General features: G+C 42.2%; 109 protein-coding genes, 2 pseudogenes and 1 riboswitch (2 of these 112 cut by a window edge). Of the genes and pseudogenes, 15 read left to right on the top strand and 96 right to left on the bottom strand.

Going from position 1 to position 115,343, the window contains the following annotated elements:
* Positions 1 to 665, bottom strand: the 5' portion of a protein-coding gene (locus KJS58_RS05870) for an AEC family transporter (RefSeq protein WP_213531351.1). It extends 262 nt beyond the left edge of the window; the window shows 665 of its 927 coding nt (coding positions 1-665); it begins with the start codon at positions 663 to 665; the stop codon falls past the left edge of the window.
* 378 nt (positions 666 to 1,043) lie between these two features.
* Complete coding sequence (locus tag KJS58_RS05865; protein WP_213531350.1) at positions 1,044 to 1,895, bottom strand: serine/threonine protein kinase; 852 nt, start codon at positions 1,893 to 1,895, stop codon at positions 1,044 to 1,046.
* A gap of 160 nt (positions 1,896 to 2,055) precedes the next feature.
* Between KJS58_RS05865 and KJS58_RS25750 the strand changes: the two genes are divergently transcribed.
* Positions 2,056 to 2,337 (top strand): YesK family protein, encoded by a 282-nt coding sequence (locus tag KJS58_RS25750; protein ID WP_374705786.1) that lies wholly within the window; start codon positions 2,056 to 2,058, stop codon positions 2,335 to 2,337.
* 62 nt (positions 2,338 to 2,399) lie between these two features.
* On the opposite strand, the gene treR is transcribed toward KJS58_RS25750, so the two are convergent.
* The 11 genes from treR to KJS58_RS05810 all read right to left on the bottom strand — a co-directional run bounded on the left by treR (position 2,400) and on the right by KJS58_RS05810 (position 12,962).
* A complete protein-coding gene (gene treR, locus KJS58_RS05860; RefSeq protein WP_213531349.1) occupies positions 2,400 to 3,128 on the bottom strand; it encodes a trehalose operon repressor in 729 nt (242 codons plus the stop codon).
* 69 nt (positions 3,129 to 3,197) lie between these two features.
* Positions 3,198 to 5,213, bottom strand: a complete 2,016-nt coding sequence (gene treP / locus KJS58_RS05855) for a PTS system trehalose-specific EIIBC component (RefSeq protein ID WP_213531348.1) — start codon at positions 5,211 to 5,213, stop codon at positions 3,198 to 3,200.
* Between the two features lie 15 nt (positions 5,214 to 5,228).
* Positions 5,229 to 6,959: an alpha,alpha-phosphotrehalase gene (treC, locus tag KJS58_RS05850; protein ID WP_213531788.1), complete on the bottom strand. Its 1,731-nt coding sequence runs from the start codon at positions 6,957 to 6,959 to the stop codon at positions 5,229 to 5,231.
* Positions 6,960 to 7,293: 334 nt separating this feature from the next.
* Positions 7,294 to 7,848 (bottom strand): PadR family transcriptional regulator, encoded by a 555-nt coding sequence (locus tag KJS58_RS05845; RefSeq protein WP_213531347.1) that lies wholly within the window; start codon positions 7,846 to 7,848, stop codon positions 7,294 to 7,296.
* Positions 7,849 to 7,986: 138 nt separating this feature from the next.
* Positions 7,987 to 8,811: an urease accessory protein UreD gene (locus KJS58_RS05840; protein WP_213531346.1), complete on the bottom strand. Its 825-nt coding sequence runs from the start codon at positions 8,809 to 8,811 to the stop codon at positions 7,987 to 7,989.
* Between the two features lies 1 nt (position 8,812).
* Positions 8,813 to 9,424, bottom strand: coding sequence for an urease accessory protein UreG (gene ureG / locus KJS58_RS05835; RefSeq protein WP_213531345.1), 612 nt, complete (start codon positions 9,422 to 9,424; stop codon positions 8,813 to 8,815).
* A 29-nt stretch (positions 9,425 to 9,453) separates the two neighbouring features.
* Positions 9,454 to 10,140, bottom strand: coding sequence for an urease accessory protein UreF (locus KJS58_RS05830; protein ID WP_213531344.1), 687 nt, complete (start codon positions 10,138 to 10,140; stop codon positions 9,454 to 9,456).
* A complete protein-coding gene (gene ureE / locus KJS58_RS05825; protein ID WP_213531343.1) occupies positions 10,133 to 10,588 on the bottom strand; it encodes an urease accessory protein UreE in 456 nt (151 codons plus the stop codon). The genes KJS58_RS05830 and ureE overlap by 8 nt, the downstream gene beginning before the upstream one ends.
* Before the next feature lie 12 nt (positions 10,589 to 10,600).
* The gene (ureC, locus tag KJS58_RS05820; protein WP_213531342.1) at positions 10,601 to 12,313 is read right to left on the bottom strand and encodes an urease subunit alpha; all 1,713 of its coding nucleotides are present in this window, start codon (positions 12,311 to 12,313) and stop codon (positions 10,601 to 10,603) included.
* Positions 12,313 to 12,633 carry an urease subunit beta gene (locus KJS58_RS05815; protein ID WP_213531340.1) on the bottom strand — a complete coding sequence of 107 codons (321 nt, stop codon included), beginning with the start codon at positions 12,631 to 12,633 and terminating at the stop codon, positions 12,313 to 12,315. The genes ureC and KJS58_RS05815 overlap by 1 nt, the downstream gene beginning before the upstream one ends.
* A gap of 26 nt (positions 12,634 to 12,659) precedes the next feature.
* Entirely contained in the window at positions 12,660 to 12,962 is a 303-nt protein-coding gene (locus KJS58_RS05810; RefSeq protein WP_213531338.1) for an urease subunit gamma, read from the bottom strand.
* 249 nt (positions 12,963 to 13,211) lie between these two features.
* Here KJS58_RS05810 and KJS58_RS05805 point away from each other — a divergent pair, with 249 nt between their 5' ends.
* Positions 13,212 to 14,153: an urea transporter gene (locus KJS58_RS05805; protein WP_213531336.1), complete on the top strand. Its 942-nt coding sequence runs from the start codon at positions 13,212 to 13,214 to the stop codon at positions 14,151 to 14,153.
* Positions 14,154 to 14,299: 146 nt separating this feature from the next.
* Here KJS58_RS05805 and KJS58_RS05800 read toward each other — a convergent pair whose 3' ends face one another.
* The 18 genes from KJS58_RS05800 to KJS58_RS05715 form a co-directional block, all read right to left on the bottom strand.
* Complete coding sequence (locus KJS58_RS05800; protein ID WP_213531335.1) at positions 14,300 to 15,112, bottom strand: class I SAM-dependent methyltransferase; 813 nt, start codon at positions 15,110 to 15,112, stop codon at positions 14,300 to 14,302.
* 132 nt (positions 15,113 to 15,244) lie between these two features.
* Entirely contained in the window at positions 15,245 to 15,514 is a 270-nt protein-coding gene (locus KJS58_RS05795) for an HPr family phosphocarrier protein (RefSeq protein ID WP_213531333.1), read from the bottom strand.
* 126 nt (positions 15,515 to 15,640) lie between these two features.
* Positions 15,641 to 16,681, bottom strand: a complete 1,041-nt coding sequence (locus tag KJS58_RS05790; RefSeq protein WP_213531331.1) for a serine hydrolase domain-containing protein — start codon at positions 16,679 to 16,681, stop codon at positions 15,641 to 15,643.
* A 112-nt stretch (positions 16,682 to 16,793) separates the two neighbouring features.
* Positions 16,794 to 18,029, bottom strand: a complete 1,236-nt coding sequence (locus tag KJS58_RS05785) for an S-layer homology domain-containing protein (protein WP_213531329.1) — start codon at positions 18,027 to 18,029, stop codon at positions 16,794 to 16,796.
* A 95-nt stretch (positions 18,030 to 18,124) separates the two neighbouring features.
* Entirely contained in the window at positions 18,125 to 22,099 is a 3,975-nt protein-coding gene (locus KJS58_RS25610; protein ID WP_213531327.1) for a S8 family serine peptidase, read from the bottom strand.
* 516 nt (positions 22,100 to 22,615) lie between these two features.
* Positions 22,616 to 23,116 (bottom strand): tetratricopeptide repeat protein, encoded by a 501-nt coding sequence (locus KJS58_RS05775; RefSeq protein WP_213531325.1) that lies wholly within the window; start codon positions 23,114 to 23,116, stop codon positions 22,616 to 22,618.
* A 165-nt stretch (positions 23,117 to 23,281) separates the two neighbouring features.
* Positions 23,282 to 23,782: an LURP-one-related family protein gene (locus KJS58_RS05770; protein ID WP_213531323.1), complete on the bottom strand. Its 501-nt coding sequence runs from the start codon at positions 23,780 to 23,782 to the stop codon at positions 23,282 to 23,284.
* Positions 23,783 to 23,800: 18 nt separating this feature from the next.
* Positions 23,801 to 24,148 (bottom strand): hypothetical protein, encoded by a 348-nt coding sequence (locus tag KJS58_RS05765; protein ID WP_213531321.1) that lies wholly within the window; start codon positions 24,146 to 24,148, stop codon positions 23,801 to 23,803.
* A 122-nt stretch (positions 24,149 to 24,270) separates the two neighbouring features.
* Positions 24,271 to 25,383: a hypothetical protein gene (locus KJS58_RS05760; RefSeq protein ID WP_213531319.1), complete on the bottom strand. Its 1,113-nt coding sequence runs from the start codon at positions 25,381 to 25,383 to the stop codon at positions 24,271 to 24,273.
* 36 nt (positions 25,384 to 25,419) lie between these two features.
* Complete coding sequence (locus KJS58_RS05755) at positions 25,420 to 26,292, bottom strand: carbohydrate ABC transporter permease (RefSeq protein ID WP_213531317.1); 873 nt, start codon at positions 26,290 to 26,292, stop codon at positions 25,420 to 25,422.
* A 49-nt stretch (positions 26,293 to 26,341) separates the two neighbouring features.
* Positions 26,342 to 27,319, bottom strand: coding sequence for an ABC transporter permease (locus KJS58_RS05750; RefSeq protein ID WP_213531315.1), 978 nt, complete (start codon positions 27,317 to 27,319; stop codon positions 26,342 to 26,344).
* Positions 27,320 to 27,355: 36 nt separating this feature from the next.
* Positions 27,356 to 28,981, bottom strand: a complete 1,626-nt coding sequence (locus tag KJS58_RS05745) for an extracellular solute-binding protein (RefSeq protein WP_249716951.1) — start codon at positions 28,979 to 28,981, stop codon at positions 27,356 to 27,358.
* Between the two features lie 427 nt (positions 28,982 to 29,408).
* Positions 29,409 to 31,712, bottom strand: a complete 2,304-nt coding sequence (locus KJS58_RS05740; protein WP_249716949.1) for a helix-turn-helix domain-containing protein — start codon at positions 31,710 to 31,712, stop codon at positions 29,409 to 29,411.
* 47 nt (positions 31,713 to 31,759) lie between these two features.
* On the bottom strand, positions 31,760 to 32,434 hold the full coding sequence (locus tag KJS58_RS05735) for a hypothetical protein (RefSeq protein ID WP_249716947.1): 675 nt from the start codon (positions 32,432 to 32,434) through the stop codon (positions 31,760 to 31,762).
* The gene (locus tag KJS58_RS05730) at positions 32,431 to 33,414 is read right to left on the bottom strand and encodes a sugar phosphate isomerase/epimerase family protein (RefSeq protein ID WP_249716945.1); all 984 of its coding nucleotides are present in this window, start codon (positions 33,412 to 33,414) and stop codon (positions 32,431 to 32,433) included. Before KJS58_RS05730 ends, KJS58_RS05735 begins: the two co-directional genes overlap by 4 nt.
* A gap of 263 nt (positions 33,415 to 33,677) precedes the next feature.
* Positions 33,678 to 34,853, bottom strand: coding sequence for an NAD(P)/FAD-dependent oxidoreductase (locus KJS58_RS05725; RefSeq protein ID WP_249716944.1), 1,176 nt, complete (start codon positions 34,851 to 34,853; stop codon positions 33,678 to 33,680).
* Positions 34,854 to 34,881: 28 nt separating this feature from the next.
* Positions 34,882 to 35,595, bottom strand: coding sequence for a methyltransferase domain-containing protein (locus KJS58_RS05720; protein ID WP_213531311.1), 714 nt, complete (start codon positions 35,593 to 35,595; stop codon positions 34,882 to 34,884).
* On the bottom strand, positions 35,582 to 36,742 hold the full coding sequence (locus KJS58_RS05715; protein WP_213531309.1) for a type III polyketide synthase: 1,161 nt from the start codon (positions 36,740 to 36,742) through the stop codon (positions 35,582 to 35,584). The genes KJS58_RS05720 and KJS58_RS05715 overlap by 14 nt, the downstream gene beginning before the upstream one ends.
* 379 nt (positions 36,743 to 37,121) lie before the next feature.
* On the opposite strand from KJS58_RS05715, the gene KJS58_RS05710 reads away from it, so the two are divergent.
* On the top strand, positions 37,122 to 38,471 hold the full coding sequence (locus tag KJS58_RS05710; protein WP_249716942.1) for a lytic polysaccharide monooxygenase: 1,350 nt from the start codon (positions 37,122 to 37,124) through the stop codon (positions 38,469 to 38,471).
* Between the two features lie 118 nt (positions 38,472 to 38,589).
* Here the strand turns inward: KJS58_RS05710 and KJS58_RS05705 are convergent, their stop codons facing one another.
* From KJS58_RS05705 to KJS58_RS05670, 8 genes are all read right to left on the bottom strand, one after another.
* A complete protein-coding gene (locus KJS58_RS05705; RefSeq protein WP_213531307.1) occupies positions 38,590 to 38,940 on the bottom strand; it encodes a hypothetical protein in 351 nt (116 codons plus the stop codon).
* A gap of 186 nt (positions 38,941 to 39,126) precedes the next feature.
* A complete protein-coding gene (locus tag KJS58_RS05700) occupies positions 39,127 to 40,233 on the bottom strand; it encodes a Gfo/Idh/MocA family protein (RefSeq protein ID WP_213531305.1) in 1,107 nt (368 codons plus the stop codon).
* A 34-nt stretch (positions 40,234 to 40,267) separates the two neighbouring features.
* Positions 40,268 to 40,990 (bottom strand): ThuA domain-containing protein, encoded by a 723-nt coding sequence (locus tag KJS58_RS05695; protein ID WP_213531303.1) that lies wholly within the window; start codon positions 40,988 to 40,990, stop codon positions 40,268 to 40,270.
* Positions 40,987 to 42,165 (bottom strand): Gfo/Idh/MocA family protein, encoded by a 1,179-nt coding sequence (locus KJS58_RS05690; RefSeq protein WP_213531301.1) that lies wholly within the window; start codon positions 42,163 to 42,165, stop codon positions 40,987 to 40,989. The genes KJS58_RS05695 and KJS58_RS05690 overlap by 4 nt, the downstream gene beginning before the upstream one ends.
* 16 nt (positions 42,166 to 42,181) lie before the next feature.
* Positions 42,182 to 43,249 (bottom strand): LacI family DNA-binding transcriptional regulator, encoded by a 1,068-nt coding sequence (locus KJS58_RS05685; RefSeq protein ID WP_374705785.1) that lies wholly within the window; start codon positions 43,247 to 43,249, stop codon positions 42,182 to 42,184.
* 207 nt (positions 43,250 to 43,456) lie between these two features.
* Positions 43,457 to 43,786 carry a YnfA family protein gene (locus tag KJS58_RS05680; protein WP_191799527.1) on the bottom strand — a complete coding sequence of 110 codons (330 nt, stop codon included), beginning with the start codon at positions 43,784 to 43,786 and terminating at the stop codon, positions 43,457 to 43,459.
* Between the two features lie 191 nt (positions 43,787 to 43,977).
* A complete protein-coding gene (locus tag KJS58_RS05675; protein ID WP_213531296.1) occupies positions 43,978 to 45,009 on the bottom strand; it encodes an ABC transporter substrate-binding protein in 1,032 nt (343 codons plus the stop codon).
* 82 nt (positions 45,010 to 45,091) lie between these two features.
* Positions 45,092 to 45,604: a nucleoside deaminase gene (locus KJS58_RS05670; protein WP_213531295.1), complete on the bottom strand. Its 513-nt coding sequence runs from the start codon at positions 45,602 to 45,604 to the stop codon at positions 45,092 to 45,094.
* 302 nt (positions 45,605 to 45,906) lie between these two features.
* On the opposite strand from KJS58_RS05670, the gene KJS58_RS05665 reads away from it, so the two are divergent.
* Positions 45,907 to 46,107: a hypothetical protein gene (locus tag KJS58_RS05665; protein ID WP_213531293.1), complete on the top strand. Its 201-nt coding sequence runs from the start codon at positions 45,907 to 45,909 to the stop codon at positions 46,105 to 46,107.
* Between the two features lie 122 nt (positions 46,108 to 46,229).
* Here KJS58_RS05665 and KJS58_RS05660 read toward each other — a convergent pair whose 3' ends face one another.
* The 22 genes and pseudogenes from KJS58_RS05660 to KJS58_RS05560 form a co-directional block, all read right to left on the bottom strand.
* On the bottom strand, positions 46,230 to 46,730 hold the full coding sequence (locus tag KJS58_RS05660) for a (2Fe-2S)-binding protein (protein ID WP_249716940.1): 501 nt from the start codon (positions 46,728 to 46,730) through the stop codon (positions 46,230 to 46,232).
* Positions 46,727 to 49,087, bottom strand: a complete 2,361-nt coding sequence (pucD, locus tag KJS58_RS05655; protein ID WP_213531776.1) for a xanthine dehydrogenase subunit D — start codon at positions 49,085 to 49,087, stop codon at positions 46,727 to 46,729. Before pucD ends, KJS58_RS05660 begins: the two co-directional genes overlap by 4 nt.
* Positions 49,088 to 49,117: 30 nt before the next feature.
* Positions 49,118 to 50,026, bottom strand: coding sequence for an FAD binding domain-containing protein (locus tag KJS58_RS05650; protein WP_213531291.1), 909 nt, complete (start codon positions 50,024 to 50,026; stop codon positions 49,118 to 49,120).
* 67 nt (positions 50,027 to 50,093) lie between these two features.
* Positions 50,094 to 50,714 carry a nucleotidyltransferase family protein gene (locus KJS58_RS05645; protein WP_213531289.1) on the bottom strand — a complete coding sequence of 207 codons (621 nt, stop codon included), beginning with the start codon at positions 50,712 to 50,714 and terminating at the stop codon, positions 50,094 to 50,096.
* The gene (locus KJS58_RS05640; RefSeq protein WP_249716991.1) at positions 50,662 to 51,675 is read right to left on the bottom strand and encodes an XdhC family protein; all 1,014 of its coding nucleotides are present in this window, start codon (positions 51,673 to 51,675) and stop codon (positions 50,662 to 50,664) included. The genes KJS58_RS05645 and KJS58_RS05640 overlap by 53 nt, the downstream gene beginning before the upstream one ends.
* A gap of 118 nt (positions 51,676 to 51,793) precedes the next feature.
* Positions 51,794 to 53,128, bottom strand: coding sequence for a 5'-deoxyadenosine deaminase (locus tag KJS58_RS05635; protein ID WP_213531286.1), 1,335 nt, complete (start codon positions 53,126 to 53,128; stop codon positions 51,794 to 51,796).
* Positions 53,129 to 53,174: 46 nt separating this feature from the next.
* Positions 53,175 to 54,770 (bottom strand): gamma-glutamyltransferase, encoded by a 1,596-nt coding sequence (gene ggt, locus KJS58_RS05630; RefSeq protein ID WP_213531284.1) that lies wholly within the window; start codon positions 54,768 to 54,770, stop codon positions 53,175 to 53,177.
* Entirely contained in the window at positions 54,764 to 56,017 is a 1,254-nt protein-coding gene (locus KJS58_RS05625; RefSeq protein WP_213531282.1) for a pyridoxal-phosphate-dependent aminotransferase family protein, read from the bottom strand. The genes ggt and KJS58_RS05625 overlap by 7 nt, the downstream gene beginning before the upstream one ends.
* Positions 56,010 to 57,311: a M20 family metallo-hydrolase gene (locus KJS58_RS05620; protein ID WP_213531280.1), complete on the bottom strand. Its 1,302-nt coding sequence runs from the start codon at positions 57,309 to 57,311 to the stop codon at positions 56,010 to 56,012. Before KJS58_RS05620 ends, KJS58_RS05625 begins: the two co-directional genes overlap by 8 nt.
* Positions 57,304 to 58,713 carry an allantoinase AllB gene (gene allB / locus KJS58_RS05615; protein ID WP_213531278.1) on the bottom strand — a complete coding sequence of 470 codons (1,410 nt, stop codon included), beginning with the start codon at positions 58,711 to 58,713 and terminating at the stop codon, positions 57,304 to 57,306. Before allB ends, KJS58_RS05620 begins: the two co-directional genes overlap by 8 nt.
* 43 nt (positions 58,714 to 58,756) lie before the next feature.
* Positions 58,757 to 59,122: a hydroxyisourate hydrolase gene (uraH, locus tag KJS58_RS05610; RefSeq protein WP_213531276.1), complete on the bottom strand. Its 366-nt coding sequence runs from the start codon at positions 59,120 to 59,122 to the stop codon at positions 58,757 to 58,759.
* A gap of 1 nt (position 59,123) precedes the next feature.
* Positions 59,124 to 60,110, bottom strand: a complete 987-nt coding sequence (pucL, locus tag KJS58_RS05605; RefSeq protein WP_213531274.1) for a factor-independent urate hydroxylase — start codon at positions 60,108 to 60,110, stop codon at positions 59,124 to 59,126.
* Positions 60,111 to 60,611 carry a 2-oxo-4-hydroxy-4-carboxy-5-ureidoimidazoline decarboxylase gene (uraD, locus tag KJS58_RS05600; RefSeq protein ID WP_283771250.1) on the bottom strand — a complete coding sequence of 167 codons (501 nt, stop codon included), beginning with the start codon at positions 60,609 to 60,611 and terminating at the stop codon, positions 60,111 to 60,113. It lies immediately after the preceding gene.
* A 152-nt stretch (positions 60,612 to 60,763) separates the two neighbouring features.
* Positions 60,764 to 62,395 (bottom strand): PucR family transcriptional regulator, encoded by a 1,632-nt coding sequence (locus KJS58_RS05595; RefSeq protein ID WP_213531272.1) that lies wholly within the window; start codon positions 62,393 to 62,395, stop codon positions 60,764 to 60,766.
* Positions 62,396 to 62,699: 304 nt separating this feature from the next.
* Positions 62,700 to 63,221: a spermidine/spermine N(1)-acetyltransferase gene (paiA, locus tag KJS58_RS05590; RefSeq protein WP_213531270.1), complete on the bottom strand. Its 522-nt coding sequence runs from the start codon at positions 63,219 to 63,221 to the stop codon at positions 62,700 to 62,702.
* Positions 63,222 to 63,244: 23 nt separating this feature from the next.
* A complete protein-coding gene (locus KJS58_RS05585; protein ID WP_213531268.1) occupies positions 63,245 to 63,697 on the bottom strand; it encodes a MarR family winged helix-turn-helix transcriptional regulator in 453 nt (150 codons plus the stop codon).
* A gap of 396 nt (positions 63,698 to 64,093) precedes the next feature.
* Complete coding sequence (locus KJS58_RS05580) at positions 64,094 to 64,567, bottom strand: DMT family transporter (RefSeq protein ID WP_213531266.1); 474 nt, start codon at positions 64,565 to 64,567, stop codon at positions 64,094 to 64,096.
* A gap of 32 nt (positions 64,568 to 64,599) precedes the next feature.
* Positions 64,600 to 65,025, bottom strand: a complete 426-nt coding sequence (locus KJS58_RS05575) for a DMT family transporter (RefSeq protein WP_213531772.1) — start codon at positions 65,023 to 65,025, stop codon at positions 64,600 to 64,602.
* Positions 65,026 to 65,193: 168 nt separating this feature from the next.
* Positions 65,194 to 66,582: a class II fumarate hydratase gene (gene fumC, locus KJS58_RS05570; RefSeq protein WP_213531264.1), complete on the bottom strand. Its 1,389-nt coding sequence runs from the start codon at positions 66,580 to 66,582 to the stop codon at positions 65,194 to 65,196.
* Between the two features lie 92 nt (positions 66,583 to 66,674).
* Entirely contained in the window at positions 66,675 to 67,688 is a 1,014-nt protein-coding gene (locus KJS58_RS05565; RefSeq protein WP_213531262.1) for an aldose 1-epimerase, read from the bottom strand.
* A gap of 202 nt (positions 67,689 to 67,890) precedes the next feature.
* Positions 67,891 to 68,346, bottom strand: a pseudogene (locus KJS58_RS25390) (LamG domain-containing protein); the annotation flags it as partial.
* Between the two features lie 192 nt (positions 68,347 to 68,538).
* Positions 68,539 to 71,082, bottom strand: a pseudogene (locus KJS58_RS05560) (LamG-like jellyroll fold domain-containing protein); the annotation flags it as partial.
* Between the two features lie 377 nt (positions 71,083 to 71,459).
* Between KJS58_RS05560 and KJS58_RS05555 the strand changes: the two are divergent.
* A complete protein-coding gene (locus tag KJS58_RS05555; protein WP_213531258.1) occupies positions 71,460 to 72,614 on the top strand; it encodes a serine hydrolase domain-containing protein in 1,155 nt (384 codons plus the stop codon).
* 67 nt (positions 72,615 to 72,681) lie between these two features.
* On the opposite strand, the gene KJS58_RS05550 is transcribed toward KJS58_RS05555, so the two are convergent.
* Both KJS58_RS05550 and KJS58_RS05545 read right to left on the bottom strand, forming a co-directional pair.
* Entirely contained in the window at positions 72,682 to 73,488 is an 807-nt protein-coding gene (locus tag KJS58_RS05550; RefSeq protein WP_213531256.1) for an MBL fold metallo-hydrolase, read from the bottom strand.
* Between the two features lie 186 nt (positions 73,489 to 73,674).
* Positions 73,675 to 73,941, bottom strand: a complete 267-nt coding sequence (locus tag KJS58_RS05545; protein WP_249716938.1) for a hypothetical protein — start codon at positions 73,939 to 73,941, stop codon at positions 73,675 to 73,677.
* Between the two features lie 201 nt (positions 73,942 to 74,142).
* Between KJS58_RS05545 and KJS58_RS05540 the strand changes: the two genes are divergently transcribed.
* Positions 74,143 to 75,375, top strand: a complete 1,233-nt coding sequence (locus KJS58_RS05540) for an aminopeptidase (RefSeq protein WP_213531254.1) — start codon at positions 74,143 to 74,145, stop codon at positions 75,373 to 75,375.
* Between the two features lie 104 nt (positions 75,376 to 75,479).
* On the opposite strand, the gene KJS58_RS05535 is transcribed toward KJS58_RS05540, so the two are convergent.
* Positions 75,480 to 76,616 (bottom strand): zinc-dependent alcohol dehydrogenase, encoded by a 1,137-nt coding sequence (locus tag KJS58_RS05535; RefSeq protein ID WP_213531768.1) that lies wholly within the window; start codon positions 76,614 to 76,616, stop codon positions 75,480 to 75,482.
* A gap of 265 nt (positions 76,617 to 76,881) precedes the next feature.
* Between KJS58_RS05535 and KJS58_RS05530 the strand changes: the two genes are divergently transcribed.
* Together KJS58_RS05530 and KJS58_RS05525 are read left to right on the top strand one after the other, a co-directional pair.
* On the top strand, positions 76,882 to 77,472 hold the full coding sequence (locus tag KJS58_RS05530) for an RNA polymerase sigma factor (RefSeq protein WP_213531252.1): 591 nt from the start codon (positions 76,882 to 76,884) through the stop codon (positions 77,470 to 77,472).
* Positions 77,450 to 78,373, top strand: a complete 924-nt coding sequence (locus KJS58_RS05525; RefSeq protein ID WP_213531250.1) for a hypothetical protein — start codon at positions 77,450 to 77,452, stop codon at positions 78,371 to 78,373. The genes KJS58_RS05530 and KJS58_RS05525 overlap by 23 nt, the downstream gene beginning before the upstream one ends.
* Before the next feature lie 82 nt (positions 78,374 to 78,455).
* On the opposite strand, the gene KJS58_RS05520 is transcribed toward KJS58_RS05525, so the two are convergent.
* From KJS58_RS05520 to KJS58_RS05445, 16 genes are all read right to left on the bottom strand, one after another.
* Complete coding sequence (locus KJS58_RS05520; protein ID WP_213531248.1) at positions 78,456 to 78,935, bottom strand: hypothetical protein; 480 nt, start codon at positions 78,933 to 78,935, stop codon at positions 78,456 to 78,458.
* Between the two features lie 177 nt (positions 78,936 to 79,112).
* Entirely contained in the window at positions 79,113 to 80,078 is a 966-nt protein-coding gene (locus KJS58_RS05515) for an ABC transporter ATP-binding protein (protein WP_213531246.1), read from the bottom strand.
* Entirely contained in the window at positions 80,071 to 81,054 is a 984-nt protein-coding gene (locus KJS58_RS05510) for an ABC transporter ATP-binding protein (protein WP_213531244.1), read from the bottom strand. The genes KJS58_RS05515 and KJS58_RS05510 overlap by 8 nt, the downstream gene beginning before the upstream one ends.
* An 11-nt stretch (positions 81,055 to 81,065) precedes the next feature.
* The gene (gene opp4C / locus KJS58_RS05505; protein WP_213531242.1) at positions 81,066 to 81,989 is read right to left on the bottom strand and encodes an oligopeptide ABC transporter permease; all 924 of its coding nucleotides are present in this window, start codon (positions 81,987 to 81,989) and stop codon (positions 81,066 to 81,068) included.
* 12 nt (positions 81,990 to 82,001) lie between these two features.
* Positions 82,002 to 82,958, bottom strand: coding sequence for an ABC transporter permease (locus tag KJS58_RS05500; protein ID WP_213531240.1), 957 nt, complete (start codon positions 82,956 to 82,958; stop codon positions 82,002 to 82,004).
* Between the two features lie 83 nt (positions 82,959 to 83,041).
* Positions 83,042 to 84,772, bottom strand: coding sequence for an ABC transporter substrate-binding protein (locus KJS58_RS05495; RefSeq protein WP_213531238.1), 1,731 nt, complete (start codon positions 84,770 to 84,772; stop codon positions 83,042 to 83,044).
* Positions 84,773 to 85,009: 237 nt separating this feature from the next.
* Positions 85,010 to 85,930, bottom strand: coding sequence for an ArsR/SmtB family transcription factor (locus KJS58_RS05490; RefSeq protein ID WP_213531236.1), 921 nt, complete (start codon positions 85,928 to 85,930; stop codon positions 85,010 to 85,012).
* A 93-nt stretch (positions 85,931 to 86,023) separates the two neighbouring features.
* Complete coding sequence (locus KJS58_RS05485; protein ID WP_249716936.1) at positions 86,024 to 87,136, bottom strand: hemolysin family protein; 1,113 nt, start codon at positions 87,134 to 87,136, stop codon at positions 86,024 to 86,026.
* Between the two features lie 216 nt (positions 87,137 to 87,352).
* On the bottom strand, positions 87,353 to 87,814 hold the full coding sequence (gene gerQ / locus KJS58_RS05480; RefSeq protein WP_249716985.1) for a spore coat protein GerQ: 462 nt from the start codon (positions 87,812 to 87,814) through the stop codon (positions 87,353 to 87,355).
* Between the two features lie 41 nt (positions 87,815 to 87,855).
* A complete protein-coding gene (locus tag KJS58_RS05475) occupies positions 87,856 to 88,278 on the bottom strand; it encodes a cell wall hydrolase (RefSeq protein WP_213531232.1) in 423 nt (140 codons plus the stop codon).
* Between the two features lie 164 nt (positions 88,279 to 88,442).
* Complete coding sequence (locus tag KJS58_RS05470) at positions 88,443 to 88,643, bottom strand: hypothetical protein (RefSeq protein ID WP_213531230.1); 201 nt, start codon at positions 88,641 to 88,643, stop codon at positions 88,443 to 88,445.
* A 153-nt stretch (positions 88,644 to 88,796) separates the two neighbouring features.
* Positions 88,797 to 90,548 carry a hypothetical protein gene (locus tag KJS58_RS05465; protein ID WP_213531228.1) on the bottom strand — a complete coding sequence of 584 codons (1,752 nt, stop codon included), beginning with the start codon at positions 90,546 to 90,548 and terminating at the stop codon, positions 88,797 to 88,799.
* A 134-nt stretch (positions 90,549 to 90,682) separates the two neighbouring features.
* Positions 90,683 to 91,432, bottom strand: coding sequence for an SDR family NAD(P)-dependent oxidoreductase (locus KJS58_RS05460; RefSeq protein ID WP_213531226.1), 750 nt, complete (start codon positions 91,430 to 91,432; stop codon positions 90,683 to 90,685).
* 184 nt (positions 91,433 to 91,616) lie between these two features.
* Positions 91,617 to 92,015, bottom strand: coding sequence for a DUF2500 domain-containing protein (locus KJS58_RS05455; RefSeq protein WP_213531209.1), 399 nt, complete (start codon positions 92,013 to 92,015; stop codon positions 91,617 to 91,619).
* 115 nt (positions 92,016 to 92,130) lie between these two features.
* Complete coding sequence (locus KJS58_RS05450) at positions 92,131 to 93,387, bottom strand: WD40/YVTN/BNR-like repeat-containing protein (protein ID WP_213531207.1); 1,257 nt, start codon at positions 93,385 to 93,387, stop codon at positions 92,131 to 92,133.
* A 193-nt stretch (positions 93,388 to 93,580) separates the two neighbouring features.
* On the bottom strand, positions 93,581 to 94,969 hold the full coding sequence (locus tag KJS58_RS05445) for an amino acid permease (protein ID WP_213531205.1): 1,389 nt from the start codon (positions 94,967 to 94,969) through the stop codon (positions 93,581 to 93,583).
* 428 nt (positions 94,970 to 95,397) lie between these two features.
* A riboswitch (FMN riboswitch) is annotated at positions 95,398 to 95,542 on the top strand.
* A 133-nt stretch (positions 95,543 to 95,675) separates the two neighbouring features.
* Here KJS58_RS05445 and KJS58_RS05440 point away from each other — a divergent pair.
* The 3 genes from KJS58_RS05440 to KJS58_RS05430 all read left to right on the top strand — a co-directional run bounded on the left by KJS58_RS05440 (position 95,676) and on the right by KJS58_RS05430 (position 98,932).
* Entirely contained in the window at positions 95,676 to 96,626 is a 951-nt protein-coding gene (locus tag KJS58_RS05440) for a DMT family transporter (RefSeq protein ID WP_213531203.1), read from the top strand.
* A gap of 106 nt (positions 96,627 to 96,732) precedes the next feature.
* Positions 96,733 to 98,229, top strand: coding sequence for an amidase (locus KJS58_RS05435; protein ID WP_213531201.1), 1,497 nt, complete (start codon positions 96,733 to 96,735; stop codon positions 98,227 to 98,229).
* Between the two features lie 10 nt (positions 98,230 to 98,239).
* Positions 98,240 to 98,932: a 4'-phosphopantetheinyl transferase family protein gene (locus KJS58_RS05430; RefSeq protein ID WP_283771247.1), complete on the top strand. Its 693-nt coding sequence runs from the start codon at positions 98,240 to 98,242 to the stop codon at positions 98,930 to 98,932.
* 276 nt (positions 98,933 to 99,208) lie between these two features.
* On the opposite strand, the gene KJS58_RS05425 is transcribed toward KJS58_RS05430, so the two are convergent.
* The 6 genes from KJS58_RS05425 to KJS58_RS05400 all read right to left on the bottom strand — a co-directional run bounded on the left by KJS58_RS05425 (position 99,209) and on the right by KJS58_RS05400 (position 103,171).
* Positions 99,209 to 99,997, bottom strand: a complete 789-nt coding sequence (locus KJS58_RS05425; protein ID WP_213531199.1) for a hypothetical protein — start codon at positions 99,995 to 99,997, stop codon at positions 99,209 to 99,211.
* Positions 99,998 to 100,089: 92 nt separating this feature from the next.
* The gene (locus KJS58_RS05420) at positions 100,090 to 100,263 is read right to left on the bottom strand and encodes a hypothetical protein (protein ID WP_213531197.1); all 174 of its coding nucleotides are present in this window, start codon (positions 100,261 to 100,263) and stop codon (positions 100,090 to 100,092) included.
* A 16-nt stretch (positions 100,264 to 100,279) separates the two neighbouring features.
* Positions 100,280 to 101,050, bottom strand: coding sequence for a DUF4097 family beta strand repeat-containing protein (locus KJS58_RS05415; protein ID WP_249716983.1), 771 nt, complete (start codon positions 101,048 to 101,050; stop codon positions 100,280 to 100,282).
* A 43-nt stretch (positions 101,051 to 101,093) separates the two neighbouring features.
* The gene (locus KJS58_RS05410) at positions 101,094 to 101,783 is read right to left on the bottom strand and encodes an ABC transporter permease (RefSeq protein WP_249716934.1); all 690 of its coding nucleotides are present in this window, start codon (positions 101,781 to 101,783) and stop codon (positions 101,094 to 101,096) included.
* 1 nt (position 101,784) lies between these two features.
* Positions 101,785 to 102,519: an ABC transporter ATP-binding protein gene (locus KJS58_RS05405; RefSeq protein WP_213531191.1), complete on the bottom strand. Its 735-nt coding sequence runs from the start codon at positions 102,517 to 102,519 to the stop codon at positions 101,785 to 101,787.
* Positions 102,512 to 103,171 carry a TetR/AcrR family transcriptional regulator gene (locus KJS58_RS05400; protein ID WP_213531189.1) on the bottom strand — a complete coding sequence of 220 codons (660 nt, stop codon included), beginning with the start codon at positions 103,169 to 103,171 and terminating at the stop codon, positions 102,512 to 102,514. Before KJS58_RS05400 ends, KJS58_RS05405 begins: the two co-directional genes overlap by 8 nt.
* A gap of 310 nt (positions 103,172 to 103,481) precedes the next feature.
* Between KJS58_RS05400 and KJS58_RS05395 the strand changes: the two genes are divergently transcribed.
* Positions 103,482 to 104,594, top strand: a complete 1,113-nt coding sequence (locus KJS58_RS05395) for a WG repeat-containing protein (protein WP_213531187.1) — start codon at positions 103,482 to 103,484, stop codon at positions 104,592 to 104,594.
* 192 nt (positions 104,595 to 104,786) lie between these two features.
* On the opposite strand, the gene KJS58_RS05390 is transcribed toward KJS58_RS05395, so the two are convergent.
* From KJS58_RS05390 to KJS58_RS05380, 3 genes are all read right to left on the bottom strand, one after another.
* Positions 104,787 to 105,512 (bottom strand): Type 1 glutamine amidotransferase-like domain-containing protein, encoded by a 726-nt coding sequence (locus KJS58_RS05390; protein WP_213531185.1) that lies wholly within the window; start codon positions 105,510 to 105,512, stop codon positions 104,787 to 104,789.
* A complete protein-coding gene (locus KJS58_RS05385) occupies positions 105,513 to 106,760 on the bottom strand; it encodes an MDR family MFS transporter (protein ID WP_213531183.1) in 1,248 nt (415 codons plus the stop codon).
* 176 nt (positions 106,761 to 106,936) lie between these two features.
* Positions 106,937 to 107,419: a GNAT family N-acetyltransferase gene (locus tag KJS58_RS05380; protein ID WP_191799408.1), complete on the bottom strand. Its 483-nt coding sequence runs from the start codon at positions 107,417 to 107,419 to the stop codon at positions 106,937 to 106,939.
* 148 nt (positions 107,420 to 107,567) lie between these two features.
* Between KJS58_RS05380 and xerS the strand changes: the two genes are divergently transcribed.
* On the top strand, positions 107,568 to 108,647 hold the full coding sequence (gene xerS / locus KJS58_RS05375; protein WP_213531181.1) for a tyrosine recombinase XerS: 1,080 nt from the start codon (positions 107,568 to 107,570) through the stop codon (positions 108,645 to 108,647).
* 124 nt (positions 108,648 to 108,771) lie between these two features.
* On the opposite strand, the gene KJS58_RS05370 is transcribed toward xerS, so the two are convergent.
* A complete protein-coding gene (locus KJS58_RS05370) occupies positions 108,772 to 110,034 on the bottom strand; it encodes a molybdopterin molybdotransferase MoeA (RefSeq protein ID WP_213531179.1) in 1,263 nt (420 codons plus the stop codon).
* Between the two features lie 164 nt (positions 110,035 to 110,198).
* Between KJS58_RS05370 and KJS58_RS05365 the strand changes: the two genes are divergently transcribed.
* Positions 110,199 to 110,507 carry an HNH endonuclease gene (locus KJS58_RS05365; protein WP_213531177.1) on the top strand — a complete coding sequence of 103 codons (309 nt, stop codon included), beginning with the start codon at positions 110,199 to 110,201 and terminating at the stop codon, positions 110,505 to 110,507.
* Between the two features lie 49 nt (positions 110,508 to 110,556).
* Here the strand turns inward: KJS58_RS05365 and KJS58_RS05360 are convergent, their stop codons facing one another.
* From KJS58_RS05360 to KJS58_RS05345, 4 genes are all read right to left on the bottom strand, one after another.
* Positions 110,557 to 111,306 carry a DUF4247 domain-containing protein gene (locus KJS58_RS05360; RefSeq protein WP_213531175.1) on the bottom strand — a complete coding sequence of 250 codons (750 nt, stop codon included), beginning with the start codon at positions 111,304 to 111,306 and terminating at the stop codon, positions 110,557 to 110,559.
* Positions 111,307 to 111,318: 12 nt separating this feature from the next.
* Positions 111,319 to 111,825, bottom strand: coding sequence for a DUF4178 domain-containing protein (locus tag KJS58_RS05355; protein ID WP_160032043.1), 507 nt, complete (start codon positions 111,823 to 111,825; stop codon positions 111,319 to 111,321).
* Positions 111,826 to 111,863: 38 nt separating this feature from the next.
* Positions 111,864 to 112,268 carry a DUF350 domain-containing protein gene (locus tag KJS58_RS05350; protein ID WP_213531174.1) on the bottom strand — a complete coding sequence of 135 codons (405 nt, stop codon included), beginning with the start codon at positions 112,266 to 112,268 and terminating at the stop codon, positions 111,864 to 111,866.
* A 133-nt stretch (positions 112,269 to 112,401) separates the two neighbouring features.
* Entirely contained in the window at positions 112,402 to 113,070 is a 669-nt protein-coding gene (locus tag KJS58_RS05345; protein ID WP_213531172.1) for a PspA/IM30 family protein, read from the bottom strand.
* Between the two features lie 265 nt (positions 113,071 to 113,335).
* On the opposite strand from KJS58_RS05345, the gene KJS58_RS05340 reads away from it, so the two are divergent.
* Positions 113,336 to 114,211, top strand: coding sequence for a polysaccharide deacetylase family protein (locus tag KJS58_RS05340; RefSeq protein ID WP_213531170.1), 876 nt, complete (start codon positions 113,336 to 113,338; stop codon positions 114,209 to 114,211).
* A 60-nt stretch (positions 114,212 to 114,271) separates the two neighbouring features.
* Here KJS58_RS05340 and KJS58_RS05335 read toward each other — a convergent pair whose 3' ends face one another.
* Together KJS58_RS05335 and KJS58_RS05330 are read right to left on the bottom strand one after the other, a co-directional pair.
* The gene (locus tag KJS58_RS05335) at positions 114,272 to 114,922 is read right to left on the bottom strand and encodes a 3D domain-containing protein (RefSeq protein WP_213531168.1); all 651 of its coding nucleotides are present in this window, start codon (positions 114,920 to 114,922) and stop codon (positions 114,272 to 114,274) included.
* Positions 114,923 to 115,129: 207 nt separating this feature from the next.
* Positions 115,130 to 115,343, bottom strand: partial view of an amino acid ABC transporter ATP-binding protein gene (locus KJS58_RS05330; RefSeq protein WP_213531166.1) — the final stretch only. It continues 509 nt past the right edge of the window; 214 of the gene's 723 nt are visible here — the last part of the coding sequence; the start codon falls outside the window, past its right edge — the gene reads right to left on this strand; its stop codon occupies positions 115,130 to 115,132.

Raw genomic sequence — 115,343 nt, 5'->3', positions numbered from 1 at the left:
CCCTTTTTCGCAAACGTCCATTTCATAGCTCCCAGCTGCACACCAAGTGTTAGAAGAGCCATCCCGATAAAGGCAGCATACAAATAATTAAGAGGGATTTGAATCGTACTTGGGAGCTCAACACCGAGTAAACGGAGTAAAAATGCGAGTGGGATCGCATAAATAACAGGTTGGCCGGCAATGGTTCGCCAGATTCTCTTTCTATTCACCTGGTGTGCGTTTACGCTGTAGATTCCATAGGTATTGGGTAAAAACGACTGCAGCATCAGGATAATCACCTGAACTCCGAGTGTTAAAGGATTACCCGAAAAAGCAAGCTCATTAATAGGGAGTCCATAGTTAGCACTATTGGCAAACAATACGCTGTTCCTCATCGCCGCCGGCATACCGCCTTCGAGTCTGAGGAGTTTAATAACAAGAGAACAAAGGATATATTGCATGAGCATAAACAGAATAAAAAAGCCCATCACTTGTCCAAACAATGACATCGAAATATCCGTTGAGTATAGGAGATTAAAAACAACGGCAGGTGATAAAATATAGAAATTGATATTCGATAGTGTCTTGATATCGAGTCCTCTGGTTCGCTGGACAATGAATCCAATCGTCATGACTAAAAATAGAGGGATAACGTTATTAAGCAGGATGGAAAAGAACAAATTCATAACTGTATAAACCTCCAGATGAAAAACCTAAGAATGGGAAAAGTAAGGGTCATAATAAAATATGAAACGCTATCGTTTTTTTCAGCGTATAGATTGGGTAATGATTAAAAAGTGGTAACGAAAGGGTGCTCATATATGTTAAGGAAGCTTATTGACAAATTTCTTCGATCTACTGACCGCAGTAAAGGGAAAAGGTACTATAGCAGCTCAGCAAAGAAATATTCTAGACGGTACAGTAGCTCTCACCGCGCACCTAGATACCGCGGATCTTCCTCCGATCATAAATACAAACATGGAAAACAAGGACATGGTTATTATAAGAGTAGAAAATACAGTTCAAGCTAAAAATCATACTCCCTCTGTATTAGAGGGATTTTTTTATGTGGAAATTATAGCTGTTAACGCTGTTTTCAGTTCATCAGAACAATGAAACGGCTGCTTAATCCCAAGAAGCCGCTCAATAATAAGTTTCAGCTCTGCACTAAGACGAAGTTCCTCCTGCCAGCTCTGCTCCGTATGAGAAGTATGAAGATTCAACTCCGTTTCCCTCACCGGCACCTCATACGTGGAATACAGCATAAATAACATAAAGTGACCGATATCATACAGATCTGCTTGTTCGCTCGCTACCTTTCCAGTATTGCTTCTACTCTGAGCGGAAAGCTTCATAAAAAAAGAAGATTTAGGCAGCAATGGAGCTGCTCCTATTTTACGTGCCAGACCAAAATCAATCAGCGTTAATCTTCCATCATGAAAAAGCACATTAGGAATTCGCAGATCAAGATGGACGTAACCTTGATTATGAACGTATTCGATGAGATGAAGCAGCTGAAGTGTGATGAGAATCGTTTGTTTTTCATCATACTTTATTCCCTGTCCAAAGATCAGATCTTCCAGCGTATCCCCTTCCATGTAGGACATGACAAGATAACTTCTTCCCTTCTCTTGAAACAAATCGATAAAAGCGGGAATATCCGGATGCTGAAGGGCACTAATGATCTCCGCTTCCTGATTGAGAAGTTTCACTGCGTAATCACCTTTGCTAGGTCTTGCTTGTTTCACGGCTACTTCTTTACCTGTCGTACCATCTAGACACTTATATGTAATCCCGTAACTTCCTTCACCAAGAACCTCTTGCACTTCGTAACGTTGTCCTAAGCAGACTCCTTTCTCACGAGGATCGTCACGCCAAGCAGAGATGAAAGAATGAATGGTTGAATAAAGACGCAACAACTAACCTCCTCAAGGTAAACTGGTTCTCTTAAAGAGAATTTCCTATCCATCATTATAGCATGTTTGTAAATGTATCCTTGACCTCTTATGTATATACATTCTAAAATGGTACCACCTTCGATTACTATTTATAATCAAATAGAACGGGAGTGGCTTATTGGAAATTGAATTCATTTTGCTTCTAGTCGCATGCTCAATCCTTTTGTCATTTTTATTCCACCGTATGGATATCACAAGGAACACGAAGAAAGACAGGAACAAAACGGTGTTCGGTAGAATTTTCGTTATTTCGATTGTTATCGTTGTTTCTGGACTCATAGTGGGAGCATGGAATGGGCTTCTGATTTCTGCAATTGGAGTTCATCTGCTCATTCCTTCAATTTCAGCGTTATTAATGAATTTAATACTGAAAAAATACTCAAAAAAAAAGTCTAAGTAGGTTCTCAAACTTTAAAAAAAGCCGGCACGCAAACCTTATCTAAGGAATGCGTGCTGGCTTTTTTAGAATGATAACGTGTTTTCTCTTCTTGCAAAATCAACAAATTGAAATTTATCCAAACGATGTCTGGATTCTGAATATTGAAACAACGTTGTATCTTCAAGATGAACATAGCCGCGAACGACTACGACATGTGTATCTTCACCAATATCCATATACTCGTGGTCCATGCTTGTGGCTCGTTCAACCGAAATCACTTTTTTAGCATAGCTGATTTTAAGATTCAGTTCTTTTTCCAAATACTCATATATAGACTGTCCTGTAATATCCTTAGACAGATGAGGAACAATCGAAGCCAGTAAGAAATCAATATCCAGTATAATTCGTTCTCCGTCTATTTCCCTGGCTCGAACGACCCTCCATACTTTTGTATCCGCAGAGATCTGAAGATGCTTCGAAATAAACTCTCCAGCCTCAGTACATTCCGTAACATACACAAGGGTATTACTCAGCTTACCCATTCGTTCTGTCATTTCTTTATAACTGACCAGCCCGCTCACTGGGAAATTATAACGATCTCTTTCGAGAACGAATGAGCCTTTTCCTTTTACTTTATGAATATACCCATTCTGAGCAAGTAAGTTTAAGCCTTTGCGCACCGTTTCTCGCGTGATTTCATAATGTTGTGCCAATTCATGTTCTGAGGGCAGCTTACTGCCTGGTGCAAGAATTCCTGAGTCGATCTTTTCCGCGAAATCTTTATACAGAGTTACAAAAATATTATTCATCATCATATCACCAATCGTATTGTATCACGTTTTTATGAAAATGATTACAACTCAGATGACGCATTACTTACTTTAGTCAAAAGTTACCTTGAGGAGCGGAGCGGACGATTCAATAATGCCGCTTGCTAATTCTTCAACTTTTGGAGACGGCTCCTGTCCATCCGGAATAATAATCGGTGTAATAACAGGCAACCCAGCTTTTTCGATCGCTTCTTTATCAAACTCAAGTAATAATTGTCCCTCACTCACACTCATACCTGATTCGACATGTGTAGTAAATCCATTTCCTTTAAGTGAGACGGTATCGATTCCAACATGGATTAACACTTGGAACCCTTCCGTATCACTTAAAATCATCGCGTGTTTCGTCTTAGTCACATGTTCTACCGTTCCTTTAAATGGAGCGTAAACCTTACCTTCCTCCGGAATAATGGCAACCCCATCGCCCATCTGTTTCTGTGCAAAAGCAGGGTCAGGTACTTCAGATAACGGAACTACCTTACCGCTGAGTGGAGCTGCAATCGTCATTTCGCTTCTTTTTTGTGTATTGGAGTTTGCAGCATTCTGTTCAACATCCAAATTATTATCAGTGCGAACATCCATAGCTTCACCTGCTGCGGCCTGCTCATTGTTCACAGCCACACCAGATGATGCGTTTTCAGACTTCGTCTGTTCCCTCGACATACGCAGTTTTCCATACAGCAGCGTACCCGTAAAAGAAACGACAATAACGATTAACATACCAAGGAAGAAGATACCCCATTGATTAGGGAAGATCGAAAGAAATCCGGGAATACCGCCTACTCCGATCGAAGAAGCCAGTACATTATTCATGGCCAGCAGTACTCCGGCAATACCAGAACCGATCATACCGAAAATAAATGGGTAACGATAACGAATGTTAACTCCGAAGATTGCAGGTTCCGTTACACCAAGAAAAGCCGATACCGATGAAGTTGCAGCAAGTCCTTTTGCTTTTTGATCTTTAAGAATAAACATCATCGCGAGGGCAGCTGCACCTTGAGCAATATTAGATAGAGCAAGCATCGGCCATAGGAAGGTTCCACCCTGACTTCCAATTAGCTGAATATCTACAGCCAAAAATGTGTGATGGAACCCCGTAATAACTAGCAATGCATACAAACCGCCATAGATTAATCCGCCAAGTGCAGAGAAAGAGTCAAAAATACTAACTAGACCATTTGTAATCAGATTTCCGATGGAAAATGTAACAGGACCAACGACTGTAAATGCCAGGAAACCGGTTACTAGAAGAGCTACAGGCGCTACGACGAGCAGCTTAATCGAATCGCGTACTCTTTTATTAAGGAATCCTTCAATTTTAGCCAAGATGTAGGCAGAGACAAGAACAGGAAGAACTTGACCCTGATATCCAATTTTCTCTACTTCAAATCCAAATAGGTTCCATACCGGAACGGTCCCTTCAAGTGTTGCATTTGCATAATTGTAGGCACTTAATAGTTCTGGATTTACCAAAATGAGGCCCAAAACAATACCCAGCAGCGGACTTCCGCCAAATTGTTTAACGGCTGACCAACCAATCAGTACAGGCAGGAATGAGAAAGCTGTACTTGCGATTAGATTAATGATCGAAGCTACGTCTGCCCACTGAGGATATACTTCAATGAGAGATTGTCCTTCATAAAAAATATCAGGACCAGCCAATATATTGTTTAACCCGAGAAGCAAACCTGCCATAACGATCGCTGGAAGGATCGGGATAAAAATATCCGCGAGCATTTTAATTGCACGCTGGAGCGGATTTTGTTTTTTACTAGCAAGTGTCTTCACATCATCTTTTGATGCTCTGGACCCGCCCGTAAGTTTCATCATTTCATCATAGACCTGATCTACGAGACCAGGACCGATGATCACTTGGAACTGACCTTGTGAAGAGAAGTGCCCTTTGACTAGGGCATTCTCTTCCAAAGCTTGTGCGTCTACTTTGCTCTCATCTGCGAGCGCAAAGCGAAGTCTAGTCACACAGTGGGTAGCTGCTTCAATATTCTCTTTGCCACCCACAGCTTGAACGATTCGTTCAACCTGTTTTTGATCTATTTTAGACATAGCGTTTGTTCTCCCTTATTTATTAGTAGAATCTCCAGCATTTGAAATTAACCACATATGGGATGCATAAGGTGATAATTCAACACTTGATGTCAGCTTCTTATCGCCTGCCGTATTTGACAGGAGGAGTGTTGCATCCTTTTCCATAAGATGCTTCTCTACAAACGTACCTGGCAATTCAAATTGAACCGTCTTATCACTAAAATTCGAAATCACAACCAGTGTCTCTTCTTCATTCATTCTTGCGTAAGCGAAAACTTCAGGATGAGCATGATCAAGACGAGTAAAAGTACCGTCTGTAATGACTTTAACTTCTTTACGGAGCTCTATAAGCTTACGGTAATGATGATAGATGGAATCTGGATCTTCTACTTGCTGTTTCGCATTAATTTCTTTATATCGTTCATCGATCTTAATCCAAGGAGTCCCGCTCGTGAATCCTGCTTGATCGCTATCATCCCATAGCATAGGAATCCGCGAGTTATCCCGGGACCGAACTTTTACAATGTGAGACGCTTCTTCTGGGGATTTACCGCGCTCGATTAGAATTTGATACATATTAAGCGACTCGACATCCCTGAATTCTGACATGTCATTCCATACTGGATCAGGCATGCCGATCTCTTCTCCCTGATAGATATAAGGTGTACCTTGCATACCATGGAGAGTTGTTGCTAACATTTTAGCGCTCTCGTTCCGGTATTCCCCATCATTTGTGAACCGCGTAAGAGCCCGCGGCTGATCATGATTGTTCCAGAACAAAGCATTCCATCCGCCGCCTTGCTGCATACCCGTCTGCCAATACGACAGTACGCTCTTTAGTTCTTCAAAGTCATAAGGCTTCAGTTCCCATTTCTGACCATTCGGATAATCAACCTTTAAATGATGGAAATTAAACGTCATTGAGAACTCATTCTCTTCTGGATTCGAATATCGAATGCATTGTTCAAGTGTAGTCGAAGACATTTCTCCCACGGTTACAATATTATAAGGTCTAAATACCTTCTCATTGAGTTCCTTAATATATTCGTGCACACGTGGACCGTCTGTGTAAAATTTGCGTCCATCACCTGGAGCCACAGAACCATCATCGTCAGGGAAGCGTTGGTCTTTGGATATCAGATTGATCACATCCATTCTAAAACCGCTTACGCCTTTCTCAGCCCAAAACGTCAAAATATCGACGACTTCTTGTCTTACTTTTTCATTCTCCCAGTTTAGGTCAGCTTGTGTTTTGTCAAAAAGAGTAAGGTAATACTGCTTCGTACCTTCGTCATATTGCCATGCAGGTCCGCCAAACTTAGACTGCCAATTGTTTGGTGGTCCACCATCTGCAGCAGGATCTTTCCATATATAGTAATCTCGGTATGGATTATCACGTGAAGAACGCGCTTCCTTAAACCATTCATGCTCAGTGGAGGAATGATTCACGACAATATCAATCATGAGATGCATATCTCTTTTTTTCATTTCGTGAATTAACTCGTCCATATCTTCCATTGTGCCAAAAGCAGGATCAATACTATAATAATCTGCCACATCGTAACCGTTATCATTTTGTGGCGATACATATACAGGTTGCAGCCAAACCATATCAATTCCAAGACCTTTAATATAATCCAGCTTCTTAATTAAACCTTGAATATCTCCTGTTCCCTTACCGGTAGTATCACAAAAGCTCTTCGGATAGACCTGATAAATGGCCCCGGTCTTCCACCATTCAGAAGAAGCGTTCTTATTTAGCATGTTCACTTGAATAACTCCTCCTTATTTTTCATTTAAACTTGTATATACAGGTTGTTATGGTTTCATAATAAACCTGTATATACATGTTGTCAATACACTTTTAAACGATACACTAAATTTAAACACTAAAAGCCCAAGTAAAGCATTCCTGACGTAAAAGAATCTGACCGCAGTCTTCTCTTATCAACAGGTTACTTATACTTGAGCTGATTTTTTTCTTCTCTAAATAGAAATTTTTGTTGTTTTTAGTCCATGATTGAAATTCACGGAATTAAGTAATAAGTGTGAGATTCTGATGCATTATTTTATAAAGCGCATCCCTACTGAATAATCCTCATTGTAGCTTACTAAGATTGGATCCCTTAAATAAACTGAGCACCCAGTGACACCACGAAACTTCTTCTTTATTTAAAAAATGACTTCTGCGGAGAAGAATATATTTACCGAATTTTTTCGATGTGGTCGTAATCTGTTCTTGATTTACTTTTTCTATTTCAGTCGCTTGTAAAGATACTTGTTGGTTTAATTTTACCAATCGATCTTCGATCAATTTTTTAGCACTTTCCTCATCCTTAAGCCAAATTGCATATACTTTAATCAAAAAATCATCTCGAATAATTTGATTGCTGGCCGGTTCCTTGATCCAAGATTCTAAGGTTATTCTTCCTTTTTCAGTTATCGAATATATTTTTTTGTTTGGCTTCCCGATTTGTTCGATATATTCATAGGACAGGAAACCCTTCTGTTCCATTTTGGTGAGAAGAGGATAAATCTGGCTGTGTTTCGCTGGCCATAACATATCCAGACAAGAAGCCAATTTATAACCTGAGCTAGGTCTTTTACTTAATACGCTCAGAATCGCATAACCAAGAGTATTCATTTGCCTCATTCCTTATATTAATTGAGTTTTTTTAAAAAATCCTTGACCTCACTTTATCTTGAACTTTATCTTGAACTACATTCTATTCTAACCTGTTTTTCATTAAAAAACCCCGCAACCATTTATGATTGCAGGGTTTTGTGAGTATTAGTATTTTCTTAAAAAAGAAGGTGAACTGTTAAAAAGCTCTTGGCTAATTACACGATGACACTCGGTTTGAATTCTTTCTATCGTTTGCGTTGAATTAGCTAAGATACGAATCAAGATCCCTGTGACTGGCAATAACGATAATCCAATATTGTATTCTTTTGTATCTTCGTGTATTGCATGATATAGCCGGTCCAAAAGTTCATTGTCCGCCTGTTCTCCGATCAGCATCATGGAACCAAGATGCGTATATCCTTCCATGTAACCAAGAGAAGCAATGTTCTGTGAAGAAGGATTCAATTTAATATGATCATATACAGCGAGTTCATCGTCAATATAGATCTCAGTCATTAACTGAAGCAGATCATAACTAAACTTAGTTCCTTCTGGAGACCACCCCGAAGTAATGATATCTGAATAGAGAAAAGTAGAACCTTTCTCCATTCGCACTACTGTTTTTTGAACATATTTAGCATCCTGATACCCAATAAGCGGATCCGTAATATATTCAAGATAGCTGCCCTTTTTAAGCGTGAATTCTGTCTCCTGATAGGCAGGTTTATTCGGAGTTTTGTATATTTTAGTAGCCGATTGGGTAGTTAGAGTCATCCGGGCTTGTTCCGCCAGCGATACTTTCATCTGATAGCGGTCACCGTCTAGGAATCCGCCGCCTGGGTTCAGAATGTAATAGCATGGCTGTCCCGAATGATCATGGTAAATCGGACGCATTACTTTGAAAGCACCTTGGAAATACACATTTTTTGCGACAGTTTTTCCGTGTCTTTCTTCCGCATCTAATCGCAGAATCCCTGTCCAGTCTTCCATTCTATTCTAATCCCTTTAAGAATGCATTATTTTTAATCCAGTCAATGACATCATCAAGTCCTTTGTTATCCTTCAGGTTCGTAAATACAAATGGTTTGTTGCCACGGAAAACCTTAGTATCAGATTCCATAACTTCAAGGCTTGCGCCCACATAAGGTGCCAAATCGGTTTTGTTAATAATAAACAAATCAGATTTAATCATCCCTTGTCCGCCTTTACGCGGAATTTTTTCACCTTGTGCTACGTCGATGATGTAGATGGAGAAATCAACTAGCTCAGGGCTGAATGTCGCAGCTAGATTATCGCCACCGCTTTCTACGAAAATAAGCTCAACATCAGGATGTTTTTCTTTCAGTTCATCGATAGCAGCGAAGTTCATAGAAGCATCTTCTCGGATCGCCGTATGCGGACATCCACCTGTTTCAACACCGATGATACGATCTGCTGGAAGAACTCCATTTTGCATCAAAAATTTAGCATCTTCCTTGGTATAGATGTCGTTTGTTACGACCGCCATACTGATTTCGCCTTCCAGATGACGAGTCAATTTCTCAACAAGCATCGTTTTACCTGCCCCAACAGGTCCGCCAACTCCAATTTTAATTGGTTCCATTATATAAACACTTCTTTCTTTGATTAAATTTATGACATAAAAATACGAATATTTACACGTTCATGCTTCATTTGTGATAACTCAAGTCCTGGTGAAATAATTCCAAAATCATGTTCAGCCATTACCATAATTTTCTCCGTTGCTTTTATCAAATCTCCTTGAAATTGCTGTATGACTTTTTGGCCAGCCGTCTGACCCAAAGGAATCGCACGCACAGCATTTTGAACAAGACTTGATAGAATCGAATACAAATAATATAAAATGGTTGTTGATTTGGAAACACCGAGATGATGCCCAATCATCGTAAAGACGATGGCAGGGTGTCCGAAGCATTTCTTCGTCTTGATCTGCTCCCGGTACTGCTTAAGAACCGGTACTTCATACATAGATCCAACAAGATTTAACATACGATCGCCCATCTTTTTCGTGCCTTCTCTTGTCTCACGCGGTAAGTTTTGTACAGATAGCAGCCGATCCATTTTCCACACAGCTTCCAAGTTCTCTTCCTCTAAAGCTTCATACACCATACGAGAAGCAAGTCCATCCGTATGGACAAGCTGTTCATATAAGTACACATGTAACCATTCAGAGAAAGTTTGCTCATTATACACAAGATCTTCCTGAATATAGCTCTCCAGACCATAAGAATGACTGAAAGCCCCTGTTGGAAAATTGGAATCACACAGTTGAAATAAGGAAAGCGTGTTCTTATCCATGACTGTGGCCGATATGGCGGAATGCTTGTTTCACTTTTCTTTCTTCCCGCTCATAAGGGATTTCCAGTTGATTCAACAATTCTTCAACAAGATAATCATACTGAACAAGCATTTCATCACCTTCAAATTGGGCTGGAAGATGGCGATTTCCTAATTGATGGGCAATGGTCCCCATTTCATTTAGGCTGCGCGGACGAATGACGATGAGATCATCGGAAGTGACATCAATCATAATGATGTCTTTATCATCCATATACAGAATATCTCCGGCGATCAGATCACGCTGTTCTTTCAGGCGAATACCAATTTCTTTACCGTGGTCTGTTTTGACACGTTGGATTCGTTTTACTAGATCAGAACTTTCAAGATACACCTTTTCAATATGGTGTTTCTCTATTTCTTCTTTAGATAGGTTTTCTATATTTGTTACGACTTTTTCAATAATCAATGTTCTCTCACCTCAGAATAAGAAATAGCGCTGACCCATAGACACGCGATCAACAGGTTCACATGTAATTAATTCTCCATTAACTCTTACCTCGTACGTTTGCGGGTCAACCGTAATCTCTGGCGTTTCGGAATTCAATTTCATATCTTTCTTTGTTAGATTGCGAATGCCGTGTACAGGAAGAATGATTTTTTCCAATCCTAATTTCTCGTGAACCTTCAGGTCGTAAGCGGATTGTGAGATAAAGGTTGCAGATGTGCTGGAAAGTGCTTTTCCATACTGTGCATACATCGGACGATAAATGACCGGCTGCGGTGTAGGGATCGAAGCATTCGCGTCACCCATCAAGCTCTGAACAACCATACCATTTTTGATGATCATTTCCGGTTTTACACCAAAGAAGGCTGGAGACCAAATAACAAGGTCGGCCATTTTCCCTACTTCAATAGAACCTACATATTCTGAGATCCCATGAGTAATCGCTGGGTTAATGGTATATTTAGCAACAAATCGTTTTGCACGGTTATTATCCGACATTGCGCTGTCGCCTTGCAAAGAACCACGTTGTTTTTTCATTTTGTCAGCCGTCTGCCATGTACGAAGGATAACTTCGCCAATACGGCCCATAGCTTGAGCATCGGAGCTGACCATACTGAACACGCCCATGTCTTGCAGGATATCTTCAGCAGCAATGGTTTCACGGCGAATCCGGGAATCTGCAAAAGCAAGATCCTCAGGGATCGATGGATTCAAATGGTGACATACCATAAGCATATCTAGATGTTCGTCAATGGTATTGACTGTATAAGGTAATGTTGGATTCGTAGATGATGGAAGAACATTCATATAACTGGCCGACTTAATCAAATCGGGAGCATGTCCTCCGCCTGCACCTTCCGTATGATACATATGAATAACGCGGTCTTTAATGGCAGCCATCGTGTTCTCCATGAAGCCACCTTCATTTAAGGTATCCGCATGAACTGCCACTTGGACATCATATTTATCTGCTACCGTCAGTGCATTATCAAGCGCCGATGCTGTAGCACCCCAGTCTTCATGAACTTTTAGACCAATCGCTCCTGCGCGTACTTGTTCTGCTAGAGGCTCTTCCGCTGCAGCTTGTCCTTTACCCGTGAAACCAACATTGATAGGCATTCCCTCTGCTGCTTCCAGCATACGATGGATGTTCCATTCCCCAGGAGTGACCGTCGTTGCTTTTGAACCTGCAGCAGGTCCCGTTCCTCCGCCAATCAGTGTAGTCAGACCAGATGATAAAGCAGTTTCGATCTGTGCAGGGTTAATAAAGTGAACATGCGTATCGATTCCCCCAGCCGTCACAATCATTCCTTCTCCGGCAATAATCTCGGTAGAAGCTCCGATCACGATGTCCACATTATCCATAACTAATGGATTCCCTGCATTCCCGATTCCGGAAATTTTTCCATCTCTGATTCCGATATCTGCTTTATAAATACCAGTGTAATCCAGAATAATTGCATTGGTAATAACTACGTCAGGTATTCCATCTCCGCGTGTTACGAGCGGATGCTGACCCATTCCATCACGGATGACTTTACCGCCGCCGAATACGACTTCATCCCCATACGATGTATAATCTTTTTCAATCTGAATAATTAAATCTGTATCCGCCAAACGTATTGAATCCCCTGTTGTTGGTCCATACATTTGAGAATACTGAGTTCTTGGCATACGAAAACTCATTATTTAACTCCACCTTCCACGGATCCATCCGTTTTATTATTAAACCCATACACACGGCGTTCTCCGCCATAAGGAACCACTTCAACTATTTTTTCGTCCCCTGGTTCAAAACGAACCGCCGCACCTGCTGGAATGTTCAGATGCATGCCAAAACCTTCTTCACGATTAAACTCAAGTGCACCATTTACTTCGTAAAAATGAAAATGAGATCCAACTTGAACAGGACGGTCTCCTGTATTTTTCACTTTGATTTTAGAAGGTGTCTTATCAGCGTTACAGATAATCTCTTCTTCTTTCAGGAAAATTTGTCCCGGTATCATTTCTGTATTCCTCCTATCAATTCGTACTAGCGAATTGGACTGTGTATTGTTACCAATTTTGTTCCATCAGGGAAAGTAGCTTCCACTTGAATATCGTGAATCATCTCTGGAATTCCTTCCATCACATCATCACGTGTTAAAATCGTTGCTCCGAATTCCATCAGTTCAGCAACTGTTTTTCCATCACGTGCACCTTCAAGCACTTCATAAGTGATATAAGCGATGGCTTCCGGATGATTTAATTTGAGTCCTCTTTCTTTTCTACGTTTGGCAAGATCAGCAGCCACCACAATTAATAGTTTGTCAATCTCACGCGGCAATAAGTGCATAGTTCAGCCTCCAAAATCCATCATTATTTTTAAAAATTGTCGAAAAACCTGTGGGTTAGGACCTATCAAAGAGAATATACCACTCTTATTCGAGATTAAGATTGCTAACCTAGTATACTTACTATATCATAATTTATATATACCACAAATTGCATATACTTATTATACACGAAATTCGACACGATATGTCAAATTTTTCACAACCCTTTCCCAGCTACTCACATAACAAAGGTTAAAAAGGAGACTACAATGCATTTAGATATTCAGAAGTCAGTTTATAAGGAAACGATTTCTCCGCTAATTTCTGCCGTTTTCAAAGGAGTATCCCAAGTTATATTTATTGAAAATGCATTTACAGGACTCCTTATTACCATTGCAATTATGTTTTCTTCCGTATCGCTTGGTATCATTGCCTTACTATCTTCTCTCATTGCTGTGTTGATTGGAAGACTCGGAGGAGCGAATCGAACGCTCATAAACCAGGGACTGCTTGGATATAACTCCGTGTTAGCCGGCATAGCCATCTCTCTCAATCTACAAGGCGGCATTCGTTTTGTTATTGCGATGGCTGGAGCTGTCGTGGCCGCTCTATTTACTGTCGCGATCATGCAATTAATGGAGCATCTGAACGTACCTGCACTTACGTTTCCTTACATTATTATGACTTGGTTTCTACTGCTTGCGTCCTATCGCCTTGGTGTGTTCCGGTTGAATCCTAACCTTACTCCTCAGGATCTGTCTCATCTGGATCTCCATTTCGAGGGTACGATGAATTGGATAGAGGGAACGGTCTCCGGTGTTGGACAAGTTTTCTTCCAAGACACCTTCTGGTCAGGGATTTTGATTTTAATTGGGATATTTTGGGCTGGGTGGAAACTTGGACTTTATGCTGTCCTTGGTTCCGTTGTTGCCATGTTAACCGCCTACTTTTTAGGGGCAGAAGTCTCTATGCTCAATTCAGGACTTTATGGATTTAATGCTGTATTAACGATGTTAGCAGTTGGGGTTGTTTTTGATGCAAAAAGCCGCTTCGCACCCATAACCGGTATTATTGCGGCTATTGTATCCGTACCTGTTACCGCAAGTGTAACCACTTGGATGATGCCGTACGGCCTTCCAACTCTGACAATGCCTTTTGTTCTATCCACTTGGCTATTTCTTGCCGCAAGAAAAGCGCTTCCTAACATTTAGTAATCGGGTACTCGCGGCTTAGAAGGACATCAATCTATCCCCTTAGGAGATTAACAGCAAAAAGAGAGATCCCATCAAGACTCATCTCTCTTCTGCTACCTGAGGGGATTTTTTGTTCTTGTATCCCTCTCATACCTTCTCTTCTGTTACATCTGCTCAGGTTTCTTACCTTGGATGGCAAGCAAATACATCTTCATTCCCGTCGCATTTTGCGCAGCCCAAGTGCGATAAGAAACGGCAGCCTCAACCCGTTCCTCTTCCGTAAGATAACCATCAGATACCAGTTGTTTGCCGCGACTTTCTGCTACTTCGGCCCAAATTGCGATTCTGTTCTCAAAATCAAGATCTCCTCTTGATGTTTTTTCATGCTGTTCATACTCTATTACATGCTCAAGTCCTGCTTCTTCAAAACGGGAAACCAGCTGATCTGCGATTTCATTTGACATACCGCTGTCCTGTCTCCACTTCAGAAACGCGGAATAAAAGTGTAAAAAGGCTTCCGGCGGTGCGGGAGACCATTCTATTTTTTCATGATTATAATCCAGAACAAGCAGCGTACCGCCTGGTTTCACAGCATCGACCATTTGCTCTAATGCTTTCTGTGGTTCCGACAGCCACTGCAGGACACGTGCGGCCGTAATCACATCATATGTATTTTCATAAGGCAGATTGTAAATATCAGCCACTTCAAATTCAAGATTCGTTAGGTAATCTGAATGTTCTTTTGCTTCTTGTATCAAACGTTCGCTTACATCGATTCCGGTGACCTTCCCTTCTGTTCCTACCCTTTCCGCAATTCCTCGGGTAATAGCACCGCTGGCACAGCCTACATCAAGTACAGACATGCCCGACTGCAGGAGTGCTGCAAGTCTCCGGTTTGATGCTTCAAGCGATCGCTGATTAACAATAACGGAAGTCCCTGCCGGCATCGATGCCCGGTTACGTGATATATGGTTCATATTCATTCCTTCTTTCTATAAGTTATCCCTTATTGTAATGGAAATTAATTGCTTTTTATATAAAAAGATAGAAAAAAACCTTGAGATCCTTCTGTATACAACAGAATGTGAACTCAAGGTTCCTATTTTCACTTATGATTGTATTTTGCTGAACTGTTCTAGCATGGCTTCGAGTGCTTCCAGTTCATCTTTTCCTTTTGCGGACAGGCGAAGACGGGTTCCAGGTATAATCGGTTGAAAGATCATTCCGAGCAAGCTTTTCACATCTATGATATGTTCGTGCTCATCTTTATCTACATAGGAGAGAACAATCTGAGATATAAATCGGGAAGCCAAGTTCGAGATTTGAATTAATTCAAACCGATCAATATTCGAATGAACTGTGAATTCATGAACTCTCACATTCGCCACTTCCTTTTCGAATCTACTTTAAGTTATTGCTCACATGTTTTCGTAAATCTATTCTAATTCAAATTCAAGAAATGGTAAATGTTGCTTTTTGTCCAATTCGTGTAAAGGTCATCCGCATTAACCTTGTAAACTGGAAGTGAATACATTATGGACGTGTATATTGTCAACCGGCTTGCCTAATGCAGCTGTCATGAGTACGAAAGCAACATCTTGTTTTGGATACATCCAAACCATACATCCACCCATTCCATTATGACCATAAATTTCACGCTCTATAAATCCTTTATGGCGGACTGGAGTCTTCCATACGAAACCATAATCGGAATCGACCTCTTCGATATGGAGCGTTTGAGGTGTGATCATTTGTTTAAAAGTCGCAGGCTTAATTAAGAAACTGCCTTCTTGGGTTTCCGTTTGTCTTAACATGGATTTAGCGAAAAGCAGCAGGTCGTCTGCTGTGCTGAATAGACCACCAAATGGAATTTTAGCCGCTACAAATGAATCCATATGACTTGCCATCGCTTCCGCTCCCGCTATAGGTGCTATTCTCGATTGATCCTGATGAACCCCGCCAAAATTAGTATCTTTCATTCCAAGCGGTTCAAAAATATGCCTGTGTAGATATTCTTCATACGTCATGCCGCTTATCCGTTCTATAATCTCAGCGAGTACCGTAAATGCCGCATTGTTATAGCTGACTTTCTGCCCAAGGGCAGACTCTAAGTGACTCTCCGCAAGTGCAGTATATAGATGAGGATGGAGTAAGCCATCAGGAGCATGTTTACCCTGAGCGCATTCCATTAAATAACGTTGATCGAGTCCACATGTATGAGTAAGCAGATGCCATAACGCAAGCTTATCTTTCCCGTGTTCCGCAAAATCCGGTAGAATTTTGCTTACTAATTGTCCTGGATGAAGCAAGCCTTTCTCCCAAAGTTGCATAATGGCAAGTCCAATCATCGGCTTTGTTATAGAGAATACAGGAAATATCGTCTTACTATTAATTTCTCTACCATCTTCATAAGTGCCATAAGAGCGAAGATCGAGAATTTCATCGCGGTTCGTAATGCCAAATACAGCGGAAGGCCATTTCTTATTGATTACATTTTGCTCTATAAAATGATAGATAGGATCGAATCCAGAAGATGAATAATTCACTAGCGAAACCCTCCAAGTCATATGTCTATTCTTTACTATGGTAACATGGAAATTGCTAGGTTACAAAACAAAACCGTTTCGCTCCTTGTCAGGAATGAAACGGTTTTTTCTCTTATTTTACGGTTTGTATAACACGTTCAAGCAGTACACTTACTTCGGCACGGCTGGCCTTTTCCCCTGGTTTAAACGCGGTTGCTGTCTTGCCTTGAATCAGCTTGTTTCCATGTAGATAAATGATGTCCTCTTTTGCCCAATGGGACGGAATATCAGTGAATGGATTCTTATTGTCACTCGTCATTCCTTTACCACTATTCTTTAATTGTCTGGCTAAAATAGCAGCAAGCTCTGCTCTTGTAATCGGTGCATTTGGATTAAAATGGAGCTCCCCTTGTTTATCTTCTCTACCTTGAATCAGCCCATATGCTCCTGCCGTTTCCACATAGTCATAGTACCAGTCTGAGGTTTTGACATCTGAAAAAGTAGGAGTTGTCTGCTGTTTCATATCCAGCCCGAGTGCCACTACAGCTGATTTGGCAAATTCAGCTCTTGTCATATCTCGAAGCGGTTCAAAATTGCCTTCATTTGTGCCTTGCAGAACCTCGCTTGACGCAAGCTTGATAATCGAATCCTGTGCCCACTTTAGTTTCGTTATTGCTCCTTGATCTTTAAAGCCTGCAAGTGTTTGGGCAGAGGTAGGCTGACTTATTTTTTTTACAGGTAAGTCCCCTACGGTTTGTGTCTTTTCGTTCACTTTATCCGGTGCTGTACCGCTCTCACGAATCGTAATCGTTGGCTCATTCGTTTGGTGCTTCATGTTTAGACCTGGGTTGTTCGGCTGAATAATAATAGACTTCGCTTGTTTTAATGTGACAGTCCCTGCTTTTAATGCATGAAATGAAATCGTTCCTACTTTTCCATATCCGGTAAAAAGTTTAGCATCCTGCGAAGTAATCGCTTCTGAGATCTGAACGCTCCCGCCGGGATCAATTTTATTAACAAGACTCATCGGATTGCTTGTTTTCTTGAAGACCTGCGGAGATAGTTTCTTAGTACCTGAATCTGGTGCTAGAAGTGCTGCGTCATAATCCATATGAATCTCGTACCCTTGAACATGGCTGTAGTCACCGGTAAATCCTTGCAGCCATATCGCAACCTCAATCGTATCCCCCACCTTAGCCTGATATACCGAAGGTACCAGACGAACAATCGGCAGATTATCACCTGCGACCTTATTCGTATTCTTTACCTCTGAAGCTGCTGACAGTGAACCCGCTGGAATAACGCAGAACATTATCCCCATTGCAGCTGTGAAAGCGATCCATTTGTTCTTTGTCTTCAATAGTTTCATTCTCCCGCATCTCCTGTCGTCTTCAGTATGTAGGAAGAGAGGAAGTCAATTTCCATCCTCTCTTCAGTCAAACCTACCCTGGCAAGTCTACTTCATTACTCGATTTCATAATTATTAATAATGTAGGATATATCCAGTAGATCAACACTATTATCACGATTTAAATCAGCGGCTGAAGTTTTTGCATTCGGCCAGGTTGCTCCTTTTACAGCGCCAAATACTTTAGCTGCAAGCTGCAGATCAACGAGATTTACATGACCATCCTGATTCAGATCCCCTGCCGTAAGTGGTCCAAAGTTCATGGATTCATTGCCATCTACGGTTATTGAACTCGATTCAGAGATGTGACCTGGCACAACCACACGCACGGTATAGGTTCCTTTTGGAACTTCAATGGTATACGTACCATCCGCACTTACCACACCTGAACCCGCTACTTGTCCACTTGCATTCAGTGCTTCCACAACGACTTTGTGCACACCGTCCGCGCCTTGGTACCAAGTATCACTGTAATTCACATCTTGGAAAGCCTCTGCATCAATGCTGCCTGTGATCTTGAATTGATCCGGATCAGGGGTTGGAACCTGCGTCACTTTAACCGTACCACTCGAAACTTTCCCAAGGGTGATATCTTCTGACTCACTATTTAAGACTCGCACATTGGACAGAGAGAACGTAAAGTCTCCTGTTTCTGGACTTGCAAAATGAAAGGAGGCAAGTGCTCCTTTACCCGTATATCCATCCGGGATCCCGGCAAGAGAAATGACGTAGTCCGTTTTTGCTTTTCCGTTACCAAGATCTACTGTTTCCTCTTTAATAATCGGTGACACTCCTGGGTTCATTTCTTCTTGATAAGTAGCGAGCGCCACGCTTGGTGTTACCGAACCTTTCACGAGATCTTTATCGTACGTTAAGCTGAATTGAGCGGAATAAAGATCTTTGGTGTCGGTAAAATCAATATCTACATTGAACGTTTCATTGACAGATACTTGCTTTTTAGAGAGGTTTGCCGAAAGTGAGATGGCGCCTGGTGCTGGTTCTCCCGGCTCCTCCGGCTCTTCTTCGCCGTCTGAATTATATTTCACTACATGAGCAGGTTCTGAGAAACCATTACCAACAAAATCGTAAACGTAGATATGATATTGATTTTCCCCTTTCGTTACAGGTACTTCGATGGTAAACTTTCCGTCTGAATCAATCGTACCGGGAACATATTCCGATTTGCCATCTACTTCGTATACCGCATCCACGGCAATACCCGAATAATTTCCAAGCAGTTCAACTACGAGGTCATCTTCTATTTGCCCTGTAATTACCCCCATGTTATCTTTCACTTGAATCGCAGGATCATGAAGAGAACTGACAGGGGCTTCTTTATCAATAACAAAATCATACGCAGCATCCTTTACAATTTCTAATTCCTCGTCATCAATGCCTACATAAGGAGCTAGAACGTAAACATCTGAATCAAGTGCAAACTCAGTTTCATAATTTGATACGATGCCATCCCAACCTGTTAAGTTATAATCTCCTGGTTTTAAACCAGTTAGAACCTCAGCGACAACCCCAATCCAATCCCCTGTATAGGCATCAAATACATCAAGTGAGAAATAGTTATTCGCCACATTTACCGAGAAATGAGCATCCGCTGTATCAACGAGATCATCTCCATTTGGAGAGAAGAACTGCGGAAGAAGTTCAAGATCAGATACGATATCAATCTTCTTCGGTTCACCGACATATACATATACAGGAATCTTGAGCTGATGACCCGAAGTTTCGGTCAAAATCACTTCTCCATCATAATTTCCATTAGGTATGTCTGCATTCATCGTAAGGCTTACCGTAAATTCCGTATCTCCTCCTGCAGAAACTTCTACAGAAGACTCGCTTGCCGTAAGCGTACCTGGAGCAGTTCCATACCACTCGGTTGTAATGGTATAAGCCGAACTCTCAGACACAATATCGCTGACCTTAATGGTCTTCGTTGCAGATTGTCCCCCTGCGAGAATTCCGTAAGAAAGCAGACCTGTTTCATATGGTGTAGCATTTCCCGATTCTACTGCCGTAGTTGCTTCTTCCACAAGGGCTACTGCCTTGGCTTTCAGCGTACTTGTTAGATCAATTCGACCTGCACCTTGCTCATTATGGGTGTAACGATTTCCTTTTAGATCGCTTATCTTGAGCGCATTATTCGTCATCAGTCCCTTAATCTCATACGGGTTCAAGGATGAATCTTTATCAAGTAAAAGTGCTGCAGCTCCCGCAATATGCGGCGCAGCCATACTTGTACCTTGCAGATCCGCATATGCATCCGTATAATCTCCGCCATATGCCGGAACGGAAGAACGAATACCGACCCCTGGAGCCGAAATATCCGGCTTAATGCCGTATTTAGGAAGACCAGGTCCTCTTGAACTGAAGTCGCCTATTAAATCCTGCTTCATTTCCACACCAAAATTGATTTTGCAACCTGGATTCGCATCTATTTTGGTTTTAAGTGCCGTACCATCCTCTAAAGAGATACTTAAAGTAGGAATATAATCTCCTGGCTCACCTAAGGTACCCCCAAAATTACCAGGTGCGTTGTTATAAATAACAGCCACTACTGCTCCTGCCGCCTGTGCATTTCGTGATTTTTCGGTGAAAGAGATAGTCCCTCTCTGAATGAGTGCCACTTTACCTGTCAAATCTTTACCTGCAAAATCCTCCGTACTTCCGATTCCAGCAGCTACAACTTCTATCGGCTTATCTGGAAGAGATGAAAGATCAGGCGAGAAAGTCATCAAACTGCCAAAAGTTTTAATCAGACCCTCTGCCTCAATTGTTGGAACGTTAAGAGGCGGTGTAGAAGCTCCTACAGAAATAGGAATCTCTGCTGAACCTGGTGAACCGAGTGTATAACCACCTGGACCGTCATTACCATTCGCAACAACCGCTACGACTCCTGCTAGTGCTGCATTATTAAGAGCAACGGAAGAAGGATCATACTCATTGTTAATCGCACTGCCAAGCGAGAGATTAATGACATCGAGTTCATCTTGTACGGAACGCTCAATCGCTGCGATCACTCCTGATGTGGCACCAGAACCGCCTGGTCCAAGCACACGATATGCATAGAGATCAGCACCATAGGCAACGCCGCGTACCCACCCCGTACTGCCATCTGGCTCAAGCGGGTTTCCGCGTCCAGCTATCGTTCCCGCCACATGTGTACCATGTTCCGTTGCTGCTTCGGGATCGTTTGGATCAGGCCGCGTTTCATATGGATCGTTATCATTATCGATAAAGTCATAACCACCTTTGTAGGCATCTTTCAAACTCGGATGGTCATAGTCTATTCCCGTATCCAAAACACCTACTTTAATTCCAGAACCATCATAACCGGTATCCCAGAACGTATCCGAACCGATAAAAGGAGCACTGTCATCCATATTCGGCGTTACACTGCTCACTGGTGTTGCTTTCATTTCTGCATCGGGATAAATTGCCTTCACACCAGGAAGACCCAGTAAAGAATCCACTTGATCTGCAGTGATCTCAAGCGCGTAACCATTGAATACATCTGTGTAATTTGTTTTGAGTTTTGCATTCAGTTTTGCAGCCGCAGCAGCAAATGTGGACTGCTGTCTCTTAATGATGCTTCGCTGGTTTACTCCTGATTTACTTACTCCTTGTTCACGATTCGCCTCTTCTACAACCACCGGGTTTTCGGTTAGTTCGACAATTACACTGATAAGATCCGTACTGTCAGAGGCAGGGACGTAGTTTTGAGGCGCTATATCACCACTCTTTTTATCGATGTTAGCAGAAGCTAGGGAGTCCACTTTCTGAATAGATGAGTTTGCTTTCATACCACCGTTCTTGTTTCTCATCGCTTCTATTTTCTTATCCATGATCAGATTTTTAGATGTGACCGAAGATAATTTGCTTGAATCGACTTGAAACGCCTCGGAATGAAATTTTCTAGCTTCAGCACCAGAGACGACAGCAGGAAAAAGAGCGGATATAAAAATGGCAGAAACGACGGAGAGCGACATCACTTTACGCAATATAGGCTTAGACTGCATGGTATTCCTCCTTGTTCAATTCTTTCAAAACTATTTTAATGTAACAGGGGTAAAAACTTTGTAGAATTCCCTGTTCTACCTTTTTAATGATAGATTTCTTATCACTTTCATGTTTTTTCTATAAAAATATAGTCATATCGATGTAGAAATCTATCAATTGGTTCTAGTATAGGTCAGATAACATTACACACGATTAATCATCCAATGGTTGAAATATGTATATTCTGTTGTTATTTTGTCTTCATAAGTCATTATTTTTCCTCGTATTTTAAAAGATAGGAATTTAGAGCTACCCCCTTGATCACTGATCCCGATTTAGCTAGACCTAGTGTCTTGCACATCGTTTACACTTCTTTTTCCATTACAGAGTAAACAATCCGTACCAAGAGAACTACCTCTCTTTTTAATAGATAAAAAGGCCTGAACCACAGTATACTGACACGAGGTTTCAGACCATTTTATTACACTATGTATCTCCCTTTGAGGAGCTTATTCGACAATCCTGCGTTTTGATAGTTAGTCCCAGCGTTCATCCAATTTATCTGCATAAAAAGCAATCGCTCGTTTGTATTTCTGTATACCGGCATTAGCCGAATGTTCGGCAATTTCCTGCAAGAGCAATTTCATCGCTCGCTTATGTTCTTTGAGATTATACTGAACCATCGCCATAAAAACCTGGAATTCCCGTCTCTCTGGAAACTCAAATATGGCAGTCTCAAAAATCTTCTCCGCTGTCTCATACTGGCCAAGTGTTCGGTATGTACTGCCTAGTCCAAGTAATGCTCCCGCTCTGTCTTCCTTGGATAGTTCGCCTGAAAGAGCAGCTTCATAGTAAGGAACTGCTTCTTTTTCGAGCCCTAATGTATCGTACGTCCAGGCAAGCTGATAATGTAACTGTGCAGAATCGATCAGAAGTTTCCCATCACGTAAAAGTTCTTCAAGCGTAAGTAGTTCCTCAAGTGCCATTTCGTTTTGTCCACTCTCTCTTAACTGAACTGCCTGTGTTAAACAATCCATAGATTCTTTTCTCCTACTCTCTTCTATCGCTTTCCTATTATATTATCAGCTAAACCATCTACTTCTGAAGTAATGTTTAATTTAGAATCATTTAGTCCCAGCTGAAAGCTCAACAAGAAAAAGAGACACCTATTTGTGTCCCTTTCTTTTTATATCAGGTTCATTTTAGGGCGCTGAATTTGCCGCCTGACTCTGTCTTTTACGAATGGAATGAACCCCCATAATCACGGCAATCAGTTCATAGCTGTCTATTTCGGAGGAATTATTATGCAGGCGATAGGCTCCTGAGCTGAAAAAACCAGAGACTTTCTCAAATCCTGCTACCACCTCTCCTTGCTCATCCACGATGGTAAAATCTCTAGAGAATGCGGGTGAGGTAATCGTAAATATTCCTCTCGATCCTGCTTGATACTCAAACTTCTTCTCTAGAAAACTCATTCTAGATCGAACGATACCGATCGTCTCTCCTTGCGGGTCAAGTACATTCCATTTATTAGAGAACACTCTAAATTTACCTGAATAGATCAGGTTACGCGAAGAATCATAGATATCCAGCGAAGACCCGAAGGCACTTTTCAAATCGATGCAGCCCAGCTCGCTGCCTGAAGCATCCATAATTTCAGATGTCCCTGAACTAAAAAAGCGATCCCTGAAATAGAGTTCCATATACGCTTCCCCCTTATCTCAATCGTTATGAGGATTCATACCTTTGGGTCTAAAGAATTCAATCATCTTAATAAAGTTCACGTCATATACCTTCTCTACATCCTGCAATGTATACAGTCTGCCATCCATCTCTTTGAGGGCATAAACATAATCATGTCTTACGATATCCATTGCTTGTTTTCCGACATACTCTCCTTCGTAAGCCGCAAGCTGTTCATTCTTGCTTTTGTTAAAATTCAGTACCTCTCGGAAAGAGGCTTCTACAAACGCATTGACTACGATAAGTGTATTCCCTTCTAGCTGAACAGCGCGGTATAAATTACCACGTTCATCCTCAATTAGATCCCTGTTTATTTCAATATTCATGGTATCCCTCATTTCATTTCTCATATTCCTATTGTATCAGGTTATAAAGACAAAAAAATGCCTTACAGACATTTGTCCAGTCTGTAAGACATTTACCTTTATGAAATTGTCACATTCCACTTTTATGATTCATATGCATTCGTAATATAGGTATGTGAGAACGAACCCAAACCATCGAATAATGCATCTACAAATCCAGCTGGATCATAAAGCATACGGCCTCCACCTAGATCACGGTAACCTTCAAAACTCCATCCCCAAGGGGTATTAGCTGCATTTGCACGACCTTCATCTCCTCTGAAGGTGCCATAACTGCTCCACAGATCAAGTGTGAAATCATTACGTAATGGCCATAGGGATGTTTCAAGAGGAATTAGAGAACTATACAACCGTTTTGTGTTATCGAAATTTCCTAACTTTTGTGTCCAAATATCCTGACCAGCCGCATTCATATTGGTGTTTGAAACACCATTCCCGCCCCACTCGAATACGTAACCCGTCTTCCCTTTGGCTCCATTTCCACTGTAAGGTTTGAGCGCATGCCCGAAATCGCCGTCTGATTCTGTGTATTTCTCGTCATTTTGAGCACTGTATACAAGTACATGTGTACCTGTTGCATTCGTTTCCGTTGTAAATGTTCCATCATAATAAACGGTACTGAGACCCGGAGTATAACCTCCCCCTGTTGCAGGAGAGTACATTCCAAGCTTAGCGTGCCGCGGCATGAGTGCTAGTTCAAGCTCCCCCTTGGGGTTCGTTACGACACTGCCATTTTCTTTAGCTGTTCCAGGCTTCCGAATGGTAAACATCATTCCTTCCATATCATTCTCATGATCACCTATTGTCCCTTGCGGATTATGTGCTGCGTAGAATAAGTTATAGCTGATAAAATAGTGTGTCTCACTCTCAACTACAGACCAATATGTGGCTGGATTCAGGGGAAGGCTGCTGCCTTTTGCATATTTCCCGATGTTATTCCAGCTGTTTAGTGCCGACCAGTCACCGTCAAAATTTACGGGGACCGGAATATCCTCCTGAGGAGCAGAGCCTACATCCTGATACAAAATGGGTGACCAAAAACTTGCAAGTTCAGCTTGTTCCTGTGCATTTAAGCTGAGAGCTACCGATGCTTCCGCCTTACTAACCGGTTTTTCTACTATTGGTCCTGTAAGTAAAGTTCCCACTACGATAGCGCTTGCCAACACCCTTTTACCTAATCCCCATTTCTGATTCATCCTCAGTCCCCATTTCTTAGATTAATAATCCCGTCCCTACTCCTTCACGGCGCCCAGCATGACACCCGTCACAAAGTAACGCTGCAGCCACGGATACACGAGTAAGATTGGAACCGTCGTAAATATGATACTGGCAGCCTTCAGACTTTCCGGCAAAACCTCTACCATGCGAATTCCCTCCATCTGCGTCGTATCATTGGCCATATTGTTCATTACGAGCTGATATAGCTTCAGCTGCAGAGGATACATATTTGGATCTGTGATGTAAAACAAGCTATCCATAAACCCGTTCCAACGACTAACCGCATAAAAAAGACTTAGTGCAGCAATAACCGGCATAGATAGAGGTAAAACAATACGAAACATGACACCAAAATGACTGCATCCATCAATTTCCGCTGCTTCTTCCAAACTTTTCGGTATTGCTCGCAAGAAGCTGATCATTATGATCAAGTTAAAAGGATTAATTAAATGAGGCAAAATGAGGGACCACATCGAATTAACCAAATGCAGCTCCTTAATGAGGATGTATTCTGGAATAATCCCCCCGCTAAAAAACATCGTAAATACGATAAGGTACATCATCATCTTTCGACCCTGCAACTGGGATTTAGTAAGCGGATATGCTGCAGCAATGGTCATTGCCATGCACAGTATCGTGTAAAGCACCGTAAGTCCGATAGTAAAAATAAGGGATCTTAACATACTTATATCGCCGATTACTCTTTTATGTGCTTCCCAGTTCCATTCCACCGGCCAGAGCATCACTTTTCCTGACAAAATTGAATTATTAGAACTCAGCGATACGGCGAGCACGTGCAGGAACGGCGCCAGACACATGAGCGAGAATAGGATAATCAATACCGTGTTGACGCCTCTGAACAGCCGATCCTTGAAAAGCAAACTCATGATCTATCTTCCTTTCATGTCCTCAATTCCTTAAAAGGAGCTATCCAGCTTAGATAATGCCGTTACCTGTCAAACGTTTCGCTAACTTATTAGCTCCGAGAATAAATAAGAGTCCTACCAAGCCTTGAAAAAGACCTACTCCCGTAGCGAAAGAGAATTGTCCCGATTGCAGGCCTATGGTATAGGTGAACGTACTGAGTACTTCCGAAACATCTTTAACCATCACATTGCCCATGATATAAGGACGTTCGAACCCGATCTGTACCATCTGCCCTAAATTTAATATGAGTAAGGTCACCATAGTTGTTCGTATGCCCGGCAAAGTAATATGACGAATAGCAGCGAACCTGCCAGCTCCATCTATCTTGGCTGCTTCATATAATTCTTTGTTGATGCCCACGATCGCAGCAAGATATATGATCGTTCCCCAGCCTGCACTTTGCCATACCCCCGTTAATAGATAGGTTACTACCCAATAGGCAGGGTCGGACAAAAATGGAATAGATCCTATTCCTATTCGTCCGAGCAATTCATTGACAATACCTGAATTTGTAGCAAATACCTGATAGAACACACCACCGATGATAACCCAGGAAATAAAATGCGGCAGATACAATACCGTCTGAGATACTTTTCTGATTTTTGCAGACGTCAATTCATTCAGCATGATCGCCAAAATGATCGGTGCAGGAAAAGATACGAGCAGATCGAGAAAATTCAGCATAAGCGTATTGCGCAGTGCAACATAAAACTCCCGATTTGCAAATATTTCACGAAACGTATCTAAACCGATCCATTCACTGCCTGCAATCCCAGTGAACAAGTTGTAATCTTTGAATGCGATGGTAATCCCATAGATGGGACCATACTTAAATAATAAAAAGAAGATCAGCGGTAAAGAAATAAGTACATATAACTGCCAGTTGCGGATGAAATTTTTCCATTTCCGTTTTCTCACCGTACCTCCGTGTAAACTCGGAAGACGTTTTGCAACAGCTCCAGACTCTAGGTTGGTCTCTGTCTTCATCCCACTTCTCCTTTCTTAGGTGTGTGGATGAAATGATTATTGCTTTTTCATCGCCTGGTAAAGTTCATGACGTTCTTTTAATATCGCTTCTCCGCCACTTTTCATCATGTCGCCCAGCAGCATATCGTAAGTTGCATCGAATTCATTCGCTTTTGCCAGTATCGACCTAGCTACCAGCTCATCATATTTTTCCTGAAGTAAGGTTCCATATTTAATCTGTGATTCAAGTGGTTTGTCAAAGCGTACCGGTTTCACACCATCTACAAGTGTAATGTCTCTAACTTGTTTGCCTAATTCGCGATCTTCTTCAGATAAGGACATTAAGTCAGCCATTTTGTTCTTCTCTGCATCACCGAAGTCCTGTCCATTGCTGATAATCGCCATATCCCCTGTGTTAAATAGATCTTTCTTGGCATCTTCCGTATCTAGACGAACAGGAATACCTTCCTCTAGACTATAATGTTTCGTTTCCTCTCCATTTTGCATCAAAAATAGTGTATCTTCCTGTGCCATCCAATCGAGGTATTGAATCGCCTCAGCAGCATGCTTGCTTGCTTTTGGAATAATGATGTACAAGCCTGCCGGTTTGTACAGTGGTTTGAAATGATCACCTGTGCTGTTGGTATAAGGATCAATCGCGGTAAGCTTTGCTCCAGAAACATTGGTCTTCAAGTTCTTGTATGTCTCATGCAGCGGTTCGATGCTGTCAGCTCCGAACATTCCCACTTTACCTGTCTGAATATCTTGGTTCAGTTTCTTCTTATCCTTATCCAGTGCAAAATCCGGACTCATCAACCCTTCTAAATACAACTTATTCAGAAAGCGTAGTGCTTCTTTATGACCAGGCAGCAGCGTTGGATAGTCACGTGAACCTAACTGATGTGTCAGCGTAATACTTTGCTCTTCCGTCAGTTTTTCTGTGAGTCCCCATATGATAGGTTCATAAGAAGCCGGTGTCAAAGAAAATCCGAGGGGAATCACCTGATCCGCACCTCCTGGTTTCTTTTCTTTAAAAGCTTTTAACGTTTCATACACTTCATCCGTCGTTTGTGGCGCAGGTAGACTTAACTCATCCAGCCAATCTTGACGAATATAAGAAGCGTATTTACCAATATTGACCCTTTTTGCTGGAACCGCATATTGAGTTCCTTCAAAGACTCCATATTCAAGTGTTTCTTCACCTAGGAAACTTTTTAAGTTAGATCCATGCTCATCCAGTAAAGAATCTAGTTCTGTTAATCCACCTTGCTTTGCATAGTTATATACAAGATTCTCGTCATAAGTAAAAATAATGTCAGGTACTTCACCCGAGGCCATCATGACATTCAGCTTCTGAACATCCTCTGAGCGTGGAACCGGTACGTATTCTAATGTAATTCCATTAGGATCTCCGAAATTTGTCTGTGCGAACTGTGTCAAATAATTGTCTGTTACCGAAGTACCTGTTGGCGCTTCTCCCCGCTCATACACTTCAATTTCTAAGGTTACGTTACTTGAAGAAGATTTCGCGCCCTCTTGCACTTTCTCACTTTCAGCTGTCATCGCGGTACTGCCACAGCCTGACAATAAACCGACGACAAATGCCGAAGTTAATATAACTGATATCCCTCTTCCCCATCGCTTCTTCATCCAAAACTTAGCTGCTACATCACGGTTTACCATTTCCCTTTCAATCCCCTTCCATCTTCTCCATGGATAAGCGTTTCCTTAACCGAAATCCGTATCGGCTAAGGTTCGCATCTTTGTTATAACTTGAATTTGACCTAAGACGAAATAGACCATTTCCCTATGCCGTTCATTAGTCTAAATCCCTTATCCAGCAAGGGTTCTCCGTTTCTTGATAAACCAGATTCCGATGATCAACTTATATCTGCAGATATTGTGCGAATCGGGCAATAATGTACTGTTTACGTACAAGTATGGGCTTACAATAATAGAATTCCTCAACGTACCCCGGATAATGGTTCATTCATTCCTTTTCCTTCGTAATAAAAAATGCCCCTTGACGCAAATGATCGGAAACAGCCGTTTGGCTGTACTCCTCTCGTCAAGAGACATGTAAATATTTTCTTCTTGAAATACCATTCCCTCATTTCACAGCTTGTTCCAATCGCGAAGATTCGAGATGAGGACTTTTCATTTTACGATACTCTCCAGGGGTTATTCCCTCCATTTTCTTAAACATTCGCCCAAATGAGATAGAGGTCGCATATCCAATCTGTAAAGCGATATCTTGTACCGAATCCTCTGTTTCATTCAGTTTTTTCTTCGCTTCTTCCATTCGCAGTCTCAGTAGAAAATCGACGAATTTCATACCGAATTCTTCTTTGAAAAGTTGACTTGCATACTTGGGTTTCAAGGCGAATTTATCGCTGATTTGTGTGAGGGATAGATCTGGATCTGTGTAATTTTGCTCAATGTACTGTTTAACCCGATTAATCGTTTCCTGATATTTATTTGATTTTTTGTAGGTACAATACCGCACGTAGAAACGTTCCAGATGTTCACTAAACACACTATATAATCCTGGAAAAAAAGCTTCCTTCCCCACCTTTTCTTGCATCATTGCCACTTGGTCTCGAAGTTTATTCTTCACATCAAAAGCGGCTATCCCTTCTACCTCTTCCAGCAGCAGCATCGCTGCGTAGTCAATGATTGCATAGATTTCTTCATCCGCCAGCCGCTCTCTCTCCATTTGCTCGAAAATAGTTTCGGTCTCTTCCCGCCAAACATCGTTCATCGTATGTAAATGTCTTATACATTCCGCCACATGGCGGTAATAAGTATATGCTGAATAGGGAGATGTCCTCTCCATGTGAGCGTACATCATGACGTTCCCGCTAATTAGCTTATACCTCAGTGCATGACGCGCCTGATGATAGGAGATAGCTGCTTCTAAGTGGTGTGAAACCAGGCGTCCGGCTCCAATTCGAACGATGATTCCTAGATGTTTTTTTATCCAACTCACCAGTTCTTCAAGTTGCTTCACCTGATCCTGAATATTCTCCGGGACATAATCCACTTCGTGCAGCCACACAACAACAAGCCGATCCGAAGCCACCCATTCCAATTCCAAATGTCCTTCTTGCTGCCACTGCTCTCGAACAACGTTCGCTAGAGAAAACTTCAAAACCTTTTGGTCCAGATCCTGATTCTGTCTCTGAAAATCTAAATCAAGCTCTAATTCGATAAGAGCCACGGTACATAAATGAACATCGACTGGAATTTCGAATTGTCGTGCTTTTTCTTCCCATTCTGAAATAGCTGCTTCTCCCTCCAACCAATCTCGGATAAATTGCCGCTTCCCCAGCATCCAATCTTCCTGGTGCCTTTGTTCATATCGTTTATTTGTCTCGACCAAATTCTCCAGTGCCTTCTCAATATAAGCAAACTCATCCGCTGCTTTCTGCTTGGGAAGATCTTGAAGAGGAAATTGTTGAATCCTGCTTATCAGTAGCTCTACCGGTCGATAGTTACGCTTAATAATATAGATACTCGCAAATACGCAAGAAAGCAGCACTAAAATACCAATAGCGATCCAAATATAAGATAGGAAGGAAACCCATGCAAACAACGAACCTTCTTTTATACCGCTGTAGAATGTCCAGCCAAGATAATCCGAGCGATACTGAAAGGTATATCTATTATCCACCTGTAAGTCATCGTGTCGTCTTTCTGTTTCCATCTCATTTGTGGAATAGAGCAAATTACCGGTTTTCATATCACTAATCTTCATCACCGATAAATCATCACTGCGCATATCGGTTGACAGTGCAATCAGTTTCTCTACATTCACATTGACCACAACAATCCCCTCCGTTCCAAGCGGCAGGGGGAAACGTTGAATTAATGAAAGAACCTGTGTTGACTTTGTAGAACGCTGATCTGTAAATAACCTTGCGCTCAGCCAATTCCCGGTTTCTGTCAAAGGAAAATGAGCCGCTATAAATTCCTTATCTGAGAACTCAGAGAGCGGCATAATCTCCTGTAAAGTTAAAACCATTGCATCTTCCGATCGATATACATAAAGTGACTGAATTGCAGGATAACTCTCCGCCAGTTTATTTAAATCTGTAGACAGCTCATATTGAATGAGCCTCATGTTGTCATTAGGGGAGGTATTCATAAAATTGTATAAGGGTCGATTCACCGCCAGTTCACGAAGAACAGTGCTTTCCATATCACGAGCCGCTCCTTCGATCGTATCGACAACACGTTTAGCGGTTAGCGTGTCGGCCCTCTTCGCTTCTTGGGTCATCAAGTCAGTAACGATGATAAAAGAAATAAAGACAACCGCAGAAATGGATATGAGTACAAGCGGTAAATAGGACAGCAGCATACGCTTATATCCTTTTCTCGCAATGATCCCTTCTTTCTGATAGAGTTGTCCCAATCATCACACCGTCCTTCCGGTACCGAGATTTTTATAGATTAGATTCACTAAGGTAATTGCAATCCGAGTTCTCTTACCTGGTTCTCAATTCTTCTTGGAACCATATGAAATAAATCATTCCAGGGCATCATAAGCTCCCCCGTAAACTTATATTCGGTAAACTCCATGGTAGGAACAAAGGCAAAGGTCTGAAGATACTCCCTTACCTTCGCATCGATCTCATCATTCGTAGAGAAGTATTCACAGAACAGATCAGTCACAAGCAGACCATCTATCCCCGCTTGGCTTCCTGCAGCCTGATATAAATTAGGAAGCAGTTCAAACAGGGTAGGAATTGGCGAAAAAGCATGCTTGCCCGGCTGAGAATACAAACGTACATGCGTATCTTCAATCAAATTACTGCGATCTTTCAGCAGACCTTTCAGCACTCTGCCATGAAAACTCGCCTCACAATCCACTACTTGGCCATCGTTACCCACGTAGACCCATACATGCTCCATCTCGTACAAATGCCCAATCTCGTAATCCCACCAGATGGCATATTCAATGACCTGCTTCACCTGTGACTCTGAACCTGGAAACGACCTGCGAAACGAAGGAGATACTGCTGGCATCTCCAGTATAGAAACCCCCACTGCTTCTGGATAAAATGGTTCATGTAAATCAAACATGAGATACGGTGCATATTTTAGCCATACATCCTTCGAGTGAGAGGTGTTCATCGCATCCATTCCTCCGTTCCTACTTTTAGTTTCTCAAGCAACAGATTGTGACTAGCATGAATTTCTTCTGGCGTACAGATTGACTTCAGCTCATAAACTTTTACTTTTGCCTGATTTATGGCCGGAAGGAAACGATCAAAATCATCTCGATCCTGACTGTGGATATAAGGACAATAATGGTCTGACAAGCCGACCGTTTCATGAATATGAACACCATATATATAAGGAAGCACTTCTTGCAGCTGCTCCTTATTATCATAGAGACCCATACGTTCCATCATGGTGGCATGCCCGATGTCATACCATAAGTAAACACCAGCTCCTGCTAGTTCATCACATATCAATATCATCTTCGCTTCCTTTAGTGTAGGCATTTGATTGCAGCGTGAACGTGTTTCGATACCAATCGCGATGTTCCATTGCTTTTTCGCTGCATATTCACAAGCTTCTGTAAGACTTTGCACGATCGTGTTCAGGTACTTAGGTGCCGCCTGGTCCCGCTTGTTCAACATTTCTTGAAAAACACGCTCATAAAGAGCTGAATTACGACCTTCTTCCCTATAGATCTTTTTTAGCCTCGAATCAATTTCATTCTCAAATGGAACTTCACCAGGATGAACAACAACCGCCTTTGCCCCATACCGATGTGCATATTCCATCGATCCAATTAAGGTCTCCACGGCCCGTTTACGTTTCATCTCATCCTCAAAACCTAGAAGCACCGAATCCGTACCATAATCCGGATCAGGGGTATGAGGAAATACGTTATGTACACTTGAGATCCCGATCTCTCCACGTTCAATCATCGGCTCGATTGCACTCAAATGAACGTCCGTTACATTATAGTTAAGCTCAACCTGCTGAAATCCAAGCTCCTTTATCTCCTCAACCATACCTCGTCCATCATCCATATAACGTTTAATGTTCCAACATGTCGAAAATGAATAATCCCCTTTTTCCATCTCACTCCATCCCTTCATATGATAGTTTCCCGCTCACACAAAACATGACCTGTTTCCATTGTAAGGGGTTATTGTTAACTAGAAGTATGTAGAGTAACAAGGAAGTGTTAATTTTACATTGTTAGAAGCATCACGTAGTTTTTGTAAAACGATGCGATTTCCCGAGAAATAAAAAAAACTGCAGGCAAACTAGTTTAAACCAGTTTGTCTACAGTCTGACTGTACTCTTAAAAAGAGTACAGTTCGTCGTTATTTTATAAGTAACCTCACGAGCACTATGCCTATGACCTAGTTACACCAAGTTCAGATAACCGTGTTGATTTCACCAGATAGGAAGAAAGGCTCGGAAATAATTGGCCGATGATGGGGAAAATTTGATTTGCTTTCGAAAAAGCCATCTTTTGAATCCTTCTGGCTCTGCGCAGTAAATCGGAAAACTCCCGATTCGCTTCCAAGGTGTAATTACTCTCCCACTCCAAATAAGTCAGCTTCCCTTTCAGATACTGGTCTGTAGCAATCGAACAGATCATCGAAGAACGAAGCGCAATCGACATTCCATCTCCGCAGAGCGGCGGAATCATGAGCATAGCATCACCTATATGTGGAAAAAAAGACCAGGGTTCCGGTTCTTCGGATAATCTTACAGGGGATATAGATACCTGAGTACCTTGTACTGGCGTTCCCTTCGACAACCGGTCTGATAACCGAGAATTCGAAGAGGCTGCTTCGCTTAGAATCTCCTCGATCGATTTACCACTGCGCTGCACCATATCAAAGGACAATAATGCGGCTATGTTAACTACACCCTCATTCACAGGTGAGATCCCCACATATCCCCCATCGCAAAAATACAGTTCCACCTCATCTGCTGCTTGTATCCCTGTATAGTGTGACTTCACGCCAACGAACACTTCCAGGTCCCTTCGTTCTGCCTCCTGATCCGTTGGAACCCCTCGAGGCTTTCGAATACCGTAAGCTCCAATGACTGCTTTGGCATGATAAGTTTCCCTCAATTGCCCTTGCTTTGTCTCTATGAGATAAGTGTGATCTTCTTGTTGCTGAACATTTGTAACCATCGCTTTAGTCTTGATCTTGACGCCGAGTTCCAGCGTTTTTTTATGAAGCATAAGGTCAAGTTCATACCTGCTGATGCCCCATGCCTCACCTGGCAGACGCGCTTCCATTTCTTTGCCACTCGGCAAAATAATCCTGGCTTGTTTCATCGTTGTCGGTTTAACTCCATGCTCTAGTGGATTCACTCCAAGATAAGCCAGCATCTCCTTGGTCTCTGGAGACATAAATTCGCCGCATGTTTTATGTCTTGGGAATGCTTGCCGATCAATAAGCAGAACCTGATGCCCTTTTTCAGCTAGCTGGATGGCAGCCGCGCTGCCTCCAATACCGGCCCCCATAATAACCACATCGATCATGTTATCCATGTTATCCACGTTGTCCATTTTTCCATCCTCCCTTCTTCTTCTATTTTCACTCTCTAGGTATGACAACCGCATAGCGGAATAAAGGTTTCCATGAATAGGTCATCGTCTTATGATTCAGTTTTGATTTTAGGTCGCTCCAGTCTTTGTGTGTAAATCCTTTGGCGACAGAAAGCGGACCATCGTGCCGAATATACCTGTTCCGTGATATGATTCGTGTCGTTAACCATACCGCCGTGTAAGGTACCGGATGCCTGTGAATATCGTTAATAACCACACCATATTTGGAAGACTTCAACATGTGACTCACGATTTCAACGAGCTCCTGTCCCTCGAAATGATGTACGAACTGAGAACCCGTAACAATATCTGCATATCCTTCCGGCAGAGACTTTACATCAGCCCTAATCACATTTACCCGCTTTTCATCCCGAAAATATAGCCGGGCTTCTTCACAGGCTTCTTCCGTCAGATCGACAAGGGTAATCTTCATCCCAATTCCTCTGCTGTCTGCCCATGTAAGAAGTTTGCGATTCACGTCTCCTGATCCGGCACCAACATCAAGCAGTGTCAGCTCACTGGGTCTACCCATCTCCGTCCATAGCTTCTCCACTCCATAACAAGTAGGACCAGCTGCTCCAAAAATCTTGTTCAATCTTCGCAAATGCTTGAGTGCTTCGCTCAGTTCTTCTCCACCAAGGGAGAAATCATCCATAAGCTCATCTTCTTTTGCTCTTGTTGAAAGATTTCTAAAGATAGACATGGGAAGGCTCCGTTTCAGCTGCTTGATAGGCAGGGACATAAGTAAACTGCATCAGTTCTGCGGTAAGTCCAGGACCAAAGGCCATAGCAATCCCCTTCGTTATGTCCTGATTTTGATCTCTCATATCCTGACGCATGGCAGCAAGTACAAACATAATCGTGACAGATGACAGGTTCCCTGCGTTCTTAAGAATATCCCTGCTGTATTTCGTCTGATCGTCACGAAGTCCAAGCACATTTTGCACCGAATCGACAATACCTTTTCCGCCCGGATGGATTGCCCATAATTCAGGATGCTTGTCCCCTCTTAAGAGTAGTTCTAACTCTGGAGCAAGATATTCACCTAAAAGTTTTGGAATTCGAGGAGAAAGGTAGAGATCAAATCCCGCATTGCCCACTTCCCACGTCATATCTTCCGTTGAATCGGGTAGAAGAACGGAGTACCCTTTTCCAAGTTCGAAATAGGAACTATGATTCTTGTCAGCTTCTCCAATCACGCACCCAGCGGCCCCGTCTCCAAAGAAGGAAGCTGCAAATAATGCCTCTCGATCCATAGCAGGTTGAAAATGTAAACTACTCAGTTCTACACAAACAACGAGAACTTTTGATTCCGGAGAACCTTGAACTACATCTCTTGCCATTTGGATCGCTTTGAGACCCGCCGCGCATCCTTGGAAAATCAACGGAAGCCGGTTCACGCGTGGTGATAAACCAAGCTCTCTCATTAACATCACATCAAGCCCAGGAAGAAACTGACCCGTACAGCTCACTGTAATCAGATGCGTAATTTCACTTTTATCTACACCGCTGTCAAGTAATGCTGCTTCCGCAGCCGTAAGCCCAAGGGGAACAGATTCCCTTTTGTATGTATTCATTCGTTCTTCCGTAGTAGGCACCCGGGATAAATCATTTGATGGCAAATATCTGCACTCGTCTGAAGATTTTTTTGTGAATTCCGGCTCAACTGTATAGCGCATCTCTACTCCACATGATCTAAATATCCTTCGTGCAAACCGGGCCAGGTCGGGCCGGTCCTGGAGGGAAGAGGTGATTAGTTCCGATATATCTGCTTGAGGGATGGGATGTGAAGGCAGTGCGGTACCCATGCCTAATATAGAAATGCCAGTGAATTGTGAATTTTGTGTCATCTTTTACCTCCTCATTGAATTAAACGAATTTCGTTCATTGGGTTCAGGAATAACCGTTCTTTCGTTAACCCTATTGTATTAACTATCTGTATTCATCTCTTTCGATAAGTATGATGTTCTCTGAATTGAATAGGTAATGAAACGTCTCATTCAAGAAAGAAAACGGGTTGAATCTTCTCAAATTAGGTAACACAATATTCACACAAGAAAATTATCAAGCGTTTTTACTACACAAATGGTATCAAAAGTGACATAATACGAAATTTTTATCCCACATTTATAATTGTTTACCCTTAACAAATCATTTGAAATCAATAAAAATAAGAGTGCAACTGGTAATTGAATACCAGTCATCCCATTTTGAAGGAGGCAACTAATTTTGACAGAACAAAGCTTGCTTGAAAGAAAAAGTTTCCGTTTTCGTATTTTGCTTGGCTTAGCATTTGCTCTTGTATTAGGTTTAGTAACCGCAGGAATCGCTTCAGCACACGGGTACCTAAACTCCCCGCAAAGCCGTGCTTTCTTGTGTAAACAAGGACAGAATACAGGCTGTGGTAATGTACAATATGAACCTCAATCGCTTGAAGCAAAAGGTAACTTTCCTGCAGCAGGCCCTGCTGATGGTCAAATTTCTGGAGCTGGCATCTTCCCAGAAATGAATGAACAATCTCCAACAAGATGGAAAAAAGTTGATATGAATTCGGGTAGCAATACTTTTAACTGGACGTTAACAGCAGCCCACGCAACAAAAGAATGGAAATATTACATTACTAAACCAGGCTGGGATCAAAGTAAACCGATTACTCGTTCCAACATTGAACTCTTTTGTAAAATTGATGACGGAGGAAAAAGACCTGACTTTACTGTAACGCATACTTGCGACATTCCTTCGGACCGCAGCGGGTATCATATTATTCTCGCAGTATGGGAAATCTCCGATACTGGAAACGCTTTCTACAATACAATTGATGCAAATATTGCAGGCAGTGGCGGCGGAGCAGCGGACACAGCTGCACCAACAGCACCAGCGAGCCTGCGTTCTTCTAACGTAGCACCTACGGCGGTATCCCTGGCTTGGAATGCAGCTACGGATAATGTAGGTGTAACTGGCTACGATGTTTACCGTGGAACTACGCTCATTGGCACCGTTTCAGGATCGACTCTGACTTATACAGCTACTGGTTTAACAGCAAACACAAGTTATACTTTTACAGTGAAAGCAAAGGATGCTGCTGGAAACGTATCTGCTGCTAGTAATGTACTGACCGTACAAACAGCTGCTGTTGCTACACCTGATACTACAGCTCCTTCAGCTCCGAGCGGACTTCATTCTATGACCGTAAATGCCAATTCCGTTTCTCTTATGTGGTCTGCCTCCACTGATAACGTAGCTGTAACCGGTTATGATATCTATAATGGCAATACACGAGTAGGTAGTGTGTCTGGATCAACACTTGAGTACACAGTCACTGGTCTTACAGGCAGCACGAATTATACCTTTACTGTGAAAGCGAAGGACGCTGCAGGGAATGTTTCCGCTGCTAGCAATGCATTAACCGTCACGACTTCTGCTCCGTCAACGTCAGCACCGGAATGGTCTTCTGGAACCACCTACAAAGCGAATGACCTTGTTACTTATAACGGGGTTGTCTATAAATGCATTCAACCTCATACCGCTTTAACCGGATGGGAACCTGTTACAACACCAGCCCTTTGGTCTGTTAATTAATCATTAAACCGTTTCATCATCAAAAAGGAGACCCATAGAGGGTCTCCTTTTTGATGATGTCGGCTTTTCTGCAACAATAAACTATATGGTTAGTTGATTTATTTTAAAGATATATTAATTAGGTAGAACTAGGTTTAGCATTCACAATCGATTCAAGCTGTCTCGAAATGGTGACGCGTTCATATTTTAATTGCCAGATTTGTTCAGTCACTTTTTTCTTCACTTTCAAATCTGTCTCTTCTTTTAATTGTTTAAAAAGTTCAAGTAATTCATCATTAAGTGCATCGAATCGAACCCATAGATCGCTCCGGGCAGGCAACTCTTCTTGCTGAACAGATTTCGCTGCACAACTACGGATTTGCTCCATAATCGACTGTCTCCATGCTTCATCCTTCAGTTGGGTTGCATAATTCAAGAGGTCTAAATAATCATCCATTTGTAAAGACTTTGTTTGATTTTGTATGTTCATAGTCAACCTGCATCTCCTTCGCTCTCTTTTACCGAGTATTATACTAGGTATTATAAGATTTACAACACTTTTTTATGTTTTCTGATGTTTTTCTACGGTTGCCCTACAACTTTTAAGAGAATTCGATAAGATAAGGGAGATAAAAAAAGCCCGCTTTGCAAACGCAAGGGGCTAGTGTAAGGATCATTACTGATCAAGCGTATATAAAGGAAGATCCGTAGGAAGCGGTTTTGGAGTTTCGCATGTACTTTGCATCGTATAATGTTTGCCTTCGCTTGATGCATCATGAAATGCCCACATCGCTTCAAGTACATGGTACGCAAGTTCACCGCTTGCTCTATGGCTGCGCCCACTACGAATGGCGTAAGCCATGTCTGCAGGTCCAATTCCCCGTGTATTTCTATCATATCCTGGGATAAGCGGAACCTCGGTCCACTCTGAATCTCCCACCCCTCTCCATTTTACTGGACCACCAAAGGTGTTCGGATCTGGAACGAGAAGTGTTCCTTTCGTACCGTGGATCTCCATGTTTGGAAGAGTACTTCCGCCAAAGATATCAAAGCTTGTAATTATACTTGCTACTGCTCCACCTTGAAATCTGATAAGACCCGTGACATGTGTGGGAATATCGACCTTAACCTTCTGCCCACGTTTCTTTTCACTAGTAATCTCCCGTTCTTCAAGCGCGGCACTTGTCATACCGGTAATGCTTGCAATCGGGCCAAGCAGCTGTATCAGCGCTGTTAAATAATAAGGTCCCATATCAAACATCGGGCCTCCGCCTGCAGCATAATAGAATTCGGGATCGGGATGCCAATGTTCATGTCCACGGCTCATCATAAAAGCAGCTGCACTAACTGGAGTCCCAATACGTCCCTCTTCAATCATTTTCAGAGCGGTCTGAATTCCTGTTCCAAAGAAAGTCTCTGGTGCGCAGCCCACTAGTAAACCAAGCTCAGCCGCGCGGTCTAGTACTTGTTTTCCTTCTTCCCGAGTCACGGCCAGCGGTTTTTCCACGTAGACATGTTTCCCTGCCTCAAGCGCCTCTAAACATACACTCGCATGGACCGCAGGAATCGTCAGGTTGATAACAAGCTCAATCTCAGGATCGGCTAACAATTCGGGAACCGTAAGCGCTCTAGGAATCTGATACGCTGCTGCTTGTTCCTTGGCTCGATCCAAATCAAGATCGGCGCAGGCGACAAGTTCGAGGATTTCAAACTTACTGCAATTCTCCATATAAATTCCGCTGATCTTACCGCAGCCAATAATACCTACCTTCACTTTTTCCAAGCGTAAAATCTCCCTTCACCAAGTTCATATTCTTTTACAGCTGGTTATCGGCCATGCCTGTATAAGCACTCGCGGCAGTATTTCTTGAATCTACTAATTTTTTTCCTTCTGCAGCCCATAAGAGACCGCGAGTCATAATTTCTCTGACAGAAGGCTGCTCCATAATATCCGCATGATGGCCTAGCGAATTATAGAACACCCGGCCTTGCCCCCATTTTTTCGTCCATACTACGGGCATATCAACAGCACCATTTGCACTGTGCGGCCCCTCTACTTGTGGGAATCTAGTTGTAGCAAGAACCTCTACTGCTGGATCAACATGAAGATAATACTGTTCACTTTTCACCTGAAAATTGTCTATCCCTGCAAGCAGCGGACTTGAACTGTTCTTGATCTCCACCGTATACTCGACTCCGTCATTGCCTGGATGAGCTACCCATTGCCCGCCCGTCATAAACTGCCAATCCACATTCGTTCGGAAGGAATCACACATGCCTCCATGGCACCCAGCAAGGCCTACTCCGCCAATGACTGCAGCTGACACATTCTCCACATATTTCTGTTCGATCGTGCCCATTGTCCACATCGGTACAATCAGATCCAGTTCGCGAAGTTTTTCTGCATCAACATAAGCATCCAGTGTATTTGCCCGTTCTACTTCAAAACCAGCCTCGGTAAGCCACTCATCAAATAAAGCCGATACCAATTCAGGTTCATGACCATTCCATCCACCCCATACAATCAGTGCTTTTTTCATTGGTTTATGTCCTCCATTTCAGTAAGTTCAACCCAGCGACGTTCCTGTACTGACTTTTCCACTGCTTCTAATACGGCCTGACAAGCTACTCCATCTGAAAAATTAGGAACCGGCTGGCGATCTTCTTCGATTGCGTTCATAAACTCTACCATCTCATGAGTAAACGTCTGATCGAATCCAATTGGATGTCCTGCAGGCCACCACGCCTCTGCGTATTTGTGAGCCCCATCGGTTGCGAGTACCCGGCGGAAACCTTGTACATCTTCCTCATCACTTGTAAAATAAACTTCCAGCTCATTCATCCGTTCAAAATCAAATCTGACACTGCCTTTACTGCCATTCACCTCAAAAGAGTTCGTGCTGCGATGACCAGCGGCAAACCTTGTTGCCTCAAAGCTTCCAATGGTACCGTTTTCAAATCTAGCTAGAAACAGCGTCGCATCATCTACAGTGACAGGCCCTTTTTCCGTATCCGCATTTCCTTTTGTAGCCGTAAGCCCAGTCATTGCTGATGCAATGGGACGTTCTTTGATAAAAGTCTCGCTCATACCGACGACTTCCTTAAATTCCCCTACGAGAAAACGAGCCATATCAATAAGATGAGCGCCAAGATCACCATGCGAACCGGAACCTGCGATCTCTTTTTGCAAACGCCATACGAGCGGAAATTCAGGGTCCAAAATCCAGTCCTGTAAAAAGGTCGCGCGGAAATGATAGATTTTACCGAGTCTTCCGCTTTCAATCAGATCCTTAGCAAGCTGTACCGCAGGTGAAAAACGATAATTAAAACCGATCATATGCTTAATCCCTGCTGCTTCTGTCGCAGCTAACATCTCACGAGAATCCGCAAGTGAAAGCGCTAACGGTTTCTCGCAAAAAATATGTTTGCCCGCTTTTGCAGCAGCAAGTGCAATCTCTTTATGTGCGTTGCTTGGTGCATTGATATCGATAAGATCTATATCTTCGCGCTGTACAAGTTCTTTCCAATCCGTCACACTTTCCTGCCAACCAAATTGCTCTTGTGCTTCTCTTACGGCTGCTTCATCCCGTCCGCAGATGACGGCCATCTCTGGTTTTTTTACTTTTGGGAAGAACATAGGAACACTTCGGTAGGCATTACTGTGCGCCTTTCCCATAAATTTATATCCTACCATTCCAACACGAATTGAACTCATCCTTACATCCTCCTCGTTAGTTATTTGCATGGGTATTCCTTCTAGAAGAAGCCCGAACAATAAGCTCAGCTTGCAGCAATTCTCTTACCGGATCGTCAAACCATTTACGGAAGAGCTCTGCATCATTACCTATTTGGAGTAATTTATTAGCTGCGATCATTCCCATTTCATAAAAAGGAACGCTTACACTGCTAAGCGGAGGTACAGTAATTTCAGCTGCATCCGAATCATCATATGCGACTATTTTCGGGTATTTCTCTTCAGGAATTTGCCATTCCCTGAACTTTTGTAACACACCGATTGCCATACGATCGTTTGAAACAAACAAGCCATCCATCTCTGGAAGTAGATCCATCATTTTCTCTGCTGCCTCATATCCGCTTCGGCGGCTAAAATTACCTTCGAATAAATAACTTGAATCGAGATGAAGATCTCCTTCGGCCAAAGCCTTTTGATAACCTGACAGACGATCTGCACTGTTGGAATACGTTAAAGGCCCATTTAAAAATCCAATATGTTTGCATCCTTGCTGAATCAAATGTGTGACAGCCTGCCTGCTGCCTTCCTCATGATCCACATCAACTTCAGGAAATGATTCTCCCTTAAAATGCTGGTTCACCACAAGAAAAGGATGTTTTGCATCTTTTAATTTGCTTATGGCTTCCCGCTCACCCGGCTCATCCCTAGAGCCCAGAATAATAAGAGCATCTACCTTCTGAGCCAGAAAAAAAGATTCATATGCCTGCGGTTCCTGCTCACTTCGAAATAACAGAAGCAGATCATAACCTTGCTCACGAACGGCACTGCCGATACCGCTTAGCATTTCTGAGAAATAATAGCTTGAGAATAATCGTGCTTTGGGGATATACGGCAGAACGACACCAAGATTACCACTTCGATTTCTTGCAAAACTGCGTGCAAGCGCACTCGGCACATATCCCAGTTTCTCTGCTGCACGAAGTACCTTGGAGCGCGTTTCTTCTTTCATGGGGCCAACCCCATTTAAGACTCTAGATACGGTAGCTTCCGACACCCCGGCAAATTCGGCAACTTCCTTTCGTGTAGCGATAAGATATCCACTCATTTCCATTTAATGTACGCGCGTACATTTTCTCATGTCTTTCCATAACTGTCAATAATAAAAGTAAAATAAGACGCTTGAAAAGCGTGTCTTACAACACCCCTATTTCAAACATCTTAATGACTAATCCTAATGATTCAACCCTACATTTCATTTATCTATTTATGTATATGGTGATTGTCCTGATCTATGAAAAAGATTTCTTATATTTCACCCGTTCCTCGGAGCCCATAACATGACTGCCACGCCTGCTAGACATAACAAAGCGCCGATCCAGTCGTATACATCGGGCGTCTTTTTATCAATCCCCCAACCCCAAAGTACAGCCATAATAACAAATACTCCTCCATAGGCTGCGTAAACTCTCCCAAATGAAGGGAACTGCTGCAGTGTTGGAATAATCCCATATAAGACAAGAACCAGACTGCCCACAATACCATACCAGTACGGTCTTCCCTCGCGAAGCCATAACCAGACTAAATATCCACCTCCAATTTCCGCAAGTCCTGCGATCATGAATATAAATATAGATATCATCATTTCTTATTTTCTCCTTTTGCCAGCCTGGTATTGTCTCAATGTTAGTGATTATAGCAGAATAAGCCATGGTAACGGACGGAAGAGATATCCCGTTTCATAAATTAAAGTTCTCATTATAAGAAAAACCCTGCTCCACTCGAATGAGCAAGGTTCCTATTTAAATGATGTGCGCTGTCACCTCGTCTATCTCTCTAATGTTCAGGTAAATAATCCGTGGTGAACACTGTTTTCACATCCATCTCTTGATCGAGAAGACCAATTTCTATAAGCTGCTTCATTAGTTCCGTCCAGCGCTCCTCCGTCATGTAGCCAACTCCATGTTCTTCAGCATCATAACCATACACATATTCACGCTGAGCTTCTTCACCAAATGCGATTTCATCTTCAGACAAGTTTGTATTCACTTCATTTATTTTTTTGTTGATTTTTTCGTAGTTCTCTTTGTAATCATTCCAGCCTTCCACCGTCCCGCCGATAAAAGCTTTCACCGTTTCGGGATGTTCTTTCAGGTATTTCTCCGTTGTATAAATAACGGCCGCATACGGTTTATAGTCAGAATCAGCAATTAATTTTGTCTTCACTTTCACGCCTTGTTTCTCAACTACATAAGGCTCTCCATTAACGAAGGATTGACTGGCTGACTGTGGATCTTCGATAAAATTGCTGTGTTGTCCGGTATACGCCACTTCTTTGACGGAATCCAGTTTGTATTTATGTTTGAGAAATTCCCAGTAAGGCTGACCTTGCTGTATAAATACCGTCCGTCCATTCAAGTCTCCAAAATCAGTAATTCCTGATTCTTCATGGTACATCAGTGCTTGCGGGCTGATCTGAAACGTTGTAGCCAGGGCTACTATGGGAATTCCTTCTTTACGTGCCAGTAAAATTTGGTCCGCATGCGCTACCCCAAACTCCGCCTTTCCAGAAGCTACAATCTGAATAGAAGAAACCTGCGGACCACCAGGTTCAATCGTCACATCAAGATTCTTGTCATCATAGATACCATTTTCTTCCGCTGCGTAAAAACCACCGTGTTCCGATTTAGCAAACCAGTTGAGCACTACTTTCACTGGTGTTTTCGTTGTTTGCTCTGGGGTGCCTGCGGCCTGATCAGGGTTGTCTGAGCTGGTTCCTCCTCCGCAGGCAGTTAAAGCCATACTCAAAACAATCAATAACGCTCCAATCCTAACCGACTTTTTGCTGCGTTCTCCTGATTTCTTCATCCCCATCACTCTCCGCTTCCCCTATTTTTCTTCCTTCTTCTCTATTAAAAGAGTCTAATTCTTCTTAAGAAGGGATGGACATTCAGGCTTTCGACTCACTGCTGTTCCAAAAGCCTTCATGTACGGCAGCAATCTCATCTGCAAGTTCGGGAAAAGGTCCAATGACCTCAATTCTCTTCTGGCCTCTTGCGAAAATTTCTCGGCAGGGCAGATCAAAGGTTGGATTCTGCGGATCATCCCCAGTAAGTGCAAGGAGTTCCTTCTCGGATATCCCATATACCACTCTGCCGAGATTGCCCCAATACATGGCACCCGCACACATCGCGCAAGGTTCTGCCGTCGTATATAAGGTGCAATTCCATAAAAAGTCCGGACTATATGTATGTGATGCCCTTTCCATTAAAGCCGTCTCTGCATGTCCTGTGCAGCGATGTTCTGTGATCTCCACATTGCCTTGCTCCATTAAGATGCGGCCGTCTTTGTCAACTAGCAAAGCCCCAAACGGTGTGTTCCCGCTTTCGCGAGCCATCCGTGAAATTTCAATCGCTCTTTGTAAAAAAGTAAGGTGGTCTTTCTGATTTGCTTGACTCCCCATGTTCATCGCTCCTTGTCTCTCTGCTATAGTTCGATTTTAGCTATATCCATTTTCCGCGTCAATTAATCTAACACATATTCGGTACGATGAATAAGAACCACTACACTTTTTGTGAAAATAGACATAAGAGTTATCCTTTTTCTATGAGGATAAGATAATCCCCTTATGTTACTTAACATATAATGTCAATAAAAAGAACATTACACAGTGTATTATAAATAACTTATTAAAATTGATTTTGACATTCTAAATGCGTTATATTGGATTATATTTACATATATAGATGGTGAGGTGGTTTCGTAGTGAAATTCATCATTTCATTTAGTTTGGTAGTCATGAGCATGATCGCCGAGCTGTGGACGGGATGTTTCCGTAAAAAAACGGACTTTTACGATCGGCACTCTACTACCCGCACGAAAATAGGCTACGTGTTGTTTCTCATCTCTGCACTGAGTGCAGTTACACTCATTACCTTCTGGATCACTACACAAATCGATAAATAAGATATCATGATCATCATTTACGTTTGGATCTCTCATAAACGATAAAGCCCCGTCTCCTTATGGATTCAGGGCTTCTTTATTCTTTTTCGATCATTTTCATCTATTCTCTTTTCTGTTCTCGTTTATTCATGTTCAGCTCTGGATGCAGCTGCCGCTTGCTGTACCGCACGGATGATCCCGCTATACCCAGTACAGCGACAAAGATTGCCGCAAAGTGCCTTTTCAATCTGCTCCGTAGATGGATTAGGATGCTGTTCGAGTAACTTGGTCGTACATAGAATCATTCCGGGTGTACAATAACCGCACTGAAATCCGCCTTCATCAATAAAAGCTTGCTGAACCGGATGCAGATCCGTCTCGTTAGAAGGAGCAAGCCCTTCAATGGTCTGAATCTCCTGCCCGGCACATTGATAAGCCATGAGCAGACAGGAATTCACCGGTTCTCCACCAAGTAATATCATACAAGCCCCGCATCTGCCGATTTCACAGGAGATTTTGGTGCCCGTCAGCAGTAGACGGTCTCTGAGAATCGTCACCATCCGCTCCGTCGCAGGCACCTCCATCTCCACCTGCTTCCCGTTAATTGTGCCATTCCAGTTCATGTATGTTGTGCCCTCTCTCATGGATTAACCCCTTCTTTCCATTCAGAATGCAGCGGAATAGTAAGCTGTTCTCTATTAATCGGCAATTTATTCAGCCAAATCCCCGTTGCTTGGTGAATCGCCGATACAATGGCCGGAGCGAGCGTCACGGAACCGATCTCACCGATGCCTCTAGGTCCAAAAGGATCGTTTTCAGGCAAATTTTCGATTGCTTCCACCGTGATTTTTCGCTGCATATCCTGAAAGGTAGGAATCAAATAGGTATCCAGATTGGTCGTTACATACATGCTATGATCCATTATTGCATCCTCCATTAAGGTAAAGCCGAGTGCCATCCCGCTTCCTCCCTCAATCTGACCTATATAACCCATTGGATTCATGACAGGGCCAGCTGCAACGATATGTTTAATCTCCTCTACTTTAACCTCACCTGTCAGCGTGTTGACTTCCACTTCAGCAATTACCGCAGCATAGGTATAGAGAAAATGTCCGCCCATCACTTCATCCGGTGTTGTTGGATACTGAAATTTCGTATCAAAGGTAAGGTCGTCTTCAGGAGCAAGGTTCACAATTTCCAAGTAAGATAACACGTTCTTCTCTTGTTCATTTGAATCCGAATCACTGCTTCGGTGCCAAATCCCACCCGCTCCTGTAACTAACTCAGATGCAGGCAGCCCGGTTACCTTCGCACATAATTCTATTAATGTGTCGGTAAAAGGGGTTTTCAACCGCTGTAAAGCCATCCAAGCCATCGTTGTGGACCTTGAAGCGGTGCTTGAACCACTGTGCGGAACTCGGTCTGTATCTCCAATCACAATCTCTATATCTTCCGGGATGCAACGAAATATATCGCATAACATAATCTCTAGCGTAGCCACAAGTCCTTGCCCGAACTCTTCATAACTAAAAGCAACTTCGATTTTACCTGAAGCATTCAGCTTTAGTCTTCCCCCGGCAGGGTCTGGAATCCCGTAACCAAGACCGGCACCATGCATCGCAAGAGAAGCGCCTATTCCTTTTTTGATCCAAGGCGTAGCTGAAGAATGTGAGCGTGATTCTGACAAAAAATCTAATGAAGGAACCGCATTTGTTCCTTCTGTATCCATTTGTCCATTCCTTTTCTTCCACAGTTCGGAATGATCTACAGCTTCCCATACTTCGTATAGTCCATTTGTGGCAAGAATCTGCTGCCCAAGCGGTCCTGGATCTGTGCTGCTCCGCAAATTACGCCGCCGAATCTCCCAGGGATCTATTCCAAGTAACGCCGCCGCCCGGTCCATTTGTCCCTCCATCGCAAAGATCGCCTGATTGCCTCCAAATCCACGGAATTCTCCGGAAACTCCGTTATTCGTATAGACAGACAACCCTTCTACATCCACACTCGGAATTTGGTACGGTCCCATCGAATGCTCTGTTGCAAAAATAAGTACAGGCGCTCCAAGTGTCGCATAAGCTCCTGTATCAGACAAAATACGTACAAGATGAGAAGTAATCATCCCTTCTCTAGTAAAACCCGTCTCCATCTCTATTTTCATCGGATGGCGCTTGAGACCGGCACGTACCGATTCCTTACGGGAATTATGAAATTTAACCGGACGTCCTGTCTTCAACGCCAAAAGTGAACCATAGGGCTGAACATTCAGTTCATCCTTCCCGCCGAAAGAACCGCCAATCGGGCTTGATACGACACGAATAGACTCTTCAGGCATATTCAGAATGCGTGATAACTGCATCCGGTCTTTATACCCGTGCTGTGTCGGCGCATAAACGGTTAATCTACCGCTGTCTTCTGGGACAAATAAACCACCTTCTGTCTCCATATAGGTGTGCATTTGCCGGGGCGTATAATACACTTCTTTGATAACGTAGTCGCTTTTTTGAAGATCAGTCTTTGCATCGCCCCGCTTTACCTCTGTTCGGTGCAGTATATTTCCGGCGAGATGCAAAGAAGGCGCCCCTTCTTTAAGAGCAGCCTCAGGAGAACTTATAGGAGACAACACTTCATAGTCGATACGAATCAGATGAAGTGCCTGTTCTGCAATCTCAGGCGTATCCGCAGCAACCGCGGCAATCGCATCCCCCGTATACCTTACGAAATCCTCACAAAATACAGGTTGATCCGGAGTAGCAATGCCAAATCCATTTAGTCCAGGCACATCCTTATAAGTCAACACCTGATGGACCCCTGGAAAAACCTCTGCAGCGGATGTATCCACGCTTCTAATTCGGGCATACGGATGATCGCTTCGTTTTACCCGGCCATAAAGCATATCTGGCAGTGACTTATCTGTCAGATACTGCAGGGTACCCGTTACTTTTTCTCTCCCATCAGGACGTCTGTGCCACTTACCCCCACTGGTCTCTTTGTTTAGCAGCATATTCCCCATTCCCTTCTCCTATGGACGCGGTTATACGGAGTTCCTTACGGTTCTCATACTCTTCCATAATTCAGAGGCAAATAAACCAGCAGCCGCTTGTTTACGATAAGAACCGGTAGCAAACACATCGCTAATCGTGACAAATTCATCTTGTACTCGCTTCATCAGTTCAGACAAAGGCAACCCGCTCACAGGAAACTCTCGAATCCATTTTTCAGTTTCAATGAGCCTCATCGCCGTTCCTGAACCTCCTCCTGCCGCCATAGCTAGTGAAGACCATTCTCCTTGAGAGTTCAAAGTTCCATGAAAGGCGATCGTGACAAGAGCAGGTGTAAAAGCTTCTCTTCTTCCGATTTTTTTGAAAAACGAGACGGTGTGTCTCTCCTCCTCGGGTTTGGGCTCAGGTAGTGGAATCCAGATTTCAGTGAGAAAATGGTCCGCACTTCGCTGTCCTCTGCGCCATTCTTCCAACCATTCCGTTAGTTTTTTCTCCATAAGTCCCTTGTCTGTCATCCATCGTAAACTTGCTTCATATACGAGCAGCACAGGAATGGAATCTCCCACTCCCGATACGATATTACCGCCAAGCGTAGCCAGATTTCGGATCGATGGTGCGGATATCACGTCGATAGCCTGACTTAGTATAGGAAAATGAGATTGAATCCTCTCAAAGGCAGCACAGGCATTCAGCTTCATTAATGCACCGATACGTAATCCGTCCTCTTCTGCAGTACACGCATTCAGCTCTCGTATATTCGCAAGACTAATCAGGTGCTTTGGTACAGGTGCCGTTCCCATTTCCCACTGGGTTCGTAATAAGGTGGTCCCTGCCGCCCACTGGTAATGAGGCGATACATTATTCGCGATCTTTCTTGCTTCTTCCATACTTTCCGGTTGCCATAACTCGGGATACACGACTCGTTCAGATCCAATTCCCATATTCACACCCCTTACTTACCACCTATGCTGTAACAACCTATTCGTTCATTTTTTATTCCTTAGAAAATCAAGGAAAACCGATTTCCTTACACGAATCCATCAGCTCACCAAGGTAAAGTAATGCATCAGGAGTGTCTGCATCATAGAAGACTTCTTTTTCAAATGAGATTTGTTCTCCTACATAAGCTGGGTTTCGAATGATCGATCTAGCTCCTACATCTCCTTCGAGCTTAGAAATTACAGAATAGACCTTGCTCGATAGAAGCAGCGGCGGTTTAACTACATCCCCATCTTTCGCTGAGACATAGTGAAGTTCAGGTGATAATGAGAATACAGATAGCAGAGTATTGATGTGTTCGGTCTGAACCAGCGGCTGATCCGCTAATAAAATCAGAACACAGTCTGCACCCCTATCTACCGATTCATTCAGCCCGCAGCGAAGAGAATGGCTCATTCCAAGCTTTGAATCAGAGCATCTAGTAATGATTAGCCTGTCATTCGGCGGGTTTACGAGCCAGCGAAGCGGATCGTCTGCTCTGACGACCAAGATCACCAAATCAAGATTAGAATGGAGTGCCGCATTAACCGCATAGGAGCCGAGGGGAGCACCGCTCAGCGCAAGATTTATTTTATCCTTACCCATGCGCCGACTTTGGCCCGCCGCGAGCACAATTCCTGCTGTCCGCATCGCTGTACGCCCCCTTCGCATAATCATGAACTGCTGTTTTATTACGTTTAACAGCAATGAGTTCAGCGGCAATCGCAACCGCTATTTCTTCGGGACCTTCCGATCCTATGGTAAGTCCAACAGGTGTATGCAAATGAGGGAATGGAGGAAGTCCTTCAAGAAGTCTCGAAGTCCGTGTTCGGGAACCTAAAATACCTAGGTATCGGTAAGAGGAATGTTGTAATTGTTCGAGTAATGCTCGTTCCTTGGGGAATTGATGACTCATGAGGAGAAGATAATCCTGCTCCCTAACCTGAAAAGTGCGTAAGATTTCCTCAGGAAAGCCTACAAGAAGTGCTGCATTTGGGAAACGATTTTCTGTACATAAGGCTTCCCGCCAATCCGCTACTGTGACACGAAATCCGGTGCTCGCCGCAAGTTTAGCGAGGGTAATGGAATCATTACCTGCCCCTATAATGAGAAGTCTTGGTTTAGGATGATAACTATGAGTGTATAATCCTTCGATTCGATCGTCTTTGGTACTAAGCGAATTTTCAGTTTTCTCAATACAGTGGTGAACCTCCGGTTTCTGCGCGTTCCACTTGCGGCGGATGGTAACGGAATGCCCTTGATCTAGATATAGTTTCATCTGAGTTAACTTCCATTTCAAATCTCCTACTATAGGCTCCAGCAAAATATGAAGCAACCCGCCGCAGCCGATATTTTCACCCCAAGATAAATCATCTTCGGGTCTCATATCGTACAAGACCAGCTGAGGTTTGCCAGACCGTCTCACTTCTTCCGCCCGCAAAGCCAGATCCGTTTCAATACAGCCCGGACTAAGACTTCCGATCATGCTGCCATCTTTCGTGAAGAACATGGAAACTCCTTGCTTACGGTATGCATGACCTTCTACATATACAGCCGTAGCCAAAACGAGTTGGCTTCCTTCCATCAAAGCTGCTTCGCAAATATCATGCATCTCCACTCAATTTCCCCTTTCTCTTCTTAGCTTTAAACCTGATATAGATGACCAATGTGGAAATAGAAGCGGCACATGCTGCCCGTACGATGGAAAAAAAGAAGGTTTTTCCGACTTTTTAGGAGACTTCGTTTATTCGGTTCACCATTCTTTCAATACTGCGATCTGCTTCTCTCAGTACGATGGAACGATCAATCGTCCGCATTACCCGTTGATCTAACACCAGTTCCCCATCAATAATGACAGTATCCACATTGCTTCTTGTTGCCGAATAGACAACCCGGGAATAAACATCCACATCGTAAGATGGATAGGTATGAAAATCATCCAGATCCAGCAGAATCACATCTGCTTTCTTGCCTGCTTCAAGACTTCCGATCTCCTTCGCCATACCGAGTACCTCCGCACCGCCCATCGTCGCCATTCGAAGTACCGTCCTGGCATCCATAGCCGTTGGTCCGTTCGGTATTTTATGCATGAGAGCAGTGAGTCTCATTTCCTGAAACATATCCAGATTGTTGTTACACGATGCGCCATCGGCACCAATTCCGACATGAATTTGCCGGTTGAGTAAATCTGGTATTTCCGCGATTCCCGAGGATAACTTCATATTTGAACCTGGGCAGTGCGTCACTTTTACACCGCGCAGACGAATAATCTCTTTTTCTTCTTCACTAAGCCATACACAGTGGGCAAGAATCAGCCTCGGCGTAGCCAGACCAATGTGATCCAGATAAACGACATTACGCATGCCTCGCTCATTCTCGACAAGCTCGATCTCTCCTCGATTCTCCGAAGCATGAGTGTGTACTTTCACATGATATTGTGCTGACAAATCCCGCACTTCTGTAAGCAGCTGTTCTGTACAGGAAACAACAAACCTAGGACAGAAAGCGTACTGAATTCTTCCACCGCCAAAACCATTCCATTTTTCAAGTAAATCAACACTCTGCTGAATGGAATCTGCCGTAGTTTCCTGTAAAGGAAGCGGTACTTCATCTCCATGATCCATCATGACTTTTCCCGAAACCACACGCATACCACTTTGTGCCATTGCCTGAAAAGCAGCGTCCGTGTAATGAACCGTCTCCATATCTAGAATGGTCGTTGTACCGCTCGCGATCAGTTCTCCGAGACCCAGAAGTGCTGAGTAATATACAGATTCCTCATCATGAGCTGCCTCAAGAGGCCAGATCCGTTTACGCAACCAATCCATGAGTTCCAGATCATCTGCACGTCCCCGAAAAAGAGTCTGGCATAAGTGAATATGAGTCTGAATGAATCCAGGAAGCAGCGCTTTGCCTTTGCCATCTATAACCCGATCAGCAGCTGCCTCGATGTTCTTCCCTATTTCTTTTATCTTGTTCCCCTCAATGAGTAAATCGCCTATCAACACATCTTCATTCCCATTCATCGTCACGATCTGTGCACCTTTAATCAATAGTGTACTCATCTTTTAGGAACCTCCCCAGACTGCAACCTTACCACCCGTATAGATGTTACCAGCCTATCGCTGCGCCGTCCCCGCGAGGATCCGCCGCTCCGCTAAGTAATCCGTTCGGACCTATGAGAATCCCTTGCGCTTGCCCCATTAAATCATCCCATTCGCTAAGCGGAATCACTTCATGCCCCATGGCCTGTAGCCCTTCTATAACCTCAATTCCAAATCGCTGCTCGAGTTTCAGTTCATCTCCTTCCACATCCCAGGTTCGCCCATATACCCAGCGAGGAAGTGAAATCGCTTCTTGAATCGTATAGCCATAGTCCAGCACAGCGGTCAGAATGGACAACTGCGTCTGAGGCTGCCCTTCCCCGCCCTGCGTACCCAGGAGCAGATAAGGTTTCCCGTCTTTTAGTACCATGCCTGGCATCAACGTGTGAAAGGTTCGTTTGCTCGGTTCGAGTACATTGGGGGAATCGGGATCAAGTGAAAAAAAGGAGCCCCTATTTTGAAGGATAATCCCCGTGTTTTCAGGGACATAAGTGGAGCCGAAATCATAATATAGGCTTTGAATAAAAGAAACCGCATTTCCTTCCCTATCTACGACAGCTGCATAAGCGGTATCCTGACCCATCGCTTGAGATAGGAAGGGTTGTGCTTTTTCTGGAGAATCCGTAATCTCCTTCCACAACTGTTTCGCATAGGGTTTAGATAACAAATCACCGATTGGAATTTCACGAAATTCAGGGTCAGTCAAGTAACGATCACGGTCCCGAAATGATTTTTTAATCACTTCCGTCATAAGGTGATAATACGAAGCAGATAGACGATCGATTGAAGCTACATTTGTATTTTCCAGCATATTCAGCATCATGAGCACAGTGTAGCCTTGAGAATTCGGGGGCATTTGGTATACCTCATACTCACGATAATCAACCTTTAACGGAGTAACCCATTCTCCTGTATGATTTTCGAAATCTTCTTTTTGCAGAAATCCACCATCTTGAATAACGGCGTTTGTTATGGCATCTGCTAGGATTCCTTTATAAAAGGCTTCCTTTCCACCGCTTTGCAAGATTCGCAGGGAATTTGCCAGATCAAGCTGAATTAAGAGTTCCCCTTCAGCAAGCAGCTTTCCATCTCGGATATAGACGCTGGATAATCCTTGATCCGCCCGAATATACGCTTCATCCCGAAGCATCCAGGTATGCACATTACGAGAGATCGGGCACCCTTTTTCCGCATACTGAATGGCTGAATCAAATAACTTCTCCCAAGGCAGGCACCCATATTTCTGCGATATTTCCCACCAGGCATCTACCACACCCGGCACCGTCACTGCACTTAGGACACCTCTCCTTGGGATCGAAGTCATGTTCATCTGCTCAAACAACTCTCTCGTAAGCGAAGCAGGCGAGCGCCCTGTTCCGTTATATCCCGAAAGCTCGCTTGACTCGGCATCATACATTAGAAAAAAAGCATCTCCACCAGGTCCTGTCATATGAGGGTACACCACACCTAGTGTAATACTGACCGCTATAGAAGCATCATAGGCATTTCCGCCTTGTGCTAAAATTCTTGCACCTGCACTTGTAGCTAAGTGGTGGGGAGAAGTGATCATCACTTCCGTTCCGATTGGCATTTGATTCAGCATGATACTTCCTCCTTGCTGCTTTCTGCATATACCAAAAGCGCTGCTTGCACCGCTTCCCCGGCAGGAAGTTTATGACCTTCGTGAATAAGTACCGCTTCTAGCGCACCTAGCACGTGCAGTACATTTTTACGACTGCAGCTGTATCCCATCGTTCCAATTCTCCAGATCTTCCCTTTCAGCTGTCCAAAGGAACTGGCGATTTCAATCCCGAAATCATGAAGCAGTTTATTTCGTACAAGCTCTCCATCGATCCCGCCCGGGATGTTTATACACGTCACGCAAGGAAGTTTACTATCCTCATTTCCATATAACGAAAGACCCATTCCTTTGATTCCCTGCACAAGCGCCTTTCCATTCAGCTCATGTCTTGCGAAGCGGTCTTCAAGCCCTTCTTGAAGTAAAATACGCAGCCCTTCATGCAGACCATACAGCATAGAGGTTGCTTCTGTATGATGGTTCAGTCTAGCTGAACTCCAGTAATCCTGAATCTGACTTAGATCAAAATAATTACTTCGGATGGGTACTAAAGACGGCTCATTATCCAAACTTGCCGGATCTCGTAGTCCCCGTTCGATTCGTTTTCGAGATTGAAGCTTTGTTTCAATCCGCTCATTATAAGTAATCGGCGCCATGCCGGATGGAACGGAGATGCATTTTTGAGTTCCGCCTATCACCGCATCAATATTCCAATCATCCGTCTTGACAGGTACACCGCCAATCGTAGCGACCGCATCAACCACAAACAGAATATCCAGTTGCCTGCACATCTTGCCAATCTCAGCGAGTGGCTGCATCTGACCTGTAGACGTTTCCCCGTGTACCAAGGCAACAATATCCGGCTTATGAGTATGAATCGCTTCTATCACGATCTGCGGATCAAAAACACTTCCCCACTCCGTTTCCATAAATACAACCTCCGCACCGGAGCGCTGAGCGATTTCAACAAGCAAATGTCCGAACCTTCCGAAAATAGGTACCAGCACTTTATCACCAGGCTGGATGATACTGACGAGAACGGCTTCAATCCCGGATCTAGAAGTACCATCTACAGGAAAGCTCCACTCATTAGAGGTTTGAAATACATCTCTGAGCATCTCCATCGTTTCGTTCATCAGCATCGTGAATTCAGGATCAAACTGCCCTAATATAGGAAATGACATGGCCCGCAGCACACGTGGATCAACTTCCACCGGCCCGGGTGTCATGATCGTTCGAAGTGATGGGTTTAGCTCTTTATATTTATTCATCTGTCTTCCCCCTGTAGCCATATTGATACAGCATTTCTACAAGCAATCTGAATCCTTGATTGATCTCTTCCTCTGAGGTGAATTCCTCAGGATGATGACTGAGACCCTTCTGACTAGGTACAAATATCATCGCCGCCTTGCATACCTCCGCAAAAATCTGTGCATCATGCCCTGCGCCGCTCGGCATTTTACGGTAAGAGAAATCAAGTACTTCACAAGCATTCTGAATCCGCTCTATCCATCGTTCATCCATAGCCACAGGGTCTACCGACAAATGCTCCTGCCACTCTGCATACAATCTGTTACGTGCCGCCGATTCGGATATGATCAGAAGCGTCTCCTCTATAAAACGATCCATAATTTCTTTGTCCGTGTGCCGGATATCCAAAGTGAATGATACTTTTCCAGGAACGACATTAACCGCCCCCGGCAGGAGCTCCATCGTACCGACAGTAGCTACCAACGGGTCACCATAAGAAAGCGCAAGCTCATGGATTCGAACGATCATCTCGGTTGCACCGATAAGCGCATCTTTTCGGTAATGCATAGGGGTTGTTCCGGCATGATTCGCTTCACCTTCGATCATTACATCAAGACGTTTCTGTCCAACGATATCGGTAACGATGCCGATCGACGTGCCCGTTCTCTCAAGCACAGCCCCCTGTTCAATATGAAGTTCCAGATATCCATCGGGCTCGAAGGGTCTCACGGGGTAAGATGAATTCGGTCCGAATCCGCAGATTTCAGCCGATTCAAGCATACGGATTCCTTCCGCATCTTTCAGGTTGCCTGCAGCACTCCAATCGTTAGATCCCGTGACACTTCTCGAACCCCAGAAAGCAAACGGAAATCGACTTCCTTCTTCCTCACATAAGGACACCGCTGCAAGTGATCGAACCGGAGGCCCGTATACTTCATTCAGATACAGAAGAGCAACCATCCCCGCTGCAACACCGAGTGCACCATCGAACTTGCCTCCCGAAATCACGGTATCGATATGCGACCCTGTAAAAAGTGGATTGTGGCGACTGTTCTCGTCTGTACCTTCAAGTAAAGCGTATAAATTCCCGGACTGATCAAAGGAAGTAATAAGGCCTTTTCCCTGCATAACATGTTGAAGATGCTGCTGCGCCTTCAGCCAGGAAGAGGAATACAAGAGCCTAGTCATTCCACCTTCCTCGGCTTTTCCGATATTCGAAAGTTCCTCCAGTAATTCATGAAGGAGCTGACAAGAAGCGGCAAATGCTGCTTCTCTGTCTGCTTCGGTACTTTTAATGAGGGAAGGTTCAGACATAAACATCCCCCTCCTCCGCGGCCACTTTAGACGGCACGGAAGGAATAAACCGGCCTTGTTTTTGATTGGTCAATCCGTGCAGGTCGTCATAAATTTGAATCCCCCTGCTAAAAGTCGCCTTGATCTTGCATGAGAATGTACGATCTATATAGGGTGATACAGGGTGACGATATCTGATTTCTTTCTGTGTCAGCGTATACGATTCGTTCAAACTTACAATTGCAATATCAGCATCTTTACCTAGCGCGATCTCTCCTTTACATGAATCCAGCCCAAAACGCCTAGCCGGTCCTGCTGCGAGTAAAGAAGCGAGCAGCGGAAGAGGTGCATTCCGCTTCAAGTAAGCTTCTTCAATCATCAAGAGCAACGTACTCTGTGCTCCTGCAATCCCGCCCCACACCTGAAAGAAATTGTCCGTATCTTTCATGGAGGGAGGGCACGGGGAATGGTCGGATGCGATCATATCAATACTGCCAGACAGGAGTGTCTCCCATAATAGATCCTGTTCCTGCTTACTGCGAAGGGGAGGTGCACATTTATAAACGGCACCCTTGCTTACCACATCCTCCTCTGTCAGCACTAAGTAATGAGGACAAGTCTCTACCGTAATATCAAGACCGCTGCGCTTCGCTTCTGTAATAAGCTCTACAGACCTAGCCGTGCTGATATGAACAAAATGAAGTCTGCATCCTGTTTCTTTGGCGTACATGAGGGCGCGAGTTACTGCTTCCGCCTCTGCTTCCGGTGGCCGGGAAGCCAAATAATCTTCTGCCCCTACTCTTCCTTTGGAGATTCGCGCAAAGGCAAGTGCATCTGTCATTTCATTACTCTCTGCATGAAGGGCAAGCACCCCGCCAAGACTCGCAATCACAGACATCCCGCGAATCAGTGCCTTATCATCCGTTCGAGTAAAAATCTCATCTCCTTCTCCACCAGGTTCAGACATAAATGCTTTAAATCCTACTGCACCTGCGCGGGCAAGAAAACTTAGCTCTGCTTCATTTGTAGGCACAAGCCCACCCCACAAAGCATAATCTACATAGCTTTTTCCGCTCGCAGCCGACAGCTTGCATTCAAAGCCGCGTCTCGTGGTCGTAGGGGGGACACCATTCAGCGGCATATCAATATATGTAGTTATTCCGCCTGCAGCAAGTGCGGCAGAACCGGTCTCAAATCCTTCCCACTCTGCTAATCCGGGTTCATTAAAATGAACATGTGCATCGACCACACCCGGAAATACAAGCTGATCTTCAGCAGAGTATAGGATAGCAGCTTCATCTGCATCTAACTCAGGAGCGATCGCAGTAATAACTCCATCCTGGATGCCGATGTCCACTTTTTCCACACCATGGGGTAAAACAACACGGCCACCTTGGATGATGACAGCAAATTTTTTCGGCATCAGGAGCCCTCCCTCTACAATAAGATGACCCGCATACTTGCTATTACGTTCCCCGGTACGTACTATATCCGCCGGGTGCAACCAGTAAAGGAACGTGGTAATGCTCATTAATGCTCGTGATCTTACATCGCAGCGGAATTACATCCCAGATGGTATGTATTCCACTATCCAATAGAAAAGTCTCAAAGTACGCTCTGGCATGAAAACGAAGTTCATACACCCCTTCGCTCAGTTCATCTTCGAGAAAAGGAGGATCCAAGCGTCCATCTGCATTCGTGAAACGGGTAGCAAGCAAAACAACCTGCTCTACTCCCTGCTTTTCCAGAACCTTGTAAAGTTCAACCTTCATATCACTTCCCGGTATCCCTCGGCTCGTATCCAGCACATGCGTCGTGAGTTTTCCGCCCATCCTAGACCCTGCCTGCTTGCTGCGCTTCATTTCGCTGTGCTGCTGTAAGATCATCCCTTGTCATGGAAAAACCTTGAAAACCATAGGGTGGGCGGGGTTCTGTGAAAACGGAGCCCGGACCTTCTGCTACTGTCTCGACGATCGTTTCCCAGGTACGGTTATTGGATTCAAAAGATACCTCTGCCAGCTGGCTGAAGTTTTGAAGCATTCGTAGTCCGATGTGGTAGATGAGAGACTGAATGGAAGGAGAATTATTTTCGTGGAAAACGGTAGCTGCAATATCACGTATTTGTTCTGCATCGACATAATTACCGCGGGTGTCATCAAGGGCGTCTTCTATTTCTGTGTATTTCCAATGAATGTTCAAAAAGATGAACAATGGCCGGTCAGAGGTCTCCAGAAGTGTCGTATATTCATCCCTTACAAAACCGGAAAAGCTGCTGCCTTTCACTTTAATCAATCTAAGATTCGATACACCGCTTTGATGCTCTGCCACATTTATGCTATCCCCTTCCCGTTCTAGGACAAATGCAGCACTCGCACTTTCGTTATGTGAATACTTAAATACAAGATCACTTGCAGCGATTCCACTCTTATTTCCGACCTCAATCTCTTCAAAAGGAACCTGCTCTGCCGACATTCGCACCCCTGTCATTTGCGGGTAGGTTTCAAGGAAAGCACGGCTTGCATATTCTAGAAAACCTTCCACCGTAGCTCCTTTATAATCAGCAGCATGACGTAAAATGAAATTTTTCATAGAGTCTGTTGCCACAACTAGAGAATTGTCCCCTTCTGTAAAAGAAGTAATGAATCGCTCTCCTTTGACAGCTACCTTGATATTCATCCCGAACAGAACATTTTCTCTCCCGCTAAAAGAAGATTCAGGAATCACTTTCACACCCGTCAACGGTTTGGCATAGGAACGAAATACCCATACATCCCCTTTACCGTAGTACATCGTTCTCTCTTTAGGCGCTTCGTAAGTCATTCATACCCTCTCCTCTGTCATGTTTTGTTCCATCCAAGACGTAAGACGATACCAACTAATCAGATAAACCTCTTCGAGCGCGGTTCGGAATTCTTCTTCCGGAGTATGCTCTAATCGTTCCTTCAAGGCTTTCCCGATTTCTTCGGGTGTTTTCCCCTTCACCGCAATGATAAAAGGGAAGCCAAACTTTCCTTTATACCTGTCGTTATCTCTCGAAAGTTCTTGTTGCTCTGCAGCAGGCAGCGTACCTAGTCCTGCTCCTTTTTGTTCGTTTACAGAATGTTCACTCATCGTAAGACGCGATCCAAGATCCGGGTGATGACAAAGCAGTGTCATTTTCTTTTCCTCATCTGATTGTTCCACCACTTTGATCATGAACGCATGCATTTGTTCCAAAGAATCAAAAGGGCGTTTGTGGTAAGCTGCTTCAGCAATCCATGATGAATGTTCAAAAAGATCACCAAATGAAGCGATATACCTTTCTTTAGTGAAAGAATTTATATCTTCTAATGTTAAGTTCAGTGCACCACACCTCCCAATCCTCTTTTATATTTGCATTTTATGTTATATTGATTTTGATTTTCAATATATCGTCTACACATTTGTCATATAAACTAACATGTGAGATTTGTTTTGTGTTTTGTGCACGTATCCTATTTCGCGAAGTGTGGTTTATGGATGGATTCATTAGATTCATGAGCCTGTAAATAGTTCCGAAAGGTAAATACAAGTTTGAGTTTGAGAAGATCATTCGATTTTTTGAGGTCCATTTGCAGGAGAGTACTGATTTTATCCATACGGTAAGTGATTGTGTTACGGTGTACAAACAATTGTTTTGCTGCTTCATTAATAAGTCCGTCATTTTCTATAAATGCTTCGAGCGTATTCATTAAAATTTGACTTGGATCTCCGCCCTCCATCTGTAAAGGCTCCAGTACTTTATTGCAGTAATTTTCCATCACAGATTCAGGGACATGACTAAAAAGATAAGCGAATTCAAGCGTTTCAAACTGAAGGGCAACTTCTTTCATTCCAAAGCGAGCAGCAAGTGCGCGGGTATCCAGGCATTCTTGATAAGCTTCACGAAGTGACTTAGGTTCATATTTCATTTTACTGATCCAAAATCTTGGCATGGAACCGCCTGCCGTTTTACCAGGCTCAATCATATCTTCAAACCGACTGAGAAGAAAACGAGACAATTCTTCGCCATAATCTTTTCCGCCAGGACAGGTATAGATCGAGAGAATGCCTCCGTCTATTTTGATATGTGAAGAGTTTGTCAGCTGCATCATCGGGTTATATTGCAGTTCTCGATGAATCTGCTTCAGCAGTTTCCCATCAGCAAATATCTCGGGTTCCACCGTTGTCAGCACACATTGATAATTTCCTTGAAACAGCTGTATTCCATATCCTTCTGATCGTCTCACGAGTTCATCCCCGTTTATTTTCCGTTCAAGATACTGTTTCATAAAAAGGCACATCTCATCTTGCAGGGTTGGATTCATATGTTCCCGGTATGTCATATCCATATCATAAGCAAGAACTTCCGCTGCTTGCTGAAATAGCTCTTCTTCCTCTTTTAGAGCGTAAGCCCCATCTGTATATATAAGTAAAAAGCCAAAATCCTCATCCTTTTGCGTGATTGGAACACGATAGCAACTGCCATGATCCCATTTCACTCTCTGAAACATCGGTTTATATGGCCATCCCTGCTGTACATTCAGATCCTTCGTCTCTTCACTCGCAAATAATAAATGCCCCCTCGAACCGATCACAGCAATGGGGTGACCTATAATACTAACCAATTTAGCAAACACATCTTTTTTATGATCCTGATTAAGGGCGAATTGCATTAGCTTTTTCTGTCTCTCCACCACAGTTTGCAGTGTTTTTGTATTCCGTTCATATTCAGCCTTAAACAAGGCGTTCATTTGGTCAGAAAACGTAAATTGAAAAGGTAATTCGATCAAGGGGAGTCCGAGGTGATTGGCTTCTTCCACAATTTGATTTGGTATGTGCTCCCAGAATCTGCCGAGCTTTATACCGAGGCCCGCGCATCCTCGTTCATGTAACTTTCGAAGGAGCATGACTGCATTATCTTCACTGTCTTTCATAACAAAGGCGGTCGTAAATAACAGTTCGCCGGATTTAATCCATTCCGCAATATCGGGAGCGTCCATCACATTAACTGATTTAATAATTCTCGTGGTCCCCTGTGCTCCGGCGACCAATTTAGCTCCAGAGAGAGGATAGATACTCAAGGCTTCATTAACAGTAAGCTGCATTCAAGACACCCTTTCTATACCTAACATCTAATGTAAATTTATCTCCTGATTTGTTAATTATTATAACGTCTACAGCGACATATGGAATAGAGAAGTCGGATGTTTATTTGCATTTATGTTCTACTGCTCATTTTTGATGCTGTACATGACTCCTACGCTTTTAAACACAAAAAACACGATTTATCGCTTTTATGCGAAAAGTTGTGTCTCAGACATTAAATCTAATTGAATACAAAAAGCCCCTCGCAGTAAGGGACGAGGAGCTGCAATACCAACTGTGGCTTGCTCATATAACTAGATTAGATTAATCAAGTATTTTGGTCATTATAAGATCTATTTGTTCTTCATCCCCCATATAGAAAGAATGAGCTCCTGTATGAACAAAGCCCATTTTTTCATAGAAGGCAATTGCATTCTCATTTTTCTCCCAAACGCCTAACCAGATTTTATCTTTGTTCTGTTCTCTTGCGATTTCGATCGCTTTATTTATGAGGAATTTACCTAGCCCCTGTTTATGGAATTTTCTTCTCACATAAATTCTTTCAACTTCAAGTGAATCATGTCCCATCGTTTCAGATTGAGCGTCATTCGTGTTTAACTTTACATACCCAGCGATATCCTCATTTAAATAAATAAAATGAAATTCCGAAGAGTCATTTAAAATTTCCTCTTCTAGTTGTTTCAAGTTGAATGCTCGATCTAAGTAGGTTTTCATATTTTCCGGAGAATTTTGATCCTCAAATGTATCTTTAAATGTTTCCACACTTATTTCCTGAAGTATTTCTAGATCTTCAATCGTACATTTTCTTGTGTTTGTCGTTGTCATTGTATTTTCCTCCTGCAACTCTGTTAATACTCTCTCTTGTTGCCTTTTTTAACGAACTCCCAGTCTTTTTCTACATTTTTTCTGACCTTCTGCAGCAGATTATAAATCGTCTCTACTTCAGTTACGGAAAACCCAGATAGTGCAACCTTATTGGAATAATCGTTTTCTCTGATGATAAAAGGATAAATATTTTTCGCTTTCTCCGTGGGAAATAGCTTTTTAATTTTTTTGTTCTGATCATCTTCTTTCTTTTCAATAAAGCCATTGATTTCTAGTTTCTTAATAGCTCGTGAAGCTGTTGTTCGATCTACTTTTATCATCTCAGCTAGTTTTTCTTGAATGATACCTGGGTTTTCACATATTCGTACAAGGTACAAATATTGACCTTTTGTAAGGTCATACTCTTTAAATTCTATATTACTTATTGAATCTAAAGCCCTTGCGATCATTCCTATTTCACGAAGAATTCCCTTCATATTTAGCTCCTTAGTTTATATTTTGTTGTATTTGCAACAAAAATAAATATATATTAATTTAACCTAACTTTGCTGCATTTGCAACATAAATAAGAATGCAAATGAGAAAAAGAATATATTTTTAATCCCTGTCTGGCTGTGCCTGGTGTTTATTGAATTCGCTTCATTCGCAGCCTCATGATATCTGTCAGCAAACGCAAAAAAAACTGACCCAAAATCCGGTCAGTTTTGTTCAAGTATTCACTTATTTGTTTTAACTATTAAACATGCACGTCGATGCTCCAGGAGTCACTTCAAACTTAGCACACGAGTTTTCAGCTTTGAGCGTAACTCCTATCCGAAATTGGTAGTTGTATTAGAGAACCAGATCGTTTTTAGTCACTACATTCTGCTTCCTTATTTACTCCGTTTTGGTGAATTCCTTACTTGGCTTAGACGTTCTCCATATTTAAAGATAAGAATTCCTCCTATAATCACGAGAACTCCAATCAATTTATTCATTGTAAATTCAATCTTCTCTAGTCCAAAAAAACCAAGCGAATCCCATAATAACGCAAAACTAAGCTGAGAGGTGAGCACAATAGATGTCGAAAACGTAGGCCCGAGCAACTTGATGCCCTGCATCAAACTAAATACCACACCTACCCCGATCGCTCCGCTGATCCAGTACCATCCCTTCATATTCTCCAAATGATATCCACCAGTTCCTTCAACCAGTAGACTTATCGCAAGAGAAGCGATTGCTCCAAGTCCAAGCACTATGGTCGTTGTTAGCCAGGAGCCTGTATACTCACCCATTCTACTGTTAAAAACAACCTGCATCGCTACAAACGAGCCTGCTATCAAAGCTATAATAATACCTAGTGTCATATAATAACGGGTCCTTTCAAAGTCTAATTACATTACAACTTAAGAATAATAACTCCAATAATCATCATCGCGATACCAAACAGCTGCGGAATGGTAATTTTCCGCTTGATTACTCCAAACCAACCATTGATATCTATTAGATAAGTGAGACTAAGCTGGGCAATTAATAAGGCAGATATGGTGAGGGTTACCCCGATTTTTTGGATCGCAGTCACTTCACTGAAAATAATGATTGCTCCCATCAGGCCACCCGTTATGTATAAAGGTTTCACCTTTTTGATCGCACCGAAATCTCTTTCACGCACAAGCAGCATAATGATTAATGCAATCACAAACCCGGTAGTTTGTGTAATCGCAGCAGCCTGCCAGGTCCCCATATCTTCACTAATTTGAGTGTTCGCTATCCCTTGCAGTGTAATACATGCCCCACCCAAAATGGCAAATAAAATCCCTTTCAATTTCCGTTCTCCCTTCTGTCCAAAAAATCTTACAGCATTTCTAATCATACAGGCTTCCTAGGAAAAAAGGCAACCACACCACAAAAGGACCAGAAACCTAAAAAGGTTCCTGGTCTATTTTTAATGTACAGAGTTAGATCTCTACACTTTAATTGCTTTTATTCATGGTTATGCTTTAGGAGCAATCATTTTCGATGGATCAACATACTCTGCGAACTGTTCTTCCGTCAAAAGCCCAGAAGCAAGTGCCGCTTCTTTAAGTGTTAAACCATTCTTATGTGCATGTTTTGCAATCTTCGCTGCATTCTCATAACCAATATGCGGATTGAGCGCCGTAACTAGCATGAGGGAATTATCCAAGTTCTGTTTAATTGCCTCTCTATTCGGCTCGATACCAACAGCACATTTGTCATTAAAGGCACGAATGGAATCTGCAAGCAGCTGCACCGATTGTAAGAAATTATAGATAATAACCGGTTTAAACACATTCAGTTCAAAGTTACCTTGGCTTGCAGCAAAACCAATGGAAGCATCATTTCCCATCACCTGTGCAACGACCATAGTGAGAGCTTCACTCTGTGTAGGATTTACCTTTCCTGGCATAATGGAGCTTCCCGGCTCGTTCTCTGGAATTGAAATTTCTCCGAGACCACTGCGAGGTCCACTCGCCAGCCAGCGTACGTCATTTGCAATCTTCATCAGATCGGCAGCAAGTGCTTTGACAGCACCATGGGTATAGACCACTTCATCATGACTTGTCAGGGCATGGAACTTATTCACAGCAGAAGTAAAGTTTTTGCCTGTTGCTTTACTAATCTCTTCTGCTGTCATCTCGCCAAACTTAGGATGAGCATTAATTCCCGTTCCTACTGCAGTTCCTCCGATAGCAAGCTCTTTCATCGACTCCACACTAGCTGCAATCATGCGCTCGCTTTTGGCAAGCATGGCTTCCCAGCCGCTGATCTCCTGGCCGAGTGTAATCGGAGTTGCATCTTGCAGATGAGTACGACCTATTTTAATGATATCCATAAATTCTTCTGATTTCTGATGGAGTGTTCCTTTTAGCAATTGGATAGCCGGCAGCAGTTCATCTTCCACCGCAATAACACCTGCTACATGAAGTGCTGTAGGGAATGTATCATTGGAACTTTGTGACATATTCACATGATCATTCGGATGAAGGCGTTCTTCCTTGCCTTGTTCAGCAAGCCACTGATTACCGAGATTCGCAATCACTTCGTTTGTGTTCATATTGGACTGCGTGCCGCTTCCCGTCTGCCATACAACAAGCGGAAAATGATCATCTACTCGTCCAGACAAAATTTCATCGGCTGCATAAACAATGGCTGCTGCTTTATCCTCCGAGAGCTTGCCAAGCTGAAGATTGCTTTTAGCAGCACTTTTTTTCAATATCGCAAACGCACGAATGACTTCAAGCGGCATTTTTTCCTGACCTATTGGAAAATTCTCTTTACTGCGCTGAGTTTGCGCACCCCATAAACGATCAGCGGGAACCTTCATCTCACCTAGCGTATCTTTCTCAATACGGAAATCCATTTGCAATTCCTCCTTCACCGAATCTTATGGGTTCATAAGTTATTTTTATGAAGAAAAGCTTGATTAGCCAATCATCTTTGCTGCCCGGCTAACTATAGTGATCTGTTTACCACATACAGCCGGCTGGATTGTTCAAAGACTAAGCCTGGTTCTAGTGCAATAAGTCCGATTTCCTCGTTTGATTTTCCTGTTACATTCGGTGCATTGACGAGATTCATCTGCGGTTCTGGGCAGAAAAATTGATTACTCGCATTGTTGTTCCAGATCATCCAGTGCTTGTATGAAGTACCTACGTCATAAACAAGGGTATCTCCTGTTTTTGTGTTCGTAAGTTCCATGTAGTTACGTCCATTCTGAGGCTCAGAAGTATAGTGATTATCCATCGCTTCAAAATAAGGATTCACTCCTTCTGTCTTTAAGAGTTCTTCCTCATTAGATAAAGTCTGAATGTTGCCTGTTGGCAAACTTCGACCATTTAGCTCATAACGCTGACCAATCGTCGCTTTGACTTTGTAGTCGCAAGCTTCGCTTGTCTCATCAAATGGCGCCTTAATTGCCGTGTGAAAAGCTAGTAAATTAGGCATGGACTCCTTACCTTCATTTATAATAGTAACTTGCTGCTGAAGTCCTAGCTCGCTGAGTGTATAACGAAGACGGATTGTATATTCAAACGGGAGATATTTATAAAATTCATGTCCTTCTCGTACAATCTGTTCGACAACAACATAGCTCTCCTGCTCATTTGTACCAAAACTTACGACCTGCCATGGTATGTAGTGCATAAATCCATGCAGATGATTGCCCGTTGCTTCTTCATTAATTGGCAGTTGATATTCCTTACCGTTCCAAGGAAACTTACCATCCTCGAATCGATTTGGTGGAAATAGTACCGGAATTCCATATACTCCTGGGTTCTCTTTTAATTCCTCTGCGTGATCTTCACCCGGTTCTCTCAGATAGCTATGACCTCGCTCTACATCACGAAAAGAAACTAGATTCCCACCAATTTCCGGGATCATCTTAGCTTCATAAGGGCCTGACTTCAAAATAATAGCAGTATAACTTCCGTAAGTTCCTTCATATGCCTTATTTGTTTCTTGTACCATCGTTTCTTACGCCTCCTATATGTAGCGCTTTCATATCTAGTATGAAGCAAGGTTGTTCTCTTGACGAATATATCATGTTCTACAAATAAATTCTATCACAGAGCCTTCATAGGAACAATGAATAGAGAAGGCATCTCATAAAGAAACCCAATGAAGCACTCCTCCTGAGAAGTGCTTCATTGGTTATTAACCTCAAAGAATATTATGAAGCAAGTTCTGCTGCTTTTTCTGGAGTAATTACTCCTTTGTAGATCTGCAGTTCGTCAATCATACCTTTGAAAGGAGTATCCCACCAGTTTGTACCTAAACTGAAGGTTGCATTATTATCTGTAAAAATATCAGGGAAGCCTTTACCCGTATATTTCGCTACCCCATCAATATATACAGTAACTGCATCACCATTCACCGTAAATGCATAATGAGTCCACTTTTGAAGCGGTGTTTTCACATCTGTTATGGCATCGTACCACGCTTCACCTGACCACAACATTGCGTTATTTTGGGCTCCGTCATGTCCCATCGGCAGCATGCTAATCCAGTTTTTATTCGACTGTGCTCCGAAGAACATGGGAGTGTAAGGCTTCAGTTCATCTGCATATACCCACATTGTAACGGAATAGCTGTCACTTGAAATGAGCCCGCTCGGAAGAAGTATCCCTGACTTCCCGTCAAAAGCGGCTGCTTTCCCTTTTACCCCATCCTTATATGTGATTGTTCCCCCATCTGGGTTCCCAATTTTATCTCCGATGACTGTTCCGGTTTCAAAATTGCCTTTGGTATCGTTTAGCTCATCCTCAAAAGAGAATTCAGCCGTAAGTTCAGCTGGTCCTTGTTCCTGCTTCGGTAATTCTTCTGCTAATTTTGCAGCTACTTCTGCAGTAATAGCCACATTGTAGATGCGGAGTTCATCCATCATCCCTTTGTATGCAGTATCCCAGAAGTTAACACCTAAACTGAATACACCATCATTTGTAGTAAACACATCTGGGAAGCCGGAGCCTGAGTAAGCTTCTTTTCCACCCACAAATACTTTTACAAATCCGTTATCAACAGAGAATGCAATATGTTGCCACTGATTTGTACGAATTCTTGATCCGATGGATGCATTATACCAATTCTCACCAGACCATAGTGTTGTCGTATTATCTCCTGCTTGCGGTACAAAGCTGATCCAACTCTTGTTTGATCCACCAAAGAAAGTCGGCGTATACTGTGTGATCTGTGTAGGCTTCAGCCACATAGATACGGAATACTCTTTCCCTTCAATTAAACCATTCGGAAGCTTGATACCGGATTTTCCGTCAAATATAGCTCCGTTTCCTACGACACCCTTATCAAAAGTAATTGTACCGCCTGTATTATCAATACGATCTCCTGTTGTGAGTCCTTCACCAAAGGAACCGACTGAAGCGGATAGATCATTTTCAAAAGAATACTGCGCGTTTAAACCATACGAGACATCAACCGGTGCTACAACAATATGAAATGTTTTCGTAACTACGGCATTGCCCTTCGTGATGGTAGCCGTCAGTGTTGCTGTCAGGTTCGGCTCACCGACTTCTGGAGGATTCACTTCTCCCGTTGTAGATATAACGCTTGGATTCGAAGTTTTCCAAGAGATCTGAGTGTTGCGTGCTCCCTTTACAGGAAGGGTAAGATTAGAGGAAACATTGGATGTATTCCCTAATGTAAGCGCCTGCTCCACATCCTTCACAACCTCTTGATCTGTTTTCTCAGGCTGGCCGATCCCCCAGATCGTTTCTCCCGCACTTGAAATGGCCGTAAATGTCATCGTTTCCTTCTGCAAAGTTTCGTCCCATTGTTTCACGAAAACTCCATCGTAATTGACTCCATCCACTGTTAGCTCTGCATAATAATTATTTTTTAATTTCCATGTACCGGTTACTCCTCCGGTGATTTTGTGATTTTTGTTCAGCGTAATATCAACTGAATTAGTGATCTCTCCGGAATAAGCTAAGCCATGATTAACAAATTTATATTCACCTGGAATATCTTTTGTCTTCAGTTTCGTAAGAGACTCGCCCACATAGCGATTAGCAGCTACTACCGGCCAACCATCCTTATTCCTATACATTTGGTGAACACGAAGCTCGTGGGCTTCTCCTTTTTGCGGGAAGCGAGCATGGAAGAACAAGAATTGTTTACCTGTCTCTTCATCGTAGTACACCGAGTTGTGACCAGCAGATACATAGCCATAACCTGTACCTGTTCCCGGATCACCTATCTCTCTCTTGAAGAGGAAGTTACCGATCATCTTAATTCCATAAGTTTCATTTTCCGCGCCACTTGGCAATACTGCATTTTTCCCTTCAGCATCCACATACGGACCGTCTGGATTCTTCGATCTGAACTGTCTCATATTGTATCCGCCGTCAGCCCCAAGCCAGCCGTAAGTAACCGTTAAGTAATAGTAACCTGTCTCTTTATCATAGACAATAAATGGACCTTCTCCAGATTTCGTATAACCGCCGGCAATTTTCGTACCAAAATAACGATCAATGATTCGTCCATCTTTCGTGGTTCCATCTTCTCCTGGATAAATCGCTTTCCCCGTTTGCGGGTCCAGTTCGAGTAAGAAAATACCGCCTGACCAAGAACCATAGGTCATCCACAGCTTACCGTCTGTATCATAAAATAAGGTGGAATCAATCGCGTTAGGATACACGGTGTTATTGAATGATCCGTCTGCTTTAAACCATTGTTCATTTGGACCGCTCAAAAGCTTCTCGTCAACCAATGTTTTGATATTCGTATTTGTCCATTTTTTATTGACTTGACTATCTGTATCTTTCGCATCGTTTTTGGTGAAACCAGAGTAAACAATCGTGTCTACATATTCATAAGGTCCTTCGATGTTCTGAGATACTGCATAACCAATCGCGGAACGAATATAGGTGGATGATGCACTGTAATACATCATATAGGCACCCTTTGTGTTGTCCTTATTGATGTAATTTTCGTTCCAGAACACGTCCGGTGCCCATACGGAAAAACCGCCTTTACTATCCGAGTCATTTTCACCAGCCCAAGCGAATGAAACCTGCAAATTTTCTGAAAGATTGCCAAACAGAACGTTATTAGGGGTTGTATATCCATTCGTAAACGTTGTCCAGTTCATCAGATCAGTCGATTTAGCTGCCTCAATATGAGATCCGAATACATAATATTCTTTCCCATCTTTAATGATTGAAGGATCGTGGACCGATACATTTGTAAAGGTTGGAGATACCTCTTTATTTGACGTAGTACTGCTTGCTGGAAACCCTTTCAAATCTACAGACGGTGAAGCACTTTCTTGTTTACCGCTTCCCTTTGTGTCCTGACTGTCTGCATAGGCAAAAGCCGGTACAAGCAAAGCAAATGCGAGAACCATAGCTACATATTTCGATAAAGTTCTTTTCACATTAAAATCCTCCCTATATAGTATGACAAGCATGTTTCTCTTTACTTTGTAAACGAATACAATAAACCAGCCACTGAATGGCTTCTTCCTTATCCACCACCTATACCGACCATAAACCACGCCCCATTAATCGCATTGTTAACACATATCCTAACTAGTTAATATTTTTATTCTAACGTCATTTGCCAAATTCCGTCAATGCTACAATTTATTTAAATGAAAAACAAAGAACCCCTATCTACCAATAGAAGCTAACAAATATATGAATTATTTTACTTGTCTATTAATTAATGGTTCTATATACTATATAACCTGGATTATATTTCTATAAAAGGAAGGTAGATACGATGTTGCGTATTGGAACACCAGAAGAAGCAGGAATGTCCGCATCCAAAGTAGCTTATGCTAACACCTATGCGAAGCAGATGGTTGACAACAACATTACCCCTGCTGAGGTCATATTTGTCGCAAGAAAAGGGATCATTGTCTCACACCAAGCTTTCGGAACTCTCACACCAGCTGCCGATTCCCCACTGTTAACGACGAATGCTTTATTTCCCTTGTGCTCGATTACTAAAGTGTTCACTGCTGCTTGTATTATGATCCTGGCCGAACGAGGGCTCATCGGTCTTAATCGTCCGGTGACTGACTACATACCTGAATTTCAAGGACTCGGAAAAGAGAATGTGCGAATTCATCACCTGCTTACTCACACTTCAGGAATCAATCCAGAAGACGTATATACTTACGCGAGAGGGGATGGTTCAACGATTCAGATCCCTCCTTGCGAAGAATCAGAAGAACCTTATTTTCATGAGTACCTCCATAGGAGATACGGCGCTCCTTTATCCAGCAAGCCGGGTGAAATCATGTCTTACCTTGGATTTGGATATGATTTACTTGGAGAGATCATACGGAGAGTCAGTGGAATTTCCTATCCAGACTTCGTGAAGCAAGAACTATTTGAACCGCTTGGGATGAATGACTCTTATTTCAAAGTCCCCCACGCAGAACGTCATCGCATTGTGAAAAGATCGCCCGAAGACCCATGCGCAGAATGGCTCGAAACAGACGAGATGATAGAATCGGTCTCCCCTTCCGCAGGTATCTTCAGCAATGCCATGGACCTTGCCATCTTTGCGCAGATGTTTCTCAATAAAGGGTCGTATGGTGATCAGCGAATCCTCTCTCCCATTTCCATAAAAGAAATGACAAAAAATCATATCCCGGGAGTTTCCTCCGTCTACAGAGATGAGACTTTTCCAGAAGCGAGCTGGGGATATGGCTGGAGTATTAATGGCAATAAAAAAGATGGCGGAGATTTATTTTCGCAAGAAGCATACTCTCACTGGGGAGCAGCCGGTGTATTTGTCGCAGTTGATCCGGTGTATGATATTCTATTGATTCATTTTACGATCGAACGAGATTTAGAGAAGCCTTTCAAAAATATGTATACAGATCACTTTAATAATGTTGTACTCGCTGCCATTGAACAGTTTTAATTTCATTACAATAAAAATAAAGATATCCCGAATTATAGGATATCTTTATTCGTCATTTCATGATCTATTAGACGTATTTCCCTTGTCTCGGTAGGGCAAGCCGGTCAAAGTCCCGAGCAAGACGATCCAATTGACCTCTAAGTTCTGTACTTGCCATCATATGACCATGTCCCGTAATGGCAAGCTCTGGCTTAAGATCAGCAAGCGTCTGAACAGAATTTTTAGCAGCATCCCAGTCGGTAGTGAAATACATTGGAGGTCCATGGAGTTCTTTATCCTGGAAAATAACATGCCAGAGCGATTCTTGCTGAACGGTGATGAACGCATCACCTGCAATGAGTGCCCCATCCTTCTCTCGGTACAAAGAGATATGACCTGGAGAATGACCCGGTGTAGCAATCCATCGCCAATCTGGAGCGTACGGTACACGATGATCGGAAGGAAGCGCATCAACCCGATCATCCAGATGAATCGCTTCGTTGGGAAAAATAAAGGATGTACGAGCTAGTAATCCTCCGCCAACCGTAGGATCCGCTGGAGGGTAATCCGTTAGACCGGTTAGATAAGGTAATTCTAACGTATGCGCAAATACGGGTGTTCCCCAGTGCTGCTCCAGTTCAATCACATTACCCACATGATCGAAATGTCCATGGGTTAACACAATCGCTAAAGGCGGTCCATCAAAGCGTTCTTCTGCAATTTGAATAATATCTTTCGCGAAGCCAGGCATCCCTGTATCGACTAGAATCCATTGTCTAGAACCTGGAGTTCCGACAAAAAGGACATTAACAAACAATGTTCGCAGACACAATAAATCGGGTGCAACCTCTTCTAGAGCCGTCTTGCCTTCCGTTATCAGATTATCAGATGCCATGCGACGGATACCTCCCATTCTTATTGGAATGCCCCCTATGTGCAATCAATCATCTGTAGAATTCCCAAGTTCCCAGAAAATATGTGCTTTCGCAAGAAAAATCTCACCCTACTATCTATAGTCAGCATGTCATAAAAATAGAACAACCATTCATGTTTAGACAAGCTCTGCGATTTTCCCTGTGCTTTATTCAGGAATCGAATCAATCGCCGCGTCTAGAAGATCATCATATAAATCATCATCTTCTTCAAGCCTTGCATCCAGCTGTAAAAATTCTTCCTCTGCTCCCGGTTCGCCCGCAAAATGCAGACTATAATCCCAATCCTTACCGTTCTTGCTGAAGAAAGAGATCTCATATTCTGTCTTGCTCTCTCCTATAGTAAATACGGTATGCCCTAACCAATGTTTCTCTTCGTCCCTGTGCATGGAAGCGCTGATTATGTTATGACTCACTTTTTTCTCTCCTTGTAATCCTGATTTCTTTTTCCCTAAAAACCATTTGCAATAGTTCATTTTTACCACTTATATTGTACAATAATAAAATAGCTTTGCGAAAGAGTCTGGATTCACTCATCCGGGCATGCTAATCACATCGCTTTTTTAACCTAAGGTAGATAAAATATATCATCGCGTGTGAAATGGAGGAACTTTACAATGTCTGATTTTGCTCAAAAACTAAAAGCTTATGCTGAACTCACCATTAAAGTGGGGGTAAATATCCAGCCTGGACAAGCGCTTATTGTTCATGCTCCTGTTGAAGCAAGAGAATTTGTACGTCTTATCGTAAAAGAAGCATACGATACGGGCGCTAGTTACGTAAAAGTTCAGTGGAACGATGAACAGATTACTCGTATGCAGTATGACCTAGCTTCCGATGAAATATTTGAAAAAGAGCCAAAATGGTATGCAGGCGAGATGACAGAAATGGTGGAAGAAGGGGCTGCTGTCCTACATATCCTGTCCGAAAATCCAGATTTACTTAAAGGTGTGGATCAAAATCGAATTGTTGCTGCCCAGAAAGCTCGCGGCAAAGCGATGGCCAAATATCGTGCATATCAGCAAGCTGATAAATTCAGCTGGTGTCTGATTGCCGTCCCTTCTCCAGAATGGGCTGCAAAAGTATTCCCGGATGCCCCAGAACATGAACAAGTATCTCTGCTTTGGGAAGCTATCTTTAAAACGGTACGTATTGGCGAAGCCGATCCTGTTGCTGCATGGCAGAAGCATATTACTACACTTGAGAACAAATCAAAAGTGCTCAATGAAAAGAAATATAAAAAATTACACTACATCGCACCTGGTACAGACCTTACAATTGAGCTTCCTGAAGGACATTTGTGGGCCCAAGGAGACAGTATCAACGAAAAGGGGCATACTTTTGTAGCGAACATGCCTACAGAGGAAGTGTTTACTGCACCGCTGAAGACGGGAGTTAATGGTACAGTAAGCAGTACGAAACCTCTCAGCTATGGCGGAAATCTAATTGATAAATTTTCACTTACCTTCGAGAATGGACGGATTATCAAGGTGACTGCTGAAGAAGGCTTAGAAGCCCTGCAAAATCTCGTTGAGATTGATGAAGGCTCTCATTATCTGGGTGAAGTAGCCCTTGTTCCTCATCAATCCCCAATCTCAGATACCAACATTTTGTTCTATAATACACTGTTTGACGAAAATGCATCTAACCACTTGGCTATCGGAAGCGCCTATGCCTTTACCTTAGAAGGCGGCAAAAACATGAACCAAGAACAGCTTGCAGCAGCGGGACTCAACACAAGTCTGACACATGTTGACTTTATGATTGGTTCTGCAGAAATGGATATCTACGGAATTAGCGCTGACGGCACAAAAGAACCGATCTTCCTAAAAGGAAATTGGGCGTTTTAATTAGTCAGGGTGTAGATTCTTTATTCAAAATGTACTCTATTAAAAAGGTTGCCCGGGGTCTAATAATTAGACCAAAGGCAACCTTTTCATTTTTCAAACCAAAGTTATGGTTTAAGTATCACCTTCAGACAGTTCTCTTCTTTTTCCGAAAACACTTCATATCCACGCTCTGCATCTTCCAGGTTCATCCGGTGCGTGATAATATCGGTGGGATCAATCTTACCTGCTTTAATTTGCTGATAAATTTCCGGAATAAAATGGATCACAGGAGCCTGTCCTGTACGCAGCTGGATATTACGTTCAAACAGATGTCCTAGCGGGAACATATTATAATTAGCACCGTACACCCCGATCAACTGAATGGTACCGAACTTCCTAACCACTTCCGTCGCTGTTCGGAACGCGCCTAAGGAACCTCCCTGAAGCATAAGGGCTGTTTCCACTTTTTCGGCAGCCGTTCGTTTTGCATCCATTCCTACACAATCAATAACTACATCAGCACCACCATGTGTAATTTCCTTCATGTATCCTTCAAAGCCTTTGATCTCTTCGAAATTAAAAGTTTCTACATGATTTGTCCGTTTCGCATGTTCTAAGCGATAGTTAATATGATCTACAGCGATAACCCGCTTAGCGCCTGCCTGCCAAGCAAATTTTTGGGTAAACAAACCAACGGGACCACAACCTAATACGATTACGGTATCTCCCGGCTTAACCCCTGCATTTTTCACACCCCAATACGCGGTCGGTAAAATATCCGAAAGAAAGAGCAGCTTCTCATCTTCCATCTCTGCATCTTCCGGAATTACAAAAGGCATAAAGTCTCCATAAGGGACACGTAACAGTTCTGCCTGTCCACCTTGATAACCCCCATAAGAATCCGAGTAACCTAGCAAACCGCCGGTATCTTTAGCCTCGTTTGAATAATCACACTGACTTTCCATCTCATGTTTGCAAAAATAACATTCTCCACATGAAACATTAAAAGGAATAATTACCCGATCTCCCTTTTTTACATGTGTCACATCGCTTGATACTTCCTCTACAATTCCCATTGGTTCGTGACCAATAACGTAGTCTTTGTGCATACCGGGAATAAGTCCATTATAAATATGAAGATCAGATCCGCAGATCGCTGTTGATGTAACTCGGACTAGAATATCTTTGTTGCCCTGCAAAGTAGGATCTGCCACTTCCTTTACCTTCACTTTTTTCTTTCCTTGATAAGTTAGTGCCTTCACTTCCTTCACGCTCCTTAATACATAATTAAATTTTTCCAATAATTCCTTGTGCTTATATAGTAACCATCACAGCTGAAACGAAACGAAAAATCGAAGTTCGCGACATTTCAGTTCTTTATTTAAGAGGTTTTCACATAAACATGGAAAGATGAGTCTGAAAAGCTATGAGTAAGAAGTTTAAATTTATAGAGAATATTTTCAATTTATAGTAAAATAATGGAATACTTGTTTGACAATAGAGAGATGTAATAGAGAGGGGATAATCATGTCTACCCGGATCCAACTGTTGTTGGCTGCGGACTATAATGATCTTGGCGAATCCCTACAGAGAGAGATCTACTATGAATACTATCAGATGATGTACGGATTTATCGTATACATTGTAAAGGATCGCTCTGCAGCTGAAGACATTATTCAGGAAGCATTCATCAAAATCATCAAAAACAAACCCGAATTCGAGAACGAAATCAAATTAAAAGCTTGGTTGAAAGTAGTAACTAAAAATACAGCAATAAATTATTTAAGAAAAAACAAAAAATATCGTAACCTTTTGGATGCTGACAGTGTTTTCTTAGATGTAGAGACCGTACAACAAACCTCTGTATCCATCGAATCGATGGTAGAGACCAAACTGATGCAGGAATCCATAGAGCGCTATATGGAGACGCTGAAACCAGAGTACAGATCTCTCATTGAGCTTCGCTGGAAAGAAGGCCTTAGTTATCGTGAGATGGCTGAACTTCTTGATCTTCGGGAAGATGTAATCAAGCAGCGTCTTTTCAGAGCCAGAGAAGCAATTAAGAAACTCCTGAATAGAGAGTGGGGTGCGGCTAATGAGCAGCGAAAAGTCCGGTAATCAGTCTGCTGACGATTCAATTAACATCTATGACAGGGAATTTGAAGATGTTTTTGACCTTGCTTTCGAAAACGCCGCTGCTGCCTCCACCACAGTAGATAAAGAGAGTATGGAGGCATCCTGGAATAACATACAAAGTGAGCTTCAGAAGATCCGCAAACGAAAACGCAGGTCAAAACGATGGCAGCTTGGAGGAGTCGTTGCCGCTTCCATTATGCTTGGTGCTACGATTTTTAGTGTTCCTGCAGGACTTCAAGCTAACACGCTGTTTGTTGAAAAGCTGGAGAAGATTGGTGACGACTTTATACTAAGTTTCACGGGTAAGGAAAAAGAAGAGGAAAATACAGGAGCTTTAACAGCCCCTCCGCCTGAAATTTCTACTCCTCCCCCAATAGAGGAAGAAACGGGGCTGCCTGAGGGAACTACAATAAAGAAATATGATCTAGAACGAGTTACGGTCTCAAGAGAAACTGCTATAGACGGCGCTACTTTTGTCTACCATGATTTCGAGGTTCCATTTACTCCGGATCGGAAAGAGTACCAGCTTTTAATAGATCAGAATAACCCGATTGACCCTGATCATATCTATCATTCAGAAGAATTGACGCTTGAATATTACAAAGGTAATGAAAATCCACTAACAATCGAAATGTATCAAAGGTTTAAAGAAAACGATGATACATCCTTCCACATCGGCATTAATGGAGAACCGGAAGAAATCACGCTTGAGGATGGAACTACTGCTGTATTCTATGACGCTGCCACTTTATCTGAATACGATCACCTGGCTTATCGGAACAATCTTGTATTTATCATTATTACAGGTACCCTTGGAAAAGAAGATTTAATTGCCACTGCGAATGCAATCCAAGCTAATAATCGTTTTGAACTGAAGCCTTAGTCATACGTTACTATTCAAAAAAGCCCAGTACATGTACTGAGCTTCTTTCTTTTATGTAGAATTGCAAATGCCAAGTAATACGTTATTTTAACAGACGTGATGGACTTGTGTATGTCGCTTTTTCAATATCTGAACCTACTCTCACGGTATGTGTGGATACCACCCGATAGTAATAACCAGCACTTGCTGCAAAACTTTCATTAAGACTCACTGTCTTTGATGTGTTCTTAGAAGAAGTTTTACTTGTAACTGCAACCCATTCCTCCCCTGTCCAGCGCTGTATGGCAGCATCGATTCCGATAAAATCCGCAGTAACGGATGCTCCCGTATTACCAATAACAGAACCTTTCCCGCCACTGGAATACGAAACATCACTGGTATAAGCACTCAAATACTTATAAGTCGCTTTGACCTGGGCCGTATCTTCTGATGGCGGTTTTGTAGTCAGTGCACCTTCTTCTTTTACCGGATCAGCGCTAGCAGCACCAGCAAATCCTAAAGATAGTACCAACACAAGCAAACATAGAACATGAAGTTTGGTAACGCATACATTCTTTTTCATAGTCTCCCTGCCTCACTTTATAATATTAACGTGAATCGGATCACGTTTCATTATATAACGCAGCTGACACGGATTATGTTTCAAATAAAGTAAATATTTTACACAAAAGACCGTCTCCATCAGGAAACGGTCTGCATGGTTTTCTTTTTTATTATCTCTAAGCATATTAGCTCACTGCTACACTAGATGGCAAGCCACATGATGACCCTGCTCAATTTCTCTAAATAGGGGTATTTCAGAAGAACAACGTTCGACTGCAAAAGGACAACGAGTGTGAAATTTGCAACCGGAAGGTGGATTCATGGGAGATGGGATATCTCCTTTCAGTACAATTCTTTCTCTCTTCAGCTTAGGTATCGGAATAGGTACAGCGGACAACAAAGCCTTTGTATAAGGATGTAGTGGGCGAAGAAATAGATCATCTCTTGTTCCCATCTCCACCATAGAGCCGAGATACATCACTCCGATGCGATCACACAAATGTTCAACAACACTTAGATCATGAGAGATGAATAGATAGGTGAGGCCTCTTGAGACTTGCAATTTTTTAAATAAATTAATGATCTGTGCCTGAATAGAAACATCAAGAGCAGATACCGGTTCGTCCGCTATAATGAGTTCTGGGTTGAGGGCAAGGGCTCTCGCAATTCCGATCCGCTGACGCTGCCCCCCGGAAAATTCATGCGGAAATCGATCATAATGATAAGCAGATAAACCGCATGAAGTTAACACCTCTGTAACGACTTCACGTATCTTATCTTTAGGTACAAGCTGATGATCTAAGAGTGCTTCACCAATGGCATCTCCCACGCGGATCCTTGGATTCAGAGAGCTATACGGATCTTGAAAGATAAGCTGCATTTTAGGTCGAAGCTGTCTTAATTCTTGCGGTGATAGAGCATACAGGTCTTTTCCTTGAAACCGAATCTCTCCTGCCGTCTTGTCATGGAGTCGTAAAATGGTACGTCCCACCGTACTTTTTCCGCTCCCAGACTCACCTACGAGACCAAATGTCTCGCCCGGATACAAAGTGATATTTATATCATCTACTGCTTTTACATACCCTACCGTTCGGCCCATAAGCCCTTTTTTTACGGGAAAATACTTTTTTAGTGACTTCACTTCAAGTAGTGCTTCAGACATGAGCGGCCACCTCCTCGTATAACCAGCATGCCGTTTTCTGTAGTGGAGCTACTTCTTTCAGTTCCGGTTCATTCGTTCTGCAGATCGGCATGCAGTGTTCACAGCGATCACTGAAGTAACAGGATTCCGTGAGCGTCAGCGGATTTGGTACTTGTCCCGGTATAGAGTAAAGTTCATCCTGCCGCTGATTAATAACCGGCTTAGACTTAAGAAGTCCTTGTGTATAAGGGTGTTTGGGAGAACGGAAAAGCTCAACCACTTCGCCCTCTTCCACTACTTTGCCGGAATACATAACAACAACGTAGTCAGCCATTTCGGCAACCACACCCAAATCATGCGTAATCATCAGAATCGACATGTTAGCATCTTCTTTGATTTTACGGAGCATTTCGAGAATTTGGGCCTGAATGGTAACATCAAGAGCTGTTGTAGGCTCATCAGCAATAAGGAGTTTTGGATTACACGAGATTGCGATTGCAATCATAACACGCTGCAGCATTCCTCCGCTCAGTTCATGAGGATAAGAATCTGCGATTTGCTCGGAGCGAGAGATGCCAACTTCTTTCAAGAGTTCAATCGCTCTTTTTTTAGCGGTGTCTTTTTTCATTTTTTTATGAATGATCAGCGGCTCCATAATCTGTTCACCGATCTTCATTACAGGATTTAAACTCGACATGGGCTCTTGAAAAATCATCGTTATGTCATTACCACGAATGGTTCGAAATTCGTTTTTGTCCATTTTTAGCAGATCTTGGCCTATAAAATTAATTTCTCCATTTACCACTTTGCCCCCAGGTTCCTCAATCAAACCCATGATGGACATGGCAGTTACACTTTTACCGCATCCCGATTCTCCAACAATACATACGGTTTGTCCTTTAGGTACCGTAATACTCACATCATCTACCGCTCTTACGGGTCCTTCATCTGTGTAAAAATGTGTCTTCAGGTGATTAATTTGCAGTAACGATTCCATTTGGTGTTCACCTACCTCTTCTGTTTGGGATCAAGCACATCACGTAATCCGTCCCCAAATATGTTAATGGCAATGACTGTAATAAAAATAGAAAAACCAGGCGGCATCCAAAGCCATGGATGCTGTTGAAAATCAATTAAGTTATTCGCAGCATCAATCATATTTCCCCATGTTGGCGTCGGCGGCATAACACCTAATCCAAAGAAGCTCAGCACCGATTCACTTAGAATCGCACCGCCGATACTTAAGGTTGCCATAACAATAAGAAGCGGATAAATATTCGGCAATAGATGATGGAACAGTTTTTTTCGATCCCTGAGTCCGAGGACAGTCGCGGCATGCATAAATTCTCTTTCTCGTAAGCTGAGCATCTGTCCCCTCACCATTCTGGCGAGTCCCGGCCAATTGACGAGTCCAAGCATCAGCATAACCACGTACATTCGGTAATCTGGGGGTATTTTCCATTCTGATAAAAGCGCACCGACGATAAATAACAGCGGAAGGCTCGGAATCGTTAGCAGTAAATCTGCAATTCTCATAATGAGTTGGTCTACAAATCCTCTATAATATCCAGCTACTGCCCCAAGCGTCGCTCCAATTAGAACCGATAACATCATGGAGGCTAGCCCTACTGTCAGGGATATACGTCCTGCCTGCATCACTCTAGTAAGTACATCTCGTCCTAAGTTATCTGTTCCGAGCCAGTGTTTTGCATTCGGTGCTTTCTTCATCTCCAGCATATTGATTTTGTTATCTGCGTAAGGAGAGAATAACGGACCTAAGAAGCAGATAAGAAACATCAGGATCACCACAACAAGACCAAAAATTGCTAGTTTGTTACGCAGCAGTTTTCGAACGGATTGACGCCATAAAGATGATCTATAGTCCACTCCAGGCCCTGTAGTTGTTTTTGTAGCTCCGCTAATTGATGACATTCGATCCACCCCTTAATCGAGCTTGACACGCGGATCTGCAAGTCGATACAGCAGGTCCGACAACAAGGTGCCAAGGACAGTTAAAATCGCGATAAATACAGTAAAACTCATCAGCAGAGGATAATCACGCAAAGAAAAAGACGACATATAGAGCTGTCCTATACCCGGCCAGTTAAAAATCTTCTCAATAATTAACGATCCGCCAAATAGTCCGGGAAGCTCAAAACCGATGAGAGTAATCGCCGGAAGCAGAGCATTTCTGAGAGCATGTGTGAAGAGCACTTTACGTTCAGTAAGCCCTTTAGCTCTCGCTGTTCGGATATAATCCTGTTTGATTACATCAATCATGTTACTGCGGATATATCTTGTAAGTGAGCCGATTCCAAGCAGTGTCATGACAACGACAGGCAGTGCCATATGCTGAATTACTTCTTTGGCATAAGCAAGACCGGTTGCATTACTACCCGTTGTTGTCATTCCGCCTGGCGGAAGCCATTTCAGGTCTACGGCAAACATCTTGATTAAATAAAGTCCAATAAAAAAGGACGGAATCGACATCGCTGCAAAAATAATCAGCATGACTACGGTATCAAACCAAGAATACTGTTTGTAAGCGGAAATGACTCCAATCACAACGGCAATGAGCCATGTGAAAAAAGTCGACACGGCGGCAAGTAGGAATGAATTCCATATATATTCATTAAAAAGAGTTAGCACGGGTTTTTGTTGCGCTAGCGAATAACCAAAGTCGCCTTGAAGCGCGTTTTTAATCCAAATCACATAGCGATCAAGCAGCGGTTTATCAAGTCCATATAACTCCCGCAGCTCTGCTTTACGTTCTGGGCTTAGCTTGATATTACTCGACACATAATCTCCTGGCGTAAGAGCATATAGACTGAAAATAAGAAATGACGCAGCTAGCAAAATAACAAGTATGTAGGTAAGTCTTTTGACAAGGTAAGTGCTCATGTTATGCTCCTTATCTGTTAAAGCTTATGTCCGCCTAGGGATCTAGGACGGACATAAGCTAACTTTTTAATTCTAACCCAATGCTATTGTTCTATTTTCCATTCAGGCAATGATTGTGCAATGCCTTTGTAAGGGCTGATACTTACGTTCGTAAGTCTTCCATTGTTTGCATATACCGATTTCCGATAAGAAGTAAAGATAACCGGGAGTTCATCATTCAGAATTTGATACAATTCTTGATACACCGCTTTACGTTCTTCCGTATCTACCGTAGCTAGACCTTTTGCATACAATTCTTTTACTTTCGGATTGTCGTAACCTGGCAATGAACCATCGATAAATTGGATAACGCCATCAGAAGGATCTGTCAGCATTGGCGTTGAGAATGCAGCCATATCGTAATCTTTACTTTCTACTTTTGACACTAATGCGTTAAAGTCTGCAAATACTTCTGGCTGAAAATCAATACCGATTTCGGCAAAATTCTCTTTGGCTACCGCGATGAAAATATCAGTTGCCGGGCTTTTGGAACCAAGATAGTGAATGGATAATTTTTTGCCGTCTTTCTCTCGAATCCCATCTCCGCCTACAGTCCAGCCTGCTGCATCAAGAAGTTCCTTCGCTTTTTCTGGATTATACTCGTATGGGTTAATTCCTTCTTCGGTATAAGACCATGAGATCGGAGCTGCTGGAATATTAGCTACTTCACCGGCTCCTTGATTGGCATCTACATAAATAGCTTGACGGTTTAATCCGTGAGTAATAGCTTGGCGCACTTCTTTTTCTTTCATCTGTTCATTCTCAAGATTCAATTGGAAGTATCCATATGTGCTTGGTGTATAAGGCAGGATATCGACATAGCCGAGACCTTTTAATTTATCGATGTTTTCCTGTGTTGCTGTATAAGAAGCAAGATCCACTTCGCCTGTTTCAAGGAATTGCCATGTATCACCCTGAGAAGTTTTATAGATAAAACGTTCTACACTTGGTTTTCCTTTCAGATAATGTTCATTTGCTGTGAAACGAACCTCTTGTCCTGGCAAGAATTTCTCTAATATGTAGGGTCCATTACCCAGCGGAGCCGCATGTAGTTTTTGCAAATAAGTAAGTTCCCCAAATTTATAATCCTTACCGTAATAGGCTTTAGACAGCACGTTACCGCCGAGATTTAGAAGAGCAGTTGCATTGGGTTCCTCAAGCGTTACTGAAATCGTATAAGGATCAATGATGTTAATACCTTCGATGCTGTCTGCCTTCCCCTCTTTATAAGCAAGACCGCCTTTCACTTTCATCAGTGTAATATCGGTATCGCCATCGTAAGCTTTGTCATGCAGAAGCGTCCAAGTAAATGCAACATCTTCCGAAGTGAGCGGTGATCCATCACTAAACGAGCCTTTTTCAGGTAAATGGAATGTATATGTTAATCCATCTTCAGAAACCTCATAACTTTCCGCATAATCTGCTGCAGGGAGTCCCTCAGCGTCCGAAGTAATAAGAGATGTGTACAAAAGGGAAGCAACGTTACCGTCATAACCGCTCTGTGAGAAATAAGGAGTGAACGATCCGCTTGGATCGGTGAGTCCCACAATAACCGTGTCTGTTCTTTGTACAGCCGTTTGAGGTAATTTGCTGATATCTGATGCAGGTATCTTTTCCGTTAACAGGTTCGTGGCAGCAGGAGCTTCACCTGACGGAGCAGTGACTGGTGTACCTGTGCCCGTATCGGCAGGTGAAGCACCTTCTCCTGAACATGCAGATAACAAAAGCGAGCCAGCAAGCAATAACGAGGAAGCATAGACGATCTTTTTTTTCATAAAACATCTCTCCGTCTCTTTATATTTTTTTGTAACTCCCTTACAAAACACATGAGTAATAATTCCGATAAACTAGGTGTGTTTTTATTGATTAGTCATTATTATAGAAACGAATTGCAGTTCTGTAAATAGAGAACCAGTTAATTTTATGTATTTTTTTCAAATTTTTATCTTTTTCTGAAAAATAAAACCATCAAACCCCTTATCATACAAGGAATTTGATGGTTTTCTAATTTTTTAACTTTCTATGTAATTTAGTAAACTTTGTTCCACCTGACGCAGCGCATGCGATCTGATGCTATATTCGATCAGATTCTCTCCATCAAAATGAGCATATAGAAGTCCACTACTGCGCAGTTTTGAAATATGATCATGTGTAATCCCCTTTGAAAGCTCTAAATGCCTGACAATTTCAATAAAGGATCGCGGTCCTTGGTGCAGATACTTAAGTATTTTCAGACGATTTTTCTCCCCGAGACTACGAATCACTCGCAAATCATGCGGAGGAATAACGGAATCATCCCCAAGATAAACAGGCGCTGCATAGTGGCAGACAATCGTATTTCCATAATGCCAAAATATATGCAGCGGCTGAAAATGGTACTGCGGAATGAGCACAATTCGGAAAAGACTCTCCGTTCTATCAAACACGAGCCCTCGAGTCGTTTCATCGACTAATGAATCTACCGATTTATATTCTTTTTCAGCAAGTCGAACTGTATATTCTGCTTGAAGAGCTTTACACACCTCAGGACTAAGCTGTTTGAAATATTGTTCATTCCATTCGTAAAATAGTTCCTTATACCTCTCTTTAAACCTCTTCATTTCAAAATCAGGAACTTTAAAATTCCAATCTTTGCAAAGAGTAACGAAATGGTCAAGCAGATCTTTGTCTGATGTATTTTCTAAAAAGGTTATGTAATCTTCAGCAGTATATATGTCTTCTTGTTCTAACAGCAGATAGGCGTACTTCCATTCTTCATCCATTTGCCATTCGTGCAATAAAGAACTGTACTCTGTAGTCAGCATACTTTGAGTCTCTTTGACCCACCTCGGTGAGAGTTCAATCTTTTTATGTGATTTGCGACAAATAAAAGTATGAAGACTGTTCATAAATTCATATACGGGTTTAAACCGAAAGGTAATATCATAACTCATAGCTTCACACTCCTTCGTACCCTATATTATAACGTTCGAAGGAAGTATGGAATAGTAAACGATTTATAAGATTTCTTTATATAAGGTAGCGAGTTACGTACCCGTTTGCTCATTTGTATCCTGCTTAGGGGACAAAAGTATTCGGGAAATTCGTAGATGTTCGATCTCTTCGATAACATACTTAAAGCCCGCTTTGATAATATATTCCCCTTTTTGAGGAGAGGAAGATCTTAATTCAGAAAACAGCCAGCCCCCAATCGTATCATATTGATTGTCGTCCAGACACAGCTCAAAATGCTCGTTTACATCTTCAATTAACATTAATCCATCAATAGAATAGACGCCATCACCCAAATATTCGACAAGCGGCCGTTCATTATCGAACTCATCCTGAATTTCACCAACAATTTCTTCAACGATATCTTCTAAGGTTACAAGTCCAGATGTTCCGCCATACTCGTCAATCACAATGGAAATTTGCGTCTTCGATTCCTTCATTTGTTTCAGTAAAAGGTCAATCGAGGTGGATTCCGGGATACTCAAAACAGGTCTGATTGCCCTTATATAATCCTCCATTCCCGACATAAATAAATCTTTGATATGAACGAATCCAATGATATGATCCTTATCTCCATGGCATACTGGATAGCGAGTACGCATCTCTATACTTGCCAGCCTCAGATTTTCATGGACACTCCATTCTGTGTTGAGGCATATCATTTCTGTACGTGGAATCATGATTTCCCTTGCTGTCCTTGAAGAGAATTCCAGAAGATTTTGGTTAAGTAAAACACTTTCCTTATGATCTAGTGTAGAAATACTTACAGGAGAAGAGGACCCTTTTTCACTTCTTTTTAACCACAGTTTGGAAATTATACTGCCGCAAACCATATATTCAATAACAAAAAGAACCACAAAAACAGCAGTAACGATGCGCGATATACTTCCTACAGCCATCATTCCGGCTGCAATTAGCGGTAAAATCATTCCTGCTCTGCATAAATAGATATAGATTCGCACATGTGCTCGCAGATGCAGTCCAGCCTTATCAAAGGCAGATGGAAACGTATTATTTATGAGTCTCAGCGGTTCCGAGTCTGGAGCAAGAAGAACTAACTGATTCTGAAAAAAACCAAACATGGCACTGATCAGTGAAAGACCTGTCATCATCATGAATAGCTCTATAGCCGGTAAAGGATCAGCCAAATGATTGTCCTATCCACCTGAAAATTCAGTGAATAGGTTCACCTCCTTTTATCCCTCTTTGTCTGTGATCTTGATAATATATATGAGGCAGAGCCCAAAATAAGTGCTATAAAAAACCGCAGGGTACACAAAAAAGATAAATTGTGTACCCTGCGGCTTACTAATGCATTATGTGTTTTATTAGGGATTATGAGAAAACGTCCATAATCCTAAGTTTTACCGCCGAGCAGTAGGCGGTGCATATGGATATTCATAATTCAGCGGTTCATCAAACGTAGCATAATCAAAGTTCACCATTAAAATGATGATACGTTGACCTGTATTTGGATCACTAATGATAATATGATCACGCCCTGCTGCTTCTAGTACTCCTTTAAAGATCTTTGCATTCCACTCCCTGTTTCCTTCATAAGTGGCGTAAAAAGTCCCAATCTTTCCGAGATTCAACCTGAGAATATTCTCGATAAAAGATTGTTCGGTAAAAGGGAGAGTCTGCTGAATAACTGCCCCCCCTGGAGTCATCACGCTTCCACTGCTCACTTCTGGAGGAACAACGGTTGTATTTGGCATCATAGGCATCATTGGCATCGAAGGCATTCCCATATTTCTCGGATCGTATCCAGGTCCCCCATTTCCAATCTTATATGTGACCGGTTGGTAAGGCTGGTTAAACATAATTAAAAACCTCCCTGATTTTAGATAGATACTCTTTTCAAAAACTAATAAACAGCAGGACAATCTTCACCTGAAGGACTAAAGAAGCAATGTGCTCGGTATCTCCCTGTATTCGCTTGATTGTACCAAGTCGGCGGACAATCCCCTGCAGGTCTGAAGAACCAAAGTGCGTTACTTGCCGGCCATATCTTTTCCCCGTTGATTACCCGCTGAGCGAGTCTAATCTCTGATTCCCTTGCTGCCTGGTAGAAATATCCCTTTTGGGTTGCTTCAAATCCTCCCGGATTCTGGAATACCATCTCACTCACAGAGCGGATATTCCGGAAATCCAGACATCCTCCGAGCACTCGATTGACCCCTACATTCCCTACAAGGAGCATCCCTGTATCACCGTCTTCTTCCGCTTCCGCACGCATAAGTCTCGCCAGTAATTTCACATCTTCGGAATTCGCTTTAATCACTGCCAATGGAAGTCTTCCTCCTTCCCGTATTATCTGTTCTCATGGCTATACTTTATATCTTATTGTGCATTCGCCCAGATCGTGACAATTTATTTCAATTATTTTTTTGAATAAAAAAAGAACATTGGGTTTGCTCTTCACAAGAGCCCAACACTCTTCTTATTTCTTACTCATTTTTTATTCCGATGATTACGAAAATAGCGAGACACATAATAACCTACAACGAGAAAAACAAGCAAGACAACGACACTAGTTATCACAAGAATAGGATCGTACGTGTCTTCACCTGAAGATAGAGGACCAAAACTCGTTCTAGGCTCAACCTCTGCATGTAACATATGCTTGCCTTCAAAAAAGTTAATCAGATACATAGACTCCTCCGAGATTATATCTTTTTTTCCAGTTTAACAAATCTCTAATTGGAAATATATACGGATAGAGAAATGAACATATGAAAAAAGAGCAAACTAAAAGTTTCTTTAGTCCGCTCTTCTCATCTCTATATGAGATTATTAAATAATTCTTTATGGCTTCGCATTAATCCAATAATCGTAAGAATGAATTAAATACCCCTGATAAGCATTATATTCCGCAAGCAGACCTGGCAACTTCGCTAGTTCTGATTCCATATAAGCTTCGCCTTCTTCATAAAAAGTAATATGATTTCCCTCATGACTTTCTTTCATTTCCACCGAAATCAGCAGCGGCTTGCCTAATTGATCAGCAATTTCCATTTCTTGAGCTACAACGGTCGCAATTCCGTTAGATCCTTCTGCTGTATCTCGGAAAGCCATAAGTGAGATATGATCCAATGTACGAATCATCCATTCCGTTACCGTCATGTTTTTTCCTGGCAATTCATGGCGATCGAGCCATACAGCTAAATCAGCACTTGTTTTGAGCTCGGAATCTTTTTTGGTCTCACGAGCGAAATACTCTATATTAGATGCCCACTCTTTAAGCACACGTTCTCGGTTATTATCCCATTCCGAGTTTGTATATGGCTCAATATCTAAGTGAATGCCGTGGAATTTTTCATCCTCTGCTGCACGTAGGTTATATTGTTTCACATAATTAATGAGCCTCGTTAGACGTGATCTGTTTTCTTCAAGTCCCCAACTTGGATGACCGCCCATCGCATGAACTTCAATTCCCATCGCTGCAGCTTGACCCACAAAATTGCGATACAGTGAATACGGCTGGTCAAGATCAAGTCTTACATATAGAAAATTCACCTTTTTCTCTTGTAAGAACTCGAGCACTTGGTCACTTTCATTAATTATCTGTTCTGCTTTCCATATATAAGTTCCGCGAATAGAGTCAGTCGGCAGTTCTGGTTCTGGTTCTGGGTCCGGTGTCGGCTCTGGTTCTGGTGTCGGCTCTGGATTTACTGTATCTTGAGTCATCTGACTCCAATATACATAATCATGAATGGCAACTCCTGCAAAACTGGAATAGCCTGCATAGGATGCTGTCACTTCCTGAAGAGCTTGTTCCATTTTCTCTTTCGACTTTCCAGCAAATGTGGTGAATTCTTCTCCCGGCATTGGTTTCGCGTTAACTCCAACAATGATTTTTGCAGAATAATTGCTTGACCATTCCATCTCTTCTTGAATAACTTGGACAATCCCGCCCACCCCACTTGCTTTATCACGATAAGCCATTAAAGCGATTTGATCAAACCTGCCCATAAACCACTGAATCAGCGGTTCTTGTGAGTCTGGGTTATAATAGTGATCATACCAGAAAGGAAGATCTATAGCTGAATCCAGGCTAGGTTCTTGCTCAATGACAGACAGGAACTTTTCAATATTCGCAAGATAAGTCCGAGTGACCTCATCGCTATCGATCTCCCACTCCCCTAGAACATAGGGCTCTATGTCCAGATGAATTCCACTAAATTTTTCATTTTCTTCTGATTCTCTATTAAAGTCAACAACCCAGTTAGCAAAACGCAATAACGGAACTTCTCCGCCTTCCGCCGCCCACTTTGGGTGACCTCCCAGCGCATCCACCTTTATTCCATTCTCATGTGCACGAAGGATAAAACGTTGGTATACTGCGGCAGGTTGCTCCATATCAATTCGTAAATAAATATGATTAATCCGATGATTGTCTGCGTAATCTAGTATATCTTGGCCGCCGTCCTGAATCGATTCAGCTTGCCAAAGCCACATTGCCCGAGTAGTTTCTTTTGAAGAATCAAAAGCTGTCAACCATGTTACACTAGCAAGAAGTACAACCCACAAGAGCATGCGGGAAAGTTTCCCGTACATATCTTACCTCCACTTCTTTTCTCTTTTTTTAAGCCAACGCTATTATAACAGTGGAATAGAGCAAAAAAAATGAGCCCTCGTGCTCATGTTGGGCTCATCCAGAAATATTATACAATTTTGATAGGAGTCCTAGGCTAGGGCTGATATATCATTTTTCGTGACATTCCACCATCAACAACTAGATTCTCTGCTGTAATAAAATCGTTCTCAGGGTCGGTCAAGTATAAGCAGGCACGCGCGATATCCGATGGTTTCCCCACTCTTCCGCTTGGATGCTGCGAATGGTCCTCTGGGCGCAATTGTTCATATTCACCAGTCTCAATCCATCCCGGACTGATACTATTGACCCGGATGTGTTCAGATGACAAGGATAAAGCCATCGCATGGCTAAGCGAAATAATAGCTCCTTTAGAAGCAGCATAAGCTTCTGAATTTGGCTCTGACATGGTAGCCCGAGTAGAAGAAATATTGACTACAGAGCCGCCATTTTTGTTGTTTTTCATGTATTTGGCAGCGATCCTTGTCCCAAGAAAACAGCTGCGGACATTTGTGTTCATCACATCATCCCATTCATCTACAGTGAGTTCATAAGGTGATTTCCAAATCCCATATCCTGCATTATTAATTAGAACATCAATCTGTCCATATTCAGTTACCGCAGCTTCCATGAGTGTTAGAATTGCTTCTTCTGACCTAACGTCACAGTGGACAAACATCGCTTCGTATCCATCTTGACGCAGCGACGCAGCCGCCGCTGCTCCCTTCTCCTCATGGCGATCCGCAAGAACGACCTTTGCTCCTTGCATGGCATAAGCACCTGCCACTTCTTTACCGATCCCGCTGCCGGCTCCCGTTACGATGACTACCCTATTTTCAAATCTCATTTTCTCATCACCCTTCCCTTCTGAATTCCTTTCCTACTCATTACCCTAGTTCTACCAAGTTACTCTATTCATTTCGAATAAACATCAAAAAAAGCCGCCCTTGTCAGGGACGACCTATACATTATTATGGCAAGAGAAATGAATAGAAGACAACTTCACTCATGCATCAGCTCCGTATCTTTCCCTAAGACCCGTGAACCGGCTCGGCATATACTCTAGCAAGACGTTCAAAGCCTATGTAACGCGTTCCTTGAAAAGTGAGTCTTCCCTCATCTCCTTCAGAACATAGACCATACTCTTTACCGGCGACTTTAAACTCCAATCGATCGCCACTCTCCACTTCAAACGTGACATAATACATGGTTCTCGTATGGTTGCCTTCGCTCTGATTTGTCTGCTGCTGAACAGAAATACGTCTACCCGTAATCCGAGAATGCACTGTGAGGACAGGCTGTTTCTTGTTTTTCCCCCACTGAAGAGCTTCTTTTCCAATGGAAATAGCAATAATACCGAGAATCACGACAAACACTACAGGGAATACCGTTCCGAAAAAATCAAACATCCAGAAAGATTCAAATCCCACGCCGTCTCCTCCCGTCCAAGTTCTGGCTTCTGACAAACCGTCATTCTGTTCAAGTATATGCCACTATGGAAAGGAACTTGTCATCTCTTTAGCAGAATAATACAAATTTTCTTTGTTATAACACTCCCCAGTTCAGCCCGCCATCCGTCGTTTGCATCAATATTGATTTCTTCTCCGTTGCATTTTCAAGTAAGATCCATCCGACTTTTGTCGTAACGAACTGCATTTTCACAACCTCAGGGTACTTATCCAATAAATCAGACAGATTCTTGCTGCCTGCAAGTTTAGACCAAGTTTTCCCTTGATCAGTTGTCTGGTATATTGTTTTTCCTTGTAACATCCACCCTATATGATCAGAGACAAAAGTAGGATACAGCCGTTTATCTGTCCCGCTTTCTGCCGGCAGCTCAAATTGGACATGATTCCATGTATCGCCGCTATCATCTGTGAATAATCCGCTGTACTTAACTTGGTCTCCTTCAGAACATCCTAGCGGTATGTAAAGTTTATGATGATTAACGCTTAATGACTCCATTTCTCTCATTGTAAACGAAGAGCATTTCGTATGAAGTGATGAAGTACGATTAAAAAATGACTTGTCCATGCTCCAAGTCTCACCGTCATCGCTAGTTACGTACATTTTTGGTGTTCCCAGCTCTAGTACAGGTACAAAACCTTTCCCGTTGTCTGTAAACATCATGCCCATCGCATAACCTTGTAGTGGAATCGCTTCATCTGTAGCCTGAATTGGATTATTCGTTGATGTTTGGGTCCAGTTAACTCCGCCATCGGTCGTAATATATAATGTTTTTTGTTCTTTTACTGTCCCCACACTCTCACTCGTCATGAGATAACCGTGTGTACTGGAATTGAAATGAAGGGCTGTTACGGTTTGTGATTCTTCAAGTGAAGCGATCTTCCAGCTCTCTCCGCTGTCATCCGTACGCAGAACGACATTATTGGTTCCATCTGTTCCTGAACGAACGATCCATCCATGTTCTCCATCTAAAAAGAAAATATCTTTTCCGTAAACAGGGTTAGATGAAAACTTCACATTGGCTGAAGGAGAAATATTAACCCAGGTTGCTCCGTTATCTCGCGTATAATACAGTCTTAATTCATTACGAGTAACGCCCCAAGCAAGACCTCCATAACCATGGATGAGTTGAAAATCAGTCAATCTTGTTTGAATTTGATATTTATTACTATCCGGTACTTCATAATATTCTGGTTCTACTAATGTAAGGGTTTGCCCTGTCTCTACAGGTTCTTCTTTTATGGTCGGCTGCACTTGTTCGGACTCTTTCGAACTGCAGGCTGCAAGCAGCAATACCAGCATACATGCTAATGACCATACGATTGCTCTACGCATGTTATCACCTTTCTACCATAGCGTTTTCTCTAAGTTAGTCATTATAGCATAATTTGTTTTGAATGAGAGTCAAATCTGTTACTTGTCTGAATCCATTTCACAACTGAAATGGTTTCCTCTGTGATAAATAAAAAAACTTCCGGCAATAGCCGAAAGCTTCTTAAAATCAGTATATTTATCTAGAAAAAATGGTTTATTTAGGATTGTTTTCACCAAGTTCACTATGCGAGTATCCGTAGAATAAATAAATAAGAAGTCCTACGATCATCCAAAGGATGAATCCCATCCAGGTCCAAATGTCTAATTGGAACATGAGCAGGAAACAACAACCAGCACTTAACAAAGGAAGAAATGGTACCCACGGAACCGTAAAGCCTCGCTTAAGGTCCGGTCTTGCTTTACGCAATCCAATTACACCTAAAGATACGATAGCAAAAGCGAATAATGCGCCCATATTTGTCAGACTTGCCAGTTTATCAAGTGGAAGGAATCCGCATAACAAGGCAATAACAAGTCCAACCATCCAAGTACTTCGAACAGGAGTCTGTCTCTTTTCATCTACTTTGGATAAAAATCTAGGAAGCAGTCCATCACGAGAAATGGCGAATAAGAGTCTTGTTTGACTGAATAACAGTACAAGTAAAACGGTTGTTATTCCAGCAATCGCCCCAAGCGATATGAGTCCTGCTGCAAAATCTTGCTGAACGAACCGAAGTGCAAAGGCTACCGGATCAGCTACACTAAGTTCTGTATAAGGTACCATGCCTGTCAGGACTACAACAACAATTACATAGAGTAACGTACACACTAATAGTGAAGCAATAATACCGATCGGCAGATCTCGCTGTGGGTTCTTAACTTCTTCCGCCGCGGTTGCTACAGCATCGAAACCAATATAGGCAAAAAACACTAGCGCAGCACCGCTCAGAATCCCTGAATATCCGAATGGAATAAACGGTGTCCAGTTATCCGGTTTCACGTAAAAAGCTCCAACGATGACAAATATGAGAATGACAGCTATTTTAACAAACACCATAAACGCATTAAATCTAGCCGTTTCTTTCGCGCCTCTTGTTAATAGCAAACAAATTAGCAAGATAATAATAACGGCCGGTAAATCCACAATTTGTCCTGAGGCTGCATTAAATGCTCCAGACAATGCAGCAGGCAAATGGATATTAAAACCAGCTAATAGTCCTTGCACATAGGCAGACCACCCACTCGCAACAGAAGCGGCAGCTAAACCGTACTCGAGTACAAGAGCCCAACCCATTAACCAGCCAAACACTTCACCAAAAGCGGCGTAACTGTATGCATAGGCACTGCCGGATATCGTTACCGTTGAAGCTAGTTCAGAATAACAAAGTGCTGCAAGAATACATACCAGGGCAGCAACAACAAATGAAATAACGAGTGCTGGACCGGCATTATCTGCGGCAGCAGTTCCCGTAACGACAAAGACACCCGTTCCGATAATCGCCCCTATTCCAAGGACGGTCAGATCAAAAGGGCCCAGCGATTTCTTTAGATTGTTATCCGTTTTTTGATTGGGGTCAAAATGTTTCTTACGTAATAAATCCATAAAGTCACTCCTAGATGTAAGTTGCCCTACTATTCGTAAGTTTCATAGCAATGCTGTTTTATTATCTAAATATGAAATGACCCTGTCAATGAAAAGGAATAAGCAAATTACTATACTCCACTTACTCAATCTTCCATTTCCACTAGTATTACGCTATTTCCAGCATAAAAAAGACGCTGTGTAGGTCCGTAAAAGGTACATATCAATCACAAAATTATCTATTCCTGTGTATAATGAAATTCAGGATGATGTAAGCTGATGATGCGACCGATTTTGATGAGCGCTTAACTTATATGAATAGAAGATTTTAGTAAGTATAGGTGTCTATAAAAAAAGTACTTGCTGTGATAGCGCTTCCTGTATTATGATAACAGCTACAGAGTTACAACAACTCATTTACTTACTAAAATATATCAGCTAATTGAATAATGGATCTTCGGGGTAGGGTGAAATTCCCAACCGGCGGTGACGCTTTTTAGCGAAGCCCGCGACTCAATTTTCTTATTATAGAAGATTGACTGATTTGGTGAAATTCCAAAGCCGACGGTACAGTCCGGATGAGAGAAGATCAAATATCGCAACGTGCCGTGTTATTTCGCATGTTTGTTTGATCAACCCCTATTGTTTTTGGCATGCAAAATGCTGAGATGATAGGGGTTTTGTTAACTGAAGATACCATTTTCAAATTCGATGGAGGAGTTTGATGATGGAAAACACTACCCACGCAAAAAGAAATTCAAGTTCGACTGGTTTTTGGCTGGTTGCCCTTGGGGCAGCTTTATGGGGAATAAGTCCCCTGTTTCGTATCAACTTGTTAGAACATCTGACTTCGATGCAAGTTGTTCTCGTAGAACATTTACTCGTATGTCTTGTTGCAGGTCCGATCCTTTGGAAGAATCGTCATGAATTGAAACACTTGAAGCTAAAGCACTACCTTGCCATGTTATTTATTTCATGGGGTGGATCTGCACTTGCGTCTGTTATCTTCACGATGGCACTGACAAACGGTGATTTAAATGCAGTAATCTTGCTGCAAAAAATGCAACCTATCTTTGCTATTCTTTTAGCAAAATTGATCCTTAAGGAAACATTGCCACAAAAGTTTGGCGCTCTGTTTACCATAGCGATCATCGGTACGTATCTACTTACCTTTGGATTTCACTTACCTTTTGGTGAGGGAACCGAATGGCTCAAAATTGGGAGCATCTTGTCACTTTTAGCAGCTGCTCTATGGGGCGGTTCTACAGTAATGGGCCGTCTGCTCCTTGGACAGATCCAGTATAGTACCGTTACTTCAATCCGGTATGTATTCGCAATTCCTTTGCTTGTTGGAATGACATGGATCGAAGGTGGAGTAACCAATCTTCCTCAATCAGGTCCTGCACTTACCAGTATTATTATAAATCTTCTTGCGCAAGCTTTACTGCCAGGACTACTGAGTCTGCTTCTGTACTATAAAGGTTTATCTTCAACAAAAGCATCTATGGCTACACTCGCTGAACTCAGTTTTCCGATGACAGGTATTATTGTAAACTGGCTTGCTTTTGGTGAAATGATTACACTGGCTCAGCTCGTAGGCTTTATCTTTATATGGTCCGTTCTATTTATCCTAACGCGTCAGCAACAGACGAATCAGAACCAACTTTCTATAAACTAATAAAGGTCCCATCCTGCCATGTCTTCTGGACATGGCTTTTTTATGTATGAGATAACGACAACGCTCTTGCGTATGGTAAAATCATAATCAGAAAGGGATGATTGACATGAAAAACCAGTACACTTCCTATGATGCCGTAGGACTTGCTCAGCTCATCAGAGACCGGGAAACTTCACCTGCCGAGTTAGTTCAAGCTGCAATAGAACAAGTAGAAAAACAAAACACAAAAGTAAATGCCGTAGTACATACAAGATATGAACAAGCTTTGAAAGAGGCTGAACAGGTGAGCATTATGGAGCAACCTTTTGCAGGCGTTCCTATTTTGTTAAAAGATATTTCCCAAGCCATTGCCGGTGAACCGCTCACCTCTGGTTCTAAGCTGTTTAAACAGCACAAACCTTTATATGATTCTCATTTTGTTGCCAAGTTAAGAAAAGCCGGCTTTATTCCGATCGGGCATACCAATACACCGGAATTTGGCCTCAAAAATATTACCGAACCAAAGCTGCATGGACCCGCTCGGAATCCATGGAACACCATGCACTCCCCTGGCGGTTCCAGCGGAGGTTCCGCAGCGGCTGTTGCGTCTGGAATGGTTCCGATCGCTGGGGCTAGTGATGGCGGAGGATCCATTCGTATCCCTGCATCATTTAGCGGACTCTTTGGACTTAAACCTACCCGAGGACGTACACCGGTTGGCCCTGGTGTGGGTAGACAATGGCAAGGAGCCTCTATTGATTTTGCATTATCCAAGACGGTCAGAGACAGTGCTGCTCTTCTCGATGTACTCCAAGTCATTCAGAATGAAGCTGCTTTTCAAGTTCCCCTTTATCCGGGACGTTATCTCGAAGATATGTATGCGCCGCTTAAACGTAAATACCGTATTGCATATACCACCACCTCACCTGTAGGTACACCTGTGAGTGAAGATGCTATTGAAGCGGTACATAAACTGGTTCGCTTTTTAGAATCTGAAGGACATGTTGTTGAAGAAAAGCTGAGCCCTGTCAATGGGGTCCGTCTGATGGAGAACTATTACATGATGAACAGCGGTGAAATGGCGGCTATGGTTCTTGGCATGGAACGCGGACTTGGAAGATCCATTACTGCAGAAGATATCGAAATCGAAGGATGGGTTCTGCTTGAAGCAGGCCGTAAGTTATCTGCTGCCGAATTTGTCCACAGTTTAGCGGAATGGGATGTCGCTGCTGCTCAGATGGGTACGATTTATGATCGTTACGATTTTTACATTACACCAACCAATGCCTATCCAGCACCGCTTGTGGGAGAACTTACGCCTGGACCAGAACAGACCCAGCACTTGCTTTCCGTGAGCGATTTATCAAAGGCTAAACAACAGGAACTTATCTATGAAATGTTCCTTCCAAGCTTGACCTATACTCCGTTTACACAGTTAGCTAATCTTACAGGCAATCCAGCGATGAGCCTTCCTATCCATCTAACAGAGTCAGGACTGCCCGTTGGCGTTCAAGTGATGGCCGCAAAGGGGCATGAGAATGAGTTATTCACCTTAGCTTCCTTACTCGAAAATTCATCGCTTTGGGTAGATCTCATGGACAATCCCATGTTGAAAAATGAATAGGACGTGACAAATGGATATCTGGTCTGTGCATCTCCGTCCAATATTAGATTCGGGTATAGACTGGATGCGAATCATACCTTTAATGAACCCTCAGCTGCGAGCTAAGATTCAGAAGTTTCGTCAGCCTGAAGATCAGCTGCGCACCCTTTGCGGTGAACTCCTTTTGCAAAGATATGCTTTGGAGCGGTGGGGAATTCCCCCCTCTGGGCTTGTTAAGAAATATAATGCTTATGGTAAACCGGAACTTGCAGAATATCGTTCATGTCACTATAATATCTCTCATTCTGGAGATTGGGTCGTAGCCGCTTTTGATTATAATCCGGTTGGGATCGATATTGAGTCGGCCGCTAATCCCATAGAGATATCTATTGCAGAGCGCTTCTTTTCACCTACTGAAGTCAGCCTGCTTCAAGAACAAAACGAGGAACAACAGCAATCTCTTTTTTACGATCTGTGGACGCTAAAAGAAAGTTATATTAAAGCAGAAGGTGCGGGGCTCTCGATTCCGCTTGACTCATTCTCATTTGAATTTCAGGAGCATAATAAAATAAAGTTCTATCGTTCGGGTAAACCGGATACCAGCTGGGATTTTAAGCAATATAGGATTGACCCCGGATATGCTCTTGCCGTATGTGGGCGCGATCCGGTCTTTCCCGAAAAAATCGAAACCATTCGTTGGGACAAACTGATTTCAGTTATTTGAAAATAGTAAGCGGAAGCATGATTAAAAAGATAGGCGTAGTGCAGAGGGTGGAGTCCCTTGCACTACGCCTATTTAAATTACACATACGTTTACGTTTATGTTTATGTTTACGTATGTGTTGATATTGGTGTACTATACCAGTCTCTTTACTTCCTCTCACAGCGATGTTTAACGATATCTGTTACTGAGTACTTAAAATCAATTAAACATTATTAATAAATCCATCCTCAGATATAGTGCCCCATTTCCTTAGCTTGCTTTTAATTTACTTAATTATTAATTTAATGTATTCATTTGTGCGAGTTCATTAGCGTTTAGTTTTTTTACAACTTTATTTTTCTTCGTGTCAAAAGAATATCTAAATAACTTATAGAGATCAGATGGATACTCACTACTTGCATAATCAATGAATGAACCTTTTTTGTCCCAAAGTATAAATGCAGTAGAAATCGTTCTTGTTTCTCTTGGTACATAAGTAAATGTATTATAAAACACATTATAGATTGCTATTCTACTTAATGAGGGATCTCCATACGAAAAGGCAAGCTTTTGACCATTAGGAGACCACTTGTAAGCAGTCACGGTTTCAACTGGTTTCGAACTTTTCACCATACTATTAATCAGTTCGTAAGAACCATCTTTGAGATTAATGACATATAATTTGTTGTAGCCGAGACTCCCTGCTTGTAGCGCAAGAAATTTTTGGGTTGGGGATATGGAAATTGAATTAATGGTATCAAACTCATCTGTGAAATTTATAGTATAGTTTTGAGTCCCATTTATGATCTCTACAGAATCTATCAGGGTGTCAGATGGAGGATTAGCCGACTTCTTCTTAGTAGCTATTACACTTACGTTATCCTGTTCAAATACAATCTTGTTTTTTGTTTCTTTTTTGCTAGGCTTTTCTTTCGTTATGAAATATGAAGAGTTATCATTTGTTACCATTTGTGTTACCATTTGTGTTACCATTTGTGCTTTAGCTTCATTGCTAAAGTGTTGATTGAATTGAAAAACAGGAGAAACTAATGTGAAAGCTAACATTATTTTGAGTATTTTTTTCAAGATTAAACCTCCCAATAAACTCACCTATACATCTTAGTATAGTACAAGCGAAATTATTTTCAAAATAATGGAATTAGCTCTAACTTGGACGATTAAGTTAAACCACCTGCGTTAATAAATGCACTTATGATTGCACAGCATCCAAACAAGATGAACCACCACGCCCATGTGTTCTTCTTTCTCTTTTGCTTACTGATCAGCAGACCCACGATTCCCGTAACCAATATAAGTACCGCTAAACTTGTTCCTACAATAAATCCCGCCATCTCTTCTTATCCCCCTTCAATGTTTCCTTAATGAAAACTCTCCTCCTCTAACCTCAGCGCTGTAGCTCCTTCTTGCTTCTAAATAAGTATATTGTTTCCCCTCCGAAATTAAGGGAAAATCACTTTTGAAATTGCCTGATACCTTTTTAAACTTAAAAATAAAGCCGTCATTATCAGGAATAGTGATGATAACCCTTGCTCCCGTTCCTACACAGCGGATTCTTTCGGGTACAATCCGGGATCGAATTGTCATCCCTCTTCCCTTGTTAGACGAATCGATCTCTGAGAATTCACCTGTAAGTTCCAATTTAGATGAAGTTGAATTGATATGCAGCTTATCAACGATTAACTTCTCTCCAATAACACTAGAACCTACAATGCCTAGATCCAATTCTTGTATATTCCCTGATAACTCCGCTCTCCCAGATGTGATTCGGCACTTACAATTCATAGCACTCACTTCTTTAAAATACACCCGGCCACCAACTGTTGTGAGGTTCACCGAGTTCCATACCTTCTCAGGAAGATATATTTCCAGTATCGTAGAACGAAATTGAAACCCAATCCTTATCGCTTCTTTTCTACCATCAACAATCCGCAGTTCATCAGACCTGATGTCTGTATTAAAAAGTCTACTTTCAGGAAATTTGTTACTGGCTTTTTGAACAATCCGAATATCGTTTAACTCCGTGGTAAAAATTCGAATGTCATCTGAAAGCCAATCAATCATCAAATGGCTAACTGAATCATGGATCGTTTGTTCTTTTCGTATCTCAAATTCACTCATTAAAGACACACGATCACTCCTATAATAAAACGTTTTTGTTTTATCAATCGATCTCCATGCTGTTCACCTTGTTCATCAATTCCCAAAGTATAAAGGTACTCACTGCAACGACGAGGGTTAACAGGGAAAACAGGATAGCATCATTTCCAAAACTTCCTATCATGGCATTTGCATATACTGCAGATAGAATGAAAGAGGTAACCATTGTTGTGGGTATAGACTTTTTTACAAAACCAATTCTCATGGCGATGATGCAAATACCATTTACGCTGATAGACAGTACAAGGATCATTTTAATTATGGACATCAATAGTCCAATTGAAAGTGTGTCACTTACGATAGGTATAAATGACTCCGTTAGACTAAAAATCAGAACTGCTGGAATATTACAGATGATCATGGCAACCGTAGTAAATAAGACCACTATTCCCACTTTAGCCAGAAGTACTTTTTTCCGATTGACTGGATATGAGAACAAAAGCACTAATCTTGTACCGCTATATTCCTCAATTACAAATCGTGAATACATTACAGAAGACAAAACGGAAAACACAATCATACTGACGATGGTAGTGAATAAAAAAATATTGGGGTAAGTCTGAAAATCCGGTTCATTCTCCACCTGCGCAACATAGGCAACAAAATACATAAAACCAATAAGTACAATTCCAAAAATGATACTAGCCGTAACATAAGAGCCAAGATGATTTCTTTTCATCTCCAATTTCATCATCCTAAGCAAACTGGTTACCTCCGCTCACGATATCAAAAAAGTAGTCTTCCAGGCCATTTTCAAACTGAGTCTTGATGTCCGCTAGAGGCATTTCCCTCTCTACTCTTCCTTCTGTAATAATCCCTACGATATCTGCAATATGTTCGATCTCTGAAATGATATGACTGGATAAAAGAATGGTCATACCATGGTCGTGCACTAGAGTAAGAAACAGGTTTCTCATCTCTCGAACAGCGACAGGATCAAGCCCACTAATAGGTTCGTCAAGAATGAGAAGTTTAGGATGATGAATGAATGATCTTGCAATTGCAAGTCGCTGGCGCATCCCTAAAAAAAATTTAGATACAGGCTTAGAACCGGTCCCCACGAGACCTACCATTTGCAACGCCTTGGATATATCTGCCTCTTCCACATTCATATAAGCAAGATGCAAGCTTAAGTTCTCCTCAGCAGAGAGATGTTCAAAAAAAACGGGAACTTCAATTAGGCTGCCAACTTGCGTTAAGATTTTATTTCTCTCTTCCGTTACGTCCATGCCTAACACTTCTACTTTTCCAGCCGTTGGGGTAAGTAATCCAAGTAAAATCTTCATTACCGTTGTTTTTCCAGCACCATTTGGTCCTAAAAATCCATAGATAACTCCTTCAGGAACAGACATTCTGCAGGATTGAATCACTTCCTTATCTAAAAAAAACTTCGATAAACCCTCTGTTTTTACTGCAAAGTTACTACTCATCCGAACTGTATCCTGCAATATCCGAATGACGTTCCGTAATTTTATGAAGCAATTGATCACTGACAATATCTGCACCCAGAACCCTCAACATGTGTTGTAAAAAATGTAATCGATCCACAGTTTCCTCATGCTCCCGTCCAAACAATAGTGGATTTATCCAAATATTCACGAGTAGCATAAAGACCTCAGCACACTCTATTGGAAAATCCGTGGTGATGGATCCATCCTCTTTTCCCTCCATCATAATTCTTGCAATAATCGGGGCATCTTTTTTCACACCTTCCTGAATACCTGTCACTACAAATTGCGGATTCTTAATCTGTGTACTCAGTACTCCGTCCAGGGAATGGGCGTCTGGATCAGCTACGATTTGTTCTAAAATCACAACTAATTTCTCGCGCGCATTTGAGGCTTGAGTATTTTGGATTAGATCATCCAGTATCTTTGCAGCATAACTGAATTGTTTGTTCATCACCGCATCAAGGATGTCTTCTTTCGATTTGAAATGATGATAAATAGCCCCTTTGGACATTCCAAGTTCATCAATAATATCTTGTATGCTTGTTTTCTCGAATCCTTTTTCCGTAAACAGTTTGGATGAGACTGCAAGGATTTGCTCCAATGTCTGTTCTGGATATTTATTTCTAGCCATATTAGCCTCCCTCTTTTTAATACCGACCGTTGGTATCTATAATAAAATACGAACCATATAATGTCAATAAAAGTAAAAATAAACATAAAAAAGAACTGTATCTCTACAGCTCTTTTACTTTCTTTTAATAAACTCAGGAGTCGAATATAACTAGGATATATATTTTAATTTGGTTATCCTTTTCGCCCTTGTACTTAACTGTGATGAATCCTACAAATAAATAAACTTTTTTACATTTGATGTGTTTGTATTACAACAAGTGATTTTTGAAATCTATATATTATTAAAATAAAACGAAGGAGCTATCAAAATGATTAGAAAATTATGCTTAGCATTACTGCTCTTAAGCTTCACGAATGTCACATTTTCAGAACCGAGTTCAGCAGCTACCAAGATCCTAAAAACAAAAATCGAAGTTTCAAAGACATTCTTGGATCACAATATCGCTAGGCCTCAAAGTGATGGAAGCTTTCATAATGGTTTGTTACTATCCGAACAATCAGATGGAACTCTAATATACAACAATACTAAAGGAAATAAAGCTTTCCATCTCCCAGATAATATCAAACCGATGAGTGATTTTTACGAACAACGAGCTTTGGTACAAAATAAAGAAACAAAACTCTATGGCTATATTAATACAAAGGGGAAATTAGCGATTCCTTGTCAGTTTACCGAAGCTGGCTATTTTTCTGAGGGCGTATCTCATGTAACCTTAGCAAATACGAATCAACAGGAACTTATAGACAGAACAGGAAAAATCATTTCTCATTTCCCAAAAAAATATGATTCCGATTTTTATTTTAGCAATGGCCTTGCTATGGCAACTGATCCGAAAAGTAATAAAAATGGATTCATTAATACACTCGGTGAATTGACAATTCCTTTTGATTACACCTATGCTCGAGGGTTTTCCGAAGGTTTCTCCCTTGTTCAAAATAATAAAGGACAGTACGGGTATATTGATACTTCTGGCAAAGTTATTATTCCTTTTCAATATAAATCAGGTGGTAGTTTCTCTGAAGGATTAGCATCCGTGCAGAACAACAAAGGTAAATGGGGATTTATTAATAAGAAGGGTAAGGTCATCATCCCTTTTCGATATGACAATGCAAGTGATTTTAGCGAGGGACTAGCGGTCGTATACAACTCAAGTGGTAAAGTCGGGTTTATCAATAAAAAAGGGAAGTTGGTCATTGGTTACCAAGAATACAACAACGCATCTAATTTCAAAGAAGGAATCGCTTTAGTGGGAATCGGAACAAACTCAGATGGTAAGTTCGGTTATATTGATCGTTATGGCAACTTATTAACTAAACTTGAGTATAGAGCAGAATCTTCTTCCTTTAATGGAGGGTACGCTATAGCTGTTACATCCCCAAGTAAGTCGGTTATTCTTAAAAAACGGATAATTACTAAATGAACTAGAGAGTGCTCTGGATACCAGCAAGAATATGATCAGAAAGATGAAAAACACATCACAAGTATCTCATGGTAACGTGTCTTCAAAAGGAACAGATTCAAAGAGCACCTTAAGAGGTTATTCTTTCCCGTTTAAGGTGCTCTTGTTACTAATGAAATCCAAAATCCGCGATGCTGAAGGCTGCGCATATTTTCAGATTTTCTTTTCATTTCCAAGAAAATGAGGTTCTATTTTTTTCTCTAATAAACCACCCTCTGTGCGCGATACTTGATAGGCAAATGCATTCCGTCTAGAGCTTACTACTTTATACAGATCCGTTCCTATGTAATGAAGCGCTGTCCCATTATCCGCAGCTACACCCTGCTTGAGTTCTCCTGCCTCCACTAACTTGCGATAAGCCGGTTTATAAGTATACTCTCCGCTATCCATGTCATCATAATGCGGGCTATGACTTCCTGGAAGTAACCCAAGACAACGAATAGAAGAGTAACCTCCCTGATTGGAGTCTGTAATTCCTTCTTCATACCAACAGAGAGATCCAGCACTAAGACCTGCAAGGACAATACCTTGTTTCCAAGCGGTTGTGAGAATCTGATCAAGCCCCCACTCTTTCCATAAAGTAAGTAAATTTTTAGTACTCCCTCCCCCTACATAGATAATATCCTTGTCCAGAACAAAATCCTCTATATTCCGGCATGGCGGAGAGGATAAGGATAAATGGGATGGGATACAGCAATGTTGATCAAAAGCCTCATAGAATCTCTTCACATACCCCGCTGCATCTCCGCTGGCCGTAGGTAGAAAACATATTTTTGGCTTATCAGAAACAGATTGGTCTAAAATATATTTATCTAGCAGCGGATTATCTGGTTCCATGGAGAAACCTCCACCGCCCATTGCAATGATTTGAGATGTCATCTATGTAGCCTCCTTTACGGTATGATTAACCTTGTGCTTGTCCTGATGTTCGAGCCTGACATGAGCTAATAGTAAAAAAGGAATGCCGCATACTGTCATAAGTACTATAGGGATAAATATGTATAACGGCTGTTCCGCTGTAAAATGAGTAAGTAACGCTCCGCCAATCAGCGGTGCTAGTACATTTCCTAAATTATTGAACCCCATCATTCCGAAATATGTGCCCTTGAGCTCCGGTTTTGCAATGCGATCGACCAATAAGTCCATCAAAGTGAACATCAACACTTCACCAATGGTAAATATAACGACACCAGCTAACATTGCCCACCAAGAATCCCACATTCCGAACAATATAAAACTTCCTGCCACGAAAACATTACCTACCATAAGTGACACAGCAGGAGGCAGTTTACGGAACGTTCGAACGAGAGGATATTGAACGATCAGAACAACTACGGCATTCAATGACAGCATGTAAGTAAACAACTGCGCTCCATCTTCAAATTGTGGGCTGAGTTCAAGGTACTGTGCTAATGTGGAACTGAAATGCCCAAATCCAAGTACACAGAACATAGAACCGATAAGTACATAGATGAAAGTTCGATCCCTGCTTGTAACGGTAAACGCCTCTCTTAAAGATACCTTGGATCCACCGTCCTCGGATGGTAACTTCACTTGCTCAGATTGTAATGCAAATTGAATGATAAGTACGATTCCATACAAAATATAAACTGCGCCAGCAATGAGAAAAGGAACTCCCGATTCAGCTGAACCCATCTGTAATCCAATCAGCGGTCCAATGACAACACCGAGATTAATCGCAGCATACCGCAGATTAAATACGAGGAGTTTATTTTCCGGTTTTGTAATATCAGATAACATGGCTCTTGATGTAGGTTCAAAAACAGCACGGCATAAACCGTTTAACGCATTCATTACAAAAAACATCCAAATTTGATTCGCTGCTGCAAATCCGATAAACACAATTGCCCAGCTGAAAATAGAAAAAATAAGTACTTTTCTTCGTCCGATTCGGTCAGATATGTAGCCTCCATAGAAACTCGCAAACACGCCGATCAGTGAACTTACCGCGACCACCATACCGGTTTCAACTGGTGAAGCCCCCATTGTCTTAATTAAATAAATCGATAAAAAAGGAATACTCATCGACGTAGCCATTCTACCAAAAATTGTGCCGATGATGATTGTCCAAGCAAGCGGGTGAATCTCTTTCAAATGTTTATTCATGCTGCCTCCTGTGTCTTTGAAACGTACGGTTACTCGCTATAGCAATACCTGAAAATAATACATATCATTCCAGATATTTTAACAGGTGTCAATAAATATTACCGTTATGAACCAAAAAAAAGATTTCCTTTAACAGCCTACCTGTCAAAGAAAATCTCCTTATTTTATACTCATCTTTAGGTTACAAAGTGTTGACTTGGGTTGCCCGATTCTGGATGAAATTTCTCCCGAAACTGCCCATTGGTATAACCGCCAATCACTTTACGCCAGAAGGCTTGGGCTACCATATTCGTTCTAACCTGTGAAACCTTCCATTCCCCTTGAAAGCGGCTGAATAGTTCATTTGCTGCCCAAGTTCCTACTCCGCTGCGGCGATATTTTTGCATGACAAAAAACTCAGTCATATAAAAGTCGCCATCCTTTTTACCAGAAAGCTTGTCCACAAGTGCAAAACCTGCGGGAGAAGAGCCATTTTTAATGAGAAAAGGATACTTGTCCGTATGACTCCAGTAATCATCAAGATTCGGATAGTCAGGAAAAACACCATAACGATCAACATCAATATCAAGATACTTCGTAAAATCATATAGATAGAATTGCATAAGATGACGAATGACTTGTTTTTGTTCGCGCGGTACCATAATGAGGCTTAGTTCCATATCATAACACCTCTATTTTCTTCATATAAAATAACTATAAAGCTTTGCCACGGGCCGAGCAAGTCATAACCCTAGCGAATGTGGTAAAATAAGGACACTTGTTCTTACTCCTAAAGAAGACAATAGAAATATAAGGGGCGTACGAAATATGAATATTCAAAAGGAAACCGATCGTCGTAAACTGGATGAACGTGTAGTCACCATGCCCTGGTATGTTCAGCAATTCATTGATTACAAACTACCAGACCTATCTCCTTCCACGCTGCTGGAGTATGTCCGAGATTATGATACGTTCTTCACTTGGCTCCGGGCTGAAGGTCTGTCTGAAGCCGAATCAAATGCCGGAGTAACATTAAAAGAACTTGAGATGCTGCGCATGGACAGTATAACGGGATATCGTATTTATCTGACGACCAAAAGAGAAGGGGCAAACTCCCGCATCACCGTGTCCCGTAAATTATCTTCGCTCCGGTCTTTGTTCCACTATCTGAGCCAAATTGCCGAAGATGAAGAATTTTACCCCCTTCTAAAACGAAATATTATGGCTAAAGTCGAAATCAAACGAGTTCACAAACCAAAAGATACGGCAGCAAAGTTGAAAGGCAAAATACTAGAGGAAGATGAACTTCTCGAGTTCATAGGATATATTTTAGAAGGGTATGCGAAAGATATGGAGAAAAATAAGCAAGCTCTATATTCCCATGAGATGAACAAAGAGCGTGATGCTTGTATTGCCAGTTTAATTCTAAACTCAGGACTTCGCGTCTCAGAGATTGTTAATCTGAACATCGACGATCTTGATTTGAATAATAAAGTCCTCTACGTATACCGAAAAGGGAATAACGATGAAACATTCAAGAATCCCGTCTATTATAGGGAACAGGCTAAAGATGATCTTCTAAACTATATGGAACTTCGCACACTACGGTATCGCACTCCCAAAAAAGAAAAAGCACTTTTTGTCACCGTCCCCAATGGTCAAAAAGAAGGGAAACGAATGACAAAACGTGCGATTCAAGCGATGATTATCAAGTATGCAAAAGGCTTTGGTAAACCGTATTTAACGGTCCATAAATTACGGCATTCTTTTGCCACCGATTATTATTTGCAAAATGATATTTACAAAACAAAGGAACAACTCGGACATGCTTCTACGGAAACAACGGAGGTTTACGCGCATCTCACCGATAAAACGATGTCTGAAGCGATTGAGCGAAGAGTTGATTAAACTTTTCTACCCTCACTTGATACATCTTCATATATCGTATTTTAGGCTGCCCTTCGGGCAGCTTTTATTATTCACATTACACATTCGGTATTACAGGGATATCATCACAGATTCTATTCGATCATCATCTGCCGAGCTTTAAGATTTCCACTGCCTCTCCTGCTTGTAAACCTTTCTTGTCAGGAGGAATGATAATTAGGCAATCACTGTCTTTAATTGTTACCATGACACTTGATTCATCTACTCTGGCCGGGAAAGCAAACACTTGTCCATTCTTCACTTCCAATTTTCCCCGAACAAAACGCGTAAAGTTATTAACTTTGCTATAATCTGAACCTAAAAACGCAGTCCACCGCTGGAGATAAGGGTGTTCTGAGGCTTGCATCAATTGCAGTGCTGGACGAACAAAAAGTTCAAATCCAACAAAACAAGCTCCCGGATTACCCGATAAAGCAAAAAGCAGTTTATTCTGAATATATGCTGCCGTCGTTACACTTCCTGGCCGCATCGTTACTTTGTTAAATAACATTTCCACTTCATCCTGACGAACAAGATCTCCCATAATATCATAATCTCCCACGGATACACCACCCGTAGTGATGACCACATCATAGGTTGATAAAGCTTCCTGCAGTTTTTGCTGAGCCAGCTTCAAATCATCCACAATAGCTCCGAGTAGATGAGGCTCGCCCCCCGCTTCCCTCACCTGAGATTGTAGCATGTAACTGTTGCTGTTACGTATTTTCCCTGGCTCTAGTTCTTCTTCAATGCCAAGCAATTCGGTTCCTGTTGCAAAAATCCCCACTTGAGGTTTTCTAAAAACAGGCACTTGATGAATACCAAACGTGGCCAGAACCGAGATCTCTCCTGCAGTCAGCAGAGTTCCTTTTTTAACCAGCAAATCCCCTTCTGACACTTCAAGACCAACAGGCGTAATATTTGCTCCCTGCGTTGTTGGACGTTTAAATACTACATATGGTTTTCCTTTTACCTCGCACGATTCTGTCGCTTCCAGCATAACAACGGCATCCGCTCCGAATGGAACCTCAGCACCTGTCATAATACGGGCAGCGGTTCCTTCCACAATCTCCTTCTGTGAGGAATAACCGCAGGGAATTTCGTCAATGATCGTAAGTTGAACTGTTTGATCACTGCTTGCTGTGCTAATGTCTGCACTTCGGACAGCATATCCATCCATTCCCGATCTTCTAAAGAACGGATAAGGATGTGGTGCGATTATATCTTGAGCAATAATGCGGCCATGCACATCCTCGATCCTTACCTGTTCTGTATCTATTAACTTTACTTTATTTGCGATAAGCTGCTGCGCAGCATCAACTTGAATGGCTTTTCGGTTGAATTTTGGATCTGACTTATAGTTACTCATATATGTTCTCCTTGCTTATCTGTCTTTTGAATAAAGTGTATCTCCATCTCTTCTTCGTTGCAAGGGAGGATGTGTACGAAAAGTAATGCTCCTATTTGATTAATCAAGCTATACATGCATATTGTATGCTTTTTTATCTCACGCTACGAAAGGAGGTGAAGGCAATGCCATCTCAGAAGGAAGAACACACCTGTGCTCTCTGCAAAAGAAAAGTCCCGGTTACGACCGTACATCATCTCACTCCTCGGGAAGAAGGCGGAAAAGACAAGCCTACAGCAGATCTATGTATTCCATGCCATAAACAGATTCATCATTTATTTACCAATCGAGAGTTAGTCGTACTCGGACTGACTACAATTGAAGCGCTTCTGCAATCACCAAAGATTGCCTCCTACGTGAAATGGATACGTAAACAGCCAGCTACCGTCATTCCTAAATCTAAGAAATCTAGACATGTACGCAAAGCCAGATGATAAAACACAAAACCCGGACACTACGAGGTATCCGGGTTTTACCATTCTTCTATCTTCGCCTTGATATTCGGCCTGAACCGAACTTCGTCTTCGGTCTCGTGCTTTTCTTTGGTGAGCTAAAAATGCTCGATCCACTGCTTTTTCCTCTCTCAATCTTCCCTTTAGTTGACGAGCTTGAAGAAGAAGTATCCCGATTAAGAATGCTGCCGTTGTCCGTTTTTTTCGTGTTAGCTGAATCTCCAAGCCCTCTACGAATAATGGACCCACTACGCTTTGTTGTTAGCGGCGGGGCAATTTTCTTATCATTGTCAGTAGCTGTTCGGTATTGTCCCTGAGTCGGTTTGTATGTCTTAGAGGAAGTGTATCCCCTGTAATTCCCCGATCCTCGCATTACATCAAAGATACTGTCCAGAATAGAAGCAGTAATATATCCCTGTAAGAAAGAGGAACTATAATTACGCTGTACATATTCTTTAGAATCAACCTCGATCAGTGTATCTTCCGGCTGATCTGGATCTTGCTGCAAATGGTAGAGCTCATTCGGATACACGAGAAACATTCGCTCTGTATCAACGGGTGACACTTCATCCGGAGTTCGATCTTCCATCAGTTCATCGGCTACTTCTGGAACAGTAAGATTCGCCGCACGGTATACATAAGAAGTCGAATTACCACTGCTGTTCACCGATTCAAGCGGGTACGTATCTTTCACAGCAGGTGCGCCGCAGCCTGATAACAGAGAGACAAATAAACTGAGGACCAGTGTGATTTTTAAGATGTGCCAAAAACGCTTGTTCATGAATAACCTCTCCTAGGTTGCCCGAATAACTTTTACATCTGCCGGGAGGATATCTTCTCCTTCATATAGCATAAATCGACCGTTCTGCCATTCAATACGTAAGAGATGATTATCATCCGACTGAAACTGCCATACATGTTGTTCCCCATTTTGAGAAAATGGTGTCTTCCCTGCTGTCATTACATGACCCGCATATTGTTCCTCTAAATGATATTCTCTGTCATCCAGTTCGATCGTTGTCGGTACTTCCTCTGGATGATCCAATCTTCCATCTATAGGAGTATATAATGCATAGATAAGACGTTCTCTTTCTTCAATATATAAATACGCGATTGTATTCCCGTCTTTCAGTGTAAGCAGAGCTGCATTTCTTCCTCGGTTTTGCACTTTCCCCGTCACTTCATAAGTAACAAGCGAAACCTCGCATATATCACCTGGATTCAGCTGTAACATACTTTTCTCCGGAGCAGAAGGTTTTGGTTTTGATAATAGATTCGTTACTCTTTTCCATATACTCATCATTCATCGAACTCCTATTTCTGGTTGGAATAACTCGGTTACAGAGAGGCAGAAATGATTAATGCCCCTACTAAGTGAAGTGTACCTGAGAACAGCCCATAGCCAATCTTTCCTTTTTGCATTCCACCGTCAATGTCAAAAGAAGCAAAACGGCGAATCATGGTGTGCACGACACCTTCGATCACAAGTAAAATAATAAATGAAACGACGGATACAATAAGTGCGTCACCTAGATGATAAGATACCGAAATTGACGAGGATAAAATATATCCCTGAGCAAACAACTTCATAATAAGTCTTGTTGTCACCGCCATATTGCCTGCTTTTACTTCTGTAAAATCTTTATATTTCGTAAATAATGAATCAACATACATGAGAATAAACAGCAGTACTGCTCCTGAACCTGTCCATACCAGCATGCGTACGATATCCATAAATTCCATTAGATATAACATCCTCCAATAGTGTCAGATAGCTCCCTCATGAAAAACGAAGGAGAAACTGCGTCGTTCCCCCTCCGTCACATGGAATAAAGCTTACAATCACTTTATTCATTTTTTATCATACTCATGATTGTTATTTATTCTCGTACTGTTTCAGCAAAGCTGCCAGTTCGTCTTCTACTTCCTTGTCTTTCCCCATATTTTCAAATTCTTCATCAAGTGATTTTTCTTTGCTGTTCATTTCATTACTTGCTTCTGCATGTGCTTCCGCTTGAAGCATTTTTTCTTCCATACGCTTCATACCAGATGCGGCCGTATCAGAACCAAAACCACTCATTGCTTTGTTGATTTCCGTCTGAGCTTTGGCAGCATTATAACGAGCTACCAGTGTTTCTCTCTTGTTCTTCATTTCCGTCAGTTGTTTACGCATTTGCTCCAATTTGGAACGAAGGTTGTCTGCAGAAGCTTTATTCTGTTCAAAACTTGTTTTGTATTCCGTAAGTTTTGCTTCTGCATTTTTCTTTTCTTCGAGAGCACGACGAGCAAGGTCGATATTCTGTGCTTTAGCAGCCGTATGTGCTTGCTCTTCTCTTTTCTTCACCAGAGCTTCCTGCTCTTCATATAGAGCTTTGAATTTCTTCTCAATGGCGATTTGTGCAGCTACTGCTTTCTCCGCATCTTCCAAATCCTTCTGCATGTCACGAATATATTGATCGGTCATTTTAATTGGATCTTCCGCTTTATCAATCAGAGCATTAATATTGGACATGGTCAAATCACGAAATCTTTTAAATAGAGACATTATAAAATTCCTCCCGTATATGTTTTCTTTTACTTAATATACTCACTTACTCGGTAATGAATCACTACTTATGCATCTAATTACCTTATACGGATCAGTGATTCATGAAGTTTCATTTATTTAATAAATGGGAACTAACAGAATGTCAGGATCGTTGATGTAAGAATAATTTTGTTACGTCTAGGCAATAACATACGAATACCCGTCATGTACTGTCCCATTGTTTTTCGTAACCATAATCACAAATATAAGGAGTTATGCTTACATGAAACGCGTCGTTTGTTCTTTTGTTGCATTTACTTTATTATCCGGTATCCTCCTCATATATTTTTCGCAAACTGCTGCGGCATACGTGCTGGATCGTACATACATTTACGCTCCGGAGGATAGTAAAAACATAGAAGATCCATTTTTTCAACTGGATTCAATTACGAAAGAACTTCCTCCTGTAAAAGAACCGCAGAAGGAAGTAGATGAGAAATCAAAACTTACACTTGGCCAGCTTCGAAAGAAATATAAAAGTACATTCGTTACGAATGGGCCTAATGTAAAAAGAATTGCCTTAACATTTGACGATGTACCCGATCCAAGATTCACTCCGCAAATATTAGATGTTTTAAAAGAGTACGGGGTGAAAGCAACTTTTTTTGTGAATGGTCAAAGAGTACTGAATCATCCCGAACTTGCCAAACGAATTCATGATGAAGGTCATGTCATTGGTAATCACAGCTTTACTCATCCGGATTTCAATAAAATATCAATGTCTGCTTTTATTTCAGAAATCAAAAAAACGGAGCAAGCCATTCTCCCAATTACAGGATATATTCCAAAAATAATTCGCCCGCCATATGGTGAAATCACAGAAGAACAGCTCATATGGGCGGCTGAGCACAAGTACCGGATTGTAAATTGGAATGTAGATTCTTTAGATTGGAAAGGACTAAACAAAGAACAAGTGTTAACGAACATTCTCTCAGGTACTCGCCCTGGTGCAATCGTGCTTCAGCATGGGGGCGGCGGATATGGATCGAAACTTCAAGGGACCATTGAAGCTTTACCTGAAGTCATTAAAGCTTTGAAAAATCAAGGATACGAATTGGTCACGGTGCCTGAACTGCTAGGAATTGAAAAATCAAAATAAAAAAGCACCTGTGTAATTGAATCCATATACACAGGTGCTTTACTTTATCCATTTTCAATTTTATTCAATTATATAGAGTTTGACATCTTGGATACCAAACTTCGCAACGGAACTTTTACTTCCCGGGATAAAGATATCAATCTTGTTGCCCTTAATAGCTCCACCGATATCAGTAGCTGTAGCAACAAATGCTTGATCTGGCAGGTTATCGTGAGAATGACCTGTAACTAGAACCTTCGTTCCCAGTGGAATGACGGAAGGATCAACAGCAATCGTACCTAGTTCCAGCGGGTTGCCGAAGTAATCAACGGATCCATAACCGCCATTTTCTGCGGGATCAGCAGAATATGCTGTCGCTTTTACATCCAAGGTTTCGCTGTAATTAAATGTTTTCCCCCACGCTTCTACCACTTTATTGCTGCTATCCACATTCAGGCTTGCTGTTACTGAATTATTACTAGAAGAACTCTCTGCACTATTTGTTGGAAGAGTCAATTTTAATCCTTCATAAATATTATATGGCGAAATATTTTTATTTGCGTTCATCAAAGTTTCTAAGTCAATGTCGTATCTTTGAGATAGTTTATAAAATGTATCCCCCTCTTTAGCTACATATACTTGCTCTGCATGAGCGGGAACACTTTGTGCCATTAAAGTAACACCTAGCAAAGCAGCTGCTAGTGTAGAAGTTTTTTTGAAACGTTTAAACATAATTTCCTCCTATAGCTAGCTTCTTCATAGAAGCTTCTCTAGTTGTTTTGTCGTAAGATGTAGCTAATATATCACAATTTTGTAACCTGTGCGTATGTAATAGTTACCATTTTGTTATTAATACGAATTAAACATACAAAAAAAGCTCCCTTTACATGAATAAAATTCATGCTAGGAGAGCTTTTACATACCTAATCTATTAATTAATTATAGTACTTTACTTAAGAAGTCTTGAGTACGAGGATGCTGCGGTTTACCAAATACTTCGTCTGGAGTACCCTCTTCGACGATTTTACCGCCATCCATAAATACAATACGGTCTCCCACTTCACGGGCAAATCCCATTTCATGAGTAACAATGACCATGGTCATTCCGCCTTCGGCGAGTTTTTTCATAACATCAAGTACTTCCCCGACCATT

Origin of the sequence: Paenibacillus sp. J45TS6, from assembly GCF_018403285.1 — a bacterium.
In the GTDB taxonomy this organism is placed as follows: Bacteria; Bacillota; Bacilli; order Paenibacillales; family Paenibacillaceae; genus Paenibacillus.
This window is presented reverse-complemented; position numbering and strand designations above follow the sequence as displayed.

Excerpts from the sequence above, each read along its gene's own strand:
- treR (WP_213531349.1), bottom strand. The coding sequence starts at position 3,128 with ATGATGAATAATATTTTTGTAACTCTGTATAAAGATTTCGCGGAAAAG.
- treP (WP_213531348.1), bottom strand. The coding sequence starts at position 5,213 with ATGTCTAAAATAGATCAAAAACAGGTTGAACGAATCGTTCAAGCTGTG.
- treC (WP_213531788.1), bottom strand. The coding sequence starts at position 6,959 with ATGCTAAATAAGAACGCTTCTTCTGAATGGTGGAAGACCGGGGCCATT.
- KJS58_RS05845 (WP_213531347.1), bottom strand. The coding sequence starts at position 7,848 with ATGAGGCAAATGAATACTCTTGGTTATGCGATTCTGAGCGTATTAAGT.
- KJS58_RS05840 (WP_213531346.1), bottom strand. The coding sequence starts at position 8,811 with ATGGAAGACTGGACAGGGATTCTGCGATTAGATGCGGAAGAAAGACAC.
- ureG (WP_213531345.1), bottom strand. The coding sequence starts at position 9,424 with ATGGAACCAATTAAAATTGGAGTTGGCGGACCTGTTGGGGCAGGTAAA.
- KJS58_RS05830 (WP_213531344.1), bottom strand. The coding sequence starts at position 10,140 with ATGGATAAGAACACGCTTTCCTTATTTCAACTGTGTGATTCCAATTTT.
- ureC (WP_213531342.1), bottom strand. The coding sequence starts at position 12,313 with ATGAGTTTTCGTATGCCAAGAACTCAGTATTCTCAAATGTATGGACCA.
- KJS58_RS05815 (WP_213531340.1), bottom strand. The coding sequence starts at position 12,633 with ATGATACCGGGACAAATTTTCCTGAAAGAAGAAGAGATTATCTGTAAC.
- KJS58_RS05810 (WP_213531338.1), bottom strand. The coding sequence starts at position 12,962 with ATGCACTTATTGCCGCGTGAGATTGACAAACTATTAATTGTGGTGGCT.
- KJS58_RS05805 (WP_213531336.1), top strand. The coding sequence starts at position 13,212 with ATGCATTTAGATATTCAGAAGTCAGTTTATAAGGAAACGATTTCTCCG.
- KJS58_RS05800 (WP_213531335.1), bottom strand. The coding sequence starts at position 15,112 with ATGAACCATATATCACGTAACCGGGCATCGATGCCGGCAGGGACTTCC.
- KJS58_RS05785 (WP_213531329.1), bottom strand. The coding sequence starts at position 18,029 with ATGAAACTATTGAAGACAAAGAACAAATGGATCGCTTTCACAGCTGCA.
- KJS58_RS25610 (WP_213531327.1), bottom strand. The coding sequence starts at position 22,099 with ATGCAGTCTAAGCCTATATTGCGTAAAGTGATGTCGCTCTCCGTCGTT.
- KJS58_RS05775 (WP_213531325.1), bottom strand. The coding sequence starts at position 23,116 with ATGGATTGTTTAACACAGGCAGTTCAGTTAAGAGAGAGTGGACAAAAC.
- KJS58_RS05770 (WP_213531323.1), bottom strand. The coding sequence starts at position 23,782 with ATGGAACTCTATTTCAGGGATCGCTTTTTTAGTTCAGGGACATCTGAA.
- KJS58_RS05765 (WP_213531321.1), bottom strand. The coding sequence starts at position 24,148 with ATGAATATTGAAATAAACAGGGATCTAATTGAGGATGAACGTGGTAAT.
- KJS58_RS05760 (WP_213531319.1), bottom strand. The coding sequence starts at position 25,383 with ATGAATCAGAAATGGGGATTAGGTAAAAGGGTGTTGGCAAGCGCTATC.
- KJS58_RS05755 (WP_213531317.1), bottom strand. The coding sequence starts at position 26,292 with ATGAGTTTGCTTTTCAAGGATCGGCTGTTCAGAGGCGTCAACACGGTA.
- KJS58_RS05750 (WP_213531315.1), bottom strand. The coding sequence starts at position 27,319 with ATGAAGACAGAGACCAACCTAGAGTCTGGAGCTGTTGCAAAACGTCTT.
- KJS58_RS05745 (WP_249716951.1), bottom strand. The coding sequence starts at position 28,981 with ATGGTAAACCGTGATGTAGCAGCTAAGTTTTGGATGAAGAAGCGATGG.
- KJS58_RS05735 (WP_249716947.1), bottom strand. The coding sequence starts at position 32,434 with ATGAACACCTCTCACTCGAAGGATGTATGGCTAAAATATGCACCGTAT.
- KJS58_RS05730 (WP_249716945.1), bottom strand. The coding sequence starts at position 33,414 with ATGAAGGGATGGAGTGAGATGGAAAAAGGGGATTATTCATTTTCGACA.
- KJS58_RS05725 (WP_249716944.1), bottom strand. The coding sequence starts at position 34,853 with ATGGACAACGTGGATAACATGGATAACATGATCGATGTGGTTATTATG.
- KJS58_RS05720 (WP_213531311.1), bottom strand. The coding sequence starts at position 35,595 with ATGTCTATCTTTAGAAATCTTTCAACAAGAGCAAAAGAAGATGAGCTT.
- KJS58_RS05715 (WP_213531309.1), bottom strand. The coding sequence starts at position 36,742 with ATGACACAAAATTCACAATTCACTGGCATTTCTATATTAGGCATGGGT.
- KJS58_RS05705 (WP_213531307.1), bottom strand. The coding sequence starts at position 38,940 with ATGAACATACAAAATCAAACAAAGTCTTTACAAATGGATGATTATTTA.
- KJS58_RS05695 (WP_213531303.1), bottom strand. The coding sequence starts at position 40,990 with ATGAAAAAAGCACTGATTGTATGGGGTGGATGGAATGGTCATGAACCT.
- KJS58_RS05690 (WP_213531301.1), bottom strand. The coding sequence starts at position 42,165 with ATGAGTTCAATTCGTGTTGGAATGGTAGGATATAAATTTATGGGAAAG.
- KJS58_RS05685 (WP_374705785.1), bottom strand. The coding sequence starts at position 43,249 with ATGAGTGGATATCTTATCGCTACACGAAAGGAAGTTGCCGAATTTGCC.
- KJS58_RS05680 (WP_191799527.1), bottom strand. The coding sequence starts at position 43,786 with ATGATGATATCTATATTTATATTCATGATCGCAGGACTTGCGGAAATT.
- KJS58_RS05675 (WP_213531296.1), bottom strand. The coding sequence starts at position 45,009 with ATGAAGAAATCAGGAGAACGCAGCAAAAAGTCGGTTAGGATTGGAGCG.
- KJS58_RS05670 (WP_213531295.1), bottom strand. The coding sequence starts at position 45,604 with ATGGGGAGTCAAGCAAATCAGAAAGACCACCTTACTTTTTTACAAAGA.
- KJS58_RS05660 (WP_249716940.1), bottom strand. The coding sequence starts at position 46,730 with ATGAGAGAGGGCACAACATACATGAACTGGAATGGCACAATTAACGGG.
- pucD (WP_213531776.1), bottom strand. The coding sequence starts at position 49,087 with ATGCTGCTAAACAAAGAGACCAGTGGGGGTAAGTGGCACAGACGTCCT.
- KJS58_RS05650 (WP_213531291.1), bottom strand. The coding sequence starts at position 50,026 with ATGGGAATTGGATCTGAACGAGTCGTGTATCCCGAGTTATGGCAACCG.
- KJS58_RS05645 (WP_213531289.1), bottom strand. The coding sequence starts at position 50,714 with ATGCGGACAGCAGGAATTGTGCTCGCGGCGGGCCAAAGTCGGCGCATG.
- KJS58_RS05640 (WP_249716991.1), bottom strand. The coding sequence starts at position 51,675 with ATGCATGATATTTGCGAAGCAGCTTTGATGGAAGGAAGCCAACTCGTT.
- KJS58_RS05635 (WP_213531286.1), bottom strand. The coding sequence starts at position 53,128 with ATGAGTACACTATTGATTAAAGGTGCACAGATCGTGACGATGAATGGG.
- ggt (WP_213531284.1), bottom strand. The coding sequence starts at position 54,770 with ATGCTGAATCAAATGCCAATCGGAACGGAAGTGATGATCACTTCTCCC.
- KJS58_RS05625 (WP_213531282.1), bottom strand. The coding sequence starts at position 56,017 with ATGAATAAATATAAAGAGCTAAACCCATCACTTCGAACGATCATGACA.
- KJS58_RS05620 (WP_213531280.1), bottom strand. The coding sequence starts at position 57,311 with ATGTCTGAACCTTCCCTCATTAAAAGTACCGAAGCAGACAGAGAAGCA.
- allB (WP_213531278.1), bottom strand. The coding sequence starts at position 58,713 with ATGCCGAAAAAATTTGCTGTCATCATCCAAGGTGGCCGTGTTGTTTTA.
- uraH (WP_213531276.1), bottom strand. The coding sequence starts at position 59,122 with ATGGGCGGAAAACTCACGACGCATGTGCTGGATACGAGCCGAGGGATA.
- pucL (WP_213531274.1), bottom strand. The coding sequence starts at position 60,110 with ATGACTTACGAAGCGCCTAAAGAGAGAACGATGTACTACGGTAAAGGG.
- KJS58_RS05595 (WP_213531272.1), bottom strand. The coding sequence starts at position 62,395 with ATGCAGCTTACTGTTAATGAAGCCTTGAGTATCTATCCTCTCTCTGGA.
- paiA (WP_213531270.1), bottom strand. The coding sequence starts at position 63,221 with ATGACAACGACAAACACAAGAAAATGTACGATTGAAGATCTAGAAATA.
- KJS58_RS05585 (WP_213531268.1), bottom strand. The coding sequence starts at position 63,697 with ATGAAGGGAATTCTTCGTGAAATAGGAATGATCGCAAGGGCTTTAGAT.
- KJS58_RS05580 (WP_213531266.1), bottom strand. The coding sequence starts at position 64,567 with ATGACACTAGGTATTATTATAGCTTTGATAGCAGGCTCGTTTGTAGCG.
- fumC (WP_213531264.1), bottom strand. The coding sequence starts at position 66,582 with ATGGATTTCCGTATTGAGAAAGATACGCTAGGTGAGATGAAGGTTCCC.
- KJS58_RS05565 (WP_213531262.1), bottom strand. The coding sequence starts at position 67,688 with ATGGTACAAGAAACAAATAAGGCATATGAAGGAACTTACGGAAGTTAT.
- KJS58_RS05555 (WP_213531258.1), top strand. The coding sequence starts at position 71,460 with ATGTTGCGTATTGGAACACCAGAAGAAGCAGGAATGTCCGCATCCAAA.
- KJS58_RS05550 (WP_213531256.1), bottom strand. The coding sequence starts at position 73,488 with ATGGCATCTGATAATCTGATAACGGAAGGCAAGACGGCTCTAGAAGAG.
- KJS58_RS05540 (WP_213531254.1), top strand. The coding sequence starts at position 74,143 with ATGTCTGATTTTGCTCAAAAACTAAAAGCTTATGCTGAACTCACCATT.
- KJS58_RS05530 (WP_213531252.1), top strand. The coding sequence starts at position 76,882 with ATGTCTACCCGGATCCAACTGTTGTTGGCTGCGGACTATAATGATCTT.
- KJS58_RS05525 (WP_213531250.1), top strand. The coding sequence starts at position 77,450 with ATGAGCAGCGAAAAGTCCGGTAATCAGTCTGCTGACGATTCAATTAAC.
- KJS58_RS05520 (WP_213531248.1), bottom strand. The coding sequence starts at position 78,935 with ATGAAAAAGAATGTATGCGTTACCAAACTTCATGTTCTATGTTTGCTT.
- KJS58_RS05515 (WP_213531246.1), bottom strand. The coding sequence starts at position 80,078 with ATGTCTGAAGCACTACTTGAAGTGAAGTCACTAAAAAAGTATTTTCCC.
- KJS58_RS05510 (WP_213531244.1), bottom strand. The coding sequence starts at position 81,054 with ATGGAATCGTTACTGCAAATTAATCACCTGAAGACACATTTTTACACA.
- opp4C (WP_213531242.1), bottom strand. The coding sequence starts at position 81,989 with ATGTCATCAATTAGCGGAGCTACAAAAACAACTACAGGGCCTGGAGTG.
- KJS58_RS05500 (WP_213531240.1), bottom strand. The coding sequence starts at position 82,958 with ATGAGCACTTACCTTGTCAAAAGACTTACCTACATACTTGTTATTTTG.
- KJS58_RS05495 (WP_213531238.1), bottom strand. The coding sequence starts at position 84,772 with ATGAAAAAAAAGATCGTCTATGCTTCCTCGTTATTGCTTGCTGGCTCG.
- KJS58_RS05490 (WP_213531236.1), bottom strand. The coding sequence starts at position 85,930 with ATGAGTTATGATATTACCTTTCGGTTTAAACCCGTATATGAATTTATG.
- KJS58_RS05470 (WP_213531230.1), bottom strand. The coding sequence starts at position 88,643 with ATGTATCTGATTAACTTTTTTGAAGGCAAGCATATGTTACATGCAGAG.
- KJS58_RS05465 (WP_213531228.1), bottom strand. The coding sequence starts at position 90,548 with ATGTACGGGAAACTTTCCCGCATGCTCTTGTGGGTTGTACTTCTTGCT.
- KJS58_RS05460 (WP_213531226.1), bottom strand. The coding sequence starts at position 91,432 with ATGAGATTTGAAAATAGGGTAGTCATCGTAACGGGAGCCGGCAGCGGG.
- KJS58_RS05450 (WP_213531207.1), bottom strand. The coding sequence starts at position 93,387 with ATGCGTAGAGCAATCGTATGGTCATTAGCATGTATGCTGGTATTGCTG.
- KJS58_RS05445 (WP_213531205.1), bottom strand. The coding sequence starts at position 94,969 with ATGGATTTATTACGTAAGAAACATTTTGACCCCAATCAAAAAACGGAT.
- KJS58_RS05440 (WP_213531203.1), top strand. The coding sequence starts at position 95,676 with ATGGAAAACACTACCCACGCAAAAAGAAATTCAAGTTCGACTGGTTTT.
- KJS58_RS05435 (WP_213531201.1), top strand. The coding sequence starts at position 96,733 with ATGAAAAACCAGTACACTTCCTATGATGCCGTAGGACTTGCTCAGCTC.
- KJS58_RS05430 (WP_283771247.1), top strand. The coding sequence starts at position 98,240 with ATGGATATCTGGTCTGTGCATCTCCGTCCAATATTAGATTCGGGTATA.
- KJS58_RS05420 (WP_213531197.1), bottom strand. The coding sequence starts at position 100,263 with ATGGCGGGATTTATTGTAGGAACAAGTTTAGCGGTACTTATATTGGTT.
- KJS58_RS05415 (WP_249716983.1), bottom strand. The coding sequence starts at position 101,050 with ATGAGTGAATTTGAGATACGAAAAGAACAAACGATCCATGATTCAGTT.
- KJS58_RS05410 (WP_249716934.1), bottom strand. The coding sequence starts at position 101,783 with ATGATGAAATTGGAGATGAAAAGAAATCATCTTGGCTCTTATGTTACG.
- KJS58_RS05405 (WP_213531191.1), bottom strand. The coding sequence starts at position 102,519 with ATGAGTAGTAACTTTGCAGTAAAAACAGAGGGTTTATCGAAGTTTTTT.
- KJS58_RS05400 (WP_213531189.1), bottom strand. The coding sequence starts at position 103,171 with ATGGCTAGAAATAAATATCCAGAACAGACATTGGAGCAAATCCTTGCA.
- KJS58_RS05395 (WP_213531187.1), top strand. The coding sequence starts at position 103,482 with ATGATTAGAAAATTATGCTTAGCATTACTGCTCTTAAGCTTCACGAAT.
- KJS58_RS05390 (WP_213531185.1), bottom strand. The coding sequence starts at position 105,512 with ATGACATCTCAAATCATTGCAATGGGCGGTGGAGGTTTCTCCATGGAA.
- KJS58_RS05385 (WP_213531183.1), bottom strand. The coding sequence starts at position 106,760 with ATGAATAAACATTTGAAAGAGATTCACCCGCTTGCTTGGACAATCATC.
- KJS58_RS05380 (WP_191799408.1), bottom strand. The coding sequence starts at position 107,419 with ATGGAACTAAGCCTCATTATGGTACCGCGCGAACAAAAACAAGTCATT.
- xerS (WP_213531181.1), top strand. The coding sequence starts at position 107,568 with ATGAATATTCAAAAGGAAACCGATCGTCGTAAACTGGATGAACGTGTA.
- KJS58_RS05370 (WP_213531179.1), bottom strand. The coding sequence starts at position 110,034 with ATGAGTAACTATAAGTCAGATCCAAAATTCAACCGAAAAGCCATTCAA.
- KJS58_RS05365 (WP_213531177.1), top strand. The coding sequence starts at position 110,199 with ATGCCATCTCAGAAGGAAGAACACACCTGTGCTCTCTGCAAAAGAAAA.
- KJS58_RS05360 (WP_213531175.1), bottom strand. The coding sequence starts at position 111,306 with ATGAACAAGCGTTTTTGGCACATCTTAAAAATCACACTGGTCCTCAGT.
- KJS58_RS05355 (WP_160032043.1), bottom strand. The coding sequence starts at position 111,825 with ATGAGTATATGGAAAAGAGTAACGAATCTATTATCAAAACCAAAACCT.
- KJS58_RS05350 (WP_213531174.1), bottom strand. The coding sequence starts at position 112,268 with ATGGAATTTATGGATATCGTACGCATGCTGGTATGGACAGGTTCAGGA.
- KJS58_RS05345 (WP_213531172.1), bottom strand. The coding sequence starts at position 113,070 with ATGTCTCTATTTAAAAGATTTCGTGATTTGACCATGTCCAATATTAAT.
- KJS58_RS05340 (WP_213531170.1), top strand. The coding sequence starts at position 113,336 with ATGAAACGCGTCGTTTGTTCTTTTGTTGCATTTACTTTATTATCCGGT.
- KJS58_RS05335 (WP_213531168.1), bottom strand. The coding sequence starts at position 114,922 with ATGTTTAAACGTTTCAAAAAAACTTCTACACTAGCAGCTGCTTTGCTA.